The organism is Flavobacterium panici (assembly GCF_024499525.1).
GTDB classification, from domain to species: domain Bacteria; phylum Bacteroidota; class Bacteroidia; order Flavobacteriales; family Flavobacteriaceae; genus Flavobacterium; species Flavobacterium panici.
In genome coordinates this window covers 4,498,373-4,613,715 of record NZ_CP100437.1, presented here as the reverse complement: position 1 = coordinate 4,613,715, position 115,343 = coordinate 4,498,373, and the positions used below count along the sequence as shown (strand labels likewise).

Here is a 115,343-nt window from a genome sequence, read left to right as displayed (position 1 = left end):
AATCTAAGTCTTTTAGGTTTAGGACAAAATGCCGTAATTCCTGTTGCTGTAGATCCTGATTTTAAGATGAATACAAGCGCCTTAAAAAAGGTAATTCAGCAACAAAAAGATTTAGGAAATATTCCAATTGCGATTGTGGGAACTGCAGGAACAACAGATTTTGGTTCTATAGATCCATTGGCAGAAATTGCTGAAATTGCCAGTGAAAACGGCATTTGGTTTCACGTAGATGCAGCTTACGGCGGCGGTTTATTAATCAGCAATCTTCATAAAGAAAAATTAAACGGAATCGAATTATCAGATTCTGTTACCATAGATTATCACAAAACTTTTTATCAGCCCGTAAGTTCAAGCGGTTTTTTTATGAGAGATAAATCATTTGTAGATTATATCAAATACCACGCGGATTATCTGAATTCTAAAGAGCAGGAAGACGAAGGAATTCCAAACATGGTCAAAAAATCAATCCAGACAACACGTCGTTTTGATGCTTTAAAATTGTGGTTTACATTGAGAATGATTGGCACGGAAGGTTTGAGTTCTTATATGGAAAAAGCAATTACCAATGCGCAATTCACCGCAGATTTATTGAGAAATAGAGACGATTTCGAAATAATCCATAAACCTGAAATCAGCGCAATTGTATTTCGTTATACGCCTTTTACCGGAAATGAAAATTCATACTGCGGCATCAACAGTTACATTCGTAAAGCCATTTTTAACGAAGGTAAAGCCATCATTACCAGTACAAAAGTCTACAACGAAGTATTCCTCAAATTCACTTTATTAAACCCGTTAACAACCCCAAAAGACATTGAAGAAATCATCGATTTGATTGTATATCACGGAAATGAATATTCATTAAAAAATTAAAATAAAATGCAAAACAAAATATACGATTTCATCGCCGTTGGAGTAGGGCCTTTCAATTTAAGTCTGGCTTGTTTAACCGCACCAATTGAAAACCTTGACGGATTATTTTTTGATAAAAATGAATCCTTCAATTGGCATCCGGGAATGTTGCTGCAAGACACCACTTTACAAATTCCGTTTCTGGCAGATTTAGTGACTTTGGCAGACCCAACAAGTCCGTTTAGTTTTTTGAATTATATCAAAGAACAAGGAAAAATGTATTCCTTTTACATTCGCGAAAACTTTTTATTATTAAGAAATGAATACAATCAATATTGTCAATGGGCAATTAAAAAGTTACCCAATATCTATTTTAACACCGAAGTTACAGCGATTGAATATGATGAAAATCAGCAGCTTTATATTGTAACTACACTTTCTACAAAAACAAATGCTGCGACAATTTACAAAACCAAAAAGATTGTTTTAGGAACCGGAACAGCACCGCATATTCCAAAATCTTGTCAGTCTCTAAAAGGAAAAGCCATTCATTCCTCAGCTTATATTCAAAATAAAGCTGAGTTACAAAAGCAAAAATCAATTACGGTTTTAGGAAGCGGACAAAGTGCTGCCGAAGTTTTCAACGATTTATTGCAGGAAATTGATGTTTATGGATATCAGTTAAACTGGATTACAAGATCGTCAAGATTTTTCCCAATGGATTACAGCAAGTTAACGCTTGAAATGACTTCTCCGGAATATGTAGATTATTTCTACAATCTTCCATCAGACAAAAGAGATCATTTGTTGAAGAATCAGAAATTATTGTACAAAGGAATCAATAAAGATTTGATTGCGACCATTTTCGATACCATTTACAGCAAAAAAGTAATTACGGAGATTGATGTGAATTTAAGAACAAATGCCGCTTGTACCAAAGGAACTTACGATGAAACGAATCAATCTTTTGAATTAGAATTGCATCAGGTGGAGCAAGATAAAAGATACCGTCACAAAACCGATGCATTAGTTTTAGCAACGGGTTACGGTTATAAATTACCTCAATTTTTAGAAGGAATCGCCAGCCGAATTCAATGGGACGAAAAAGGTCGTTTTGCAACGAACAGAAATTACTCAATTGACAATAATGGGAACGAAGTTTTTGTACAAAACGCTGAATTACATACACATGGTTTTGTAACACCCGATTTAGGAATGGCTTGTTACCGAAACTCATACATCATTAAAGAAATTACCGGAGTGGAGCATTATGCTGTAGAAACCAAAATTGCTTTTCAGGAATTTGGAGTTCCCGCAACAGAAGTGATTGAATCTCCGGCATTTGAAACCATCGCATAATTATGGAAACAGTACAACAAAAAAAGAGAGTTTTGGCAATAGATTTTGCCAGAGGAACAAGTGTCATTTTAATGATGATGGTACACACCATGCTTATTTATGGTACAATCGCCACACAAACCAACACTGTTTTAGGAGAAATTATTTTATGGTTAGGCCGCGGAACAACGATGTTTTTGGTCAGTATGGGAATTTCTTTTGTATTATCAAGACGACAAAGTTTTCTGGCCGTTTGCAAAAGAGCTTTATACATTCTGGCAGTTGGTTACGGAATGAATATTTTAAAATTTCTGGTTCCTGAATTTATTTTTGGCGGACTTCCCGAAGCTTTTATTTCGGCTTATGGTTTACAATCTGGCACATTACAAACAGGAATCTTCTTTTTGCTTTTAGGTGATATTTTGCAATTGGCCGGAATCACTTTGTTTATTATGGGGCTTATTAATCACTTTAGTAAAAGTAAATATGTTCCGTTAATTGTGGCTTTATTGATTATTTCGATTTCTAAAGAATTAAGTGGTTTCAGAGTCGGAATTGTGGGCTTGGATTATATCTGCGATTTACTTTTCAGCAATCAGTTTAACGTTTATTTCCCGGTTTTCCCATGGAGCGCTTTCATTTTAATCGGAATGTTTTTGGGAAGATGGTACAAAGAACTCAACGAAAATCAGGAAGTCTTTTTTAAGAAAATGTTATTTGTTGGTTTAGCTTTTATTTCTGTTGGCGGAATTCTAAACTTCTCAAATCCAGAATATCATTTTGGAGATTATTACCATTTAGGACCTGGCGGAAGCATTTTATTACTCGGAACAAACCTTGTTTTATATTGGTTTGTGAACATCATTGTTAAGCTGTTTAAGGAAAATAATCCAGTGTTTAATTTATTGACTTTCTGCAGTAAACACGTAACAAGTTTATATGTAATTCAATGGGTTTTGATCAATTGGGGCATGTATGTTTTAGGTTTTTGGGAACACGATCAATGGTTTGTTTTAAGTTTATTCCCAGTAGTAATTGCCACAAGTATAAGTATTCATTTGGTTTATAATGGAATCAAAACACTTTTTAAAACCAAATGGAGTAATAAAGACAGCAATGAATTAATTGTAAATAGTTAGAATCAAAAATTGTACGTAATTTATTTAAACACATAGAAACATAGATTTCTTTTTATTAAGATTGAAGCATGTTTTAGAAAATCTACATTTTTTCACATAGCTATGTGTTTTATTTGAAGTGAAACGACTTTTTAAGCTATTAAAACTATGTTTCTATGTGTTTAAATTACACGCAATGATTAAAATCTAAAATCAACAACCTAAAATCTAAAATCAAATGAGCACATATAAACCTATCTATTCAACCACAATTCCGAATTTTGGAGTGATAGATTTTCGCCCTTTGGAACTGGAAAACGACGCTCTAGTAATTCATGATTGGGTCAATCGTGATTATGCACAATATTGGGGCATGCAGGGAAAAAATCTTGAAGAAGTTCGATCAGAATATGAAAAAATAACCAAAGAATCGGATGTTTTTATCGGACTTGTTAATGGAGAAATTTCGTTTTTATTAGAACGCTACAATCCAAAACAAGATATTATCGGAAACTATTATACCGTTCAGGATTACGATTGCGGCATTCATATTATTGTAGCGCCATCAACAAAACCGGTGCATCAGTTTACATGGCATATTTTTTCGAGCATCATGAAATTTATATTCAGAGATCTTACCATCGAAAGAATATTGGTCGAGCCCGACATTCGCAACAAAAAAATGTTCGATATCTGCCACCGCGTAGGTTTTGAAGATGCCGATGTTGTCAACTTACCACACAAAACCGCATTATTAGCCTTTTGTACAAGAGAACAATTTATTAAAAAAATAGATTCATTTAACCTCAATTATACCGAAATGAATAACGAAAATCAATTAGAATTTCCCGAAAAAGCCATCACACATATTCAACCCGAAGTTTGGGAAAAAGCCAATCGTTTATTGGTAAAAAAAGCCATTTGTGAGTTCTCGCATGAACTTTTAATTGAACCAATTTTAGAATCTGGAAATACATATTCATTGCTTTCTGATGACAATTTGGTTAAGTATACTTTTAAAGCAGAATTATTGGCAATGAATCATTTGAATATTGAATTAAATTCGATTTCAAAATATAAAAATGAAGCATTAATTCCTTTAGACGCTGTAGATTTTATTCAGGAATTCAAAACTAGTTTAGGGATTTCAGAACAATTGATTCCTTCTTATTTAGAAGAAATTATCAGCACACTTTACGGAAGCTGTTACAAATTATTAAAGGAAAATTCAACTTCAAAATCGCTTGCCAATTCTGATTTTCAAACCATTGAACAAGCCATGATGGAAGGTCATCCGGGTTTTGTGGCCAATAACGGAAGAATTGGTTACAACAGCATGGATTACAAAGCCTATGCGCCCGAAGCCGGAAACCCGTTCAGGATTTTATGGCTTGCCGGACACCGCGACAGAACGGTTTATGCCGGAACTAAAAAACTGGATTACGACACTTTAATTCAACAAGAATTAGGTGCAGAAACCATATCAAAATTCAATGCGACGATTTCAGAAAAAGGGCAAAATCCAAACGATTATTTCTTTATTCCCGTGCATCCGTGGCAATGGTTCAATAAACTAGCTAATTTGTTTTCGCCTGAAATTGCTAAACAAAAACTGATTTGTGTAGGTTACGGACCCGATTTATATCAGGCACAGCAATCGATCAGAACATTATTCAACTTAAGCAATCCTAAAAAGTTATATACTAAAACATCGCTTTCGATCCTGAATATGGGCTTTATGCGAGGTTTACCGGTTTTTTATTTAGGAACAGCGCCTGAAATGGCAGAATGGCTGGATCAAGTATTAAGCGGCGATCAATATTTGCAAAAAGTAGGTTTCGGAATGTTGGGCGAAGTGGCTTCTGTAAGTTACATAAATCCGTATTTTGAAAGCTTTGGGAAACACAATCCGTACAATAAAATGATTGCCTCCTTATGGAGAGAAAGTCCCGTAGCGAAACTTAAAAATGACGAACAATTAATGACAATGGCGGCATTTTTACATTTGGATAAAGACGGTAATTCGTTGTTATCTGAAATTATAAAAGCTTCGGGATTATCAATAGACAATTGGCTTACCGAATATTTCAAAGTTTACTTGAGCCCGTTATTGCATTGCTTTTATCAATACGATTTGGTTTTTATGCCGCACGGCGAAAACCTTATTTTAGGATTAGAAAACCACGTTCCGGTTCGTTCGTTTATGAAAGATATTACCGAAGAGGCCGTGATCCTGAATCCTGATGTTGTTGTTCCGAAAAACATTGACCGAATTTATGCTGAAGTTCCCGAAGATGTAAAATTACTTTCCATTTTTATTGATGTTTTTGATGGATTTTTCCGTTTCATGTCCGCAATTTTGGTTTCAAGTGATAATTATTCCGAAGATCGTTATTGGGAATTAGTAGCAGAATGTATCTCTAATTATCAGGAACAAAATCCGCAACTGGAAGCTAAGTTCGAGCAATACGATTTGTTTGCCAATGAATTTCAGCTGTCCTGCCTGAACCGTTTACAATTGAATAATAACAAAACCATGATCGATCTTGACGATCCTGTGGCATTGTTACAATTTCAGGGAAAACTGCAAAACCCAATTGCTCCGTATAAAAAAATAATAGCCTAATTCCTTAAAGATGAATAGTATAATAACTCATCCTGAAAATGATGTCGTTGCTGATGTTGTTTTTGTAAAAACAATTCCCGGTTTAGGCGTTTTTGAGCTGCGTCCGATTGATATGGAACTCGATATTCCGTTGATTCACAATTGGGTAAACCGTGAATACGCAGTTTATTGGGAAATGAACGGATTTTCTGTAGAAGAAGTAAAAAACACTTACTATAATATTCAGGAAAAAGCGCAGGTTTATATTGGAAAATTTAATAACAATGTCGCTTTTTTATTGGAATGTTATAATCCTGAAGATGACATTGTAGGCAAATATTACGAATCGCAAAAAGGAGATAAAGGCATGCATATATTGGTTGCACCATCAGAAAAACCAATTCCGAATTTTACGTGGAATATTTTTACCGTGATTCTTGATTTCATTTTCAGCGATGGTAAAAACCAAAGAATTGTGGTTGAACCAGATGCCAGAAATCACAAAATTCATTTATTGAATAAAAGAGCCGGATTTGTTTTTCAGCGTGTTCTGGATTTGCCTCATAAACAAGCACATTTGGAATTTTGTACACGTGAGGATTATTACAAGGCATTACAACAGGTTTAATTTAAAACAAATGAAAATACCAACCCAAAATATACAGCATTTAACGAAGGAGAATTGGGACAAAGCAAATGTCATTCTGCTAAAGAAAACCTTAAGTGAATTTGCACACGAATTATTGATTCTTCCGAAAAAAAAAGTTTCAAATTCATACAGTATTTCTTCGCCCGATAAAAAACTTGAATATACTTTTGAAGCCAATATTTTAGCTTTAAATCATTGGTCAATTGCTGTAGATTCTATTCGAAAGACAATAGAAGGAAAAAAATCGCCTTTACGTTTATTAGAATTTATTATTGAATTTAAAGACGTTTTAGGAATCAGTGAAAGTTTATTGCCAACCTATTTAGAAGAAATTACCAGCACATTATACAGCACGGCCTATAAAATCGCGAACGAAAAATATACATCGAAAGATTTACTGGAATTAGATTATCAAAAAATCGAACACGCCATGACCGAAGGACATCCATGTTTTGTGGCCAACAGCGGTAAAAATGGTTTTAATATTGATGATTTTGCGACTTTTTCTCCAGAAGCCAATGCACCCGTAAAATTATTATGGATTGCAGGACATAGGAACAAAGCGACTTTTACGGCAATTGAAACATTAGATTATCAAAAAGTGTTGCAACAGGAATTGTCTCTAGAAAACATTACTGCGTTCGAAAATGTATTAAAATCTCAGGATTTGAATATTGACGATTACTATTTCTTTCCCGTACATCCATGGCAATGGTTTAATAAACTCGCTTTGATTTTTGCGCCCGATATTTCCGAAAACCATTTGGTTTGTCTGGGTTATAGCGATGACGAATATTCGGCACAACAATCGATTCGAACTTTTTTTAATACTTCATCACCGGAGAAATTTTATGCGAAAACGGCGCTTTCTGTAATTAATATGGGATTCATGCGCGGACTTTCTCCTTATTATATGGAAAGTACGCCGGCAATTACCAAATGGGTTGCAGACTTAGTTGAAAACGATGCGTATTTACAGCAAAAAGGTTTTACACTTTTAGGTGAAGTTGCCACAATTGGCTATCGCAATTTCTTGTACGAACCTTTGGGCCGAAGTATTCCACACAATAAAATGTTAGCCACTTTATGGCGCGAAAGCCCGATTCCGAAATTAGAAAAAGGACAACATATCATGACAATGGCGGCTTTATTGCACGTTGATCAATCCGGAAATGCTTTTGTATCAGAATTGATTCAAAAATCAGGAATAAGCGCAAAAGTCTGGATCGGTCATTATTTAGATGCTTATCTTTCGCCATTACTGCATTGTTTTTACGAACACGAAATGGTTTTTATGCCACACGGTGAAAACCTGATTTTAGTTTTAGAAAATCATATTCCCGTAAAAGCAATTATGAAAGATATTACAGAGGAAGTGATGGTTTTTAATGGAGAAATTCCGTTACCGGAAAAAGTAAAGCGTATTCATATTGATATGAAAGAACCGTTGAAAATTCTATGCATTTTTAATGATGTTTTTCAGTTTTATTTCCGTTTTCTTTCCGCCATTTTATCCGAAACCAAAACACTTTCCGAAGAAGATTTCTGGTCTGACGTCGCCGATTGCATTCACGAATATCAGTCAGCTCATCCGCATTTGCAGGAACAATTTAAAAAATACAACTTGTTTGTTCCTGAATTTGATTCGTGCTGCCTGAACCGTTTGCAATTACGTAACAACAAACAAATGCTTGATTTGGCAGATCCTATTGACAGTCTTCAGTTTGTTGGAAAATTGACAAATCCTGTTGCTGTATTTAGCAAAAAGCTGGATTCGGTTACTGCTTAGTCATTTCTCGCAAAGTCTACGTTTTTTTGTCATTTCGAGGAAGGAGAAATCTCCGCAAAGAAAATCGCCAATCTTTGTAGAGCTTCTCGCGAAGATTTCTCTTTCGTCGAAATGACAAGATTGGGCTAAAAAACTTTGCGACTCTGCGACTTTGCGAGATTATAACATCACAAAGATTAAAAATAAAACTTTGCGCCCTAGCGCCTTTGTGGCAATAAAAAAACTATGTTCAAACGTTTAAAAAAAATATTACATACTGCAGAATCATTTGATTTCACCAAAGGAAGCATCAAAAAAGGAATCCTGATTTTATCAATTCCAATGGTTCTGGAAATGGCGATGGAATCTGTTTTTGCTTTAGTCGATTTGTATTTTGTCGGACATTTAAAAGAAAGTAATTATGCAATTCAGGTAGTAGGTTTAACAGAATCTGTTTTTGCTATTATTTACTCAATTGCCATCGGAATCAGTATTGCAACAACGGCAATTGTCGCAAGGCGTATTGGTGAAAAGCAAACCCAAGAAGCTACAAAATCTGGTGTACAAGCCATTATAATTGCAATTGCCATAAATGTATTTATCAGTTTAGGAGGATTTATTTTTGCCAAAGAAATACTCTTGTTAATGGGCGCTTCTGCACCTGCGGTAGTTTATGGCGTAAATTATACCAGAATCATGATGGCAGGAAGTATTTTTGTGATGCTGATTTTCCTGATTAACGGAATTTTCAGAGGTGCAGGAAATGCCATAATCGCCATGAAAAGTTTATGGATTGCAAATATTTCGAATATCATTTTATGTCCAATTCTCATTAACGGATTTTGGTTTATTCCCGCAATGGGCGTTACCGGCGCGGCTGTTGCAACCACAATTGGAAGGGGAATAGGAGTTTTGTATCAATGTTATTTCCTTTTTTACGGACAGGGAATTTTAAAAATCAAATGGAATTATTTTCTGCCGAATTACAAATTAATTCAGGGCATTATAAAACTCGCAACTCCCGGTGTTTTGCAATACGTGATTGCTTCCTGCAGCTGGATTTTCCTGGCTAATTTAGTTGCTGTAACGGGCGGAGATTATGCTTCATCAGGTTATCAAACAGCGATTCGAATTATGATGTTTTTCATTCTCCCGGCTTGGGGATTAAGTAATGCCGTTGCAACTTTAGTGGGACAAAATTTAGGTGCAGATGAAATTGGAAGAGCAGAAAAAGCCGTTTATAAAACCGCCAAATACAATATGATTTTTATGGGAACCATTATGTTGGTTTGCTTTTTCAGTGCGCATTTTTTGATTTCGTTTTTTACAAATGATCCCATCATTATCAGAATCGCCGTAAACGCTTTGCAGATTATGAGCGTTGGTTTTATTTTTTACGGACTCGGAATGGTTTTAAACAATACGTTTAATGGAGCAGGAGATACCTGGACACCAACCTGGATCAACATTTTAGGATTCTGGATTTTTCAGGTTCCGTTTGCGTATCTGTTAGTGCATTATTATGAAATGGGACCAACAGGCGTTTTTATCGCAATTCCGGTTGCCGAAACTTTGATTACGATTTTGAGCGTAATTGTGTATAGGAGAGGACGATGGAAGAGGATTTTGGTTTAAGAAAATTTAATTTATTTCTTTTTAGTCTCAAGCTGCACCGTGAATTTACCATAAAACGGATTATCAGCCATTTGCGAATGTCCAATTACCAAAATATATTTTCCTTTTTGTTCAAGGCTGGTTTTTATATCAATTCCAAAAGGGCCATCTGAGCTTTTATCAGGAGAAATAATTTGATTGAAACGAATATTTCCTTTTCCTCCGGCTGGGATAATCTTTCCATTCAATTCACCTAAATCTTCATTTTTAAATTTCACATATACTCTCGAATGAATAGAATCTAAAGTGCCTTCAGCAATATAAAGATTTTGGTCATTCTTTAAATTCATGAAAATAGTATCACCAATTTGTTTATTCTCTTCTTTGTTTTGCTTTACAACAACGGTATCTTTTGCAGCAATTGAATCTGAGGTTTGGACAGAATCGATTTTAGTTTCTTTTTTCTGACATGAAAAAAAGAGAATGGATAATAAGAGTATGGATATATTTTTCATTAGTTTATCTTTTAATATTCCTCTCAAATTTAGTTTATTTTTAAAGTTGGGATATTACATAATAGCATTTGTAATTTTATAAAATCTTGATATCATAATTGGAATAATTAATTAAGATACTGAAGATTTTGCTTAATTATGGGAATATAGATATTAAATGTAACTCCCTCATTTAAATTACCGTCTGCTGTAATAATTCCATTATGGTTATCTACAATTTTCTTTACAATAGCAAGACCAATTCCTGTTCCTGAATATTCTTCAATATGATGGAGTCTTTGAAATATAATAAAGACAATCTGGTTGTATTGTGGTTCAAAGCCAATTCCGTTATCCTTAAAAGTAAAATTCCAATAATCGCATACTTGTGGACTATTGGGCAGATTAAGCAGGCTGAATTCCTTATATTTAAGAATAGTGGATTCTATAGTTATATGTAGTTCACTATTTGGAATAGAGAATTTTAATGAGTTGCTGATTAAATTAAAAAGAAGCTGTCTAAATTGAAATGGTCTTATACATACAGGTATTAATTGCTTTACATTAAAAACAGCATTTTTTTGATATAAGGTATCTGAAAGTTCTGATTTTACATCTTCTATAATAGTACTCAGATCATTCATTTCATAGGGATGTTCCACAATACTTACTCTTGAAAAATTCAGTAAATCTTCTATAAGCTGCCTCATTCTTGTTGCGGAGACATGTATTCGTTTTAAATTGTTTTTTCCCGCTTCAGTCATCGTTTCCATCTCTTTTTCCATAATAATAGAAATGAAAGTCTGAATTTTTCGCAGTGGTTCCTGCAAATCATGACTGGATATAAAATTAAAGGCAAGCAGTTCTTTATTTACATTCAATAATTCAACTGCTCTTTTTTCCTTTTCCGCATTTTGAAGTTCCAGTTCCTTATTTGCTTTAAGCAATGCTGCAGTCTGTATTTTTAGTTTTTCAACAAGCTCTTCTTTCTGAATTAATTCTTCGGCTTCTTTCAAGGCACGAATTATTTTTTGAGTCAGGGATGAAAAATTACTTTTAGAAACATAATCCGTTACACCTTCTTTTATAAGCATGACTGCATTCTCTTCCCCAATTGTGCCCGAAATTATTATAAAAGGTATATTAAGGTTATTGTTTTTTATCATTTTAAATGCAGAAACAGCATCAAATGAAGGAAGTGAATAATCTGATAATATAATATCCGGTAAAAATGTGCCAAGAGATTCTTCAAAAACTTTTTTTGAATCAACGATTTTTGACACAAATGTGAGTCCTGATTTTGTCAGGTGGCGGACTAATAAATCTGCATCAGATGTATTGTCTTCTAATATCAATGCTCTAATATCTTTTTTCATTTGTGAGAATCGTTGCTGGGTATAGTACTTAAATCCCTAATTGGCTGGCTGGCTCAATATCATCCAATACATTCCAAGTTCTTTTATTGCATTAAAAAAATTATTACTGTCTACCGGTTTTACAATGTAGCTGTTGGCACCAAGACTGTAGCATTTTGCAATATCAGGATCTTCTTGAGAAGAGGTAAGAATGACAACCGGAATAGATTTAAGCATATCATCGCTTTTAACCTTTTCAAGCACCTGAATTCCGGACATCTTTGGCATTTTTAAATCTAAAAGAAGAAGTTTTGGATGCAATTTTGGATTCCTTTCAGAATAAATTCCTCTGCAGTATAAAAAATCAAGTGCTTCAGCACCATCTTTAACATGCAGGAGTTTGTTGGTAAAGCCGCTTTTATTAAGGGCACGTACTGTCAGTAAGGCATCTTCTATACTGTCTTCGGCAAATAAAATTTCAATATCTTCGTAATCCATTTTTATATTTTTAATGTTTAATATTTGGCAGGCTAAAGTAAAAATTAGCACCTGCATCAAGTTTTGATTCTGCCCACACTGTTCCCGAATGGCGGTTGACTATTTTTTGTACGATAGCCAGTCCAATACCTGTTCCTGCAAATTCATCTTGTGAATGCAGACGCTGGAAAACGCCAAACAATTTATCGTAATAGGCCATGTCGAATCCTGCGCCCCAGTCTTTTACACTGTAAATAATTTTATCCTTTTCAAAGGTTGATGTAATTTTAATCCTTATTTCTGGTTTATATTTGGAATATTTAATGGCATTAGAGATTAAGTTGATCCAAACTTGTTTAATTAAAGAAGGATCTCCATTTGAATGAGCAAGCTCTTCAATTTCAAATATGGGGATATTTTCACCTTTTTCAACAGTTATTTCACTTATAACTGCGTTTACAAGTGCCAGCATATTTATATTGGCAGAAGACACTTCTTTACGGCCTAATTTGCTAAAAGCAAGTAAATCATCTATTAATATTCCCATCTTATTAGAATTATTAATTATAGCCTGTATGATTTTTTTTCCATCATCATCTATTGAATCAGCATGATCCTCTATCAGGATTTGTGTATAACCATTGATCGCCCGGATTGGAGCACGTAAATCATGCGAAACGGAATAAGAGAATGACCCCAGTTCTTCCTGAGCTTTTCTTAGCTCGTCATTAGCCAGTGTAAGTTCACTGCTTCGTTTTTCCTGATAAGCAAGTTCCTTGTTTTTAACAATCAATTCTGCCGCCCGTTTTAATTTTTCCAATTTTCTTTTTTCTTTCAGAATCTTTTCAGAAGCAAGTTTCTTATTGGCTATTATAAGTTCAGCAGCACGTTTTTCCTTTTCCCTGCTTTGAATAGCCAGTTCTTTATTGGCATCAATTAACTCATTTGCCCGTTTTTCTTTTTGTTCATTCTGAAATTTTAATTCTTTGTTTGCTATAATTAATTCTGCAGCCCGATTTTCTTTCTCTTTATTTTGAAAAGCAAGTTCTTTATTAGCAATAATTAATTCAGATGATCTTTTTTCTTTTTCTTCTGCCTGAACGGCCAATTGTAAAAACTGCGTTTTAGCAAGTGTTATATCAGTCGCTATTTTTAGGATTTTGTACGGTTTTGACTCTGTATTAAAAATAGGATTATAACTGCCTAAAAACCATATTAGCCGACCATTTTTCGCCGTCAGGATAAATTCGTCCTTTTGGTAAATACCCTTTTTTAGATCGTTCCAGAAAAACTGATATGCATTTGATTTTGAATAGGAGGAATCAACTAAAAGACTGTGGTGTTTTCCCAGTAAATCTTTTGCAGTGTATCCCATAATTTTCAGGAAATTTTTATTGGCAGTTAAAATATTGCCTTCCATATCAAATTCTACAGCTGCATTTGTGGTGTTAATAGCATTAGTTAAATTTAGTAAATACTGCTCTTTTGCATGAAGCTGTTCTTTAAGCTCAAAGATTTGAGTTTCTATTTGTTTTTTTTGAAATGCAGGTTCCCCGCTGTCAATAGCAGTATGGATTGTTTTTTTTGACTTCCTGATTTTCTGAAGCGGGTTTTCTTCTGTAAGATGGTCTTTATTGTCTGGATGGTTTCCTTTTTGAAGGACTTCTTTATGGGAAAGGACAATTTCCTTATTACCATTTTTTTCTTTAATGCTCATATAAAGCGATGTTTTGTTTGAAAAATAATGGCAGTAATTTGCTGGAAAAGCACCTATATTTTAATAATTATCTGGAATAGTGGTCTTGAATTATAAATGAAGTAATTTGATATTAAACGAATGTAAGTAAATAAAACGGTTATACAAGTAATTATCTTAATATACAGCTATAAAAGGGTGTTATTAAAATGTAGAAATACTTTGAGAATCATTGACTTCTTCAGTTTACAAAAAAATTAAATAAGCATTTATAATAAATTAGTCAGTATATATACTAAATAAAATTACAACAGCTTAACAATACTTTTGATAAATGAGCCGTGACTATTTTGGATAAATAGTAGATTCAAATTTTCTAAAATTAGATGATTTAAATTAAAGAATTTTAATGATTGCGGGATTAATCCTCGTGTTTCGATTTTTTTAAAAAGACCAATTCTTTTACGTATTTTTGTATTAATATTCTGATATTCAAGAATTTGATTTGTTTTTATCAGATTCATTTTTTACTAGCAGCCTTTCGCTATATAGGAATTCTTCCTTTAAAATTTAACAGCCTTTTTCATATATACCCTAATCTATAAGTTTAAAAACTTTTACGGGCAAAAATAAATTGATTTTCAAGAGAACTTTGCACCTTCAAATCTAGATGTTTGAATTTTAAAGACTTAAGAAAATAATTAAACACATAATAATTAAAAGGTTATGAAAAATAGATTACTCCCTTTATTTGTTGTTTTGGCTACCTTCTCGGCCCGTTCTCAGGTTGGTATTGGAACTAAATCACCAAATGCATCGGCCCAATTAGAGGTCACGACTAATGAAAAAGACCCATATGGTAATAGTACCAAAGGTATTTTGATTCCTAGGGTTACTTTAGAGAAAACAACTCAATTTGGTCCAATAGAAGGTGATCCAACTAAAAGTAATAGTTTACTGGTTTTTAATATTAAGGAACAGAATGATGTTACACCAGGTTATTACTACTGGTATGTTGACAGATGGATGAGATTTGCAGTTTCAGGTGAAGCTGGTTCGGGTACAGGAAAAAATGGTATGGATGGTATTCCTGGAACAGAAATTTGGAAAGAAATTCCTGGGAATGAAGGTAAAACAATAACAGAATTCTTAGCTGGTCTTAAAGGAGCAGATGGAAAATCGGCATTTGAAATCTGGAAAGAACTTCCTGGAAATGACGGAAAAACAATCACAGAATTCTTAGCTGGATTAAAAGGTGCAACCGGAACAGATGGTGTTGATGGAAAATCAGCATTTGAAATCTGGAAAGAGCTTCCTGGAAATGACGGAAAAACAATAACGGAATTCTTAGCTGGATTAAAAGGGGCAACCGGAACAGATGGTATTGATGGAAAATCGGCATTTGAAATCTGGAAAGAACTTCCTGGAAATGACGGAAAAACAATAACGGAATTCTTAGCTGGATTAAAAGGGGCAACCGGAACAGATGGTGTTGATGGAAAATCGGCATATGAAATCTGGAAAGAGCTTCCTGGAAATGACGGAAAAACAATCACAGAATTCTTAGCTGGATTAAAAGGAGCAACCGGAACAGATGGTATTGATGGAAAATCGGCATTTGAAATCTGGAAAGAACTTCCTGGAAATGACGGAAAAACAATAACGGAATTCTTAGCTGGATTAAAAGGGGCAACCGGAACAGATGGTGTTGATGGAAAATCGGCATATGAAATCTGGAAAGAGCTTCCTGGAAATGACGGAAAAACAATCACAGAATTCTTAGCTGGATTAAAAGGAGCAACTGGAACAGATGGTGTTGATGGAAAATCGGCATTTGAAATCTGGAAAGAGCTTCCTGGAAATGACGGAAAAACAATAACGGAATTCTTAGCTGGATTAAAAGGAGCAACCGGAACAGATGGTGTTGATGGAAAATCGGCATTTGAAATCTGGAAAGAACTTCCTGGAAATGACGGAAAAACAATCACAGAATTCTTAGCTGGATTAAAAGGAGCAACTGGAACAGATGGTGTTGATGGAAAATCGGCATTTGAAATCTGGAAAGAGCTTCCTGGAAATGACGGAAAAACAATCACAGAATTCTTAGCTGGATTAAAAGGAGCAACTGGAACAGATGGTGTTGATGGAAAATCGGCATATGAAATCTGGAAAGAACTTCCTGGAAACGATGGTAAAACAATCGAAGAATTCTTAGCAGGCATAAAAGGAGCAACTGGAGCAGATGGTAAATCAGCTTTAGAGATCTGGAAAGAACTTCCTGGTAATGATGGAAAAGACGGGAAAGACTTTTTAGACGGATTAAAAGGAGCAACCGGAGCAGACGGATTAGCCGGAGCGCAAGGGGCGACTGGAGCATCAGCATTTGAAATCTGGAAAGAACTTCCTGGAAATGATGGTAAAACAATCGAAGAATTCTTAGCAGGTATAAAAGGAGCAACCGGAGCAGACGGATTAGCCGGAGCACAAGGGGCGACTGGAGCATCAGCATTTGATATCTGGAAAGAACTTCCTGGAAATGATGGTAAAACAATCGAAGAATTCTTAGCAGGTATAAAAGGAGCAACTGGAGCAGACGGATTAGCCGGAGCACAAGGGGCAACAGGAGCATCAGCATTTGAAATCTGGAAAGAACTTCCTGGAAATGATGGTAAAACAATCGAAGAATTCTTAGCAGGTATAAAAGGAGCAACCGGAGCAGACGGATTAGCCGGAGCACAAGGGGCAACTGGAGCATCAGCATTTGAAATCTGGAAAGAACTTCCTGGAAATGATGGTAAAACAATCGAAGAATTCTTAGCAGGTATAAAAGGAGCAACCGGAGCAGACGGATTAGCCGGAGCGCAAGGGGCAACTGGAGCATCAGCATTTGAAATCTGGAAAGAACTTCCTGGAAATGATGGTAAAACAATCGAAGAATTCTTAGCAGGTATAAAAGGAGCAACTGGAGCAGATGGTAAATCAGCTTTAGAGATCTGGAAAGAACTTCCTGGTAATGATGGAAAAGACGGGAAAGACTTTTTAGACGGATTAAAAGGAGCAACCGGAGCAGACGGATTAGCCGGAGCGCAAGGAGCAACAGGAGCATCAGCATTTGAAATCTGGAAAGAACTTCCTGGAAACGATGGTAAAACAATCGAAGAATTCTTAGCAGGTATAAAAGGAGCAACCGGGGCAGACGGATTAGCCGGAGCACAAGGGGCAACTGGAGCAGACGGATTAGCCGGAGCACAAGGGGCAACTGGAGCATCAGCATTTGAAATCTGGAAAGAACTTCCTGGAAACGATGGTAAAACAATCGAAGAATTCTTAGCAGGCATAAAAGGAGCAACTGGAGCAGATGGTAAATCAGCTTTAGAGATCTGGAAAGAACTTCCTGGAAATGATGGTAAAACAATCGAAGAATTCTTAGCAGGTATAAAAGGAGCAACTGGAGCAGACGGATTAGCCGGAGCACAAGGAGCAACTGGAGCAGATGGTAAATCAGCTTTAGAGATCTGGAAAGAACTTCCTGGTAATGATGGAAAAGACGGGAAAGACTTTTTAGACGGATTAAAAGGAGCAACCGGAGCAGACGGATTAGCCGGAGCACAAGGGGCAACAGGAGCATCAGCATTTGAAATCTGGAAAGAACTTCCTGGAAATGATGGTAAAACAATCGAAGAATTCTTAGCAGGTATAAAAGGAGCAACTGGAGCAGACGGATTAGCCGGAGCACAAGGAGCAACTGGAGCAGATGGTAAATCAGCTTTAGAGATCTGGAAAGAACTTCCTGGTAATGATGGAAAAGATGGGAAAGACTTTTTAGACGGATTAAAAGGAGCAACCGGAGCAGACGGATTAGCCGGAGCACAAGGGGCAACTGGAGCATCAGCATTTGAAATCTGGAAAGAACTTCCTGGAAATGATGGTAAAACAATCGAAGAATTCTTAGCAGGTATAAAAGGAGCAACCGGAGCAGACGGATTAGCCGGAGCACAAGGGGCAACTGGAGCATCAGCATTTGAAATCTGGAAAGAACTTCCTGGAAACGATGGTAAAACAATCGAAGAATTCTTAGCAGGCATAAAAGGAGCAACTGGAGCAGATGGTAAATCAGCTTTAGAGATCTGGAAAGAACTTCCTGGTAATGATGGAAAAGACGGGAAAGACTTTTTAGACGGATTAAAAGGAGCAACCGGAGCAGACGGATTAGCCGGAGCGCAAGGGGCGACAGGAGCATCAGCATTTGAAATCTGGAAAGAACTTCCTGGAAATGATGGTAAAACAATCGAAGAATTCTTAGCAGGTATAAAAGGAGCAACTGGAGCAGACGGATTAGCCGGAGCACAAGGAGCAACTGGAGCAGATGGTAAATCAGCTTTAGAGATCTGGAAAGAACTTCCTGGTAATGATGGAAAAGACGGGAAAGACTTTTTAGACGGATTAAAAGGAGCAACCGGAGCAGACGGATTAGCCGGAGCGCAAGGGGCAACTGGAGCATCAGCATTTGAAATCTGGAAAGAGCTTCCTGGAAATGACGGAAAAACAATCGAAGAATTCTTAGCAGGTATAAAAGGAGCAACCGGAGCAGACGGATTAGCCGGAGCACAAGGGGCAACTGGAGCATCAGCATTTGAAATCTGGAAAGAACTTCCTGGAAACGATGGTAAAACAATCGAAGAATTCTTAGCAGGTATAAAAGGAGCAACTGGAGCAGATGGTAAATCAGCTTTAGAGATCTGGAAAGAACTTCCTGGTAATGATGGAAAAGACGGGAAAGACTTTTTAGACGGATTAAAAGGAGCAACCGGAGCAGACGGATTAGCCGGAGCGCAAGGGGCAACTGGAGCATCAGCATTTGAAATCTGGAAAGAGCTTCCTGGAAATGATGGTAAAACAATCGAAGAATTCTTAGCAGGTATAAAAGGAGCAACTGGAGCAAACGGATTAGCCGGAGCACAAGGAGCAACTGGAGCAGATGGTAAATCAGCTTTAGAGATCTGGAAAGAACTTCCTGGTAATGATGGAAAAGACGGGAAAGACTTTTTAGACGGATTAAAAGGAGCAACCGGAGCAGACGGATTAGCCGGAGCGCAAGGGGCAACTGGAGCATCAGCATTTGAAATCTGGAAAGAGCTTCCTGGAAATGACGGAAAAACAATCGAAGAATTCTTAGCAGGTATAAAAGGAGCAACCGGAGCAGACGGATTAGCCGGAGCACAAGGGGCAACTGGAGCATCAGCATTTGAAATCTGGAAAGAACTTCCTGGAAACGATGGTAAAACAATCGAAGAATTCTTAGCAGGTATAAAAGGAGCAACCGGAGCAGACGGATTAGCCGGAGCGCAAGGGGCAACTGGAGCATCAGCATTTGAAATCTGGAAAGAACTTCCTGGAAACGATGGTAAAACAATCGAAGAATTCTTAGCAGGTATAAAAGGAGCAACCGGAGCAGACGGATTAGCCGGAGCGCAAGGGGCAACTGGAGCATCAGCATTTGAAATCTGGAAAGAGCTTCCTGGAAATGACGGAAAAACAATCGAAGAATTCTTAGCAGGTATAAAAGGAGCAACCGGAGCAGACGGATTAGCCGGAGCGCAAGGAGCCACTGGAGCAAAAGGAGATCAAGGTATCCAAGGTCTTAGAGGAGCAACTGGAGCAGACGGTTTAGCTGGAGCAAAAGGAGCAACTGGAGCTACAGGAAAATCAGCTTATGAAATCTGGGAAAGTGTAACAGCTAATAATGGAAAAACACAAGCAGAATTCCTGATAGCAATTAAAGGAGCAAAAGGTGATCCTGGAATTCAGGGAGTTGCTGGTCCAACTGGAGGACAAGGTACTCAAGGTTTCCCAGGAGAACAAGGAGAACAAGGACCTCAAGGTATCCCAGGTCTACCAGGAGCAAAAGGAGCGACTGGAGCAAAAGGAGATCAAGGTATCCAAGGTCTTAAAGGAGCAACCGGAGCAGATGGATTAGCTGGAGCAAAAGGAGCAACTGGAGCAGATGGAAGAGGTATTACTTCTACAACAATTGATTCAACAACTGGTGAAATGACTATTAGATATACTGATGGTACTAGTGCAAATGCAGGAAATGTTAAAGCAGTAATAGATCCAAAAGATCTTACTTCAGCACAACCTGAAATCTTAGAAGTGACTAATGGAACTGGAGCAGTATTACTAGATTCTAGTGTTAAAATCCTTCCTTCCGATAAAGAAGGTCAGGTATTGACAACAGTTACAGATGGTACAACTAAGACAGTAAAATGGGCAGATCCTAAATCTAATAATGTGATGAACATTAGAACAACTGCTGTTAGTACTGAAGTTGCAGATGATGATTACACTATTATAGCTGCTGGAATGACTGGCGATATCACAATCACTTTACCGGCTGCAGGAAGCAACAAAGGTAGAATTTTAGTGATCAACCAAAATGATGTGAGCAATGCAGGTACTGAACTAACAGTTAAGTTTGATGTAGATGTAATTTATTCATCTAAAATTAAAGCTAAAGAATTGTTAGCACCATTCTACTCTGCAACAACAGGAGGAACTCTGAAAATTAGTTTACAATCAGATGGTACAAACTGGTATGTAGTTTCATCTCTATAATAATTATAAAAATTCCATGCAAAGGGCTGCAAAGCCCTTTGTGTGGAAATTATAAAAAGCTATAAAAACAGGTTTTTCAGGCACAAATCATAAGATTAGGATTTGATAAACGGGTTGAATATAGAAGTTATTTTACAATGAATTGAATATCAGTTATATAGTTGTATATTTGTAAGATATTCATTAACATTTTTTAATCACTTCTATTTTTTTGGCTGTAAAGTTTCAATTTTTAAAACAATACATCCACAAATAAGGAAGAAAAGAAAACTAAGGCTTAATCTTTAGCTGAGTTTTTTTTTGATTAAAAGGTTTCAATTTTTAAAACAATTTAATAATTAGATAATGAAGAAAAATTTATTCTCGATATGGCTTATGCTTCTCGCCATATTCTTTTCGGTAAACATGGAAGCCCAGATGACCATTGGGGGCAAAAAAGAGCCAGAAGCCTTTTCCGTTTTGGAACTTCTGAACAAAGGCGGATTAAGACTGCCTCAAATGACAACGGCAGAGCGTAACGCTTTTGCAGTAAAAAATAATGATAAAGGTAACGGACTCACTATTTATAATAAAACAACAGATTGCGTAGAATATTGGAACGCCACGCGCTGGGTAAGTTTATGTGAGGGAACATCACAAACTGTAATAAGCCCGCAGCCTTGTGTAAATGTAGCTGCAGACGGTACAGGATGCGACAGCACTTTTACTATTGATGATGTTGACTGTCCTAACGGACCTTTTAATATTGCTATTACGGCTGGAGGAGAATATGCTTCGCTAAGTGATGTTGATGATGTAAACGGAAAATTTAAAATTAACTTTAACCCAAACGAAACAGTAAATATCCATACCGTATTAGTACGTGTAACGAGTACTTGTACCAGTTTGTTTAAAGAATTTTTATTTTCTCAAAATGGGATTGACTGTACTTCTATGCCTTATACGGCACCAAGTATATCACCATCAAGTGCGGCTTTGACTTTGTGTACAGGCGGAGCAGTATATTTATCGGTTCCTGCCAATACACCAAACCTTGATAAATTAATCTGGACACGTAATGGCGCTAAAGTGGCACAAGGTGTTAATTATTTTATTGCAACACAAAAAGGGGATTATAATATTTCTATGGGAGCAGTTGGATGTAACACAAGTGACTCAAACAAACGCACCATTACAGAATCTGGTTCTGTAACACCGGTTACGCTTTCAGCACTAGCATCTAATAATGGAGTAATCTGCGGTACAGGCAAAGTAACACTTTCGGTATCAGGAAACGGCAGTACTTCTGTTGTTTGGTTTCATAATGGTAAAGAAGAAAAAACAGGAGAGTCTGTAGATATTAGCGGTGACAGCAGCGTGGGAGAATGGTTTGCTGCAACTAAAGACGGAAATTGTTATTCTAAACCTTCAAACACTATTCAGGTAACAAAAAGTGAGGGTGCTTCAATACAGGTATCTCTTCCTGCGACTGATGTACTGGTAAACGGTGTTCAGTTAAGTACGTTTACCTCATTTTGTGCAGGTGGAAGCTTAGATTTAAGCATTGCCAATAAAATAAACGGTGTAACTTATACATGGTATAACGGAAATGATGTAATAGCTACAAATCCTTATATTGTTCCTGATTCTCAAACTACGATGTCACTTCGTGTGGTAGCAACAGACAACAGCGGGGCTAAATGTCCTGCAGAACAGAACAAATTAGAAGCAAATGTAACTCAGGGAAGTACGCCTGGACAGCCAACTATTACAGGTAATGCAATACTTTGTGACGGTACTACAGATTTAACAATCGTTCCGGCTGTGGCAGGAACTTACACCTATACTTGGTACAAAGACGGTGCAAAAATGACAGACACTACACCAACTATTACGGTTTCAACACCGGGTTCTGTATATACTGCGACGGTTAAAAATGCTACAGGATGTGTAAGCCCAACAGCTTCAAAAACAATATCAACAACGGTTTCAAGCCTTCCGGTACTTTCATGGATTTCTAAACCGGCTTCTGCAACTTATGGGGCAAAAGTTACCCTGCAGACTGGTATTGAATACGGTCCTGCAACAGATAATAAAAAAGAATTTTTAAAAATGTTTAAGAGAAAGTTCAAAGATAATTTTGAATTTTATCAGGATTCTTTTTCATTATGCAATGAAAGTAAATTGACCGATTATCAACGATGTATATTTGTTGTTTATAATCAGACAGAGTTGATGGATTTTTTCAAATTGGAAAAAGAAGGAATAAATGTAATGCTTTTTTTATCTAATAAATACCTGCATGATTGTATCTCTTTTTTTGATGAGACCACAAACTTAAAATTGATAGACGCTTCAAAATCCAGAACAGAAATTTTAAATGATTTAAAATCCTATTTTTATAGTTCAAGAATTGCTGAAAGTTGATGTAAAGCTGTGATTAAATATAGTATTTCCTCGATGAATATAAGGAAAAAGAGATACAAATTTATTCAAAGAATAGTCTGGAAATTGAATTTAAAAAAAAACGAGTTAAGTTATTGATAAATAACACTTAACTCGTTTTTTTTGTTTTTTATATTGTGATATTTTGCCTCTATTTTCCAATGCAGAAATTAGCAAAAATATTTCCCAGCAATTCGTCATTTGAAACCTGACCCGTGATAAGCCCAAATTGATATAAAGCCTCACGAATATCAAGCGCAATTAAATCACTTGAAAGATTGGTTTCAAGGCCAAATTTTACTTTTTGGATTTCATCTAAAGCTTTTAATAAGGAATCATAATGTCTTGTATTTGTGACAATAGTTTCATTGTTTCTTAAAGCTCCGGTATTTACAAAAGATAGTAATTTGTCTTTCAATTCCTCCACGCCAATTTTTTCTTTGGCCGAGATTTTTAAAAGCGTTAATTCCAGAGTTTCCAGTTTTTTATTGATCAAATCAATTTCATTTTCACTCAATAAGTCAACTTTGTTTATAACAACCAAAATTGGTTTTAGAGGATATTTATTTTTAACTTTTTCAATTTCGACAATATAGTCAGAACCTGAAACCTGAAATTTGAAACCATCAAACAAGAAGATTACAACTTGTGCCTGTTCAATTTTTTCAAAAGTTTTTTTGATTCCAATGCTTTCTACAACATCTTTAGTTTCACGGATTCCGGCCGTATCGATAAATCTAAAACCAACTCCGCCAATAACTAATTCATCTTCAATAGTATCACGTGTTGTTCCGGCAATGTCAGAAACAATGGCGCGTTCTTCATTTAATAAAGCATTCAATAAAGTCGATTTACCCACATTTGGTTCACCCACAATGGCAACAGGGATTCCGTTTTTAATAACATTTCCAACAGCAAACGAATCAATTAAACGTTTTAAAACAAATTCAATACGATTTAATAACTCATGAAACTGCGTTCTGTCTGCAAATTCTACATCTTCTTCTGCAAAGTCTAATTCCAGTTCAATTAAAGAAGCAAAATTCAAAAGTTCTTCACGTAATTTGGCAATTTCATTGCTGAAACCGCCGCGCATTTGTTGCATGGCAATTTGGTGAGAAGCTTCATTATCAGATGAAATTAAATCGGCAACAGCTTCTGCCTGCGATAAATCCAGTTTTCCGTTTAAGAAAGCTCTTAGCGTAAATTCTCCGGCATCAGCCATTCTGCAGCCTTTTCGCAATAATAACTGAATAATTTGCTGTTGAATATAAGTAGATCCGTGACATGAAATTTCAATCGTATCTTCGCCTGTATACGAGTTTGGTCCTTTAAAAACAGAAACTAAAACTTCATCAAGTGTTTTTTCATTATCCATAATATGACCCAAATGCAGCGTATGTGTTTTTTGCTTTGTTAAGTCTTTGTTTTTTATGGATTTAAAAACAGAATTTCCTATTGAAATAGCTTCAGCGCCCGAAATACGAATGATAGCAATAGCTCCGGCTCCGGATGGAGTTGCTAATGCTACTATAGAATCTTGATTTATCATGGTGCAAAGGTAAGAAAAAAGCAGAAAATTCTAAAGCCTTAATCACAGGTTAGTTATCCTGTTTAAACGTTGAAAACGGTAATTATTTAAGAAATCATTAACTGTTAAATTCCTGATAATTATCAGGTCGTTTTGGATTTAGAATGATTAAATTTGAGTAACAAACCTATAATCTGAAATAAAATGAAAAAGATATTATTCCCTACCGATTTTTCTGAAGCAGCTACAAATGCGTTTGTACATGCTTTAGAATTTGCAAAAGTTGTAAAAGCCGAACTTATTTTATTGCATACATTTGAGATTCCGGTTTATGACAGCCAGTTTTTTCCAGAAAATTATGCATCGATATACAGTTCAATAGAATTGGCAAAATTTGAAATGTTTAAGGATGAAATTCCAAAACTTCGTGCAATTGCAGCCGAACGTAATCTTGATAACATTATAATTAAACACCGACTGATGGATGGGGACTTGGTTTATAACCTGAAAAATGCGGTTGAAGAAGATGAAATTGATTTTGTAATAATGGGAACTACAGGCGTTTCTGACTGGACAAAATTCTTTACCGGATCTAATACAAATTCGGTAATTTCAGAAGTAAAAGTTCCGGTTTTATGTGTGCCTATTGATGCAAAATTCAAGAAAATTAAAACCATTGGTTTTACGACAAAATATCGTGAAAAAGATAAAGCTGAACTTAGAAAAGTACTTAAAATAGCTAAAAAAACAGATGCAAAAGTAAAAAGCCTTTATGTTAGATCTTCAAGTACAGATGTGACTGATATGACTATTAAAGAATGGCAGACTGAATTTGCTAATGAAAATGTAGAGTTCCTGGTGTTGCCAAGCGACGAAGTAAAAGAAACAATTCTTGATTTTGTACTTTTTAAAGACATCGATATCTTAACTACAATTAAGCATAAACGATCTTTCCTTGAATCTATTTTTGATTCAGGTTTTAGTCAGAAAATCACAAAAGAAGTTTCTATTCCAGTATTGATAATGCATGAGAATTAAAATTCTACTTTAAATGAATAGCTTTTTTGTAAGTGTAAAACCTATATTTGTATTTCATTAAATTTTAAAAATGGAAATATATTTAAGCAAGGTCGAACATTATTCAAAAGTCTTTAATCAAACCAGTAAAAGGTACAACAGCATAAGTCTTCTGCGACTTTTAAGCATATTTTTTTGTTTGTTTATGTTGTTTTATTATATCAAAACTAATGAAATTGGATATGCAGTAACTGCTTTTTTATCTTTTGCCGGTTTTCTTTTTTTAATGCGAATTCATTCGAAATTATCTTTTCAAAGAGAATTAACAAAAGCTATTTTAAAAATTAATGAAGATGAAATATCGTATTTAAAAAGAGAAAAACTTCCCTTTGAAAACGGAATTGAATTCAACGATTTTCATCACCCTTATGCTTATGATCTGGATATTTTTGGAGAACATTCCTTATTTCAAAATTTAAATCGAACCGCTGTTTTTATCGGTAAAAAGACATTAGCAGATAAATTATTAAGCTTATCATCTAATGAAGTTATTCTTGAAAATCAGGAAGCCATAAATGAATTAAAAACGAAGATAAACTGGCGTCAGGATTTTGAAGCTCTTGCCATTGTCAGTACTGACAGTAAAAGTGCTTATGACTCATTAATTCATTGGATTTCATTTAAAAATAATTCTTTATCTAAAGTTTTAATTTCACTTTCAATTATTCTTCCGATATTATTTTTTGGTTTTGTAATTGCTTATTTTATTACTTCAAAAGCAATACTTTTATCTTACGCGACTTATATTTTTATTTTCAATTTGATTGTTTTGGGAAGATCACTAAAGCGAATTCAATCTGAAATTACCAAGGCAGATAATATTGATAAAACTATTAAACACTATAGTTTATTAGTTCAAAAAATAGAACTAGAAAAATTTGAATCTAAAAAACTTATTGCATTACAAAAACAGTTAGTTTCTAAAAATATATCGGCAAGTTCTCATTTAAAACAATTGTCAGAGCTGTTTTCGAGAATGGATACGATAAGCAATTTTGTTACGGCTATTGTTTTTAACGGATCATTTTTATTTAACCTGCATGTTTTAAAAGCGCTTTTAAAATGGAAAGAAGATTATGCTCATGAACTGGAGAACTGGATTAATATTATTGGAGAATTTGAAGCTTTAAATAGTTTCGCAAATTTAGCGTTCAACAATGCAGATTTTGTTTTTCCGGAAATCAATTCAGAATATAAAATTGGATTTGAAAATTTAGGTCATCCGTTATTAAATCCAGCGACCAGAGTAGGGAATGATACTCATTTTTATCCGGAATCTTTTATGATTTTAACCGGATCTAATATGTCCGGAAAAAGTACTTTTTTAAGAAGTTTAGGAATCAATATGGTTCTTGGCGGAATTGGTTCAGTTGTTTGTGCCTCAAAAGCTAATATGCATCCACTTCCAGTTTTAGTTTCAATGCGATTATCTGATTCTTTAGCGGACAGTGAATCGTATTTCTTTGCAGAAATTAAGCGTTTAAAACAAATTATGGATGCCCTGGAAGAAGGCCCTGCTTTTGTTTTATTAGATGAGATTTTAAGAGGAACAAACTCTGATGATAAACGTAACGGAACTATTGAAGTGGTTAAAAAAGTAATTGCTAAAAAAGCAATAGGAGCCATTGCAACACACGATATCGAAGTCTGCTTAACAACCAACGAATATCCTCAAACTTTAACGAATCAATGTTTTGAAGTCGAAATTCAAAATAATGAACTTCATTTTGATTATAAACTCCGCAGCGGAATCTGTAAAAATAAAAGCGCGACTTTTTTAATGCAGAAGATGGGAGTTATATGATTTTAGATTTTAGAATATAGATTTTAGATTTTAGATTCGAGCTGAATGTTTTTTAACGCAAAGCACGCTAAGTTTTTTTTTGCAATAGTTTGTATTTACAATATGAAAAGTTCGCAAAGGTTTGTACTCACCAAGCTTTGCGAACTTTTTTTATAAAATTTTATATGCAAAAAACTTAGCGTGCTTTGCGTTAAAACTACACATTAAGTTTTTGTTTCAAATTTTGAAATAATAGTTAAATTAACATAAATCCAAGATGATTTTTTTTCAAAATAGGGATCAAAAAATAACTTAGAAACACATCAAAAGCTTATCAAATTATCACATTTACTATTAAAAACGTTATTATAGTCAAAATGGAAATAAGTGAGTAAAATACCGTGATTACTGATAATTCTGTTTTATTTTGGGAGAAAAAAATCATTTTTTTGAAAATAAATTTTACTAAAACGATTTTGTTAGTTTCGTTTGCTATATTTGCCATGTACTAAAATAGTCAAGAATATAAATAATACCTGATGAAAAAGATTACAATTAAAGATATTGCTAAACAGGCAGAGGTATCTATTTCTACAGTATCTTTTGTTATCAATGGTAAAGGAGAGAAAATGGCGATAAGTCCGCCGGTAATAAAAAAAGTTCAGGAGGTTGCTCAAAAACTTCAGTATAAACCAAGCATGATTGCGAGCAGTTTGCGAACTGGAAAAACAAGATCAATTGGACTTATTGTCGAAGATATAGCCAACCAGTTTTTTGCAGATTTAGCAAGAGTAATTGAAGATGAAGCAAAAAATATAGACTACAGGGTTTTTTATTGCAGTACAGGTGATGATAATGATCGATCTGAAGAATTAGTACAGAGTTTATTGCAGGCAAATGTTGAAGGATTTATTATTACACCAACAAAAAATTTAGAGCGAACCATTGGTATGCTTTTAAAAATGCAAAAGCCGGTTGTATTAATTGACAGATATTTTGCCAATCAAAAAGTAAGTCACGTCGCAATGGATAATTATGAAGGTTCTTATTCTGCTGTTAAGTATTTAATTGAAAAGGGCCGAAAAAATATAGCCGTTGTAAATATTAAAACTGGAATGATCCAGATGAAATTACGGGAAAAGGGATATATAGAAGCTTTAAAAGAAGAAGGAATTTATAATGAAAATTTTACGCTGCATTTAGAATATCAGGTAAGTGAAAAAAGCAGGATTGATTCTATTACAAAATTTTTTAAAGAAAATCCTGAGATTGATGCCGTATTGTTTTTGTCTAACTATTTGGGACTTGCCGGACTTCAGGCCTGCAGAATTTTAAATTATAAAATTCCGGAAGATATAGCAGTTATAAGTTTTGATGATCATGACAGTTTCGAACTCCATACGCCAATGATTTCAGTAATTGCTCAGCCTATTGAAGAAATAGCCGTAAAATCAATACAATTGCTGATGAGCCAAATGACAAATTATGAAGATTTTAAAATAGAAAAAGTTCTCAAAAAAGGAAAATTGATTATTAGGGAATCAGTTTAAGAGAAAAAAGTAAAAATAAGAAGAAGACTATTTTTTTAGTCATTTCACTAAATCGATTTAGTTAAAACAACCCTTGAATTTACTGGTGTTAACGCCGTATTTTAAGAAGTAGTTTTTTAAAGTAAAACCATAAGATAACACGTTTTTTGAATATTCACCGTATTGTCTGAAAGGTTATATATCCACAATTAAGTTCAAAATTTTATTAATTATTTAAACAAACACAAAACAAACAAACACAAACGAACAAAACAAAATCCAAAACCCAAACCAAAAAAAATGCTTATGAAACGAATATTAGCAGTGTTGGCAATCGTATTGTTGGGCAGCTTAAGTGCTGCGGCTCAAAACCGATTAATAACAGGCATAGTAACAGATGCAGAGAACAAAGGAATTGTTGCCGCATCAATCGAGGTTCAAGGAAAACCATTTAGTGCAATTACAGACGCCGAAGGGCGATTTAGAATGAATGTTCCTGAAGGTAAAGTTACCCTAAACATATCTTCAATAGGATTTGAGTCAAAGTCAGTAGTACTTCAGGAGAACGAAACAAGAGCTGCTGTTACTTTAACAGAAACTACACAAGAACTTAAGGATGTTGTAGTAACTTCTTTTGGAGTGAAAAAACAAAAGAAAAGTCTGGGTTATGCCGTAGGGGAACTTAAAGGCGAAGACCTGACAAAAAATAAAGAAATTAACTTAGGAAATGCTTTGCAAGGTAAAATTGCAGGGGTAAACGTTTCTGCTCCGGTTACAGGACCTTCTGGTTCAAGCCGTGTTGTTATTCGTGGAGCAACTTCTGCATCAGGGCTTAACCAGCCGTTGTATGTTGTAGACGGAATTCCAATTGACAATACGCAGCAAGGAAATGCAGGAATGTGGGGAGGTGCCGACAAGGGTGATGGTATGTCTTCTTTCAATCCAGATGATATTGCTTCGATGTCAGTATTAAAAGGTAGTGCCGCTTCTGCTCTTTATGGGTATAGAGGATCAAATGGTGTTATCTTAATTACTACTAAAAAAGGTAAAAACGGAACTGGAATTGGAGTTGATTTCAATACAAACTCAACTTTTAATACACCGGCAAGTCTTTTAAACTGGCAGGATCAATATGGTGCGGGAGCTCCAAATGCAAGCGGCGTTCCAACAAGATTTACAAATCTGCAGGAACTTAGAGACTCATACTATTTTGCTTGGGGTGACAAATATGACGGAACACCTTCTCTCGGTTTAGACGGTAAAACCAGACCATACCAGGCATACGGGAAAGATAATGTTGAAAATTTCTACAGAACCGGGTATTCTTTCAGTAATACTTTAGCACTTTCTGGAGGAAATGAAACAACTAATTTCAGATTGTCTTTCGGAAATACTAAAGATGAATCTATCATGCCAGGAACTACTTTTGGTAGAAATAACGTGGCTTTGAGTTTAAATTCTTCTCCAAATAAAAGTATCAGCATTGAAAGCAATGCACAATATATTTCCGAGAAAAGTCATAACAGACCTTATTTGAATGATTCGCCAAGAAACCCATCTTTCCCAACTACTTTCATGACCCCAGGTTCTGATATTAGATGGTTAAGCAATCCATACGATGCAAACGGAGGTGAAGAAGATTTCTTAGGAGCAAACGTATACCATACAAACCCTTACTTTGCTACAAAATCACCATTAAACGATGATCTTAGAAAACGTTTTATTGGTTCTGCAAAAGTAACTTATAATATTACAGATAAGATTTATGCGAAAGGTGTACTTGGAATTGATGATATCAACTACGAATACACTGAAATTGAACCAACTGGAATTAACTACAGTCCAGGCGGATCTATCGAAAACAGAATCGAAACCCGTTCTGAGGTAAATGCTTCAGGTTTCTTAGGATACAAAGGTAATATTGTTAAAAACCTTTCTTTAGATGCTTTCATTGGTGCAAACCGTCAACACAACAGATACAGCGGTATTAAAATGAAAGGAAACAACTTTATTGTTCCATTCGAATATTTCTACGGAAATACACAGCCGGACAAAACAGAAAAATTATTCTCTGAAAGTGAAGTAAACTCTCTTTTTTACTCTGCTGATATTGGATACAAAGATTTCTTATATGTAAGTTTAACAGGTCGTGAGGATTGGTTTTCAACTTTAGATCCTAAAAACAACAGCACATTTTATCCTTCTGTAAGTTCAAGTTTTATTTACTCTGAAGTTATAGGTCTTCCTGAATGGATTTCTTATGGTAAATTCAGAGCGGGGTGGGGTAACGTTGGAGGTGCATTGCCAGAAGCTTATGCTTTAGCATTGACTTATACTACTCCAGACGGACAAACGGATTCTTTAGGACAGCCAATTTTAGGAGTTAACGGAGAAACAATTCCAAACAGAACTTTGAAACCTTACAATGTAAGTACAATAGAATTTGGTTTTGAAAATACATTCTTCAATAACAGAGTAAGTACAGATTTGACTTTCTATCACAAGAAAACAACAAATGATATTACAGATGCTGACGTTTCTCAAGCTTCTGGTTACAGAACTACAAAAATCAATGTTGGAGAAATCCTGAACAAAGGGGTGGAGTTTGCTATTAATGTAAAAGCAATAAAAACACCAAGTTTTGCTTGGAGCATAGGTTATAATTTTGCTTATAATGATAGTGAAGTTATCAGCCTTTCTGATAAAATTACAACAAAATCATTAGAAGGAAACAGAGACGGTAGAGCTAACGTAGTTTTAGAAAAAGGACAGCCTTTTGGAGTTATTAAAGCGTATGATTATTTAAGAGATGCAAGCGGAAACATTGTATTGGATACAAACGGTAAATTCATGAGGGGAGATTTGATCATTGCCGGACAAGGTGTTGCGCCAACTTCAATGGGACTTTCAAATGATTTCTCTTATAAAAATTTCACACTTTCGGTTTTTGTTGATGCTAAATTTGGAGGAGAAATCTATTCTGCTACAAACCAGTTAGGAGCTCGTTACGGATTATCTGAAATCACACTTCCAGGTCGTGAAGGCGGTGTGGCAGTAAGTGGAAGAGATGTAAACGGAAACCCGGTTAACACAACAGTTTCTGCATACGATTACTGGAGAAGTTATAGTGATGTAACGTCAAACTTTGTATACGATGCTGATTTTGTGAAACTAAGAGCGATTTCTTTTGCTTACAATTTCCCAAAAATGTTTTTACAAAAAACACCATTCCAGTCTGTTAGTTTAGCATTTTCTGCTCATAATTTATGGACAATTTATGACAAAGTGCCAAATATTGATCCAGAGTCAAACTATTCTAATAGTAATGCACAAGGTATGGAGAGAGCTTCAATGCCATTGACAAGAAACTATGGTTTTTCTCTTAATGTCAAATTCTAATACTAATAAAAATGAAAAATAGATATATAAAAATATTTTGTGTCGCAATTGTTAGTGCATTGACATTAGCTTCGTGCGATAAAGGATTCGAAGAAATGAATAAGAATCCAAATGCTTTAACAGATCCGGCTGTAAAATCAATGTTTACACTTGCAGAGATTTATGTTGACGGACAGGATTTTTCTAATACCAGAGGAAATAACTTATACGCAGCACAAATCGTACAGCAGTTTTCTTCCCTTGGAGGACCAGGTTCTAAGTACACGTATTCTTCTGAATATTCAGCGGCTCTTTTTGGAGAAACATACGGAAAAGGATTAAATCAGATTTTCCAGTTATTATCTGTAATAGATAATACTCCTGAAAATTCAAACATGATTCAGGCTTGTAGAATCATGAAAGTTTTCTTGTTCCAAAAATTGACAGATACGTATGGTGAAGTTCCTTATTTCGAAGCTGGAAAAGGATATAACGGAAACGTTTTTTCTCCAAAATATGATACTCAGGAAGCTATTTACAATGATCTTTTAAAAGAATTAGATGAAGCCGGAACTGCACTTGATGCAACAAAACCTTTTGTGGGCAATGCCGATTTGTATTACCAAAGTGATGTTGCAAGATGGAAAAAATTAGCAAACTCTTTAATGTTGAGAGTAGCAATGCGTTTGTCTAAAGTAAATCCTGCGAAAGCAAAAGAATATGTAGAAAAAGCATACTCAAAAGGAGTTTTTACTTCAAACGATGACAGTTTAGTTTTAAAACACGATGCAGGTCCTGCTGGGGTTAAAACAAACCCAATTACTTCTTCATGGGTTAGAAATGACTTAAACGGTGGTGAATCAAACATCAAATTCAGTAAAACATTCATCGATTTGTTGAAAAATACAAACGATCCGCGTTTAAGAATTTATGCAAAACTTGAAGCAACAGGAGATAACAATCCTGCAAATCAGCAAGGTTTGGCTAATGATGCAAAAGAATTTCCTGGAGGAGACAAAAAACTTTTCTCAGATCCTAATACATCAACAGTATTGCGTTTAGACGCTCCTACATTAATTATGTCTTACGCAGAAGTTCAATTTATTTTGGCAGAAGCTTCAGTAAAAGGATGGAATGTTGGCGGATCTGCACAGACTTATTACGAAAACGGAGTAAGAGCTGCGATGAATATTTTAACGATTTTTGGAGATAAAGTGCCTGCAGTTACACCAGCAGAATACAACACTTACATCACAACATATCCTTTTAAAACTGCTGGAACAGATGCACAAAAAATTGAGCAGATTATTACACAAAAATGGATTGTTTTATTATTCAATGGTTTTGAAGCTTTTTCAGAATACAGAAGAACTGGTTACCCAGTATTAGTTCCGGTTAATGACCCAACAGGAGATACTAAGGGAACTATTCCAAGAAGATTAATTTATGATCAGTCAGAGCTTGTAACAAACGCGGCTAATTATAGAGAAGCAATTCAACGTCAAGGTTTAGATTTAATGACCACTAGAATCTGGTGGGATAAATAATTTTTAAATTGGTTGGTTAGTTAAAATAAGTCGGGTACTGAGCATGCCCGGCTTATTTTTAAATCTCTTTATAAATGTGCCCATAACAATCCGTATTAAATGAGTTTGATTTATTGATTTTAATACCTTTTTTTTCGCAAAAGCAAAGAGTGCTCTGCTGAAAAAGATGGGATTATTTTCAAAAATTAAAAAAATCTCAGAACAATACAGATGTTTAAAGTTCATTGATAATCAGAATTAAAAACAACATAAATCAAATTAAAAGCATACATAAGGCAGTAGTAAAAGAAAATATTTCCAGTTGTTTTTTTGAGTTAATAACGAAAAATAAATTCTGAGGAGAAGGAATAACTTTAGTACGTTCAATTCCTTCTCTAAGCTGCCAAATGATTAAATTGTTATACCTTTTTTAGTACTTTTAAAAGGTATAAATAGTATTAGAATAAAATGAATTTTCAAACAAAACTTCTTTGGATAATCTTCGTTTGTCTTTCAAATTTTTCATTGGCAGCTTTCGCTCAAAATGTTGATTTGAAGAACAATTGGAGTTATCGGGAAGAAAAAACACAAAAGTGGTTTCCAGCGAGAGTTCCGGGAGAAATCCATACCGATTTACTCAACAATAAATTAATTCCGGACCCATTTTACAGGGACAACGAAAAAAAGTTATTGTGGATAGAACGTAAAAACTGGGAATATAAAACCACATTTAAGGCAACAGCAGCAATGCTGAAAAAGAAAAATACAGAATTGGTTTTTGACGGATTAGATACGTATGCATCTGTATATTTAAATAATCAGCTGGTTTTAAAAGCCGATAATATGTTTCGTCAATGGCGTGTTGATGTTAAAAAAGTACTCAAATCTGGCGATAATAATTTAGTTATAGTATTTCAATCGGCACAAAATGTTGTGGATTCACTGGCTAAAAAAGATCTGCCTTTTAAAATTCCAGACAATGCGCGTGCTTATGTTCGCAAAGCGCAGTATCATTTTGGATGGGATTGGGGACCAAAATTCACAACATGCGGAATTTGGAAAACACCGAGGCTTGAAGCTTATGACGAAAAAACTCCAGAGAAACCATACGTTCTTAATCGCAAAATAGAATTAGTACAAGAACCGGATAGTTTGGGCCGATCTTTTTATTTTAAAATTGATGGAAAACCGGTTTATATGAAAGGTGCCAATTATATTCCGTCAGATGCATTTCTTTCTCGGGTAACCAAAAAAGAATACGAAAAAGTAATTTTATCTGCGAAAGATGCCAATATGAATATGCTTCGTGTTTGGGGCGGCGGAATTTATGAAGAGGATTATTTTTATGATTTATGCGATAAATACGGCATTAATGTCTGGCAGGATTTTATGTTTGCCGGCACAATGGTTCCCGGAGATAAAGCATTTTTTGATAATGTAAAAGAAGAAGTGCAATATCAGGTAAAACGTCTGCGTCATCATCCAAGTATCGTTTTGTGGTGTGGCAATAACGAATCTGATGAAGCCTTTAAAAACTGGGGATGGATGAGAAGTATGAAATTGTCAAAACAAGATTCAACCCGTTTGTGGCACGATTACGTTCGTTTATTTCACGATAGTATTCCAAAATGGATCAAAGAAGTCGATGATAAACGTCCGTACTTAAGTTCTTCACCTTTACATCATTGGTCCAAACAAAAAAGTATTACCGAAGGAGACAGCCATTATTGGGGCTTATGGTGGGGATTAGACGATATTGAATCAGTACAGAAAAAAACAGGACGATTTGTAAGTGAATATGGAATGTTGTCTATGCCGAATTATTCTTCTACAGAAAATTTCACATTGCCAGTAGACCGACATTTATATTCAGATGTAATAAAAGCGCATCAAAAATCAAATAAAGGATTTATAAAACTGAATTCGTATTTGAACCGATATTTTATCGATTCAACCAAAATAAAAAAGATGAATGTGGAAGATTATACGTACCTGACACAATGTTTACAGTATTATACAATAAAAAATATCGTAGGTATTCATCGGTCTAAAGCGCCCTATAATATGGGAACTTTAGTCTGGCAGTTAAACGACTGCTGGCCCGTTGCAAGCTGGAGCATAACGGATTATGATAACCGACAGCCAAGAGCGGCCTGGTATGCCATTCGGGAAGCGTACAGAGATGATAAAACGCCAGAAATCGATCTTACACGCCCAATAGATTTAAAATTAGAAGACCCGAAAATAAGCTGGCAGATAAAAGGAAATAAAGTATTTTTAAAAGCCCAAAAGCAAGCAAAATATGTTTACATTTCCATCAAAGGATATACCGGAAAATGGAGTGATAATTATATAGATTTAGCCGCTGGAGAAGAGAAAATAATTTCATTTGAAGGAAAAATTGTTAATCCAGAGATTAAAGTTTTCTCATTATATGAGGTTTTAAAGAGGTACTAAGGTTCTAAGTTGCTAAGAAAGGGACAAAGGTTCAAAGGGGCAAAGCGACAAAGGTTTTCCGTAGAGACGCACAGCAGTGCGTCTAACACAAAGAAATTAAAAGATTGGTGTAACTCAGTTTGATCCGTATCATCCGTGGGCTAAACCAATATAATAAAAGTGACAAAGATTTTCCGTAGAGACGCACAGCAGTGCGTCTAACACAAAGAAATTAAAAGATTGGTGTAACTCAGTTTGATCCGTATCATCCGCGGGCTAAACCAATATAATAAAAGTGACAAAGGTTTTCCGTAGAGACGCACAGCAGTGCGTCTAACACAAAGAAATTAAAAAACATTTGCGTCAATCTGTTTAATCCGTTTCATCAGTGGGCTAAAACAATACGAAATCAAAAATAAAAATAAATGAGAATAATATTTAGCAGCTTTTTAGCTTTAAACCTATTTTTTGCCAATCCGGTAATATCACAGCATAAAAAGACAAAACACAAAAAACAAACAAAAACGACAGACATAAATTACACACAATATGTAAATCCGTTGATAGGTTCAGCAGGTCACGGTCACGTATTTGTAGGTGCTAATGTTCCGTTTGGAGCTGTGCAATTAGGACCAGTAAATGTTTTTGAAGGCTGGGATTGGTGCAGCGGATACAATTATGCCAGTAACACCATTTTAGGTTTTACGCACACCCACTTAAGCGGAACAGGAATTGGAGATTTAAATGATATTTTACTTTTGCCTGTTTCAGGAAAAGTGGCGCTTACCAAAGGAACAAAAGAAGACATGACAACAGGTTATGGCTCTTATTTCTCTCATAATAATGAAATTGTTAAACCAGGATATTACAGCGTTTTATTAGATAAATACAATATCAAAGCAGAATTAACAGCGAGCGAAAGAGTAGGTTTCCACAAATACACTTTCAACTCAGACGATGATGCTCATATTTTAATTGATCTTGCAGACGGAATTGGCTGGGACAGACCCGTAAAAACCTTTATAAGAAAAGTTGATGAAACTAAAATTGAAGGTTACCGTTATTCTGCAGGCTGGGCAGCAGATCAGCGTATTTATTTTTCTATGGAATTTTCTGAACCAATTGCAAATCTTACTTTATACGACAGTACTGCTGTGGTAAGAGGTCATGGAGGTGAAGGTTTAAAAATGAAAGCAGTATTAGATTTTGCTGCCTTAAAAAACAAACAAGTTCTGGTAAAAGTTGGAATATCTCCGGTAAGTTCAGAGAATGCTGCAGCGAATGTTAAAGCAGAAATTCCGTCTTGGGATTTCGATAAAACAGTAAAAGAAGCGAATTCAAAATGGAATAAAGAGCTTAATAAAATTCAGATAAAAGGAGACGAAAAAACAATGAAAGTTTTCTATACTTCCTTGTATCATACCATGTTTGCGCCATCTATTTTCAATGATGCCAATGGAGATTATCTCGGAACAGATAAAAAAGTCTACGAAAAAGCAAATTTTACAAACTACACTACTTTTTCACTTTGGGATACATATCGCGGTTTACATCCTTTATACACGATTACGCAGCCGGAAAAAATTAATGATATTGTTAAATCATTTTTGGCGATTTATCAGCAGCAAGGAAGATTACCGGTTTGGCATTTAATGGGTAATGAAACCAACACAATGAACGGAAATCATTCAATTGCTGTTATTGTCGATGCATACTTAAAAGGTTGCCGAGATTATGATACCGAATTAGCTTACGAAGCCATCAAAAAAACAGCCATGCAAACTCGCGACGGAATGGATTATGTTCAAAAATTAGAATATATCCCAGCCGATAAAATGCTGGAATCTGTTGGAAATGCGCTTGAATATGCAATCGACGATTATTGCATTGCACAAATGGCAAAAGCCTTAAATAAAACGGAAGATTACGCTTATTTCACGAAAAGAGCCAATTTATACAAACTTTATTTTGATAAAGAAACCGCTTTCATGAGAGGTAAATTAACCAATGGAAAATGGAGAACACCATTTAATCCGCTTTCATCAGCACACCGAAAAGATGATTATGTAGAAGGAAATGCGTGGCAGTATACTTGGTTGGTTCCTCAGGATCCGTATGGTTTAATCGATTTGTTTGGAAGCGAAGAAAGCTTTTTAAACAAACTGGATTCTTTATTTTTAATAACCGATAAAGTAGAAGGAGAAGATGTTTCACCAGATATCAGCGGTTTAATAGGGCAGTACGCTCATGGAAATGAACCCAATCATCATATTCCGTATTTGTATGCTTTTGCAGGTCAGCCTTGGAAAACGGCAAAATTAATTCGTGAAATCGATGATAAATTTTACTCCACAAAACCAGACGGATTATGCGGTAATGAAGATTTAGGTCAAATGTCGGCTTGGTATGTTTTATCTTCAATGGGATTTTATTCTGTAAATCCCGCAAACGGAATTTACGTTTTAGGAAGCCCGTTAGTAAATTCAGCAGTTATAAATTATAAAAAAGGAATTTCATTTAAAATAAATGCAATTGATAACAGCGCAGATAATATTTACATTCAAAGAGCAGAGTATAATGGAAACCCATATACAAAATCATATATCACACAAGAAATGATAGCTCAAGGCGGAGAATTGAAATTATATATGGGAAGCAAGCCTTCGTTGACATTTGGAGTAAAAAGAGAAAACAGACCTAATTGATTTTAGATTTTAGAGTGTAGATTTTAGATTTAAGAAGTAAGACCATTCGGTTTCCTGCAAGGTTTTTAAAACCTTGTAGGTATAAAGTTAAAGTTCAGTTTAAAGCCTAAAGCCTATAGCATAAAAAAACAAAAACTATGAAAATAAAAAGTTTAATTTTTTTTGGATTAATACAGTATTGCATTTCTGTAAATGCACAAGTTAAAGAGCCCGTAGAATATGTAAACCCGTTAATGGGAACGCAGTCACTGCATAATCTTTCCAACGGAAATACCTATCCCGCAATCTGCAGACCTTGGGGAATGAATTTCTGGACACCGCAAACCGGAAAAATGGGCGACGGATGGGCGTATACGTATACCGCAGAAAAAATCAGAGGGTTTAAGCAAACGCATCAGCCTTCACCATGGATGAATGATTACGGTCAGTTTTCGATTATGCCTGTTAGTGGTAAATTGGCTTTCGCCGAAGATGAACGTGCGAGTTGGTTCAGTCATAAAGCAGAAGTTTCTAAGCCCTATTATTACAGCGTTTATCTGGCTGATTATGATGTAATAACAGAAATTACAACAACCGAAAGAGCAGCACATTTTCAGATTACATTTCCTGAAAACGAAAAATCTTCAATTGTAATTGATGCATTCGACAAAGGATCTTATATAAAAATAATTCCGTCAGAAAATAAAATTATTGGTTATACAACCCGTAATAGCGGCGGTGTTCCTCAAAACTTCAAAAACTATTTTGTTTTAGTATTTGATAAACCATTTGCAACAAATTATACTTGTATTGATAGAGTTTTGATTAAAGATAAATTAGAAGCAGTTGGACTTCATACTGGCGCAATAGTGGAGTTTAAAACTAAAAAAGGAGAAAAAGTAAACGTAAAAGTAGCTTCCTCTTTTATAAGCCCGGAACAAGCAGAACTGACTTTAAAGAATGAATTAGGTTCAGCATCTTTTGAAGAAACTTTGGCACAATCTAAAAACGAATGGAATAAAGTTTTAGGAAAAATTACGGTTGAAGATACAAATGAAGATCAATTAAAAACTTTTTATTCTTGTTTATATCGTACCGTTTGTTTTCCTCAAAAACAATATGAAATAAATAAAGATGGCGAAATTGTGCATTACAGCCCATATAATGGAAAAGTTTTACCGGGATATATGTATGCAGGAACTGGCTTTTGGGATACATTCCGTGCCTTATATCCTTTATTAAATTTAGTTTATCCTTCTATAAATAAAGAAATGCAAGAAGGTTTAATAAACGATTATAAAGAAGGCGGATTTTTGCCGGAATGGTCAAGTCCGGGCTTTAGAAATGTTATGGTCGGGAATAATTCTGCCTCTGTAGTTTCTGATGCTTATATGAAAGGACTACGCGGTTATGACATTAATACTTTATATGAAGCTTTGCAGCACGGAGCTAATAATGAAGGTCCGCTGGAAGCTGTAGGCAGAAAAGGAGTACAGTATTACAATACTTTAGGATACGTTCCTTACGATGTTGAGATTAATGAAAATGCAGCCAGAACACTTGAATATGCTTATGATGATTTTGCAATCTGGAAATTAGCCAAAGCTTTAGATCGCCCGAAAAAAGAAATTAATCTGCTTGAAAAGCGAATGATGAATTATAAAAAGCTATTTAATCCATCTATCGGATTAATGAGCGGACGTAATAAAGACGGCAGTTTTCCACCCAATTTTAATCCGTTCAAATGGGGAGACGCTTTTACAGAAGGAAACAGCTGGCATTACAGCTGGAGCGTATTTCACGACATTCAGGGTTTAATTGATTTGATGGGCGGCGAGAAAAAATTCACTTCAAAATTAGATGCTGTATTTACAACGCCTCCGGTTTTTGATGATACTTATTACGGTTCTGTTATTCATGAAATTCGAGAAATGCAAATCATGAATATGGGGCAGTATGCACACGGAAATCAGCCAATTCAGCATATGATTTATTTATACAATTATGCAGGCGAACCTTGGAAAACGCAATATTGGTCAAGAGAAGTTATGAACCGTTTGTACAAACCAACTCCAGATGGATATTGCGGAGATGAAGATAACGGACAGACTTCCGCCTGGTATATTTTCTCTGCAATGGGATTTTATCCGGTTTGTCCCGCAACAGAAGAATACGTTTTAGGTGCGCCATTATTTAAGAAAACAACTTTACAGCTTGAAAATGGAAAACAGCTTATTATAAATGCCCCAAATAATTCAGATGTAAGCAAATATGTAAATGAATTGAAATGGGATAATTCATCTTATACTAAAAACTATATCAATCATTTTGATGTATTAAAAGGCGGAGAATTGAATTTTGATATGACAAGTTCTCCAAATTTAAAAAGAGGTACAACATCAGAAGCGTATCCATATTCTTATTCAACTTCAAAGTAAAATTTATGCAGTCACGTAGAAAATTTATAAAAAATACAGGAATTTTTTCCGCAGGATTATTAGCGCTTCAAACGGATGTTTTTGGATTTAATTCAGATGCATTTCAGTTTCCTTTAAAAGATTTTATCAGTAAAAGACCTCCGCTTGCCGAAAGAAAATTTACAAGTAAAGCAGTCGAAGCGGCAATTGTGAGAATCAAAAAACAAATAGCAAACCCAGAATTGGCCTGGTTATTTGAAAACTGCTTTCCAAATACATTAGACACTACAGTCGATTTTGAAATTATTGACGGAAAACCAGATACATACGTAATTACAGGAGATATTGATGCAATGTGGCTTCGTGATAGTACAGCGCAGATTTGGCCTTATATTCCATTTGTAAAAGAAGATCCAAAACTGGCAGAATTGGTGAAAGGAGTAATCAACCGTCAGGCGAAATGTATTTTGCTTGATCCTTATGCGAATGCTTTTTATAAAGATTTCACCAAAGAAAGCGAATGGAAAAATGACTTAACAAAAATGCAGCCCGGAATTCACGAAAGAAAATGGGAAATTGACAGTTTGTGTTACCCAGTTCGATTAGCACACGGATACTGGAAAGAAACCGGAGATATTAGTTTGTTTGATGCCAAATGGAAAGAAGCGATGCTTTTGATTCTGCAGACTTTTAAAGAACAACAAAGACTGGACGGAAAAGGCGGCCCGTATAGTTTTCAGCGTCAAACTGCCTGGGCTACAGATGGAGTTCCGTTAGGCGGTTACGGCTATCCTGTAAAACCTTGTGGATTAATCGTTTCTACTTTTAGACCAAGTGACGACAGTACTTTGTTTGGATATTTAATTCCAAGCAATATGTTCGCAATTGAAATATTAGATTATTTGATTGAAATTTTCTCTTTACCGGCTTTGAAAGACAATGATTTAGTTGCCAAAGCTACAGAGTTAAGAGATCAGGTCCAAAAAGGTTTAAAAGAAAACGGAATTATAGAACATCCAAAATTCGGAAAAATCATTGCTTTCGAAGTAAATGGATTTGGCAGTTTTCATATGATGGATGATGCTAATGTTCCTTCATTGTTATCACTTCCATATTTAGGTGCGATTGCTCCAAATGATCCTTTATATCTAAATACACGTAAAGTTGTTCTTTCAGAAAACAACCCGTTTTTCTATAAAGGAAAAGCCGGAGAAGGAATTGGCGGCCCGCATACCGGAGTTGATACAATCTGGCCATTGAGTATTGTTTTGAGAGCGATTACAAGTGTAGACGAAAATGAAATTAAAACATGCATCAGCAATTTGATTAAAACAAATGCCGATACCGGATTTATGCACGAATCCTTTCATAAAGATGATGTAAACAAATTTACCCGTAAATGGTTTGCATGGGCAAATACATTATTTGGAGAAATGATTGTACACACGAGTATTCATTATCCTCAAATTTTAAAAGATAAAAATATCTAGTACTAAAAAGTTAAACGATTAAAAATGAATACATCATATGCCATAGGGCTAGATATAGGAGGAACACATATTACCGCAGCAGTTATCAATAAAACAGAAATGAAAGTGATGGAACTTTCATTATATAAAGAATCATTCGACTCTAATTTACCTGTAAATCAAGTAATAACTATTTGGAAAAAAGTCATTAATACAGCAATTGAAAATTCAAAAATTGAAAATATTACAGGAATTGCCGTTTGTATGCCCGGCCCATTTGATTATGAAAAAGGGATTTGCTGGATTAAAGATCAATCTAAATACGAACATTTCTACGGATTGAATGTTAGAGAATTACTTTTAGAAAGTCTTAATTTTCCAAATGATTTTCCGGTGCTTTTTGAAAATGACGCTGTTTGTTTTGGAAAAGGAGAAGTTTTTAAGCAGCAGGAAAATCTTTCTAAAAAAGTAATGGCAGTTACTTTAGGGACTGGTTTAGGAGCTTGTTTTATTGACAAAGGAGTATCAATAAGTACAGGAAACCAAGTGCCAGCAGATGGGGAAATTTACAATTTGGAATATAAAGAAGGTATTGCCGAAGATTATGTTTCTGTGAGAGGCCTTTTATCTCATTATAAAACGTTAAGTGGTTTTTCGCTTAAAAATGGTTTAGAACTTTATGATTTAGCTAAAAATGGAGATCAGCAGGCTGTAAAAGTATTTGAAACAATGGGAGAAGATTTGGCTGAAGTTGCAATTCCGTGGATAAAGAATTTCTCGGCAGAGCATATTATTATTGGCGGTAAAATAGCCAATGCTAGCGATTTATTCATGTCTTCATTTAATAAAACCATAAAAGAATCAGGTTTAGAAATACAAATTTCTATTTCTACAGATAATGAAATTGCGGCCTTATTAGGCGCAGTAAGTTTTCTACGCGATTAGATTAAAACAAAAACGGATGAGCAATTTACTCATCCGTTTTGTTTTACTATTTCAATTTAATTATTTTAAACCTTCTTTGATTGTCTGAACAAAAGCTTCAACTGGCTGAGCGCCCGAAACGGCATATTTTCGGTCAAAAACAAAAAACGGAACTCCTTGCACGCCAATTTCCTGCGCTTCTTTAATATCGCTTTGAACTTCTTTTAAATATAAACTTTCGCTTTGCAAAACTTCCAAAACATCATTTTTATTCAATCCAGCTTTTTCAGCTAATTCAATTAAAGTTGGGCCGTCGTTTAAGTCTCTTCCTTCTGTAAAATAAGCTTTAAAGAAGATTTCCTCCATTTCATCGCCTAATTTTTTAGTCTTAGCCAATTGAATAATTCTATGTGCTTCTAAAGAATTTGAAATAACTGCTTTATCAAAGTTATAATCTAAACCAGCACTTTTAGCACGTTCTGCCACACCTTTATGCATTTCTCTTGATTGTTCAACAGACATGCCTTTTCGTTCCGCTAAATACGTATAAACGTCTTTTTCTGGTTGTGGCGTAATAGTTGGGTCAAGCTGAAAGCTTTTCCACTCAATTTCAAATTCATTATTTGGAAATTCAGCTAAAGCCGTTTCCAACTGTCTTTTTCCGATATAACAAAACGGACACATGATGTCCGACCAAATTTCTATTTTCATTTTACAAAGTTAAAAAAAATGTTTCAGGTTTAAAGTTTCAGGTTTCAGGTTTTAAGCTGTGCGTATAATTTTTAACGCAAAGCACGCTAAGATTTTTTTTAAGTTAGGTTTTTATAAAACCGCTAAGTTCGCAAAGCTTTGTGTAAATCTAGCTTTGCGAACTTAGCGCATTGTAAATGCATCTATATCAAAAAATCTTAGCGGGCTTTGCGTTAAAAAAACAACATAAAGTTTAACTCTGCAGTTGAGATTGGTTCGTTCCACGCAATGATGCATTTGTCTGCTTTGAAGTTTATTTTTTATGATAAAAGAAAAATCCTTTTCATATATAAAAAACAAGTATTTTTAGTACAAAAGTCGATGAAAACTAATTTGTTGATTTAGATGTAATTATAAAATTTATTATGAAGAAAAACATTTTCTATTTTTTATTGATCTTACTTTCAGCCAATTCAAATGCGCAGATTAGAGGTTTTGTTGATTTATCTTTTTATCGTCATACTGATTTTCAAGGTTCTGGTTATATTCAGGGCGGGTTAGGTTTAGAAGCTAAAGTGTACAAGTTCTTAAAACCTGAGTTTGGGGTAACTTATTATTATGGAACTCTAGAAGATTATAATAAAATAGATGCTGTAGGAAACATTACAAGTGTGGCAAAAGTAAGTGCGAATGCTTTAAATTTTGGATTTACTCCTAAAATATGTCTTTCTTGCGGAGAATATAGTGCCGGAGATGTTCTTCTTCAAATTCTTCCTGTTTATAATATATCAAGAATCGAAGCCCAGCAGAATTATTCCACAATCAATCAAAATAATCCGTCTCAATCGAAAACAAAAAAGGATATAGTTACAGAATGGCAGCAATCTGTAGGGATTGGACTTGGTATAGATATTATTCTTTCAGATAAAAATTATGATTCTCTGGCAGTCAATTTATATTATACAGGTGTAAATATGGGAAAAGCTATAGGTGAGGTAGAAAGCACCAATACAAGATACGACAGCCGTACTTTAGGATTTGGATTGAACTATTATTTTGGTTTCAAGAAGAAAGATTAAAAGACTGTTAAATTGTTTCAGGTTTAAAGTTTCATGTTTCAGGTTGAAATGCGATTAAACTTTGTGTAGATTTTTAACGCAAAGCACGCTAAGATTTTTTAATAAGTTAGGTTTTTATAAAACCGCTAAGTTCGCAAAGCTTTGTTTTGATATAGCTTTGCGAACTTAACGCATTGTAAATACAATCTATATCAAAAAAAACTTAGCGTGCTTTGCGTTAAATATCACAACGAACCTGAAACATGAAACCTAAAACTTGAAACAAAAACCATCAAAAATAAAAAACCGCAACTCTTTTAAAGAATTGCGGTTTCTAGGTATAAAAAATGGTTGGTTAATAGCGATATTTTTTTTTACAATGATATGTCTTTAATTTTAAATTAAAAAAAATCCCTGTAACAAAAAGAAGTTTTGATGTTAACTATTTAACATTACCGGCATTACCAGCATTGTTACGGTTTCACCTTCTTCTAAACCGTCTGCAGGCGTTAAAATTCCGGCTCTGTTTGGTAATGACATCTCTAACATAATCACATCAGATTGAAGGTTTGTCAGCATTTCGATTAAGAAACGAGAGTTAAAACCAATTTGTAAATCATCACCTTGATAATCACAAGTCAATCTTTCTTCTGCTTTGTTTGAGTAATCGATATCTTCTGCAGAAACATTTAATTCAGCTCCTGCAATTTTTAAACGAATTTGGTGTGTAGTTTTGTTTGAGAAAATCGCAACACGACGAACAGAGCTTAAAAATAAAGAACGATCGATTAATAATTTGTTTGGATTTTCTTTTGGAATTACCGCTTCGTAATTAGGGTATTTTCCGTCGATTAAACGACACATTAAGATATAATTGTCAAATGAGAAAGTCGCATTTGAATCGTTGTATTCAATTTTTACTTCAGCGTCAGAACTTCCTAAAATACTTTTTAAGATATTTAAAGGTTTCTTTGGCATAATAAAATCAGCAACCTGAGACGCTTTTACATCTGCACGAGCATATTTTACTAATTTATGAGCATCTGTAGCAACAAAAGTTAAACCTTCTGGAGAGAACTGAAAAAATACTCCAGACATTACCGGACGTAAATCATCGTTTCCGGCAGCAAAGATTGTTTTACTTACAGCTGTTGCCAAAACATCAGCAGGAACTAAAGTTACAGATGGATCTTCAAGATTTACAGACTTAGGAAATTCTTCTCCTGCAGCGTATGCTAATGCATATTTACCTGAGTTAGAACTAATCTCAACTGTATTATTGTCTGCAACAGTAAAAGTTAAAGGCTGCTCTGGAAATGTTTTTAAAATTTCAAGTAAAAGTTTTGCCGGTACAGCAACGCTTCCTTTACTTTTAGAATCGATTGATAATGTAGCCGACATTGTCGTTTCAAGATCTGAAGCCGAAACAGTCAACTCACTATTGTTTAGTTCAAATAAAAAGTTGTCTAAAATAGGCAACGTATTGTTACTGTTAATTACACTACCTAAAACTTGTAATTGTTTTAATAAGTACGAACTCGATACTATAAATTTCATCTCTTTTGTTTTATTTTTTGAGGTATTACCGAGCATTTAGGCGCCGGGCATACGGATTACAAATATATCGTAAACATTCTTAGTTTCGCAATTTTTTTATTAACATCTATCGGCTGTATTTCTTTTTTCGGAGAAAGGTAAATACCAATCCGAAAACCAATAAAATAAGGATTGGAAGCCCGATAGTTATGAATTGTGTTGTCGTATAATTTTCGTAAACTTTTTCTTTATCCAATAATGGCAGTTCAACATCTTTGCTTCTAATGTTAATAAGTCCTGTATCATCAAGAAGATAATTGACACAATTCATCATAAAATCTTTATTATCATAAAGGTTTCCGGTTCTTTGGTCATAGCCCAGTTCAACAGGCATCATGTTTTTATCCAGTTGATTTCTGGCAATATCTCCATCAGCAACAACGATCATTTTGGTTGGTTTTCCTTTTGCCTGAAATGAACTTTCTTTAAAAGGTAAAACACGATTCTCAAATGCCGAATGGAAACTTCCTTCTAGTAAAACAGAAAGATTTATATTTCCTTTATTGGCATAATCTGCTGGTGTAGTTTTCTCTGTTACTATGTTCAGATTAATTTCTGAAGGTGTTCCAATTGTTTTAGAATATTGAGACGATTGTAATAAAACGGTCTTTTTAATTCCGTTTTTCAAAGTATCAATCGGACTGGCAAAATCAAATTTGATTCCGCCTAGATTTTTCACAATTGGGTGCTGGCTTGATGGCTGAACCAGTGGTGCAAATTTCCAGATAAAATCCTGATATTGAGTAGCGCTTCCTTGTTCTCCGGTTGCCAGTTTTATTGGGCTTCCGTTTTCGTCTTTAACCAAATCAGGATTAATTCTGAATCCGTATTTGAAGAACATATCGTTTAAATTCAAGTCTCTAGGATACGCCAAAGTCGCACCAGCCTGATTGTATAAACTGTCCATATCTGCAGCAACCTGATCAACCAGCCATAAAGTTTTACCGCCGTTCATGATAAACTGATCCAGAACTTGTTTTTCTTCGTCTGAGAATTTTTCAGTTGGTTTTGAGATTATCGCTAAATCATATTTTTCTAAAGCATGTAAAGTACCGTTTGGATCTTTCGCAACAGAATCTAAAGTAAAAGGCCCGATATAATAACTTTCCTTGATCTGTCTCAATAACTTACCAATATGAATTTCAGATAATTCACCATTTCCTTTTATAATCGCAACTTTCTTTTGTCTGTCTTTGGTAATTTTATTGATAGCATCCGCAATTGAATATTCTAAATGCTGAATAGAGCCAATTACTTTTTGCGTAGTCGAAGCCCCCATAATGTTTTTCAACAAAGGAATATTGACTTCTTTATTATTGTAAACCGCAACAGCCCAAGGAAAAACCATTTCCTGAGATTGTTTTCCTTTATCGTCAACCGTTATGTTTATTGGCGTAAGTCCTTTTTGATAAAGTGATTTTACAACTTCCATATTGTCTTCTCCGTCTTCCATTGGGTTAACGAATTCAAAAACAATATTGCTGTTGTAAGCCTGAAATTCTTCCAGTAATTGTTTAGTTTCCAGTTGTAAACGTCTAAAATCTGCAGGAAGTTCGCCCTGCATATAAATCTTAATTGACAACGGATTTTTAACCTGTCTTACGATTTTTAAAGAAGTCTCAGATAAAGTATATCGTTTGTCTTTCGTTAAATCAAAACGATGAAAGAATAAGCTTCCGAGAACATTTAAAACAATTAAAATAAAAATTGTAATGCCTAATGTCTTTAAATTTAATTTATTAGATGATTTCATTACGCTTTAAAAGATTTTAATTGATAAACTGTAAAAGATAAAAACAAAACGCTGATGCTTAAAAAGTAAATTACATCGCGGGTATCAATAACGCCCCGGCTCATACTTTTAAAATGATCCTGCATTCCAAATGCCGAAATAATGTTCGATTGTCCCGGAACTAATGAAGCTAAACCTTCAAATCCAAAATAAAATAAAAAGCATAAAAACACGGCAATAATAAACCCAACAATTTGATTTTCTGATAGAGTAGAAGTGAAGATGCCAATTGCTGAATAAGAAGCAATTAAAAATAATAATCCAAAATAAGAACCAATTGTGCTTCCCATATCAATGTTTCCTTCTGGTAATCCTAAACTCGAAATAACTTTTACATAAATGAAAGTTGGTATAATAGCCAAAATTATAAGGAGGAACGATCCAAGAAATTTTCCGTTTACAATTTCCCAAATCGATAATGGTTTGGTTAAAAGCAATTCAAGAGTTCCTTGTTTTCTTTCGTCAGAGAAACTTCTCATGGTTACAGCCGGAATCAGGAAAATTAAAATCCACGGCGTTAAAGTGAAAAACGGAGTTAAATCGGCATAACCGGTATTTAATATATTGTAATCTCCCTCAAATACCCATAAAAACAGTCCGTTGCTGATTAAGAAAATCGCAATGACCAAATAGCCAATAGGAGAGCCGAAAAAGGATTTTATTTCTCGTAAAATGATTGATTTCATTTGTGTTTTTTGTTTTTATTGTTTCAGGTTTTATGTTTCAAGTTGTCCGCTTAACGTGAAACTTGAAACATGAAACTAATTTAAGCTAACCAATTTATCAACGCTCCAAGCCTCTGGTTTTGCATTGAATAGTTTTTTTGTAAAATCCCAAACTGTATTAAATAATTCAGATTGTCTGTAATTTTCTAAATCTTGTTCGGTTTCCCAATAACTATAGGTAAAGAAAATACATTTGTCATTTTTATCCTGATACAATTCTAAAAAACGATTTCCGTCTGCATTTCGTATTTTATCTTTCACAGATTCAAAATTCTCCAGAAAATCAGGAATTTTTTCTTCATGAAAACTCATTTTTACTATTCTTACAAACATGTATTCAATTTTAGATTTTAGATTGTTGATTTTAGATTTGTTCGAAACCTAAAAGTCTTACGGGTGCGCAAAAATACCAAAATTGATTGTTGTTTTTATAAAAATTATAATTGTTGTGTAAAAATAAGTTCTATGTGGCTAGCTAGACTTTATAACTGCTTTTAATTTAAATTTTTTCTGATTTCTTTCATTCATTGCAGTAATGATTTCACCATTAAAAAACTTCTGTAAAAAGTCCCAACTGCTGGCATTAACACCACCGTTTCCATTTTTGTCAAGATTAATAAGGATGTCAAGATTGCCAATGAATTCGAGATTATCACGAAATTTCATAAAATCTTTTCTCCATATGATAAGTGCATATGTGCCTAACAGACATGGTTTTATTTCAGGATGATGCTCCCACATATTTATGAGATCTTGATCTGAATAGTTATAAAGATTGGTTTTGGTCATATTTCCTACTCCAAAAAAATCTAGATTCTTAACTGTTTCTATAGTCGGTTTTTGGATATCATTATAATCTAAAAGAGAAAAAGTGTAACTATGAGGACTTACAGTTTTATTGGTACTTGTACAGAGAATAATGTTGTATTTATTATCTGTATTTGTAAATGTCAAAAGATTTCCTCGATCTATATCTTTAATTTTTTCCATCTGAAGGCCTTTCTTTAATATGGAATTAATAATTTAAATTTTCTATGAAAATTTGATAGTAATCACATCTCGATAATTCAATCCCAACAAACTATTAGCAGACCCCACTTTAGAAGGATTACTTCTAAAAATAGCAATCTCAAGAAAACCAGCTTCATTAAAAATGGCTAGTTTCTCGCCTTCATAAGTTTTAATTGGATATTTATCTGAAGTCGCAATAGCCGAATAATTTGGCAGAATCGTTTTAATACTTTTTGGCTTCATCACAATTTCATACGGACGACCTTTTGCGACTTCTAAAAATTGCTGTTTTGAAATATTAGTTACTACGTTTCCAAAATGATCAATATAAATAACGTAGCCTTTTAATGAATTTCCATCTGCAGCAACTACAGGCTGTAATTCGGTTACTTCTTTAACTGCTGGAATTTCTTTGCCAATAACATTCAGTAAACCGCCTTTTGCAATATGGCAGGCCACTTGAATAAAAATATCCAAATCACTGAATTCAATAGGAAAACGATCATGAATATTGATTTCTACAATTTTTTGCGGTACAATCTTCTGCGTAAGCATGCTTAAAATTCCGTTATCGGCACAAATAAAGAAATGATCGTTCCATTGCATAGCGATATGCTGGTTCTCTTTATTGCGTTCAATATCGACCCCTATTAAGTGTACAGTCCCTTTTGGAAAACTCAAATAGGAGGCTCCAACAATGTAACTTGCTTCGGCAGTGTTAAATGGATCAATGTCATGCGAAATATCAATAATTTTTGCCTCTGGAAGTTCAGAAATGATTTTACCCTTCAGCGAACCCACAAAGTGATCTTTTAAGCCGTAATCAGTAGTGAGGGTAATTATTGACATCATTTTGTTTATAACTATTGATAGTATTTAAATCTAATTTTCATTAAATTTGAGAAATGCAAATCTAATAATACTAAATGCAAATTGAAAGTAGAAAAAACAAATTGCACTTAAAGATATGAACATACCCGACAACAATAGATTTTCAAAACAAATTTATTTTTAATTTAAATTTATCTCATTTGAACGAAAGAATTATCGAGCTTATAGACATCGCTCCAAAAGACTTTTGGGGCGCGCAGGATTCTCATCTTGAAATAATTAAAAAGTACTACCCAAAGCTTAAAATCGTAGCGCGAGGGACAACTTTAAAAGCCTTTGGCGAAAAAGATGTTTTAGATGAATTCGAAAAGAGATTTCAGAGGCTTATGCTTCATTTTACCAGATACAACAACATTGATGATAATGTAATTGAACGTGTAATAATGAGTGATGGTCAGGATGAAAAAAAAGCATACGATCATGACAAAATATTAGTTCACGGAGTTGGCGGTAAGATTATTAAAGCCATGACACCTAACCAGCAGTTACTGGTAGATACCATCAGAAAAAATGATATGGTATTTGCAATTGGTCCTGCCGGAACCGGAAAAACTTACACGGGTGTTGCAATGGCTGTTAAAGCACTTAAAGACAAAGAAGTAAAAAGGATTATATTAACGCGTCCGGCGGTAGAAGCAGGTGAAAATCTTGGTTTTTTACCCGGCGATATGAAAGAAAAGCTAGATCCTTACATGCAGCCTCTTTATGATGCTTTGAGAGATATGTTACCAAATGAAAAACTCGAAGATTACATTTTAAAAGGAATTATTCAGATTGCGCCTTTGGCATTTATGCGCGGGCGAACGCTTGATAACGCCTTTGTAATTCTGGATGAAGCGCAGAATACAACGCACTCACAAATGAAGATGTTTTTGACCCGTATGGGAAAAAACGCCAAGTTTATGATTACGGGAGATCCTGGTCAGGTCGATTTACCACGCAGAACTATTTCGGGTCTTAAAGAAGCTATTTTGGTTCTTAAAGATATAGACGGCATCGGAATTATTTATCTTGATGATAAAGATATCGTACGCCACAGATTAGTGAAAAAGGTAATCGACGCTTATAAGCAAATAGAAAACCACGATTAATTTCGTGTGTAGATGGTTAATGAATGTTTAATAAATTCTGCCACAGATTAAAATGATTCTCACAGATTATAAAAATCATTTTAATCTTTTAATCTGTGGCAAAATAAATAAAACCAAAAAGTATTCGTTTTATTCATGTTATTTAGAACTGAGTAAAACGAATATTTTTTTATATTAAAAAATGAAACAACTAGATGATTTCTACCTTAATCAAGAAGAACCCATTAAAGGAACATTTCTGGCATTAAAAGATATTATCTTAAAACAAGACAAAGACATTACACATGTTTTAAAATACGGAATGCCATTTTTCTGTTATAAAGGAAAAATGTTCTGCTATTTATGGATTCACAAAAAACTGAAACAACCCTATATCGGAATTGTGGAGGGAAAACATTTTGAAGAATCTTTTTTGATTCAGGAAAAACGTTCGAGAATGAAAATTATGATGTTTAATTCTGAGGAAGATTTACCATTAGAAAAGATTGAATTTGTTATTCAGAAAGCAATAAACTTGTATAAATCTGGAATTATTAAAGTTTAATTGTTTAAAATGCAGTATTTAACGGAATAGTTAAATAAATAATAAACTTGCCCCATTTTTGGCTTTCAAGGCTCGTAATCTTTGCTCAGCTGAGCGTAAAGCCGTAAATTTGCACATCATAAATATTTGATATTGATATGACAAAACTTAAAAATATAAAAGTCGTAGTAAGTGATCTTGACGGAACTTTACTCAACACTCAACACAAAATTTCAGATTATACTAAATCCATTTTTCAGGAACTTCACAATCAAGGATATCTTTTAGTTGTTGCAACAGGTCGCCATCATCTTGATGCAATGGCTATTGTTGAAACACTTGAAGTTCCCGTTTATTTAGTGAGTTCAAACGGAGCGAGAATTCATTCACCAAATAAAGAAGAGCTTTTTGCATTTAATTTAAATAGTGATGTTGTAAAAGCAGCTTTAAATGTAGAAATCGATCCTGAAATTACAGTAGTTTTATTTAAAGAAAATGTTTGGCAGACCAACAGAATAAGCGAAAAACTAAATGCTTATCAGTCAGAATTAAATTATCGTCCGGAATTAGTAGATTATAAAACGCTGGAAGATTTTGGCGCCATTAAAATATTCTTTTCATGCGATAATCACGAAAAATTAGTAAAACTTAAAGATGACGTTTTAGCCAATTCTTCAGAACATTTACACCACGCATTCAGCTTGCCAACTTGTTTGGAATTTATGGACAAATCGATAGATAAAGCCGTTGCAATCGAACAAGTGCTGGAAAAAGAAGGTTTCACTTTAGCCGAAGCAGTTTCATTTGGAGACGGCTTTAATGATGTTCAAATGTTATCAGCGTCTGGAAAAGGGTTAATTATGGGCAATGCACCCGTATTATTAAAAGAAACTTTGCCTGATTTAGAAGTTATTAAAACAAATGCCGAAGATGGGGTAGCAAAATATATCGCTTCAAAAATATTAGACAAAGAACTGGTTTAAAGTTTTTTGCCACGAATTACACGAATTTCCACGAATTATTTAACTGGTAAATCAGCTCGATTGCTTCAACAAATAATTCGTGGAAATTCGTGTAATTCGTGGCAAACCAAACCCAATTAATAACATTTCTTATTTATCTTTTTCTTTGATGATGTAACTCTCTGAAATAATTTTAAATTTGCATTCATAAAAAACAACACAACTAAGATAATGAGCAATACAATTACAACCACAAATTTTAATTTCCCAAATCAGAAATCAGTTTACCGCGGAAAAGTTAGAGAAGTTTATAACATCAATGACGATCTTTTAGTAATGGTAGCAACTGACAGACTTTCGGCATTTGACGTGGTTTTACCAAAAGGAATTCCGTACAAAGGACAAATTTTGAATCAGATTGCAACAAAATTTATGGAATTAACCCAGGATATTGTTCCAAATTGGTTAATTGCAACTCCAGATCCAAACGTTGCTGTTGGACATTTATGTGAGCCTTTTAAAGTAGAAATGGTAATTCGCGGTTATCTTTCAGGACATGCAGCACGTGAATATGCAGCAGGAAGAAAACAAATCTGCGGTGTAGCAATGGCAGAAGGTTTAAAAGAAAATGATAAATTCCCGGAACCAATTATTACACCAACTACAAAAGCAGATAATGGTTCTCATGATGAAGATATTTCTCGTGAAGACATTTTAGCAAAAGGAATTGTTTCAGAAGAAGATTATTTAGTTTTAGAAAAATATACTCGCGCTTTATTTCAAAGAGGAACTGAAATTGCTGCTTCTCGCGGATTAATTTTAGTGGATACAAAATATGAATTCGGAAAAACAAAAGACGGAGTAATTGTTTTAATTGATGAAATTCATACTCCTGATTCTTCTCGTTATTTTTATGCAGAAGGATATGCAGAAAGACAAGAAAAAGGAGAGGAACAAAAACAATTATCTAAAGAATTTGTTCGCCGCTGGTTAATCGAAAACGGTTTTCAAGGACAAGAAGGGCAGCAGATTCCAGATATGACAGACGCTTATATTGAATCAGTTTCTGAAAGATATATCGAATTGTATGAAAATATTTTAGGAGAAAAATTCGTGAAAGCAGATATTGATAATATTGACCAACGTATTGATAAAAACGTATTACAATACTTAGCTTCTAAATAGTAATTTCGGGTTTAAACTAACTATTTAAACCATGAACATTATTTCAAATAAAACAAATGCCTTGTTATCTATATGTATGATAACAGGGCATTTTCTTTTTGCGCAGATTGATAAAAATGCCACAAAAGAAACCAAAATTTTATATCACAATTTAAAAGCTATTTCAAAAGAACATATTCTGTTTGGTCATCAGCACGCTTTAGAATACGGTCACGGATGGAGTAATGAACCCAACAAATCAGATGTAAAATTAGTTACCGGTTCACATCCTGCAGTTGTTGGAATTGATTTCAGCGGTTTTTCAGGGCATTCAAAAGAAGAAATTGAGAAGACAAAGTCAGTTTTAAAAAAGAATGTTATTGATACTTACGAACGCGGCGGAATCACAACTGTTTCCTGGCATTTTAATAATCCGGCTTCCGGCGGCGGATTTTACTGGAAAGATTCTGTTTCTGTAGCAGCAATGTCATTAATTAAAAAAGGAAGTTCGCATCACGAACAATACAAGGAAATTTTGAAAACTATTGCCGATTTTGCTAATTCTGTAAAAGCAAAAGACGGAAAATTGGTTCCAATGATTTTCAGGCCTTTTCATGAATTTGACGGTGATTGGTTTTGGTGGGGAAAAAAATATACTTCCCGCGAAGATTTTATAGAAGTATGGCAGTTTACAGTTTCTTATTTAAGAGATACTTTAAAAGTCCATAATTTTATTTACGCCTTTTCTCCAGATAATCGATTTAATTCGGAATCAGAATATTTAGAGCGTTATCCCGGCGATGATTATGTAGATTTATTTGGAATGGACGATTACGGCGATTTTGGACGTGATGGAAAATATGATTTAGATGCTGGAATTAAAAAACTCAAAATCATATCTGATATTGCTATTCAAAAGAAAAAACTTGCCGCTTTTACAGAAACAGGTTTAGAATCTATTCCTAATGAAAAATGGTGGACAGAAACGCTGTTGAAATCCCTGCAAAAAGAAAAAATAGAACTCTGCTATGTTTTAGTCTGGAGAAATGATGCCAAAAGTCCAACACATTATTATGCTCCATTTCCTGGGCAGATAAGCGAAAAAGATTTTCTTAAATTTTATAATGATCCCTACACTTTATTTGAAAACGATTTAAAGAACATTTATAAGAGGAAATTTTAAATAATTTCCTCTTTTTTTAAATTCATGACTAAAAACTATTTCGTTATAATTTAGGATTTTTCCTATTTTATATACCTGCTGCGAAAGTTTTTTATTTTAGTGAGAAATCCACAAAATCTTGCTTAAAAATTTTGTTTTAATGAAAAATTTCTGCCTTTTTTGAGCATAATAATATTGTATAGTTAAAAAGGTGGAGTATTGCTTTTAATTTTTCTTAAAAAAACTACTATCCAAAATGAAAAAATATTTGAATTCGTGTAACATTTCTACATTTGCTGCGTCTTTTATATAGAATTTCAATTTTAGAAAGACAATATTTCGAATTCATTAATAAAACGTTAAGAATTAGTTAAAACAAAGTACTTGGTAATACAAGTTACTAAAATTAGATTACATTTGTCAAGAATTTAAATCAATTCATTATCAATCAAATAATTATCAATCAATTTAACAAACCCAATCATTATGAAAAATTCAGTTATTTATTTAGGATTAGCTTTAGTAACATTTGTAAATGTAGCAACAGCTTCAAATAACACATCAGTAGTTAAAAATCAAGTTGCAGTATCAGCTGTATACGATGACGGAACACCCCTAGTAGTTGCTGTAAGCAAAGGAGATATCGATACAGTAAAGAAATTTATTGAATACGGTGTTAATGTAAACGAAAAATCAGACGATATGTCTCCATTAATGACTGCAGCTCGTTACAACAAAGTTGAAATCATTAAAGTTTTATTAGCAGCTGGTGCTCGTCCATCAGATAAAAATGAAAAAGGATATACAGCATTAAAATTTGCTCAATTATCAAATGCTACAGAAGCTATTGCACTTTTGAAAGACGCAAAATAATAGTTTAAAAAGTTTGAGTTAGTACACAAACGGCCATCTTTGAACAGATGGCCGTTTTTTTGTACTCTATTGTTTCGTTGAATAATTTATATAAGCAAAAATAGGCTGTCTCAAAAGTGAGTCGGATCTTTTACTATAATTATTTTTGTTTTTTTAGTGACTTAATTGGTCACTTTTTGATATCCGATTTATCATTCCATAGGAATGTTTCGTAGGTAGAAAAAAATAACGGTTAGCCACATTTACGTTCCGTTGGAACGTTTGACAGCTCAGTTTATTAAAGACAATGTCCAAAATCAAACGTTCCAACGGAACGTAAACCATTAATAACAATATAATCTTCTACCAATGAAATGTTCCTACAGAACAAAGGAAACATGTAAAATAACAAAGAGGCTGTCTCAAAGTTGAGACAGCCTCTTTTCTTTCTAAACCAAATTAATCTAACCAAAAATTAATTTTATTGTAAATGCAGCTATTCTATAGGAGCATGTTTTTTCTTGTTGAATATCCAGAATAAAATTGGGAATACTAATAACGTCAGGATTGTTGCTGTTACCAATCCTCCAATAATTACAATTGCAAGAGGTTTTTGAGATTCAGAACCAATTCCTGTTGAAATTGCTGCCGGCATTAAACCTATGGAAGCCATAAGTGCAGTCATAACTACAGCTCTTGTTCTTGCTTTTACTCCCATAAAAATGGATTCTTCAAGGGAGAATTTTGCCTTGAGATTATGATGGAATTCTGATATCAGAATTACTCCATTTTGAATACAAATTCCCAGTAAAGCAATAAATCCAACTCCCGCCGAAATTCCGAAATTCATTCCGGTTAAGTGTAAGGCAATAATTCCTCCAATTACAGCAAACGGAACATTAGCTAAAACTAATAGTGAATCTTTGAAATTTCCAAACAAAATAAACAACAGCACAAATATTCCAATTAAACTTATTGGCACAACCTGAGCCAGACGCGCACTGGCACGAACCTGATTTTCAAATTCTCCAGTCCAGCCTGTTGTATATCCTGGCGGCATTTTTACTTCTGCCACTTTAGATTGTGCCTCGGCAATAGTACTTCCTAAATCTCGGTCACGAACAGAGAATTTTACTCCAATAAAACGTTTTGTATTATCTCTGTAAATAAAAGCCGGACCAGTTATCGTTTTAATATCGCAGATTTCTTTCAACGGAATTTTTGCCCCGCTGATGGTTGGTACTTTTAATTCCGCCAAATCTTCTTCATCTTTACGGTATTCTTTAGAAAAACGAACACGGACATCAAATTTCTTTTCATCCTCATATTTTTGAGTGGCTGTTTTTCCTCCAAAAGCCAATTCTAAAACCGCCTGAGCATCGCTTAAGGTTACGCCATAAGCCGCCATTTTTTCTCTGTCGAGAATTACACTAATTTCCGGCTGACCAACATTTCTAAGAATTCCGACATCTTTAATACCAGAAATATTTTTAATTTTTTCCAGAACCTGATTAGACAATTCATCTAATTTATCTAAATCATCACCATAAATTTTAACTGCATTTGAAGCTTTAAAACCAGCAACAGATTCCGCAACGTTATCAATTACAGGCTGAGAATAATTATACGTAATTCCCTGATGAACTTTTAGTTTATCATCCATTTCATTAATTAAACCATCCATCGTGATTTTTCGTGTCCATTCTGATTTTGGTTTCAAATCAACCTGAAGCTGAATAAATCCAAATCCGTTCGGGTCTGTTCCGTCATTGCTTCGTCCGGTTTGCGAAAGCACATTTTTTACTTCGGGAAAACTTTCCAGATCTTTTCTGATCATCGCCGCGGTTTTCACACTTTCGGGTAATGAAGTACTCATCGGTAATTCTGCCGTTACCCATAACGCACCTTCATTTAACTGCGGTAAAAACTCTGTTCCTAAAAATGTTGCTGAGAAAAAAGTCGCAGCAATCACACTTAATGAAATAACTAAAGTTTTTACTTTATGTTTAAATGTCCAGGCAAAACCTTTTGCAACATTTCTGTCCCAAAAGTTTACAAACGGGTTATTTTTTTCTTTTACGTTTTTATTCAATAAAATATGAGATAAAACCGGAACCAAAGTCAAGGTAAAAAGTAACGCTCCCATTAAGGCAAAACCTAAAGTATAGGCAAGAGGAGAAAACATTTTTCCTTCTACTTTCTGGAACGAGAATATCGGCAGTAAGGCAGTAATGATAATTAATTTAGAGAAAAAGATGGCTTTACCCATTTCAGTTCCCGTCTTCTTAATAATGCTTCCTTTTGCAATTTTATTATAAGCCGTCATTCCTAATTGATGCGCTCGATGATCGAGTACAACAAATAATCCTTCGACCATTACAACCGCACCATCAATAATAATCCCGAAATCGACTGCACCTAAACTCAATAAGTTGGCGCTCATTCCCATCATTTTTAAACATAAAAACGCAAATAATAAAGAAAGCGGAATTACAATAGAAACCGTAAAAGTAGTTCTCCAGTCGGCCATGAAAAGAAACACAACGCATGTAACCAGTATAATACCTTCAAATAAATTATGCATTACCGTTTCGGTAGTGAAATTCATTAAGTTATCGCGATCATAAAAAGTTTCAATTTTAATATCCTTTGGAAGAACATTATCATTCAAATCCTTTATTTTATCCTTAATTAAGGCTAAAGTTTCCTGAGCATTTTCTCCTTTACGCATTACAACAATCCCCTCAACGGCATCATCATTTTTACCAATTCCGGTTTGCCCGACTCTTGGCATCGAACTTTCATAAACGGAAGCTACGTTTTTTACCAAAATTGGATTCCCTCCAGCGTCGTCTACAATAATATTTTCAATATCCTGAATCGACTTAAGAAGTCCAACACCGCGAACTACAAATGCCTGTCCGTTTTTTTCAATAATATCACCACCCACGTTTAAGTTTCCGGCATCAATAGCATTGTAAACCTGAAGCGGTGTAATATTATATTTAGCCAATTTCACAGGATCAACACCAACTTCATAAGTTTTTGTTTGCCCTCCAAACACATTCAAATCAGCAACTCCGGGAACCGCACGCAATTGTTTGTCAATAACCCAGTTTTGGTAAGTCAATAATTCACGGCTGTCACGGCTGTTACTTTTTACAATATATCTGAAAATTTCACCAGTTGGTCCGTAAGGCGGCTGTACATCTGGTTCAACATCATCAGGAAGTGTTACATTTTTAAGCAAATTATTTACCTGAAAACGCGCAAAAGTATCATCGACACCATCATCAAAAATAATTTTGATGACAGATAAACCAAACATCGTAATACTTCTAACGCTTGTTTTTTTCTGAACCGAGTTCATCGAGATCTCGATAGGAGTAGTCACAAAACGCTCTACTTCTTCGGCACTTTTACCATTCCATTGTGTAATGATAATAATTTGAGTATTCGTTACATCCGGAAAAGCATCAATGGGCATATTTTTGAAGGAAATGAATCCGGCAACAGCCAATATTCCTACCCAAAAAAAGGTAAATGCTTTATTCTTAAGTGAAAAAGCAATTATATTTCGTATGAATTTGTTCATGTCTTAATCGTTTAAAGCGCGATAAATAAATAATTGATTATTGGTAATGACTTTTTCATTTTCCTTTAAACCGCTTGAAATGTAAGTTGTGTCGCCAACAACTCTGTAAACTTCAACTTGTCTTGTTTCAATATTATGACGATCTTTAAATATCATGACGAAATTTTTACTTTTATCAAAAACAATGGCATTGCTTGGAATTGCAATCATTGATTCATTTTCGTTATAGGATAATTTGATATTGGCGTTCATATCTGGTTTTAATAAAAATCCCGGATTTTGAAGTTTAATACGCGCCTGCATCGCTTTGGTTTCAGGATCAATTACATTGAAAATTTTATCGACTTTTCCTTTAAAAACTTTATCAGGATAACTTAAGGTTGTTACACTTGCATCAATTCCAAGTTTAATTTTATTAATGTCAATTTCATTAATATTGGCCATTGCCCAAACTTCACTGATTTCAGCAATGTCAAAAATATTCTCAGAACGGTCAGAACGTAAAAGCATATCCTGATTGATACTTTTTTGAATAATAAATCCGCTTATAGGTGCCGTTACTTCATAAATAGAACCCGCTTTAATATTATAGATTTTATAGGTTTCCTGAATTTTACTCAATTGAGACTGCGCTTTATTTACTTCAGCTTTTGCCTGCAGCACATCACTTTCAGAATTTAATTTTCCGTCAAATAATTCCTGAGCCACTTTTAAATTATTTTTCGCAACCAGTAAATCACTTTTAGCATCGATAGACTGCTTTTCAAAATCAGCAACATCAGTACTTTTTATAGTGGCTAAAACTTGTCCTTTTTTTACATAATCTCCAAGTTCTACATTTACTTTAATCACGTTTCCGCCCACAAGCGGGTAAACATCAATTAATTTATTGTTGTCGGCTGTTATTTTTCCGTAAAAACTCAATTCGTTTTTTACAGTTTGTTTTTCTGCAGTTGCCGTGCTTGTAGTTTTTAGCATACTATCGCTCAAGGCGAAAGAAGTATTTGTCTGTGGATTTTCTACTTCCTTTTTACAGCCTGTAAGCGATAAGCTTACAATTGCAATTCCTATAATTAGTGTATGTTTCATTATTATTTAATTTTAAAATAAATCCTTGTTGATGGTAGTATTTAATTCTTCGCCTGATAGAGCCAGTTTTTTCTTCAATTCATTTAACTGAATATTAGCTTGATTATAACTTTCCATAAAATCTGTAAATTCTAATAAGCTGATATTTCGCTTTTGAAAATTGGTTAAGATTCCATTATAAACAGCTTCAAAATCGGAGTTTACTGTAGGTTTGATAACCGCATAGTTTTTACGGGATTCATCCCATTTATTCCATGCCGATGTAATTTCAGTTTCCAGTTGAAGTCCAAAATTTTGTTTCTCAACTTTAGATTGTTCCAGAACGACCTGAGCATTTTTAATATTTCCTTTGTTTTTGTTCCAAAGAGGCAGCGGAATTCCAACAGAAACATTTGCTTCTCTATTAAAAGCACCGCTTCGCTGATCGTAGTTTGCACCTAAAGTAATATCAGGAATCGAAAGTGATTTTTGCCATTTTACATTCAGTTCATTGGCTTCAATTTCTTTTTGTTTGGCTAAATAATCAGGACGATTGGCAATAGCATCATCTTCAAAAGATTTTAAATCAAAAGGAATAATTTTTAGATATTTATTAAAATCATCTTTAGAAACATCGGGAATTATCGTTTCAGTTGAATTTAATAACAATTTTAAATTTGCCTGCTCTTCAATACTGCTATTCACAACTTCCATTCTTTCATTTTTAAAATTCAGATAAAGAGATTGTAAACGCACAACATCCCGCAACGGAATATTTCCCTTTTGAGCCTGAATAGAGTAGGAGTTGATTAAGTCTTCAATATGAGCAAGCTGCTTATCTGTTATTTCAAGACTTTTTGTATTGTAATAAACCGTATAAAAACTTTGGCGTAACTGCAGTTTTAATGTTCTAAGTAAATCATTAAACTGAAGTTCTGCTAATTGTTCGTTAGTTTGTGCCAGCTTAACTTCATTGCGCTTTTTTCCGCCCAGATAAATTAACTGCTCAATTCCAAAAACTTTTTGGCCTTCTTTCCCAATATCAAAGAATTTGTCTCTTTCAGGATTGTAGGCATTTAATTCTGCAGTAATTGTTGGATTGTCCCATATTCGGGCCTGAATGGTCATTGCTTTTGCAGCATCGATATTATAATGAGATGCCAGCAAAAAAAGATTATTTTTAAGAAACTGGCTCTCACAATCTTGAAGTGTGATTGTTTTTTGAGCCATAACTGCCTGATTTAGGAGTACAAGCAGCAATAATGCATATAGTTTTCTCATTGTATCTATTTTATTTTGTACAAATATGCTATCGCCAGACTTTAAGAGTGCTTAAAATCTACCTTAAAATTAGCTTAAAATAAAATATTAATGAAAGAATAGTTGGAATAAATTTTTCTTATCGTTTGGTATGCTGTAACTTATAGAAGATTTGTGCAGCGTTAAAATACGGTTTACAATACGCAAACCAAGACCAAAACCAGAAGTTCCTTTAGAATTTTTTCCGCGCATAAAAGGCTGAAAAAGATTTTTTTGTTCGGCTTCGCTTAAGGTTTTTCCAGTATTTAAAACCGAAATAACCAAATGATTTTCCTGAGTGCTTATTTTTACCAAAGCCTGTTTATTATCTGAATAGACACAAGCATTTTTTAAAACATTAATTAAAGCAATCTCTAAAAGGTTTTTATTACCCTTAACTTCTAATGCAGTATCTAAATTGTCACTTTCTTCAATTTCAAACAAAATAATAAACTCAGGAAAGCTTTTCTTTAAATTTTCAATTGCAGAAAATAGAATTTCATCCATTCTGTGAACTTCATTGTCCTCATTATTTTTATTGTTATCAATTTTTGACAATATCAATAAAGAACTAATCAATTCCGTTAAATGATTTACATCTGATAAAATAGTAGTTAAAAAAGTTTTTCCTTTTGCAGATGTTGCAGGATCAGCAACTGTATTTTCTATTTGAGCCGTAATTCTTGAAAGCGGCGTTCTAAGTTCATGTGAAGCGTGAGCCGTAAACTCTTTTTGTTTTTGATAAGAAACCTCAATGCGGTCCATCATGAAATTAAATTCATTGGCAATCAAATCAATTTCATCTTTATTACTTTTTGAAGCAATACGAGTATCAAGATTATTCTCGTTGATGTTTTTTATTTTCTGATGAAATATACTCAGCGGATTCATGGCCTTTTTAACCATAAATGAAGTTAAAACCCAGCAGATACAAGTAAATAAAATATAAGATATAATGAGAGTATATCTTAAAAAAAGTAGTTTTCTCTTTCCATAATCATCCGTAGCCGAAATTAAAGCATAAAAATCTTTATCCTTCGTATCGTAAAAAACACCATAAACCTCATAATCACCTTGCTGTTTAAAGAAAGTTTTATGTTTTTTAAGGTATTTTAAATCCTCAACAGACCAGTTTATTTTTGCATCATCAATACTGCTGTAAATAAGTTTAAAATGAGAATCAAAAACCAAAGTCTTTTCATCATACAACTTATTGATTGAGTTTTGATCAATAATCTTTAAAAGCTGATCATCAACTTCTTTTACATTAACTAAAAGTTTGATGTTCGAAAGTGCTTTAATCTCTAAACGATCCCGAAATTCTTCTTTTCTAAAATTAGAATACAAAACAAAAATCACCGTAGAAGCCAACCCAAAAAGGATTGTAAACAGTAAACTTACTAAAAGTGATATTCTGTTTTTTAAAGTCATTCTTCGCTGCTTAAATAATACCCGTAGCCAATTTTGGTTCGGATAAGTTTTATCTCGTGATCTTTATCGATTTTTTTTCGAAGGAAATTAATATAAACTTCAATCGTATTTTGATTCGTTTCGATATGATAATCCCAAAGTTTATCGGCAATAAATTGTTTAGACAAAACTTTTCCTTTGGCATGAGCCAAAATTAAAATCAATTTAAACTCTTTTGGAGTAAGTTTAATTTCTTCGCCAGAGCGAAAAACTTTCATTTCCTCTTCCAGAATTTCTAAATCTTCAACAATAATTTTCTTTTCTGTTTGCTGCGGAATTTCCTTTCTCCTTAATAAAGATAAAATTCTAGCGTACAATTCGTCAAAATGAAAAGGCTTGACCAAATAATCATCGGCACCATTATCAAAAGAAGCCAGTTTATCTTCAATTTCACTAAAAGCCGTCAGCATTATAATAGGAGTCTTTTTATCAACCTTTCTAATTCCTTTACAGACATCAATACCGTTTGTGCCGGGAACATTAATATCGAGAATGATTAAATCATACTCATAAGGAAAATATTTTTTTAATAATAAAGAACCATCATAATAAGGTATACACTCGAATTCTTTAGTAGTAAAGAATGCGGAGATTTCTTTAGATAAAGTAAAATCGTCTTCGAGTAGTAAAATTTTCATGCTTTGTTTGTTTATAAATTCGGCTGTTAAAATAAACAGCCAAATTTATGTTTCTAAAAATATTATTGGAAATAAGAAAAACTCTGATTGTTTTCTATTTTCAATAGCGATTCATAAATCAGCTGAATCACATTTTCTACATCTTCTCTGTGAACCATTTCAACCGTTGTATGCATATAACGCAACGGAAGAGAAATCAAAGCCGATGCTACACCGCCATTACTATAAGCAAAAGCATCAGTATCAGTTCCCGTAGCTCTCGATGTCGCATGACGCTGAAACGGAATTTTATTTTCTTCTGCAGTATCTACAATTAAATCGCGAAGTTTATTTTGAATGGCTGGAGAATAAGCAATAACAGGCCCTTTTCCCATTTTCAAATCACCTTCCACCTTTTTATCAATCATTGGAGTAGTGGTATCGTGACAAACATCGGTCACAATCGCAACGTTTGGTTTAATCGTATGCGCAATCATTTCGGCACCACGAAGACCAATTTCTTCCTGAACCGAGTTCACAATATATAAACCAAAAGGAAGTGTCTTTTTATTTTCATGTAACAAACGAGCCACTTCAGCAATCATGAATCCACCCATTCTGTTGTCAATCGCGCGGCAGACAAATTTGTTTTCGTTCAAAATCATAAATTCATCTGGATAAGTAATCACACATCCTACATGAACGCCCATTGCTTCAACCTGCTCTTTGGTTTCACAGCCGAGATCAATAAAGATATTACTCAATTTCGGAATTTCCTCTTTATCACGCAAACGGGTATGAATCGCCGGCCATCCAAAAACACCTTTTACAATTCCTTTTTTAGTATGAATATTAACCCTTTTTGAAGGCGCAATTTGATGATCTGAACCACCATTTCTTATTACATATAATAAACCATCATCCGTAATATAATTTACATACCATGAAATTTCATCAGCGTGTCCTTCAATTACAACCTTAAAAGGAGCATCAGGATTAATAACTCCCACAGCCGTACCATATGTATCAGTAATAAAAGTATCAACATAAGGTTTCAAATAATTCATCCACAATTTTTGTCCTTCACTTTCGTAACCAGTCGGCGAAGCGTTATTTAGATAGCTTTCCAGGAAAGCAACAGAAGTATCAGTTAAGATAGATTTCGTACTCATAAAAATATTTTTGCGCTAATTTATAAATTTGGTATTAGAGTTGTGTATAAATATATAATTTTACATTTAAATTAAGACTCTATGAGATTTACCAGTATTTTGTTTTTACTATTGATTACATTTACAAGTCAAGCCCAGGTTACTCCAAAAGAAAATCAGGAAATGGGCAATATTTTAACCGAACAAGATTCTATTCTGAATGATACCATTCAGCTGCCTGAAATCATTATCTCAAAAGGAGAGAGAATGAGTGCCGAAGAAATGAAGCAGTTTCAGATTCTGCAAAACAGGGTTTATAAAGTGTATCCTTATGCAAGACTTGCTGCAGATAGATTAACGGCGCTAAATAACGGAATGGCGCGATTGAAAACCAATCGTGAAAAAAAGAAGTATTTTAAAATTGTAGAAGACTACCTTAATAATGAATTCGAAGACAGACTTAAAAAACTTTCGAGAAAGCAAGGACAGATTCTTGTAAAACTAGTGCATCGCCAAACCGGGAAAACAACGTATGAGTTAATCAAAAACCTAAAAAGCGGTTTCAAAGCCTTCGTTTCAAATACAACAGCCAATTTATTCGACATAAGTTTAAAGACCGAATACAAACCTTACGATGTAAACGAAGACTATTTAATAGAAACAATCCTCGTCCGCGGCTTCGAATCTGGGCGTTTATTAAATCAAACCCCAGCCAATCCCGTAAACTATAACAATCTTATGGAACATTGGGAAACAAAAGCCAAGGAACTCAACAAAAAATAACATACATATATAAGTATACTATATATAATAGTAGATTTCATTCCCACAACCCGACAGGTTTCCAAAACCTGTCGGGTTTGTTATTTATACATATATATAAGTATAGAATAAATTGAATCCCAATTTTCCGTAGAGACGCACAGCAGTGCGTCTACGTCACGTATAAAAAAAATCTAATTAACCCATACCTAATATATAGAAAGTGTCAGGCTGAGCGAAGTCGAAGCCCTTTTGAGTTTGGAATTTGGAATTTAAAAAATTTGGAATTTACTTTTAATAAGGAGCTTAATCCCGCTATCCGTTCCAATCTTTTATTTTGAACCCCAAAATAAAAGGATTTCCACTACTATCGGGGCTATGGCATAAGTTTCCAGAAGAAAATTTCCAAATGAAAAGACATTTCCAGAAGAAAAAACGAAGAAAAAAAGAAAACTCTGCGCCTTTTCGCCTCTGCGAGATTAAAAAAAACACAGAAAAAACAAGACTTCGCGTCTTAGTGCCTTCGCGGCAGAACCACACAAAGCAGAGCAAAACGCCCAAAAACCGCAATAACCCCAAAACGTTGAAAAAAACTTTACCTTGTAAAAAGCAAGATACCAGCGACTTATAAAAAAGATGGAAAAAATATAAAAAAAAGGCTTGTAAATGTAAATAAAGGTTCTACTTTTGCACCCGCAACAACGAAAGACGTTCACTGAAAGACTGACAAGAGAAGAAATCAAAACTGAAAAATTTTTCAGAAAAAAGATTAGAAAAAGCTTGTGAGATTTGAAAAATGCTTTTACATTTGCACCCCGCAAAACACGGAAGTTCATTGAGAGACTGGAAGAAAAATTAAGAAAAAGGAAACGAAAAAAAAGTTTCAAATTTTTTTTAAATTTTTCTTGCGAGAAACAAAAAGAAGTTTTAGTTTTGCACCCGCTTTGAAACACAAGCGAAGTTAAAAAGAAGACACGTTCGTAGACATATTGAATTGACAGCCGTTCCGATGCAAATCGGAACAAAAGAATAAGAGTAATAGAATCGTAAGATTTGAAAAGAACCACTAGAGTAAGCATCGAATAATAATATTAAAATATACGATGAAGAGTTTGATCCTGGCTCAGGATGAACGCTAGCGGCAGGCTTAACACATGCAAGTCGAGGGGTAGAGCACTTCGGTGCTTGAGACCGGCGCACGGGTGCGTAACGCGTATGCAATCTGCCTTTCACAGAGGGATAGCCCAGAGAAATTTGGATTAATACCTCATAGTATTATGGAGTGGCATCACTTTATAATTAAAGTCACAACGGTGAAAGATGAGCATGCGTCCCATTAGCTAGTTGGTAAGGTAACGGCTTACCAAGGCAACGATGGGTAGGGGTCCTGAGAGGGAGATCCCCCACACTGGTACTGAGACACGGACCAGACTCCTACGGGAGGCAGCAGTGAGGAATATTGGACAATGGGCGCAAGCCTGATCCAGCCATGCCGCGTGCAGGATGACGGTCCTATGGATTGTAAACTGCTTTTGTACGAGAAGAAACATCCCGACGTGTCGGGACTTGACGGTATCGTAAGAATAAGGATCGGCTAACTCCGTGCCAGCAGCCGCGGTAATACGGAGGATCCAAGCGTTATCCGGAATCATTGGGTTTAAAGGGTCCGTAGGCGGTTTAGTAAGTCAGTGGTGAAAGCCCATCGCTCAACGGTGGAACGGCCATTGATACTGCTGAACTTGAATTACTGGGAAGTAACTAGAATATGTAGTGTAGCGGTGAAATGCTTAGATATTACATGGAATACCAATTGCGAAGGCAGGTTACTACCAGTTGATTGACGCTGATGGACGAAAGCGTGGGGAGCGAACAGGATTAGATACCCTGGTAGTCCACGCCGTAAACGATGGATACTAGCTGTTGGGAGCAATCTCAGTGGCTAAGCGAAAGTGATAAGTATCCCACCTGGGGAGTACGTTCGCAAGAATGAAACTCAAAGGAATTGACGGGGGCCCGCACAAGCGGTGGAGCATGTGGTTTAATTCGATGATACGCGAGGAACCTTACCAAGGCTTAAATGTAGATTGACCGTTTTGGAAACAGAACTTTCGCAAGACAATTTACAAGGTGCTGCATGGTTGTCGTCAGCTCGTGCCGTGAGGTGTCAGGTTAAGTCCTATAACGAGCGCAACCCCTGTTGTTAGTTGCCAGCGAGTCATGTCGGGAACTCTAACAAGACTGCCAGTGCAAACTGTGAGGAAGGTGGGGATGACGTCAAATCATCACGGCCCTTACGCCTTGGGCTACACACGTGCTACAATGGCCGGTACAGAGAGCAGCCACTGGGTGACCAGGAGCGAATCTATAAAACCGGTCACAGTTCGGATCGGAGTCTGCAACTCGACTCCGTGAAGCTGGAATCGCTAGTAATCGGATATCAGCCATGATCCGGTGAATACGTTCCCGGGCCTTGTACACACCGCCCGTCAAGCCATGGAAGCTGGGGGTGCCTGAAGTCGGTGACCGCAAGGAGCTGCCTAGGGTAAAACTGGTAACTAGGGCTAAGTCGTAACAAGGTAGCCGTACCGGAAGGTGCGGCTGGAACACCTCCTTTCTAGAGCCTTAGTGTTAGCTATATGCACGCTGGGGAAAAAAGATGCGAAACCTGTTGGTTTTGAATCGAGGATTATATTACTCTTGCTGTTAGTTCAAATAATAAATTTTTAAGTAAAACAGAGTCTCGTAGCTCAGCTGGTTAGAGTACTACACTGATAATGTAGGGGTCGGCAGTTCGAGTCTGCCCGGGACTACTTTTTAAGAATTGTTAATTATAAATTATGAATTGTAAATTATAAGAAACAAGAACAAATTAAAAAGACTGAAACTTAGAAAAAAGGAAATTTTAGAGGTTGAGTAACCGTTTTAAGTACTGTTAACTGAAAACTGTTAACTGACAACTAAAAAATGGGGGATTAGCTCAGCTGGCTAGAGCGCCTGCCTTGCACGCAGGAGGTCAACGGTTCGACTCCGTTATTCTCCACTGATTATCTGTAAAGATAGATAATAAAAGTTCATTGACATATTGAGATAAGAAAATAATAAGAAAGTAGAAAGCGTTTTTTACGATTTATTGTAAAAAACAAAAAAAAAGGTCTCGTTTTAAGAACGAGATTGGTACAATAAGCAAAATAAGGGCGTATGGGGGATGCCTAGGCTCTCAGAGGCGATGAAGGGCGTGATAAGCTGCGAAAAGCTGCGGGGACAAGCACACATTGATTGATCCGCAGATACCCGAATGGGGCAACCCACTATGTTGAAGACATAGTACACCGATAGGTGGGCAAACCCGCTGAACTGAAACATCTAAGTAGGCGGAGGAGAAGAAAACAAAAGTGATTCCGTAAGTAGTGGCGAGCGAACGCGGATTAGCCCAAACCAGTGTTGTTACGGCAATGCTGGGGTTGTAGGACCACGAGATTTTATGCATGCAGAACCGGAAGTTACTGGAAAGTGACACCATAGAGGGTGATAGTCCCGTATGGGTAATAAATGTAATAGATAGTGGTATCCTGAGTAGGGCGGGGCACGTGAAACCCTGTCTGAATTTGGCGGGACCATCCGCTAAGGCTAAATACTCCTGAGAGACCGATAGTGAACCAGTACCGTGAGGGAAAGGTGAAAAGAACCGTGAATAACGGAGTGAAATAGATCCTGAAACCATACGCTTACAAGCGGTCGGAGCCCTTTCGTGGGGTGACGGCGTGCCTTTTGCATAATGAGCCTACGAGTTAACGCTGCTGGCGAGGTTAAGTGGTTAAGCCACGGATCCGCAGCGAAAGCGAGTCTGAATAGGGCGCTTTAGTCAGTAGTGTTAGACGCGAAACCGTGTGATCTACCCATGGGCAGGATGAAGCTGTGGTAACACACAGTGGAGGTCCGAACCGGTTGACGTTGAAAAGTCTTCGGATGACCTGTGGGTAGGGGTGAAAGGCCAATCAAACTCGGAAATAGCTCGTACTCCCCGAAATGCATTTAGGTGCAGCGCTGAATTAAGTTATATAGAGGTAGAGCTACTGATTGGATGCGGGGGCTTCACCGCCTACCAATTCCTGACAAACTCCGAATGCTATATAATGTTTCTCAGCAGTGAGGGCTTGGGTGCTAAGGTCCAAGTCCGAGAGGGAAAGAACCCAGACCATCAGCTAAGGTCCCCAAATATACACTAAGTTGAAAGAACGAGGTTTGTCTGCCCAGACAGCTAGGATGTTGGCTTGGAAGCAGCCATTCATTTAAAGAGTGCGTAACAGCTCACTAGTCGAGCGGACGAGCATGGATAATAATCGGGCATAAGTGTATTACCGAAGCTATGGATTTACAGTTTACTGTAAGTGGTAGGGGAGCATTCTAACAGGGTTGAAGGTGTATCGTCAGGTATGCTGGACTGGTTAGAAAAGAAAATGTAGGCATAAGTAACGATAATGCGGGCGAGAAACCCGCACACCGAAAAACTAAGGTTTCCACAGCTATGCTAATCAGCTGTGGGTTAGTCTGGTCCTAAGGCGAACCCGAAAGGGACAGTCGATGGCTAACGGGTTAATATTCCCGTACTACTAATTACTGTGATGGGGTGACGGAGTGATGAAAGCGCCGCGAACTGACGGAATAGTTCGTTAAAGTACCTAGCTATAGGCTCTGCAGGCAAATCCGCAGAGACTGGTGAAATACGATAGTACTCGGAGTCTTCGGACAAAGAGATAGTGCGCCTAAGGGCTTCCAAGAAAAACCTCTAAACTTCAGGTAATTAGTACCAGTACCGTAAACCGACACAGGTAGTTGAGGAGAGAATCCTAAGGTGCTCGAGAGATTCATGGCTAAGGAATTAGGCAAAATAGACCTGTAACTTCGGGAGAAAGGTCGCCCCGAGCAATCGGGGCCGCAGTGAAGAGGTCCAGGCGACTGTTTATCAAAAACACAGGGCTCTGCAAAATCGTAAGATGAAGTATAGGGCCTGACACCTGCCCGGTGCTGGAAGGTTAAGAGGAGATGTTATCTTCGGAGAAGCATTGAATTGAAGCCCCAGTAAACGGCGGCCGTAACTATAACGGTCCTAAGGTAGCGAAATTCCTTGTCGGGTAAGTTCCGACCTGCACGAATGGTGTAACGATCTGGACACTGTCTCAGCCATGAGCTCGGTGAAATTGTAGTAACGGTGAAGATGCCGTTTACCCGCAGTGGGACGAAAAGACCCTGTGCACCTTTACTATAGCTTAGTATTGACCTTGGATAAATGATGTGTAGGATAGGTTGGAGACTGTGAAGCGGCGTCGCCAGGCGTTGTGGAGTCATTGTTGAAATACAACCCTTTGTTTATCTGAGGCCTAACCCCGCGCTGCGGGGGACATTGCTTGGTGGGTAGTTTGACTGGGGTGGTCGCCTCCAAAAGAGTAACGGAGGCTTCTAAAGGTTCCCTCAGTACGCTTGGTAACCGTGCGTAGAGTGCAATGGCATAAGGGAGCTTGACTGAGAGACATACAGGTCGATCAGGTACGAAAGTAGAGCATAGTGATCCGGTGGTTCCGCATGGAAGGGCCATCGCTCAAAGGATAAAAGGTACGCCGGGGATAACAGGCTGATCTCCCCCAAGAGCTCATATCGACGGGGGGGTTTGGCACCTCGATGTCGGCTCGTCACATCCTGGGGCTGGAGAAGGTCCCAAGGGTTGGGCTGTTCGCCCATTAAAGTGGCACGCGAGCTGGGTTCAGAACGTCGTGAGACAGTTCGGTCTCTATCTACTGTGGGCGTTAGAAATTTGAGTGGATCTGATTCTAGTACGAGAGGACCGAATTGGACAAACCTCTAGTGTATCTGTTGTCCCGCCAGGGGCACCGCAGAGTAGCTACGTTTGGAAGGGATAAGCGCTGAAAGCATATAAGCGCGAAACCCACCACAAGATGAGATTTCTTTTAAGGATCGTGGAAGATGACCACGTTGATAGGCTATAGATGTAAAGGCAGTAATGTCATAGTCGAGTAGTACTAATAATCCGTAAGCTTATGTACAACCTTTTCCCCTCTCGTCCCAGACGAGAGGGGAGGAAACTTTCTAAACAAAAACTTATTTTTCTTTATCTCAGTATGTTAAAATATTTGCCCGTCGCGGGCAGTCTTTAAGTCGAAAGATTAAAGTCAAAAGTCGAAAGACTTTACAACTTTAAGACTTGTGACTTTAGACTAACAACCTTAAGGTGGTTATTGCGGCGGGGCTCACCTCTTCCCATCCCGAACAGAGTAGTTAAGCCCGCCTGCGCAGATGGTACTGCAGTATTGTGGGAGAGTATGTCGTCGCCTTTCTTTTGAAAACCCTGTTTCCAAGAAACGGGGTTTTTTATTCTAACTTTTACTTATTAGTTTAAGTAAATAAGGTACCTTAGCTCAGATGGTAGAGCAATGGACTGAAAATCCATGTGTCCCTGGTTCGATCCCTGGAGGTACCACATAATGCTCGGATGGTGAAATTGGTAGACACGCTGGACTTAAAATCCAGTGAACAGCAATGTTCGTGCGGGTTCAAGTCCCGCTCTGAGTACTAAAAACTTCAATTGGCTTTGCTAATTGAAGTTTTTTTTTGCCATAAAACGTATTTTAGTAGTAAATTTTATACTTTTACTTTAATGTTTTTACCTTATAATTAAACTATGCAAAATATTTTTCAAAGAGAAGACTGTGATCAATTTATAAGCCGCATTAATCAGCTTAAAATAGATTCACAACCACTTTGGGGTAAAATGTCTGTTGATCAAATGCTCGCGCATTGTAATGTAACGTATGAAATGGTCTATGACAATATTCATGCTAGACCAAATGTTTTTATAAGATTGATGCTTAAATTATTAGCTAAAAATGCAATAGTAAGTGAAAAGCCTTATGCAAGAAATATTCATACAGCTCCACAATTTATTATTGCAGGAGATCGTGATTTTGAACTGGAAAAAAGCAGATTGATCTCCTATATTTTAAAAACACAGGAATTAGGCGAAAGTGAATTTCAGGGAAAAGAATCTCTTTCTTTAGGAAAATTAACTACAAAAGAATGGAATAATATGTTTGCGAAACATTTAGATCATCATTTATCACAGTTTAACGTTTAATTTAAATTTACAATATGAGAGTTTATTTTATTCTATTTTTTTCTGCTTTTAGGATTATCATCCAATGCACAGAAGCAAGAAGTTCAAAAAGCTATTGAAATATTCTTTGAAGGATTTCATCAAAAAGATTCGGTGAAAATAAAAACGGTTTGTGCTGATAAAATGATTTTGCAATCTATTAGTGAGAGTTCAGTAAAAGGAAACAAATTATCGAATGAAAGTGCAGCTGAATTCTATAAATCTATTGCCACGATTCCGTCTACTATGAAATTTCAGGAGAAAATATTGAGTTATAATATTCAAATTGATGGAACTATGGCTCATGTTTGGACACCATATGAGTTTTATTTAAATGATAAATTAAGTCATACCGGAGTAAATACTTTCACATTGTTTAAAGAAAAAGATTCCTGGAAAATCATTTACTTAATTGATACACGTAGAAAATAATCTAATTTTTAAGAACTACAGTGTTGTAATATAGACAGATATCGGTTAAAAGACATTCTTCGCATTTAGGTTTTGGTCTGCAGATTTCACGACCTAAAAAGGAAATCGCCATTCCAATTTCTGACCATATACTTTTTGGTAAAGCTTCCATCAAGTCTTTTTCTGCTTTATTACCGTCTTTAGCTTCTTTTATTATACCAATTCGGGGTGCAACTCTTATAACGTGTAAATCAGCAATAATTCCTTCTGGCGGTTTATTGGTTTCTCTTAAGATCACATTTGCAGATTTTCTTCCAATACCTTTTAAAGCAGTCAATTCAGACATTGTTAAAGGAATATCTTTGTCATTTTGAATTGTTTTGGCTATTTCCAAAAGCCAGATGGCTTTGGTTGCATGATTCCGCACCTTGCTTATGTAAGGAATGAAAGTTTCGAAATCGGTTTTTGATAAACTTGCAAGAGTTGGATATTTCTCAAATAAAGCTGGAGCAATGTTATTAATATTAGCATCTGAATCCTGAGCTGATAAAACAACCATCACTAAAAGCTGATAGGTATTTTGATAATCAAGAGGATGCTTTTTGCCTTTATATTTTTTTAAAATTGGTTTTAATTCAGTTTCCCAATCTATTGTTTCTCCAAATAAATCCATTTTTAATTTTCTTTAGTGTTTGATATTGAAATAGTTATATATAAAGTTAATTATTTTTAATGAATTCTAAAGTTTTTTTAATAACAGTTTGATTTCCAAGTATTTTTCTGTGGCCTAATCCATCAGTTAAAAACAATGATCCGTTTTGAAGATTTTCATGAATATGAATTCCTGCTTTTACAGGAACTTCCGGATCATCGTTATCATGAATTACCAATACAGGAATTTCGATTTTTTGTGCAGCTTTATATGCCGAAAAATCATCCATTTTTAATTGGTATTTATCTTCAAAAAACAGCCTTAATCGATCACTAAATTCTTTTTTTAGCTTCAATTTTAAAATAAAATCATCTAAAATATCCTGTACAATATCTCCGCTTCCAATTATTACAGCCTTATTTACTTGTAAACCATCTTTAATGGCATTTAATACAGACATTCCGCCTAATGAATGTCCAATTGCAAATTCAAAAGGACCAAATTGTTTTTCGATTTCCAGAATAGAAGCAATAAACTCAGACATAATCGTTGTTTTTCCTTCAGATTTTCCATGTGCAGGCGCATCAAAACTTACAGTAGAAAAACCATTTTGCAAAAGTTCATCGGCTATTTTAAATAATTGGGTTCCTCTGCCTGACCAGCCATGAACAAGTAAAACTTTACGCTCACTTTTTCCATATTGATAAGTTACAACGTTTTTATTTATGGTTGAAACATGAACAATTTTTTGAATGCTTTTGTTGTCCATTTCAAGTTCACGTTTGGGAACCTTATGTTTTATAGGCGTTGTAAATATTCGCGCTGCAAATTTAGTTGCTAGTTTGGTGGATACAAATGCGCAAATTTTGGCAGATAGTATAATTATCTGTGGAATTTTTAATGATTTAGTAGGATTAATTGCCTTTTTTGCCATTTCAATAAATCTGATTTAAAGGCAGTACTTTGCCTATTTTTTTGCTAAATTTAAAAAAAGATAAAAATAGCATATTAATGATTGTTTCTTTAAAAACAAACACAAATTAATTTCTGAAATGGAGATATTTCATATTAGTGCAGAATGTTATCCAATGGCAAAAGTCGGAGGGTTGGCTGATGTAGTTGGTGCTTTACCAAAGTATCAGGAAAACGCAGGACACAATGTTAGAGTTGTTGTTCCGGCTTATGATACAAAATTTAGAAATGAAAATAATTTTGACTGTGTACATTGGGGTACCGTTAAATTAGGAAATTTCAATTTCCCTTTTAGTGTTTTAAAAGAAAGTACAGATAAATTAGGTTACGAATTATATCTAATTGAAATTAATGAATTATTTAATCGTCCGAATGTATATGGTTATGAGGACGATATTGAACGTTTCTTATCTTTTCAAATCGCGGTTTTAGACTGGATTATCGCCCGAAATAAAATTCCGGATATAATTAATTGTCATGATCATCATACAGGATTAATTCCGTTTCTGCTTCAATTTGCTTATAAATATGAAACATTAAAGGACGTTAAAACTGTTATAACAATTCATAATGGTTTATATCAGGGCTGGTTCGGTTTTGATAAATTGTATTATCTGCCAGAATTTGATTTAAAACATGTTGGATTTTTAGAATGGAGTAATTCGATTAATTCATTGGCAGTTGCTGTAAAATGTGCCAATGCTGTAACAACCGTTTCTCCAAGTTATTTAAATGAGATTAATTATAGCGCAAATGGTTTAGAATCTTTGTTTAAATCTGTTAGAAATAAGTCTAAAGGGATTTTAAACGGGATTGACATCGAAGTCTGGAATCCGTTAAAAGATCAAATGATTGCTGAAAATTATTCGATAGAAAACTTTGAAATTGGAAAACAGAAAAATAAAGAAAAATTATGCGACCAATTTGATTTAGATCCTTCAAAGCCATTATTTAGTTTTATAGGGCGTTTGTTTGAAGAAAAGGGAGGAGATTTACTACCTCAGGCTTCTGCACTTGCATTATCAGAACATTTTGAAGAAATCAATATTTTAATTCTAGGTTCGGGAAATGCTGAAATTGAATCGCAATTAACCCAATTGCGTAATGATTATAAAGGCAATTACAATGTTTTTATTGGTTATAATGAAGAATTAGCGCATTTGATTTACGCAGGCTCAGATTATATTTTAATGCCTTCAAGAGTAGAGCCTTGCGGTTTAAATCAAATGTATGCGATGCGTTATGGAACAATTCCAATTGTTAGAAGAACTGGAGGGTTACGTGATACTGTTATTGATTTTGGAGATGAAGGAAACGGAATCTGTCACGATCAGGCTTCCGTTGGGGATATTTGTTATTCAATAAATCGTGCAGTTAAATTGTACGATGACAAAATAAATTTTAATACCGTTTTAAGACGAGGAATGGCAGCAGACCATTCCTGGGAAAGTGTTTGCCAAGAATATATCGAGATATACAACCTAATAATTGAGAAAAATGAAATTTAAAAAGAAAAATGTAGTTGCTATTATTTTAGGAGGAGGACAAGGATCACGTTTGTTTCCATTAACAGAAACGAGATCAAAACCAGCAGTTCCAATTGGAGGAAAATATCGTTTGGTCGATATTCCAATTTCTAATTGTATCAATTCTGATATTTTTAAAATATTTGTTTTGACACAGTTCAACTCCGCATCTTTAAATGCCCATATCAAAAACACTTTCAATTTTAGTATATTCAGCCAGTCATTTGTTGATATTCTGGCGGCAGAACAAACACCGGATAATCCAACTTGGTTTCAGGGAACGGCAGATGCTGTTAGACAATGTATGTCGCATTTTTTAAAACACGATTTTGATCACGCTTTAATTCTTTCAGGTGATCAATTGTACCAAATGGATTTTAACGAAATGCTTGAAGCACACATTGCTGCCGACGCTGAAATTTCGATTGCAACTTTACCTGTAAATGCTAAAGACGCGCCAGAATTCGGAATTCTTAAAACGGATCATGAAAATAATATTCATGCTTTTATCGAAAAACCAAACGCTTCACTTTTGCCTGAATGGGAATCTGAAGTGAGTGAGCATATGCAGGAAAAAGGTAAAAAATACCTTGCTTCAATGGGGATTTACATTTTTAATAAACCCTTGTTAGAAGAATTAATGGCGAATCAGGAAACAAAAGATTTCGGAAAAGAAATCATTCCGCAAGCCGTTGGAAAACATAAAATTTTAAGTTATCAATACGAAGGATATTGGACAGATATCGGAAATATTGAATCATTTTTTGAAGCCAATATCGGCTTAACAGCTGATATTCCGGAATTTAATTTATTCGATAACGAAAACAAAATCTTTACAAGACCAAGATTATTACCACCATCAAAATTCAGAAATTCAATTATCAATCAATCATTAATTTCCGAAGGCTGTATTATAAATGCAAAAGAAATTAAAAGTTCTGTTATAGGCATTCGTTCAAGAGTAGGCGTAGGAACCGTGTTGGAAAACTGTTATGTTATGGGGAACGATTTTTATCAGGATCTTGACGAGATGAATCATGAAAGCAGTATCAATAAAATCCATGTTGGTATTGGTGAAAATTGCTTTATCAAAAATGCTTTAGTTGATAAAAATGTTCGAATTGGTAATAATGTTCATATCAACGGCGGAAAACATTTAGACAATTTTACGAATGAATTATACAGTATAAAAGACGGAATTGTTGTGATTAAAAAAGGAGTTACATTATCGGATAACTTTAGAATAGAATAAATTTTAAAAAATCCAATAATAAAACTCCAAATTCCAATTTTAAATTATTGCCTTAAAAACCAAATATGACTAAAGTAATCACACATTCTCTATTTACTGATTTTGATATAGATTTATTCAAAGCGGGAAAACACTTCAAATTATATGAAAAATTAGGAGCGCATTTAATTGAAGTTAATGGAGTTAAAGGTGTTTATTTTGCCGTTTGGGCACCTACAGCACATTCTGTTTCGGTTGTAGGCGATTTTAATTACTGGACACAGGGAGAACATCTTTTAAATGTGCGCTGGGATTCTTCGGGAATTTGGGAAGGATTTATTCCTGATGTTTCAAAAGGAGCTCTTTATAAATATAAAATTCAATCGAATATTGACGGCGTAATTACTGAAAAAGCAGACCCTTTTGCTTTATACTGCGAAAAACCTCCGCATACCGCTTCTGTAGTCTGGGATTTAGATTATAAATGGAAAGATGAAAACTGGATGCAGAATCGTAAGGAGAAAAACGCTTTAGATAAGCCTTATTCGGTTTACGAAGTGCATTTAGGTTCCTGGAAACGAGCAGATCATAATCGATTTTTGAGTTATTTGGAACTGGCAGATGATTTGGTTAAATATGTTAAAGAAACGGGTTTTACACATGTAGAATTTATGCCTATTATGGAATATCCTTATGATCCTTCATGGGGTTATCAGTTAACGGGATATTTTGCGCCCACTTCACGTTTTGGAAAACCACAGGATTTTATGGTTTTGGTGGATAGACTGCATCAGGAAGGAATTGGTGTAATTTTAGATTGGGTTCCGTCGCATTTTCCAGATGATGCACATGGTTTAGGCTATTTTGACGGTTCACATTTATACGAACATCCGGATCGTAGAAAAGGATATCATCCAGATTGGAAAAGCTTGGTTTTTAATTACGGAAGAAATGAAGTCCGCGCTTTTTTAATTAGTAATGCGGTGTTTTGGCTTCAAAATTATCATGTTGACGGATTAAGAGTTGACGCTGTAGCTTCAATGTTATATCTTGATTATTCGAGAAAAGAAGGCGAGTGGGAAGCTAATATTTTTGGCGGAAGAGAAAATTTAGACAGCATAAGTTTTCTTAAAGAATTTAATGAAGTTATCTATGCTAATTTTGATGGAGTTCAAACTATTGCAGAAGAAAGTACTTCGTTTCCGATGGTTTCAAGACCAACATTTACGGGCGGATTAGGTTTCGGAATGAAATGGATGATGGGCTGGATGCATGATACTTTAAAATATTTTCAAAAAGAAACGGTATATCGAAAATACCATCAAAACGATTTGACATTTTCGATGACGTATGCTTTTACCGAAAACTTTATGCTTCCGTTTTCTCATGACGAAGTAGTTTACGGCAAAAAATCTCTTATTTATAAAATGCCGGGTGACGAATGGCAGCGATTTGCCAATTTGAGATTGTTATATGGTTATATGTTTACGCATCCCGGAACTAAATTATTGTTTCAAGGAGCTGAATTTGGTCAAACCAGCGAATGGAATTTCGAACAAAGTTTAGACTGGCATTTACTGCAATATGATTTTCATTCGGGAATAAAAAGATTAATTACAGATTTAAATCAATTGTATAAATCTCGTCCAGCATTGTATGAAAAGCAATTTACGGGAGAAGGTTTTGAATGGATTAATTATTCAGATCATCAAAATGCGGTTTTATCTTATATTCGAAAAGGGAATAATGCAGATGAAAATGTAATTGTAGTCTGCAATTTCACGCAAGTGGTACGAGAAAATTATAGAATTGGGATTCCGAAAAAAGGTCAGTTAGAAGAAATTTTTAATAGCGATGCCTTAATTTATGGCGGAGGCGGCGTTGGAAACGGAAAATCATTAAAAATTGAATCAACGCCTTATGATGGAAGGGATTTTTCTGTCGAATTAATTTTGCCGCCATTAAGCGTAACCGTTTATTCTTTCGTTTAAATAAAATCTGACAAATATTTTCAGCGGTATTGTTTTGTCATTTTATCGTTTTTAAATTATCGAATTGTTGATTTTTTGAGATGTAATTTAATTCTCAGACAGAAAAAACGTTTTCGTGAATAAACCTTTTATTCATAGCCCTTTACTAACTTTTTTTGTATGTTTGAAATAGAGATTATTGTTATAATTAATTCATTGGCGATATGATTACAAACACATCATTAGAATACAAAGGCGATTTATATCCATCAAAGATAGTTTCGTACGAGCATGAAGGAGATTCTATATTTTTTAATACAGATAATAAAGTAATCTTAAAAGTTACTGTTCTTAGAGACAGTTTAATTCGATTTCGCTTTACTACAAAAGGGTATTTTAGCAATGATTTTTCGTATGCAATTGACAAAAGTCAGCTTCATGGCTATAATTTTTTGGAACTTACTGAAGAAGAAACCTATTTCCAGATCAGAACCAGTAAAGTAAAATGTAAAATTCAAAAGGCAGATCTTCGTGTTTGGATTTACGATTTAAATGATTTCCTGATTTTAGAAGATGAACTTGGTTTTCATTGGGAAGAAAGCTACGAATATGGCGGAAATATTGTAAAAATGAGTAAATCTTCTAAAGACGGTGAATGTTTTTACGGTCTTGGAGATAAAGCTACTCAAATGAATTTAAAAGGAAAAAGAGTCGAAAATTTTGCTACAGATCAATACGCTTATCAAAAAGAACAAGATCCTCTTTATAAAGTAGTTCCATTTTATATTGGTTTACATAACAAACAATCTTACGGTATTTTCTTTGATAATACCTTTAGAACTTTTTTTGATTTTTGTCAGGAAAGAAGAAATGTAACCAGTTATTGGGCAGAAGGAGGAGAAATGAATTACTATTTCATTTACGGCCCTCAAATGCAGGATGTTGTAACCACTTATACCGATTTAACTGGAAAGCCGGAATTACCGCCGCTTTGGGTTTTAGGATATCACCAATGTAAATGGAGTTATTATCCTGAAAGTAAAGTCAAAGAAATCACTTCAAAATTTAGAGAACTTAAAATTCCGTGCGATGCCATTTATTTGGACATCGATTATATGGAAGGTTTTCGATGTTTTACCTGGAATAAAAACTATTTTCCAGATCCAAAAAGAATGGTCGCTGAATTAGCCGAAGACGGTTTTAAAACTGTTGTAATCATCGATCCGGGAATTAAAATTGATAAAGATTACTGGGTTTACAAAGAAGCCTTAGAAAAAGATTATTTCTGCAAAAGAGCCGATGGACCTTATATGAAAGGAAAAGTTTGGCCGGGAGAATGTAATTTTCCAGATTATACAAATCCCGCAGTTAGAGAATGGTGGGCTGGTTTATTTAAAGAATTAGTTTCAGAAATAGGAGTAAAAGGAGTTTGGAACGATATGAATGAACCTGCTGTAATGGAGGTTCCAAATAAAACTTTCCCAATGGATGTTCGTCACTTTTACGACGGAAACCCGTGCAGCCATAGAAAAGCACATAATATTTACGGAACGCAAATGGCAAGAGCAACGTATCATGGTGTAAAACGATTTGCTTATCCAAAACGTCCTTTTGTTATTACAAGATCGGCTTATTCTGGTGCACAGCGTTATACATCTTCCTGGACAGGAGATAACGTTGCAACTTGGGAACATTTGTGGATTGCGAATATTCAGGTGCAGAGAATGTCAATTTCAGGAATGGGATTTACAGGGTCTGATATTGGAGGATTTGCAGAACAGCCAACAGGCGAATTATACGCACGCTGGATTCAGTTAGGTGTTTTTCATCCGTTTTGCAGAACACACTCTTCCGGAGATCACGGAAATCAGGAACCTTGGGCATTTGACGAAGAAGTAATTAATATTACGAGAAAATTTGTCAGCCTTCGTTATCAATTATTGCCTTACTTATATACCATGTTTTGGCAGTATATTGAAGAAGGACTTCCGATGTTGAAACCTTTAGTTTATTACGATCAGGAAGATACACAAACGCATTATCGTAATGATGAATTCATCTTCGGAAACCAAATTTTAGTATGTCCAATTCTTGAACCTAATGCTGTAGGTAGACGTATGTATATTCCAAGAGGTGAGTGGTATAATTACTGGACAAATGATTTATTTGTTGGTGGAAAAGAAATCTGGATTGATACCAAATTTGATGAAATTCCGGTTTTTGTAAAAGCAGGAGCTGTTATCCCAAAATATCCGGTGCAGCAATATGTAGGCGAACTGGAGTTTGATGAGTTAACGTTGGATGTTTACTTTAAAAACGGAAAAGAAAAGTCTGTAGTTTATGAAGATGCTCAGGATGGTTATGATTATAAAAAAGGCCGTTACAGTTTTTTGTCTTTTAGAACAATCGGAAAAGAAAAAGAACTTATCATTCAGCTTCATAAAGAAGGAAAATACGATACGCCATACAGCAAGTATAAAATTAATTTAATTGGACTTCCATTTAAAGTAACGGAGATTGAAATCGACAACGAAAAAATAGAATTTGATAAAATTGGCTTTGAATTAAACAATTTCTTACTGGTTGATAAAGAATTTAATGAGCTTCATATTATAGGTGAATAAGTAAAATTCTGATAGCAATTGAAATAATTGTGTAAGATTTTAAGTAATATTAATTGTATTTTTGTGTGTGTTTAAATCTTTAAAATCATGAAAAAACATTTAATTTCAGGCCTTTTTGCAGTTGTTTTAGTATGCAGCTGTGCAACGAATCCTATAACTGGAAAACAAAATTTAAATTTTGTTTCAAATAGTGAATTATTTCCATCTTCTTTTCAGCAATACAGCCAGTTTTTATCTGAAAATAAAGTAATAACCGGAACTGCAGACGCAAAACGCGTAGAAACGGTTGGATTTAAAATAAAAGCTGCAGCCGAAAAATATTTAGCCTATTTAGGACAATCACAATATCTAAAAGATTATCGCTGGGAATACAAACTTGTTGATAATAAAGAAGTCAATGCCTGGTGTTTACCTGGAGGAAAAATTGTTGTTTATTCAGGAATATTGCCAGTGACACAAAATGAATCTGGTTTAGCAACCGTAATGGGACATGAAGTTTCACACGCATTAGCGAATCATGGAGCACAAAGAATGTCGGCGGCGCAATTACAGCAAATAGGTGGCGCGGCTTTAGGAGCAGCAACAAGCGGAAAATCTGAAGCAACACAGCAAATTTTTGCACAGGCTTATGGAATTGGATCTGAAGTGGGAGTAATGTTACCATTTAGCAGAAGTAACGAAAGTGAAGCAGATAAAATAGGTTTAACCTTAATGGCTATTGCCGGATATAATCCAGATGATGCCGTTGCGTTCTGGACCAGAATGTCGGCTAAATCAGGAGGTTCAGGAACACCGGAATTTATGAGCACGCACCCGTCTGATGCTACGAGAATTGCCAATATAAAATCATTAATTCCCGAAGCTAAAGCGATTGCACTTAAAGTTGGTACAATTAAATAAGAGACTATTTCAAAAAATATAAAGATAGGCTGCTCAAAAGTTGGAGCAGCCTTTTTTTATATACTTCTCTGTTCCATAGGAACATTTCATCGGTAGAAAAATATATTTTTATCATTGTTTACGTTTCGTAGGAACGTTTGATTTTGAAATTATTTTTTAATAATCAAATAATCAAATGTTCCAATGGAACATATATACAGCTGATCATTATTTTTTCTACCAATGAAACATTCCTAACGGAATGAATAAAATAATATATCGTAAAAGAGTTTTACTTGACTTTTAAGACAACTTTTTTTATGCTTTAAATTCTTTATAATTTAATAATGCATGAATTCGATAATTTATATTTGATTATCATAAAAATTGGATAAATTCGTAGCGCAATAACAAAACCATTTCTATGAAAAACCTACAAAAAGGAGATAAGAAATTATTAAATGCCTGGGCATTTTATGATTGGGCAAATTCAGTTTATACACTTACAATTGCATCGGCAGTATTTCCAATTTTTTACGAAGCTTTATTTGCAGAGAGAGATCATTATATTGATGTTTTCGGACTTCATTTAAAAAATTCTGCATTAATTAGCTTTATAACTGCTGCGGCCTTTTTAGTTGTTTCCTTTATTTCACCATTATTATCAGGAATTGCTGATTATGTAGGAAATAAAAAATCATTCATGAAGTTTTTCTGTTATTTAGGAGCGCTTTCGTGTATGGGATTGTATTGGTTTGATCTCGCAAATATTTATGTTGGATTGGCTTTTTATTTTCTTGGATTATTAGGGTATTGGGGAAGTTTGGTTTTCTATAATTCATATCTTCCGGATATTGCTTTTGAAGAACAGCAGGACAGAATTAGCGCAAAAGGATATTCTTTAGGATATATAGGAAGCGTTATTTTGCTGATTATCAATTTAGCAATGATAATGAAACCAGACTGGTTTAATATTTCCGGTCCAGAACCTGCTATGAAAGCAATGCGTTATTCTTTTATAATGGTAGGAGTTTGGTGGATTCTATTTAGCCAATACACGTATTATTATTTGCCAAAAGGAAGTAAAGAAACAACTCAAAAATTAACTAAAGATGTTTTCTTTAATGGATTTAAAGAACTTAAAAAAGTTTGGGCTTCTTTGCAGAATATTATTGCTTTAAAACGTTATTTAGGCGGTTTTTTTGTTTCTAGTATGGCAGTACAGACTGTGATGTTGGTTGCAACTTACTTTGGGGCTCAGGAAATTCAATGGTCATCGCCTGAAGAAAGCCAAAAAGGCTTAATTATTTGTATTTTGCTAATTCAATTAGTTGCTGTTGTTGGTGCAGTTTTAACTTCAAGAGCTTCTGAAAAATATGGAAATATTCCCACATTGATTTTTATTAATGCAATTTGGGCAGTATTTTGTGCTTTGGCTTATTTCATCACATTGCCAGTGCATTTTTATGTTATGGCTACAGTTGCCGGATTTGTAATGGGTGGAATTCAGGCTTTATCACGTTCTACGTATTCAAAATTATTACCAGAAACAGAAGATACAGCTTCATTTTTTAGCTTTTATGACGTTGCAGAAAAAATAGGAATTGTAATAGGAATGTGTGTTTACGGAATTATCGATCAAATTACAGGAAGTCCGCGTGCGGCAATTGTTATTTTGGCAGTATTCTTTGTTACTTCTATTTTTCTATTAAGAAGAGTACCAAAAAAGGCAGTTTAAAAATCTCTTTATAATATATTTTAAAGCCGGACATTGATTTTAAAATCATTTGTCCGGCTTTTTTATTTTATAAGATTAAGTCTAATTTATTAGAAATTGAAATAAAAGCTCAATAATAAACAAGAAGCTGCTGTTCTGTTATTTGATTGATGATAAAAGTAAATTTATTATTGAGCTTTTATATAAAAATTAAGCTTTAGTAATGTTTCCAGATCCAGAAACTTTTACATCGCGTTTTTCAGGATTTCCTGCATATTTAATGTTTCCAGAACCTGAAACTCTTGCAGTTAATTTTTCATTGCAGGTAACTTTGCTATTTCCAGAACCTGAAACATTTACATCTACATTTTTAGATTTTAAACTTCCCGCATCAATATCTCCGGAACCTGAAAGTTTTGTTGTAAAGTTATCTGCAGTTCCTTTTAAATTTACATTTCCTGAACCGCTTAAATTAAGTTCAAAATCATTTGAATCAATTGCTAAATTAAAGTTTCCTGACCCAGATAGTTTAGCTTGAAGTTTGTCGCTTTTAATGGCATCTTTAGACTGAATATTTCCTGATCCTGACAATGCTATATTAGAGATTTTTTCAAACGGAACGGTGATTTGTATGTCTTTTCCGCTGCTTGGTCGGATGTTTTTGAATGATTCAATATAAATTTTTAAAGTATTATCTTCTACTTCAACTTTAATGGATGACAGTAAGTTTTCTTCTCCTTTAATCGTAATTTTTCCTTCTTTTCCGGCCACAAGGTTTACATCAAAAAAGCCTGAAATTTTAATACCGTCATAATCTCCTGTAGTTCTGGTTTCAGTTACAACTTTACCGTTTCCTTTAATTTTATTTTGAGCGTTTGCATTAAAACTCAAAAGAAATACTGCACAAACAAATAATAGAATTGATTTTTTCATAGTCTTGATTTTTTTAGATGATTAATTTTTTAATACTGACACGCTGCCGTAATTTGTAGTGATGTTGATTTTATTTTGTCCTTTTTTCTTGTAAAAGCCGCTTATTCTTTTGGTATTGCTTTTAATTTCAGAAACCGAAATATCTAAAGCACTGTCAGGTTTAATATTACTGTATCGTCCAGATATATCAAAATCAAAGGCATAGTTGGGATCAAAACCAAGTGAAACATCAGTATATCCTGAATTTATGCTCACATTTCCCGCTTTTTCATTAATGTTTTTCACACTGATTTTGCTGTAATTGGTATCAAAATTAAAACTGCTTGAAATTTCTCCAATCGAAATGGTTAAATAATTCCCGGAACCTGATAATGAATTGATTTTTTGAAATTTAAAAGTCCCGTAATTACAGCTGTATTTAATATTCTGACCATCATTTAAGGTAACATCGGTATAATTGGCATCAAGGTTAAGATTTCCCGAATCATTAATTTTTAGACCCGAATATCTGGCATCAATATTTCCGTTTTTAATATACTCGATACTTGAATTTTGACAGTACGCAATTTCAATTCGGTTGCTTGAACCGTTTAATCTTCCTAATATCGTTTTTCCGTATTTACAGCTAATATCCGTTGTCGATTCTAAATTGAGCGTTGTAATGTTTCCATATTTATTAACCAGTTTTACAGAACCATTTTTAGGAATTTTAATAACATAATTAATTTCAAAACTGTTATTGCTTCCTTTACTTTTAAAAGTCGAGTTTCCAATATTAGTTATCGCAGTTACTAAGCTTTTCAGCGCTGTAATTTCAATGTCAATACTGTTTAGTTTTTCGTTTACCCAGTTTTCGTTTGTACCGTTAACTTTAATGGTAATGTCAAGATCAATTTTATCTTCATCCCAGGTCGATACTGTGATGTTTCCATATTTGTTATCAATATCAATTCCTGCATTAGAGTTGACGATATAGGTTTTTTTGATACTTTTTTCTTTGGTAATAAAAGTATCATCATTTGAAAATCCTAAAAAAGGAATCAACAGCAATAGGATTAGTAAATTATAATGTTTTTTCATTAGATGTGTTTTTTAAATTTTCGTTTTCTTCAATTCGCTTTAAAACCGTTTGCAAAAAGGAAATTCTCGTTTGCAGGTTGCTTATCATCGCGTAAATAATTTGTTTGTTTTCACCGTTTTTCTGAACCTCTTTAATGATTTTTTCATAATCGGCATCAAAAACTTTCATTTGTTTTAATGCATCATTTATAATCTGTTCATTTTCCGGTGAATTCTTTTCCTTTAATTTAACTAGCTCATTCTCGATCAAAATATTAAAGATAGAATCAGTACGTTTGGTTTCCTGCGATGCAAATTTAAGTTCCTTTGGTTTTTCATTATTATTGTAAAATAGTGACACGCCCAAAAGCACAGCAATAGATGCAGCAATGGCCCAGCCGGCATAATTCTTTTTTCGTGGCTTTTTGTTATTCAATTTGTCTAAAAAATCAATTTGATGATCCGGATTCATTTCATGAATATCCCATTGATTTTCAAACTTGTTAAATAATTGATCTAAATCGTCATTTTCCTTTTTCATATCTCCTCTAATTTTTTTCGTAAACTTTCTTTGGCGCGGCTTAAAGTGGTTCTGCAGTTGGCGTAGCTGATATTCAGTATTTCGCAGATTTCTTCCTGATCGTAGCCTTCAATATAAAAGAGCGTCAAAACCATTCTGTAATTGTCTTTCAGGCCCGAAATGGTATCTAAAACCTGTTTCACTTTAAGTGAATTCAGATCAATATTTTCAGACAATATAGAATCGTTTTCTTCTAATTTAAAAAGCGTTTTGTTCAGGTCTTCCATCTGGAAAGCATTGTTTTTTTTATAAAAATCAATACTATAATTAATGATGATTTTTTTAAGCCACGCACCAAACGCAACTTCCTGCTTGTAATCGTTAATTTTTGTAAAAGCTTTCAAAAAACCTTCCTGCATGACGTCTTGTGCAAAATGCTCGTCTTTTACAATCCTGTAAGCCACGTTGTACATAGCTTTACAATAACGATTGTAAACTTCGAATTGAGCCTTTTGATTGTTGTTTTTACAAAGTGCGATTAATTCTTCGATATTTTGATTTGTTATACTCAAGTAATGGTTGCTAGTTTTTTATAATGACTTTGCATTTTTTAATATGTTACACTTTTTATAAAATTAATTTTAATTTTTTTAGAAATAGATGAAATTAAGGGCTAAAACTAAATTTCAAACGTCACTATTTTGCATTTGGCATAATGATTGTCTATTTTTATGGCCTATCTTGTAAATGAAACACTTAATTGAAACAGCAGCTTTTAAGGCCGTGTTTACAAATAGTATTAAACTTTTAATGACAAAACGACTTATATATTATTATGTCAAATCATAAAATACTCACTATTGACAATCTGTCACTACAAGAATTTGATTCAGAAGCAGAATTAATTCCATTATTAACTCCAGAGGACGAAGAGGAAATGAACAATGAAGAACTTCCTGTTTCTCTGCCAATTTTACCTTTACGAAATACAGTATTATTCCCGGGAGTTGTGATTCCAATTTCTGCAGGACGAGATAAATCAATCAAATTAATTAATGATGCCAATGCCGGCGGAAAAATTATTGGAGTTGTTTCTCAAATTAATGAAGAAGACGAAGATCCGTCAAAAGACGATATTCATAAAATAGGAACGGTTGCACGTATTTTGCGTGTTTTAAAGATGCCCGACGGAAATGTGACCGTTATTTTACAAGGAAAAAAACGTTTTGAAATTGACGAAGTTGTTTCAGAAGATCCTTATATGACGGCTACTATTAAAGAAGTGTCAGAAGAACGTCCTGATGAAAATGACAGTGAATTTACGGCTATTTTAGATTCTGTAAAAGAACTGGCAATCCAGATTATTAAAGAAAGTCCGAACATTCCATCTGAAGCTACTTTTGCCATTAAAAATATTGAAAGCCAATCGTTTTTGATCAATTTTGTGTCTTCAAACATGAATTTATCCGTAAAAGAAAAACAAGGTCTTTTATCGATAAATGGCTTAAAAGAGCGTGCTTTAGAGACTTTGCGTTATATGAATGTGGAGCTTCAAAAATTAGAATTGAAGAATGACATTCAGTCAAAAGTTCGTTTTGATTTAGATCAGCAGCAGCGTGAATATTTCCTTCACCAGCAAATGAAAACCATTCAGGAAGAATTGGGCGGTGTTTCGCAGGAAGAGGAAATGGACGAAATGGGAATAAAAGCGAAAACCAAAAAATGGGACGAAAAAACGCAGAAACATTTCGAAAAAGAATTGTCTAAAATGCGCAGAATGAATCCGCAGTCGCCAGATTTTGGAATTCAGCGTAACTATTTAGAGTTGTTTTTAGAACTGCCTTGGGGCGAATATTCTAAAGACAAATTTGATTTAAAATTTGCTCAAAAAATATTAGACAAAGATCACTTTGGTCTTGATGAAGTGAAGAAAAGAATGATTGAACATTTGGCAGTTTTAAAATTGCGAAATGACATGAAATCTCCAATTATATGTTTAACAGGGCCTCCGGGAGTTGGTAAAACTTCTATTGGTCGTTCTGTAGCCGAAGCTTTAGGTCGTGAATATGTACGTATTTCTTTAGGCGGATTACGTGATGAAGCAGAAATTCGCGGACACAGAAAAACGTATATCGGAGCAATGCCGGGACGTATTATTCAAAGTTTAAAGAAAGCAGGAACTTCAAATCCGGTTTTTATTTTAGATGAGATTGATAAATTATCAAACGGAAACAGCGGTGATCCATCTTCTGCATTATTAGAAGTTTTAGATCCAGAGCAAAACAATGCTTTTTATGATAATTTCCTTGAAATGGGATTTGATTTATCTAAAGTAATGTTTATTGCGACATCAAATAATATGGCTACAATTCAGCCTGCTTTACGTGACAGAATGGAAGTTATCAAGATGTCAGGTTATACAATTGAAGAAAAAGTTGAAATTGCGAAAAGACACCTTTTTCCAAAGCAATTAGAAGCACACGGATTAACGGCCAAAGATTTGACTATTGGAAAAAAACAATTAGAAAAAATTGTTGAAGGATATACAAGAGAATCTGGCGTTCGTAATCTTGAAACTAAAATTGCTCAGGTAATCCGTAACGCAGCAAAAGCCGTTGCGATGGAAGAGGAGTACAACAAAAAAGTTACTGACGAAGATATCGTAAAAGTTTTAGGAGTTCCGAGATTAGAGCGTGATAAATACGAAAATAACGATGTTGCCGGAGTTGTTACAGGTTTAGCCTGGACAAGTGTTGGAGGAGATATCTTATTTATAGAATCATTAATTTCTGAAGGAAAAGGTTCTTTAACCATTACCGGAAACCTTGGAAATGTCATGAAAGAATCGGCTACAATTGCTTTAGAATACATTAAAGCAAATGCTAAAAAGTTAGGTTTAGGAATTGAATTGTTCCAAAAATATAACATTCACCTGCACGTTCCGGAAGGAGCAACACCAAAAGACGGACCAAGCGCAGGGATTGCAATGCTTACTTCTTTAGTTTCATTATTAACTCAAAAGAAGGTGAAGAAAAGCCTTGCTATGACTGGAGAGATTACTTTACGCGGAAAAGTTTTGCCTGTTGGCGGAATTAAAGAAAAAATCCTTGCAGCAAAAAGAGCAGGAATTAAAGAAATCATTCTTTGTCATGAAAACAAAAGCGATATTGACGAAATTAAAGCTGAATATTTAGAAGGTCTTACTTTTCATTATGTAAAAGAAATGAGCGAAGTTCTGGCTTTAGCCTTAACAGATCAAAATGTAAAGAATGCTAAAACGTTGAAATAACTCTTAATTAAATCTCAAATATTTAAATTCCAAATTCCAATTTTTATTATTGGGATTTGGAATTTTTTTTATTGGAATTTCTTGTCGAATTTATTTAATGTTTAATTTTATTTTTGGCGTTATATAATTTTATATTTGTATTTGCGTTATTCCCATATAGGAACGCCACAAAAACAAATGCCAAAACACTATGTTTTATTTTTAATGTTACTACTTTGTTCGGTTTCGTTCGGGCAGGTTGGAGGGCGTTACACCTATCAATTTCTAAATTTAACAGCATCTCCGCGTCAGGCAGCGCTGGGTGGAAAAGTGATTACGATATATGACGAAGATGTTAACCAGGCTATGTCCAATCCAGCCGTTTTAAACGCAGATATGGACAACCATTTAGCCTTGAATTATGGAAATTATTACGGAGAAGCTTCATACGGAAGTGCTTCGTATGCTTATACTTATGACCGCCACGTGCAGACTTTTTATGCCGGAGTTAATTACATAAACTACGGATCTTTTGAAGGTTACGACGAAAACGGTCAGGCTACATCAGATTTTACAGGAAGTGAAGGCGCATTGTCATTTGGATATGCTTATAATGTACCTTTTACAGATCTTCATATTGGAGCTAGTGCGAAGTTAATAACTTCAACACTGGAAAGTTATAATTCGATTGGAGGCGCAGTAGATATAGGTTTATTATATATTGATGAAAAAAATGATTTAAATTATGCGCTGGTATTTCGCAATATAGGTACACAATTTAGAACGTATTCCGGAATACAGGAAAATTTACCTTTTGAAATCACTGCCGGAATTTCGCAGGAATTAGAACATGTCCCTATTCGCTGGCATCTTACTTTAGAGAATTTGCAGCAATGGAATATTTCTTTTTCGAATCCCGTTCGCGGAGAAACCAATATTGATGGTTCAATAAGTAGTGAAAAAGTTTCATTTGTAAATAATGCTTTGAGGCATGTCCTTTTTGGTATTGAACTCTTCCCTAAAAAAGCAGTAAACCTGCGTTTAGGCTATAATTTTAGAAGAGGAGAAGAATTACGTGTAGAAGATCAACGTAATTTTTCAGGAATTTCATTAGGTTTTGGATTAAAGATGAATAAGTTAAAGTTTAACTATTCGTACTCTAGATATACATTGGCAGGAAATACAAGTCTTTTTGGTTTAATTCTAAATCTCCAGTAATTTATATGAAATTATTCAGTTTACTTTTGTTTATGACTGTAGGCGTTTTTACGGGATCAAAACACTACTTCAAAGAAGAAGCTTCTATTACCAGTGTCGAAATCGAAAGAATTAACAACAGGGTAGATGAAATTAGAGACATGATTAACATCGATCACAGATACAATACTAAAATTGCATTTTTGGTTGATATGAAAGTGCCTTCAGGAAAAAATCGTTTTTTTGTTTACGATTTAGAGAAAAATGAAATTATTGATCAAGGCCTTGTAGCACACGGTTCTGGCTCTGAAACCGGTATTAACGGAATGCTTAAATTTAGTAATGAGCCTAATTCGAATTGCACAGCGCTTGGCAGATATGTAATAGGTAAAAATTATAAAGGCATCTTTGGGAAAGCATATCGATTAATGGGTTTAGATGAATCTAATAATAATGCTTTAAAAAGAGCAATAGTATTACACTCTTATTCTGCAGTTCCTGCCGAAGAACAAAACTATTACATCAGCCGCAGTAAAGGATGCCCAATGGTTAGCGAACAATTTTTTAAACGAATAGAAAAGATAATTGATAGTTCTAAATCGAATATTCTTTTAGATATTTATTATTAAAATATATTATTTATAAGCATCTCATCAATATACTATTATTACAGAAAGCTGAATAACTTTCTTTAATAATAGTTTTTTTTTTTTGAACAAGATACAGATATTGAAAACGTTACAATTTGATATTGTTATTGCTATTTGAAACATTCAACTTACAGAGAAAGATGTTACATTTGCAGTTGTATTTTTTGACTGTTTGATAGTCACATATCGTATTATTTAGAGAATAAAAATTAAAACATAAAAAATTGAAAAAAATTACAATTGCTATCGACGGGTTTTCATCAACAGGGAAAAGCACTTTGGCAAAACAATTGGCAAAAGAACTTGAATATGTATATGTTGATACTGGAGCAATGTATCGCGCCGTGGCCTATTTTGCCATGCAGAACAAGTTTATTGGAACTGATTTTTTTGATAAAGAAACTTTGATTCAGGCACTACCAAACATTCAGTTAGAGTTTAGATTTAATGCTGATTTAGGTTTTGCCGAAATGTATTTGAATGGTGAAAACGTTGAAAAACAAATTAGAACTATTGAAGTTTCTAATTTTGTGAGCAAAGTAGCCGAAATTTCTGAAGTGCGTGCAAAATTAGTGGAACAGCAGCAGGAAATGGGAACAAATAAGGCTATTGTAATGGACGGCAGAGATATTGGAACGGTAGTTTTTCCCAATGCCGAACTTAAAATATTTATGACTGCCAGCGCCGAAACCCGTGCGCAGAGACGTTTTGATGAATTACAGCAAAAAGGTGATAATGTCTCTTACGAAGATGTTTTAAAAAATGTCATGGAGAGAGATTATATCGATACACACCGCGAAGATTCTCCTCTTGTAATTGCAGATGACGCTATTGAGATCGATAATTCGTACTTAAATAAAGAAGAACAATTTGCAGCTGTTTTAGAATTAGTAAATGATGTTGTTAAAATAGATTAATTTTTTGTAGATATTATTTTAAATGGTAGTTTTACGACTTCATTTTTACTAAAAAGACAATTTCATTATATGGGAATTAAATTAAGACTGACTATTATGAATTTTCTCCAATTTTTTGTTTGGGGAGTTTGGCTGATTTCATTAGGAGGATATATGGGGCAGGTTTTTGGCCCAATTGAAGGCGGAAGTGTTGGTTTGTCAATAGGAAGAACTTATGGTTCTATGGGTTGGGCAAGTTTGTTCATGCCGGCTTTACTTGGTATCATTGCAGATAAATATTTCAGTGCACAAAAAGTTTTGGGAGTTTCGCATATAATTGCCGGGATTGCCATTTTTTTTGCAACTAAAGCAAATAATTCTCAAGAAATGTATTGGGTTATTTTTGCAACCAGCTGTTTTTATATGCCAACTATCGCTTTAAATAATTCTGTTAGTTATGCAGTATTGAATAAATTTAAATTTGATGTTCAAAAAGCATTTACACCAATTCGTGTTTGGGGTACAGTAGGCTTTATAATTGCAATGTGGATTACCGATTTGACAGATTGGAAATCAAATACAAATCAGTTTATTTTTGCTTCAGTTGCTATGATTGTTACTGGTTTGTTTTCGTTTACAATGCCGGATGTTCCAGCTGAAAATAAAAACGTAAACCAATCTTTGTCAAGTAAATTTGGATTAGATAGTTTTGTATTATTTAAGCAAAAAAAGATGGCAGTTTTTTTTGTTTTTGCAATGTTATTAGGTGCAGCATTACAAGTTACAAATATGTTTGGTGATACATTTATTAGAAGCTTTGGTTCTAACCCTGAATATCATGGTACATTTGGAGTAGAACATTCTGTTTTTATAATTTCATTATCTCAAATTTCTGAAACCCTTTTCATTTTAACTATTCCATTTTTTCTAAAAAGATTTGGTATAAAACAAGTAATGGTATTTAGTATGATTGCTTGGGTTTTACGTTTTGCATTGTTTGGAATCGGAAATCCTGGATCGGGAGTAATTTTCCTAATTTTATCTATGATTGTATACGGAATGGCTTTTGATTTCTTTAATATTTCAGGTTCTTTATTTGTTGAAAGAGAAACAGATAGTAAAATTAGATCAAGTGCTCAAGGATTATTTATGTTAATGACAAATGGAATTGGCGCTATATTAGGTGGTGAGTTTGCAGGAAGAACAGTTAGATATTTTACTACAGGTAATGTAGTTCATTGGACTAACGTTTGGTTTTCATTTGCGGGATATGCATTTGTTATTTTGATTTTATTTGTATTCTTATTTAAGTATAAGCATGATCCGAAGGAATTAGAAGATTTAAAACATTAAATAAAATATAATATTTTGTATAAAACCCAACAGTGATCTGTTGGTTTTTTTTTTAATTTCAGAGAATAAATTTTATGAAATTTGAACTAGAGTTTGATAAAGATATTTACAATAAACAAATGGATTTATTGTTCGATCTTAATTGGAAACAGAAAAAAGATTATTATAAAAATTCGCAATATCTTGGATTAGTTTTAATCATTATTGGAATTGCCTTAATTTACAAGAGACCTGATATATTTGGAATTGGTTACGGTTTTGTGTTTTTTGGGCTGTCCAATCTCTTACCTTTTGTCTATTATTACTTCAAAATAAGATCTTTTTATAAAAGAATGGAAGATGTTAAGGTAAAGGAAATTAATGATTTTCATTATTTAAAATACATGAATTTGGAATTTACAGAAAATGCTTTAATAGCAACTTCTGGGGAACATTTCAATCTTATCCAATGGTCAGAATTGATACACTATATTATCAGAGAAAATAATTTGATACTGATAACTAAAAATTATGAGCCTTTAATTTTAGGTGAAATAGAAGTTGGTTCAGAAAACTTCGAGAAAATAATAGCTTTTGTTAAAGTAAAGTTTGAGGTTAAAGAATAAACAGTTAAACCTTTGTCAAAGTTTTGAACTTTGACAAAGGTGACTGCACATAGTAAACCCGACAAGTTTTTAAAACCTGTCGGGTTTCTTGCGTTTAAAAAGTACTGCTATTGAAATAAAAACAATAACTTAGTGATTCATTTTTAAGACTTTAATGATGCTGAAACTAAAATTATTTGTTTTGCTTTTGATTAGCACTTTTGGATTTGCCCAAACCAAGGCATTGTATGAGAAAAGTGCAGAAGCTTATAAAAGCAAAGATTATGTTCAGTTTTTAAAATTGGCTAAACAATTAGATAGTATTAGGCCGGCACATCCTACTTTTACTTATAATTTGGCATCGGCTTATGCTTTAAATGGCCAAAAAGAGGAAGCTTTATTGGTTTTAAAAAGAATGGTTCTGGCAAATAATACAGTTCCTTTTGAAGATGATTCGGATTTTGAATCTATAAAAAATGATGATGGTTTTAAAGAATTATTGCAGTTGAAAGTTTCTCAATCTAAAACAATTAAAAATTCAGTTGAAAAACTCCAACTTTCAGAGAAGGATCTCCATCCGGAAGGATTATTTTATTTAGAGAAACAAAAGCTTTGGCTGTCATCCAGTATTCGGAATAAAAAGATCGTTTCTTTTGATGCGTCTGGTAAATGCTCCGATTGGTTTACAGATTGTTTGTATTCGGTTTTTGCTTTAAAAGCAGATTATGATCAAAAATATCTTTGGGTGGCTTGTTCTGCAATTCCTGAAATGAACGGTTTTACAAAAGAACTAGATGGAAAAAGTGAGATTTTGAAAATCGAAATTTCCTCTAAAAAACTGATTAAGCGATATACTATTGAAGGAAATCATGTTTTTGGAGATATTGCTGTAGGCAAAAATAACGATGTTTTTATATCAGATAGTGCTGAACCGATTATTTATAAAATTGAAAATGATAGTTTGATTTTATGGAAGGATTTAAGAAATGACGCTTTTAATCTGCAGGGAATTACATTTAATAAAAACGAATCGAAATTGTTTATCGCCGATTATTTAAAAGGAATTAGTGTAGTTGATATAAAAACTAAAAAAGAATATTGGCTGGAATTTCCAAATGAGGTTTCTAAAAAAGGAATCGATGGATTGGTTTATTATAAAAATTCATTAATCGCAATTGAAAATGGAGTAGTACCGATTAGAATAATCCGTTACAACTTAAACCAATCTGAAACTAAAATAACTGATTTTGCAATTTTAGATAATAATAGGGAAGAGTTTAATGAGCCTGCTTTGGCCGCTTTAGTTCATGATAAATTGTATTTTTTTGCTAATTCGCCATGGAAATTTTATGACAAAAATTTTCAACTCGACGAAAGTAAATTTGAAAACCCCAAGCTGTTTGAACTTGATTTAGAAAAACCATTGTCAAAGTTTTAAAGTTTGGCAAAGGTAACCGCATACAGTAAACCCGACAGGTTTTTAAAACCTGTCGGGTTTGTTGTTTTGAAAACGATTGTCAGGCTGAGCGAAGTCGAAGACTTTATCAGTAACAATTAGCTTCGACTTCGCTCAGCCTGACAAAAAAGGTCCTTAAAAGTTGCTAAACGTCTCATTTAGCCCCGATAGAGCGGTTATCCTTTTTCTGGTCTCGTTTTTAGAACGAGATCAGAAAAAGATAGGAGCGAAAGCGGGACTTTAGGTCTTTAAAAGGTTAAAATGTTCTGCTCCTGAACAATTGACGGATAATCATCTGGATTTATTTTGTAAGTACAAATATTTGTAGTAATTTTGCAGTCCTTTTGGCGAAGAAGAGTTTCCTTTAGGTATCAACCATTTATGTAAAACAACTTCTGTATTTTCTACTGCTTTATGAAACTCGAGAAAAACAGAATACAAATTTTTTTATCAGCATGTCTGAACAAACAAAAACACAAGAAGAGTTTTTAGCGAATTTTAACTGGCATAACTTCCAAGAAGGAATTGATGCTGTTGACGAGAAAAACTTACAAGAATTCGAAGAACTAGTATCTAAAACTTTCATCGCTACAGATCAAGAAGAAGTAGTTGAAGGTGTAGTTGTAAGAATTACAGATAGAGACGTTATCGTTGATATCAACGCAAAATCGGAAGGTGTTATTTCTTTAAACGAATTCCGTTACAACCCAAACTTAAAAGTGGGTGACAAAGTAGAAGTATTAATTGACATCCGTGAGGATAAAACAGGTCAATTAGTATTATCTCACAGAAAAGCTCGTACTATTAAATCATGGGATAGAGTTATCGCAGCAAACGAAACAGGTGAAATCGTTAATGGTTTTGTAAAATGCAGAACTAAAGGTGGTATGATCGTTGACGTTTTTGGTATCGAAGCTTTCTTACCTGGTTCTCAAATTGACGTTAAGCCAATTAGAGACTACGATGTATATGTAAACAAAATGATGGAATTCAAAGTGGTGAAAATTAACCACGAATTCAAAAACGTTGTTGTATCTCATAAAGCGCTTATCGAAGCTGATATCGAAGTACAGAAAAAAGAAATCATCGGTCAATTACAAAAAGGACAAGTATTAGAAGGTGTTGTTAAAAACATTACTTCTTATGGTGTGTTCATTGACTTAGGTGGTGTTGACGGATTAATTCACATTACTGACCTTTCTTGGAGCAGAATCAACCACCCAAGTGAAGTTCTTGAATTAGACCAAAAATTAAACGTTGTAATCCTTGATTTCGATGATGAGAAAACAAGAATTCAATTAGGATTGAAACAATTAAACGCTCACCCATGGGATGCTTTAGATGCTAATTTAACTATTGGTGATAAAGTAAAAGGTAAAGTAGTTGTAATCGCTGATTACGGTGCATTTATCGAAGTTGCTGAAGGTGTTGAAGGTTTAATCCACGTTTCTGAAATGTCATGGTCAACTCACTTACGTTCTGCTCAGGACTTCGTGAAAGTTGGAGATGTTGTTGAGGCTGTTATCTTAACTTTAGATAGAGATGACCGTAAAATGTCATTAGGTATCAAACAATTGACTCAAGATCCATGGACTGACATTACTTCTAAATACCCAGTAGGTTCTAAACATACAGGTATCGTTAGAAACTTTACAAACTTTGGTATTTTCGTAGAATTAGAAGAAGGAATTGATGGATTAATCTACATTTCTGATCTTTCTTGGACTAAGAAAATCAAACACCCATCTGAATTTGTAAATGTTGGTGAAAAACTTGATGTAGTTGTATTAGAATTAGATGTTGAAGGACGTAAATTATCTTTAGGTCACAAACAAACTACTGCTAATCCTTGGGATCAATACGAAGATTCTTTCGCTGTAGGAACTATCCACAATGGTGAAATTTCTGAAATCGTTGACAAAGGAGCTACTGTAGAATTCGGAGATGATATCGTTGCTTTCATTCCTACTCGTCACCTTGAAAAAGAAGACGGAAAGAAATTGAAAAAAGGTGATACTGCTGATTTCAAAGTAATCGAATTCAACAAAGAATTCAAAAGAGTAGTTGCTTCTCACACTGCTATCTTCCGTGAAGAAGAAGAGAAAAACGTGAAAGCTGCAACTGAAAATACTTCATCTGCTTCTACTACAAATGCACCAGCTGCAACTTTAGGAGATAACAATGATGTATTAGCTGCATTAAAAGCTAAAATGGAAAAAACTGAGAAAAAATAATTCTTAGTTTTCTTTAAATAGAAAGTCCCACAGAAATGTGGGACTTTTTTTATTCATTTTGTTTTAGGTTTTCTTTGTTTCAGGTTTAAAGTTTTTACAGAATTGAACTTTATTTAATTGCTAATAAATTTTCTTCTTCCGGAGTATAATAATCAACAATAGAATAAGAGTTTATACCCGTAATTTTCATTTCATCTAAAATATCAACTAAATTGCCATAATTAGATTTTTTACTCGGTTTGATAATAACTGTAATTCCTCTTCCAGGTTTTCCTCGTTGTGCTGAATATTCTAAAACTTTTCTATTTCGTTCTAATAGCTCTTTTCTGATTCCATTTTTTCCGTATTGTATTGCTTTTGGTGCTTCAATTGGAAAAAATAATAATCCTGAATAAGTAATTATTTTGTTATTATCATCAAGTAAAAGTGTTAAAACACGGTTTTCATCATGGAGCACACAACCTGTAAAACGCCATTCGTCATCATCATAATTTGGTAAATTGTATTCCATAACTTTTGGCTTAGATAATTCACCAACAAGCATGAAAAATATAATCAACAAAAATGAAACACTGACCATTGCAGTCAAATCAACTCTTGAGCTCAATTTTTTACTTCTTACTTTTTGAGGCAGATTTTTCATAGATTTAGATTTAAGTTAATTAAGAAATTATTTTGAAGCCAATAAATTAGATTCTTCAGTAGTAAATTCATCGACAATTGAAAAAGTATTGATATTTGCTATTCTCATTTCATCTAGAATCTCGACCAAATTTTTAAAATTACTTTTTGGGCTTGGTTTTATAACTACGATTACACCATTTCTTGGTTTTCCTACCGATATCATGTAATCACTTACTTCTTTCTTTTTTTGAAATACTTCCTTACGAATTGCATCCTTTCCAAATTCAACTTTTTTCACCGTATTCTGGTCAAATTCTAATATACCCGAATAAGTTATTATTTTATCATTTTGGTCAAGCAAAATTGTATATAAACGATTTCCCCTAATACAGCCAGGACAGCCATGGCCGCCTTCTTTGTCCGGAAGACTTAAATCCATAACTTTTGCTTTTGATAATTCACCAACAAGCATGAAAAATATGATTAGTAAAAACGAAACACTGACCATTGCAGTCAAATCAACTCTTGAACTCAATTTTTTACTTCTTACTCTTTGAGGCAGGTTTTTCATAATTTAGATTTAAGTTAATAAGAATTATTTTGAAGCCAATAAATTAGATTCTTGTGGAGTAAACTCAGGTACTATTGCATAGGTTTCAATATTAGCAATTGCCATTTCATCTAAAATATCAACCAAATTTTTAAAATTAGATTTTTTGCTAGGCTTTATAATTACAGTGATTCCTCTTCCGGGTTTTCCTAAAGCGGCTGAATATTCAAGCATACTTTTATTTCTTTTTAGCAATTCCTGACGAATTCCTTCTTTGCCATATTTAATTTCTTTTGGCGAAATTATCGGAGAACTCAAAATCCCCATGTAATAGATCAATTTATTATTTTCACCCAACATTACGGTTATTGATCTATTTTCTCCATAATGAGGAGGAGGGCAGTCACAGCAACCTCTATCTCGTCCCGTATCATATACTAAGACTTTTGGCTTAGACAATTCACCAACAAGCATAAAAAATATAATCAATAAAAAGGAAACACTGACCATTGCAGTTAAATCGACTCTTGAACTTAACTTTTTACTTCTTACTTTTTTAGGTAGATTTTGCATAATGAAGATGTTTTGAATCTAAATTTAGTGATAAAAAGAAAGCAAAATTCATCATGATCTTAAAAAATAATGAAAAATAATTTTAAGATTAAAGGCTTGTTTTTCAGTGGTTATTGCGGATTTTTCAATGATTTTTTTTAATTATTTTAATTTTTCGTAAAACCAAAACAAATATATCCCCGTAAATGAACATATAACTTAAAATAATAATTATGAAAACTAGAAATTTTTTAGCCGCAGCAATTTTAACATTATCATTCGGATTTACATCATTTGCTCAAAAAACAGTAATGGTTGGTGGAGCAGCAATGTATCCTAATAAAAATATTATTGAGAATGCCGTTAATTCAAAAGATCACACAACACTTGTTGCCGCAGTAAAAGCAGCCGATTTAGTTGAAACGTTACAAGGCAAAGGACCATTCACTGTTTTTGCTCCAACAAATGCGGCATTTGATAAATTACCAGCAGGAACTGTTGAAACATTATTGAAACCAGAAAATAAAAAAATGCTGCAAACGATCTTGACCTATCATGTTGCTGCAGGAAAATGGAATGCATCTGATATTGCAAAAGCAATAAAAGCAGGTAAAGGAAAAGCTACTATTAAAACAGTTAGCGGTGGAACTCTTACGGCTTGGATGAAAGGAAAAGACTTATATATCAGCGATGAAAATGGTGGTGAAGCAAAAGTAACAATTGCAGATGTGAACCAGTCAAATGGTGTAATTCATGTAGTTGATGCAGTATTATTGCCTAAAAAATAATTAAGACCTCCAAAAATTGAATGCCTACAATGAAGAAGCCTTGCGGTTATATGCAGGGCTTTTTTTATTTCTTTGCGGTCAAAGTACTTCCCGCAGACGCAATTACAACACACAATACAGCCAAAATTTCGTAAAAGCTTAAGTTTTCCTGTAGAAAGATAAATCCGCAAATAGAAGCAGCTGCAGGCTCTAAACTCATTAAAATACTAAACGTACGCGGAGGAAGCTGACCTAAAGCTTTCATTTCTAAAGTAAACGGAATCGCACTAGATAAAAGCGCAAGCGCAATTCCCATTCCGAAGAGTTTTGGAGTAAGATTAGCTAATCCGTTTTCAAGGAATCCAAAAGGCAAAATTAATATTGCAGCAAATAGCATTCCGGTTGAGACGGCCTGACCGCCATTCATTATTTTTGAAATTTTTCCGCCTAAAACGATATAAGCTGCCCAAAGTGCACCAGCTAAAAGAGCAAATACAACTCCTAAAATATCCAAGCGATCATTTGTCCACGGCGCAATTAAAACAATTCCCATTGCGGCGAGTAAAACCCAGCAATAATCTATCAAACGTTTTGAGCCTATAATAGCAACTAATAATGGTCCCATAAACTCTAAAGTCACAGCCAGACCAATTGGAATTCGTTCTATAGCAAAATAAAAAATCAAATTCATTGCCCCCAATGACAAACCATATGGAATTACAATTTTCCATTGCGCCGGCGTAATCGCTTTTAAATTTGGCCTGTAAGCCAATAATAAAATCAATGCCGAAACACCAATACGTATAGATGCCGTTCCTGCTGCACCAATTGCAGGGAAAAGAGTTTTTGCAATCGCAGCGCCGCATTGTACACTTATAATTGCCAATAAAACTGCCGGAACAGGAGGAAGGTTGAATTCTTTATTTTTCATAAATATGATATTGCAGAAAATAAATCAATTATTTCTGCTGTCTGAAACAAAAGTATTTTTTAATTGATTATCCTAAAGCTCGTTTAGTAACATATGCGCGATAGCCAATGATCGCCATTTGCCATTTTTTTGCTTTAGAAATATCCAGACCTTGTTTAGTAAAACTAGGCAGTAGCATTTTATTTAGTTTGGCTAAAATTTTATACATGGCAGATTTGTTTTTTCAAAGATATAAAAAAAGACTTTGTTACTCACAAAGTCTTTTTTAGCTTCAAAATAAATTGATTTTTTATAGATTGAAAAAGATGTTTAGGATTTTTTACTGTTTTCCTTTTCCCATTTTTTCAATTCCTTTTCACGTTGTTTCATGTCTTTTTCAAACTGCTTCATATCTTTTTCATGTTGTTTCATGTCAAGCTGATGCTGTTTCATGTCGTATTCATATTGCTTTATGCTTCTTTGATATTCTTGAGAATCTCTGCCGTATTTGATTTCAACATCCTGGCTGAATTTATCCATGTCAAAATTGAATTTTTCCATAGCAATTTCATACTTCTCCATTTGTTTTTCAAAAATAGCTTCACGCTGTGCCATCATAGCATCAATTTGTTTTTCGTAAGCAGATAAATCTGGTTCAAAAGCTTCCATCTTTTTTTCAAACTCAGCCATTTCTTTTTCAAATTTAGCCCAAGCCACTTTATCTTTTGGACTTGCCGGTGCAACTGGCGGTTTTGGCATTTTAGACATGTCAATAACTGGTGCAGGAGGCATTGGTCCAATAGGGAAAACCGGAGCAATTGGCGCAACAGGTGGAGCAGGAGGAACTGGTGAAGCACGATCTTCCGGAGTAACATCATTTTCGAAATTTCTTACTACGACATCACGATTTTGAATTAGTGCAGGATTGCCTATTTCATCATCAGTAACTAAGGTTACATTTTTAGAACCATCTTCATCTTTATCGATTATAATACTGCAGTCTTTTAAGGCTTTAGTACTATTCATATCAATAACATGAACTTTACCGCTTTCTTTAACAACTCTAATTTTAATAGCAATTAGTTCATTATCACTGTTTCTCTTTACATTAGAAATTTCTAAATCAACATTATGTTCTGATTTTAATTTTGCGGTTAAATCTTTTAATTCCTGATCTGTAGTCGATTTTGTGATTTTATAAACTTCACCATCTTGAATTATAGAGGCCAAAGCAGCTTTTTCGGTTTTTTCTTTAAGTTCTTTTTTCTCCTGCGCAATTGTTTTAATTTGGAACAAGAGAACAAATGCTCCAAGTGCCGGAATTATGGCGTAATATTTCCAGTAATTCCATTTTTTTGATTGATTTTTGTTTAACATAACAATTCGTTTTTTGATTAATGATTGGTAAAAATGATTGGTGATGGCAACACACGTCTCATGTGTTGTGATTTTTAAAAGCGTGTATTGATACGCTTTTTTGTCTGATATTTTTTTAGCGGCTTCATTATCTGCAATGAATTCTAAATTTTGAAGAATTGCTTTTTTATAAAACCAGATAATTGGGTTGAACCAAAACAGGATACAGAAAATCCTCGAAATGATTACATCAACGGTATGATGTTGGTCGCTGTGCACTTTTTCATGCTCTAAAATACTTTCTAATTCAGATTCGCTGTACATTGATGAATTGTAAACGATATAATCAAAATAAGAAAATGGAGCAATGTTTTCTTCAACATCTACAAATTTGAAATCGGCCTGCTTTTCTACTTTTTTTCCTTTTAAAACAGAATTCAAACTGTAGAAATCAATTCCGAATTTTATCATAAAAGCAGCAAATCCAAGTGCGTAAATACCTAATGAAACCAGATTCCAGTTTATTTCAAAAGATTCTTCTTGAGCAATTTGCGGATGATAATTTGGAGTGTAGTGATAGTTCACAACTGGCGCATAATCAACCGGAACAGGAACTGGATCAATCCAGACTATTTTTGTGTAAACGACAAACGGTAAAACAATTGATGTTATTAAACCGGCAAGTAAAAACCATCTGCTGCTATTGAAAAAGGTTTCTTTTCGCAGTAAAAAAAAGTACGCAAAATAAAACAAAGCGATTAAACCACTTGATTTGATGATGAAAATGAAAAGTGCTTCCATAATGATTATTTTACTTTGTTTATTTTTTTTCGTTTGGATTTTCAATCATAGCCAGAATTTCGCGTAATTCATCTGCAGAGATTTTTTCTTCTTTGGCAAAAAACGAAACCATATTTTTATAAGAGCTGTTGAAATAATTATCAATGGCCGTATTCATATACTTTTTACTGTAAGCTTCAAGAGTTACGGCCGGATAATATTGATGTGTGTTTCCAAAAGCATTATGCGCCACAAAACCTTTTTCCTCCAGATTACGAACTATAGTCGAAAGCGTGTTATAATGCGGCTGATCTTCTGTAATTTCTGCCTGAATTTCTTTTACGAATGCCTTTTTGAGCTTCCATAAAATGTGCATTATTTCTTCTTCTTTATTGGTTAGTTTTTGCATTTTCAGATTTTTAAAATTACCAGCTTCTTAATGCTTTGTTTCTATCTCAATTACACCATTTGAGCCTTTATCTCCATATTTAGTTACTGCATTTATTCCTTTGTAAACATTTACAGATTTAATATCTTTTGCATCTATATCTTCAATATCAAAACCAGCAGGCATTTCCTTTCCGTCAACAATTACAAGACTTTCTAATACTTTACCGTTGACTTTTGTATCATTAGAAATGGCAATAACAGAACCATTCGTGGTCGTAATAACTTTAGTATTAGTCTTATTATCTGTATCAATAGTTACAGTAGTGCTAGTATTTGTGTTAGCATTACTATTAGTTTTTGTACTAGTATTAGTATTATCGTTAACATTGGTATCAATTTTAGTGATTAGTGTTTTGCTGGTTGTAGTTTTCGCATTATCAGGTTCAGAGGCATCTATAGAGCTGATTTTTTTACTAATGGCAACTTTAGTTTTCGCATCGTCATCAGTTTGAATACCAACGTTTTTTTGACCTTTTTCATCTGTAGTAACAATTACTCCAAAATCTTTAATCGCTTTATCGCCGTTAACCTGAATAGATTGTGCTTGTTGTTTACCGTTTTTAATAGCAACTTTAAGTGAAGTCAAATAGTTCTCAGCATTTCTTTTTACATCAGAAACTTCAAAATCAACATTGTGAAGTTTTTTTAAATTCTCTTTGATTTTTTCCAAATCCGCATCTGTTGAGCTTTTCTTGATTTTGTAAACATCTACAGATTTAATTTCTCCCGAAACTTCTTTTACAGTTTGTTGTCTTTCTTTTGCAACTACTTCAATTTGAAATAATAATACAAATGCTGCAAGTGCAGGAATTACAACATAATACTTCCAGGAATTTCTTTTTTTTGATTGATTTTTGTTTAACATGACAATTCGTTTTTTGATTAATGATTGATAAAAATGATTGGTAATGGCAACACAGCTTTCGTGCGTTGTTATTTTTAAAAGCGTGTATTGATACGCTTTTTTGTCTGATAATTTTTTAGCGGCTTCTTTATCAGCGATAAATTCTAAATTCTGAATAATTGCCTTTTTATAAAGCCATATAATAGGATTGAACCAAAAAAGCATACAAAAAGCTCGTGATATCAAAACATCAATAGTATGATTTTGATCGCTGTGCACTTTTTCATGTTCAATAATATTTTCTAATTCTGCAGGCGTATACATTGATGAGTTGTATACGATATATTCGAAATAAGAAAAAGGAGGAATATTTTCGTTGGTATCAATAAATTTAAAATCAGCCTGCTGGTGCACTTTTTTTCCTTTTAAAATAGAATTTAAACTATAAAAATCCATTCCAAATTTTATCAGAAAAACTAAAAGACCAATACAATAAATAGATAACATAACGTAGATCCAGTTTATTTCAAAAGATTTACTTTCAGTATTTTGAATAAGATTTGTGTTAGAGAAATTTAAATTTGGAATAGGAGTAGGGTTTACCCAAACAACTTTAGTATAAACTATTAATGGAAGTACAACTGAAGTAATTAAACCAGTAAGTAAAAACCATCTGTTACTAGTAAAGAAAGTTTCTTTTCGAAGTAAAAAATAATAAGCACAGTAAAATAATGCCACTAAGCCAGCCGATTTTGCGATATAAACAAATATTGATTCCATAACTGTCGTTTTTCTTCGTTTATTTTACTGTTATTTATTGTCTTTTGGATTTTCGATCATTGCCAGAATTTCGCGCAATTCATCTGCAGAAATTTTTTCTTCTTTGGCAAAAAACGAAACCATATTTTTATACGAACTGTTGAAATAATTATCAATAGCCGTTTTCATATATTTTTTGCTGTACGCTTCAAGAGTTACTGTTGGATAATATTGATGTGTATTTCCAAAAGCATTATGCGCCACAAAACCTTTTTCTTCCAGATTTCTAACAATTGTCGAAAGTGTATTATAATGCGGCTGGTCTTCCGTTATCTCTGCCTGAATTTCTTTTACGAATGCTTTTTTAAGCTTCCATAAAATCTGCATTATCTCTTCTTCTTTGTTGGTTAACTTTTGCATGTTTTCTAATTTTAATTCAAACCTACAACTATTTTTTTAGTTACGCAACTACAAATATAGTTATTTAACTAAAAATTTCGTTTAAAGCTGAATTAAAAGCATAGAAAAACTATTCAAAATCAAAGTTAATGATTTGAATTATAATGATTTATGTAAAAATGAAGATTTATTTAATTTTCTGCTGAGCCAAAGCTTTTTTAATCCAGAGACAGCAAAGAGTAGCCAAAACTCCAATACAAGCCATAAATAACCAGTTACTTTGGTAACCAAAATGATCAGCAATTCCAAAACCTAGCATAGTACTAAAAATATGTGCTAAACTAAAACTCATGGTATACAAAGCCATATAACGCCCTTCCTGACCACGAGGCGCACGGCTTAAAGCAAATGCATTAGAAAAAGGAAAGGTGAGAATTTCTCCAATCGAAATACAAATCATGCTGATAACCAGGATTCCGGCCCAAACATTAATTAATAATAAAAAGAAACTCAATGCCATTACAAATGATCCTATTATGATGATTTTGATTTTTGGAAAACCTTTTCTTTCCATAAAACCAACCGTTGGCATTTCTAAAGCAAAAATCAAAAGGCCGTTTAAAGTCATTAAAAGTCCGGTTTGAAATTCATTTAAACCATATTGTTTATGATGATATAAAGGTAAAGTGGTGAAAAGCTGAAAGAAAATAATAGCTGTAATAAAACTCACAAATAAGAAAACCCAGAATATTTTATCATGAAATACAGATTTTACATTTGTTACACTTTCGGTTTTATCACCATGATCGACTTTCTTCTTTTCTTTAACTAACAATGCAAAAATGGATATAGAAACTATACATGAAGCTCCGTCAACCCAAAATAAACCTGAATACCCCATTCCTATAATGATTAGACCACCAAGTGCCGGACCGGCAGCAAAACCTAAATTTACGGCAAGACGAACCAGCGTTAAGGCACGTGTTCTGTTTTCTGGTTTGGCATAAGCACCCAACGATACAAACATTGCAGGACGAAACATATCGGCAATTGTCATTAATACAAACATTGCAATGCAAAGTCCCCAGAAAGAGGTAATATATTGAATAAAGAAAAGTGATACTCCGCTCGTAAACAGACTGAAAACCATGATTTTGTAAAACCCAATTTTATCAGAAAGTTTCCCTCCAAGCCAAGAACCAAGCATAGATCCCAAACCAAAAGAAACCATAATCCAGGTTACCTGATCTAAAGAAAACTTTAAATCTTCATTTAAATATTTTGATAAAAAAGGCAGCACCATTGTACCTGCACGATTTATGAAAGTAACTAATGTAAGTATCCAAATTTCTCTTGAAAATCCCCTAAAATTGTTGAAGTAATGATTTGCGGCAGTTTTGAGCATTATAATTATCGTATTTGCCACAAAGTTAGGAAACTTTGTCACGTACAACGGTTGTTGCTTTGTTACTTTTAAACTATTTTTGCATAAAATTTCCAAAGATGAAAAATTCTATTGCCCTTATTTTGCTTCTGGCTTTTAGTTTTGGCTTTAGCCAAAGTAAATTTAGCAAGACTGAAGCTGAAAAATTCCAAAAGCAAATAAACTCAGAATATGCTGATGCTAAGACAAGTCCGTTAATGGAAGAAGATCTAAAGAGTTTTAAAACTTTAGATTTTTACCCAATTGATGGAAAGTATTTTGTGAATGCAAAATTTGAAAAAGCTACAAATGAAAAAGTTTTCGAAATGAAAACTACCGGAACAAGAACGCCGCAATATATAAAATACGGCACTTTATCCTTTACTATAAATGGTGTTGCAATGAAGTTGAACGTTTACAGAAACATTGAACTTTCTAAACAAAAAGAATACAAAGATCATTTATTCCTTCCTTTTTCTGATTTAACCTGTGGAAAAGAAAGTTATATTGGCGGAAGATATATCGACTTAAAAATCCCAAAAGGAAAAACAATTGCAGTCGATTTCAATCAGGCATACAACCCGTATTGTGCATATAATCATAAATATTCATGTCCGCTTGTTCCGTTGGAAAATGATTTAAAAGTAGAAATCAAAGCCGGAGTGAAAACATTTCATTAATGGAATTCTTTAATTTTCATACCCATCAATTTACAAATCAATCTAATGTAGTAGAATTGGTCAATCAATATCCGCAAGAAGTTGATGCATCAATTCCGTTTTATTCTATCGGAATTCATCCGTGGCATATTAAGGAAAGTGAAATTGATTTAGAATTGAAAATTATAGAAGAAAAACTGCAAACCGAAAATTGTCTGGCAATTGGCGAATGCGGTTTAGACAAACGAATCGAAATTCCGTTAGAACTGCAGATTGTAGTTTTTGAAAAACAATTGGCTTTAGCCGAAAAATACAATAAACCAGTTGTGATTCATTGCGTTGCCGCTTTTCAGGAAGTAACAGCGATTAAAAAGAAATTAAAAATTTCTGTTCCAATGATTATTCACGGTTTCTCAAAAAACAAACAGCTGGCAGAACAATTAATTAAAGACGGATTTTATATTTCTTTCGGAAAATATCTATTGAGAAATCCCGATTTAAAAACTGTTTTTCAAAATATTCCAAACGATCGTTTTTTTCTGGAAACCGATACAATTGAAGAGGATATTAAACAGGTTTATGATTTAGCATCAGAATATAAAAATATTACAATCAAAGAGTTAAATGGTATTATCTCAAGTAATTTTAAAAGTGTATTTGAAAGAAAGTGATTAGTAATTAGTGAAAAGTAAAAAGTGAAATAAGTTTGTCGCCCTGAGCGAAGTCGAAGGGCGCTCCAATTGGACGTGGGCTTCGACTTCGCTCAGCCTGACAGCGGTGAACTTGAAACAAATAAATAAAAGTAAAATAAGTTTGTCACCCTGAGCGAAGTCGAAGGGCGCTCCAATAGGACGTGGGGCTTCGACTTCGCTCAGCCAGACAGTAAAGAACTTGAAACATTAAACTTGAAACAAAAATAAAAAACAACAAAAAATATAATATGGCAGAGTGGACAGAAAGAGCCGAGCTTTTATTTACAAAGGAAGGATTAGAAAATTTGCGTAATGCAAATGTATTAGTAGTAGGTTTAGGCGGTGTTGGATCGTTTGCAGCTGAATTTTTAGCAAGAGCAGGAGTAGGAAGCATGACAATTGTTGACGGTGACGTTGTGGATATTACAAACATTAACAGACAATTACCTGCTTTGCATTCTACAGTGGGAGAAGCAAAAATTAAAATTGTAGGCGATAGATTAATGGATATTAATCCAGAATTGAAATTAACACGAGTTCAGGAATTTTTATCTCCGGAAAGGGCTTTTGAAATCGTTTCTCCAGAATTTGATTATGTTTTAGACTGCATCGATAGTATTACGCCAAAACTGAATTTAATTATTGCAGCAAAACGCAAAAGAGTAAAAATCATTAGTAGTATGGGAGCAGGAGGAAAGATGCTGGCTTCTAAAGTAAAAGTGGGCGATATCTCGAAAACTATAAACTGCTATTTCTCAAAAGCAATTCGTAAGAGATTAAAAGCGGTAAATATCAACAAATTAAAAGTTGTTTTTTCATCTGAAATTCAAAACGAAAAAAGCTTAAAATTAACCGACGGAAAAAACTTCAAAAAATCTTTCTACGGAACAAACAGCTACATGCCGGGATTATTCGGACTTCACGCTGCTGAAACGGTTATTCGATACTTATTAAAGAAAGAGTAGAAGATTTTGTTTCAAGTTTAAAGTTTCAGGTTTCACGTTCTAAACGGAATAAACTTTATAAAAGTTACCCAATCCAGTAACTTGAAACATGAAAAAAAGAAAACCTGAAACAAAAACTTAGAATCTTAGAACCTTAGCAACACAGAAACTTAAAAAAAATGATTAAAACAGTAATTTTTGATATGGACGGCGTAATTGTCGATACAGAACCCGTTCATCGTTATGCCTACTACAAACAGTTTTCAGAATTAAATATTGAAGTTCCTGAGGAAATGTATACTTCATTTACCGGATTTTCGACGAGAAATACTTTTCAGAGTTTAAAAGGTTTTTTCCCGACAATTGAGCATGAAGTAGAAGATTTGATTCAAAGGAAAAGAAATATTTTTAATGATGCTTTTGACACCAAAGAAGATTTATATCTTTTAGATGGAGTTGAAGATTTGATTAAAGATATATACGCAAACGGAATTCAGCTGATTTTAGCTTCATCGGCTTCAAAAGTTACAATTGAACGCGTATTTACAAGATTTAATCTGCATCAGTATTTTTCTCATATTGTGAGTGGTGAAGATTTTCCGCAGTCTAAACCAAATCCTGCTATTTTTAATCACGCCGCTTCATTGTCAATTGCTCCAAAAGAAGAGTGTATTATTATTGAAGACAGTACAAATGGTGTAAAAGCCGCAAAAGCTGCCGGAATTTATTGTGTAGGTTATAAAAGTGTTCATTCTAACCTGCAGGATTTATCAGAAGCTGATATTGTTATCAATCATTTTAGTGAATTGAATGCGCAAAAAATATCACAGCTTAAGGCCTGAATTATGTAAAATTTAACATTTCTTAGGTAATTGAATTCGTAAATTTGAAAAAAACAAACAAACACTTAATAATGAAAAAAATACTTATTGCATTAGCCATCATTTTGGCACCTTTTGCAGCTGAAGCACAAGTAAGAACGCCGCAAGCGAGTCCAAAAGCTTATATCAAACAAACAGTGGGTTTAACGGATGTTGAAGTTACGTACTCAAGACCGGGAGCGAGAGGAAGAGCTGTTTTTGGAAACTTAGTTCCGTTTGGTAAACTTTGGAGAACCGGAGCAAATGAAAATACCGTTATTAATTTTAGTGACGATGTTGTAATTGACGGTAAAACTTTGAAAAAAGGAAAATATGCGATTTATACAATCCCTAAAATCGAAAGCTGGGAAGTTATTTTTTACCTTTCTACAGACAACTGGGGATTACCTGAAAACTGGAACGAATCTTATGTTGTTTTAAAAACTACAGTTAAAGAAAACGCACTGCCAACTCCGGTTGAAACTTTTACAATTGGGATTAATGGTTTGGATCAAAACTTTGCTTATTTAGAAATGGCTTGGGAAAACTCTCATGTTGCTTTAAAATTTGAAGTTCCAACAGCTAAAAATGCAATTGCAAGTATCGAAAAAACATTGGCTGGACCAACTTGGAATGATTATTATGCAGCGTCTCAATATTTATTTTCTTCAAACGGAAATTTAGATACTGCAAAAATATATGTGGATAAAGCATTAGATATGAGTACTGATAAACCTTATTATGTTTCAAGATTAAAATCATTAATCCAGGCAAAACAAGGGGACAAAAAAGGTGCTGTTGAAACTGCTAAACTTTCATTAGCTGCTGCAGAAGCTGCAAACAATCAAGATTACGTAAAAATGAATAAAGACAGTATCGCTGAATGGAGCAGATAATTTCTTGAAAATTTCTATATAAAAATTTCCAAAATCCAAAGCTTTATGAGTTTTGGATTTTTTTTTGAAATTAAAACAGACAGACTTGTCTGTATATTGAAATAATATTTATATTTGTATATCCAAATTTATTGAAGATGCAGCCTAGAGAAAGAATTTTAGAAAAGACTTTTATTTTATTCCATAAGCAGGGTTATAATGCTACGGGAATCAATCAGATTATTGAAGAATCGAAAGTAGCGAAAGCTAGTTTTTACCAACATTTTAAATCTAAAGAAGATTTGTGTGTGGCATTTTTAGAGCAGCGCCATTCTTTTTGGTTTAATGAATTACTAAAATTCACAAATAATGCAGAAGATTCAAATTCTAAAGTTTTAGCCTCCTTTGAATTTTTGATTTACATGAATGAAAAAGAAAATTTTCGAGGCTGCAGTTTTCTAAATATACTTTCAGAGATTCCGCCAGATAATGTTAAGATTCTCAGCGTTATTCAAAGCCATAAAGGTGATTTGCGTAATTTTTTCAGGGATATTTTAAAAGAGGAACTAATATCAGATCATATTTATTTATTATTTGAAAGCTGTATAATTGAAAGTCAGATGTTTAAATCAAACGAGTTAATAGAACAATCAGAAAAAATAATTCAAACTTTAATTTTAAAATAATGGAACAGAAATTACCGCTGCCTCCTTTCACCTTAGAAACGGCAAAAGAAAAAATCCAATTGGCAGAAGACGCATGGAACAGCCAGGATCCGGAAAGAGTTTCAAAAGCGTATACAATAGACAGCGAATGGAGAAACAGAGATAAATTCGTAAACGGACGCAATGAAATTGTTGCTTTTTTAACTGAAAAATGGAAGAAAGAGAGAAATTACAAACTAAAAAAGGAATATTGGGCACATACTGAAAATAGAATTGCAGTACGTTTTGAGTATGAATATCAGGATCTTAATGGCAATTGGTTTAGAGCCTACGGAAATGAAAATTGGGAATTTGACGCTAATGGTTTAATGCAGAAAAGATATGCCAGTATAAATGATCTTAAAATAAAAGAAGAAGACAGGAAATTTAAATAAACTAATTCATACTAGGCGGTTCTGGAATTTTGATCTTTCTTTTGATTTTCTTTACAATTAAAAGATAAAAAGTAATTCCGCCTAAAATTATAAGTAAGGCAATTTGAAGCTGGCCTAAACTATTGTTTTTGCTGTACATTGCATTTGCATTTGCCAGCTTTGCTTTTCCTTCTTTAATTTGAATTTGAGATAAAGATTCTAAAGTTTTTAAAGCTTGTGCGCTCGAATAAGCAATTTTATTCCAGTTTTTGTTTTCAACTTGTTT

88 protein-coding genes, 4 tRNA genes and 3 rRNA genes (2 of these 95 running past the window's edge) are annotated in these 115,343 nt (G+C 34.2%); 60 read left to right on the top strand and 35 right to left on the bottom strand.

The features are described 5' to 3' along the window. The 7 genes from NLJ00_RS19495 to NLJ00_RS19465 all read left to right on the top strand — a co-directional run. Positions 1-873 carry the 3' portion of a pyridoxal phosphate-dependent decarboxylase family protein gene (locus NLJ00_RS19495; protein ID WP_256635049.1) on the top strand. The gene continues 660 nt to the left of window position 1, outside the view, so the window shows 873 of its 1,533 coding nt (coding positions 661-1,533); its start codon lies off the left edge, out of view; the stop codon is at positions 871-873. Between the two features lie 6 nt (positions 874-879). Continuing rightward, the gene (locus tag NLJ00_RS19490; protein ID WP_256635048.1) at positions 880-2,211 is read left to right on the top strand and encodes a lysine N(6)-hydroxylase/L-ornithine N(5)-oxygenase family protein; all 1,332 of its coding nucleotides are present in this window, start codon (positions 880-882) and stop codon (positions 2,209-2,211) included. 2 nt (positions 2,212-2,213) lie between these two features. Then, a complete protein-coding gene (locus NLJ00_RS19485) occupies positions 2,214-3,329 on the top strand; it encodes a heparan-alpha-glucosaminide N-acetyltransferase domain-containing protein (RefSeq protein WP_256635047.1) in 1,116 nt (371 codons plus the stop codon). Between the two features lie 217 nt (positions 3,330-3,546). Next, positions 3,547-5,934, top strand: a complete 2,388-nt coding sequence (locus NLJ00_RS19480; RefSeq protein WP_256635046.1) for a GNAT family N-acetyltransferase — start codon at positions 3,547-3,549, stop codon at positions 5,932-5,934. 10 nt (positions 5,935-5,944) lie between these two features. Next, positions 5,945-6,541, top strand: coding sequence for a GNAT family N-acetyltransferase (locus tag NLJ00_RS19475; RefSeq protein WP_256635045.1), 597 nt, complete (start codon positions 5,945-5,947; stop codon positions 6,539-6,541). Between the two features lie 10 nt (positions 6,542-6,551). Continuing rightward, complete coding sequence (locus NLJ00_RS19470; protein WP_256635044.1) at positions 6,552-8,351, top strand: IucA/IucC family protein; 1,800 nt, start codon at positions 6,552-6,554, stop codon at positions 8,349-8,351. A 225-nt stretch (positions 8,352-8,576) separates the two neighbouring features. Beyond that, positions 8,577-9,965, top strand: a complete 1,389-nt coding sequence (locus NLJ00_RS19465; RefSeq protein ID WP_256635043.1) for an MATE family efflux transporter — start codon at positions 8,577-8,579, stop codon at positions 9,963-9,965. Between the two features lie 11 nt (positions 9,966-9,976). Here the strand turns inward: NLJ00_RS19465 and NLJ00_RS19460 are convergent, their stop codons facing one another. From NLJ00_RS19460 to NLJ00_RS19445, 4 genes are all read right to left on the bottom strand, one after another. Continuing rightward, complete coding sequence (locus tag NLJ00_RS19460; protein WP_256635042.1) at positions 9,977-10,459, bottom strand: hypothetical protein; 483 nt, start codon at positions 10,457-10,459, stop codon at positions 9,977-9,979. A gap of 107 nt (positions 10,460-10,566) precedes the next feature. Further along, positions 10,567-11,814 (bottom strand): hybrid sensor histidine kinase/response regulator, encoded by a 1,248-nt coding sequence (locus NLJ00_RS19455; protein WP_256635041.1) that lies wholly within the window; start codon positions 11,812-11,814, stop codon positions 10,567-10,569. 36 nt (positions 11,815-11,850) lie between these two features. Then, positions 11,851-12,291, bottom strand: coding sequence for a response regulator (locus NLJ00_RS19450; RefSeq protein WP_256635040.1), 441 nt, complete (start codon positions 12,289-12,291; stop codon positions 11,851-11,853). Positions 12,292-12,301: 10 nt separating this feature from the next. Then, positions 12,302-13,987, bottom strand: coding sequence for a PAS domain-containing sensor histidine kinase (locus NLJ00_RS19445; RefSeq protein ID WP_256635039.1), 1,686 nt, complete (start codon positions 13,985-13,987; stop codon positions 12,302-12,304). A gap of 705 nt (positions 13,988-14,692) precedes the next feature. On the opposite strand from NLJ00_RS19445, the gene NLJ00_RS19440 reads away from it, so the two are divergent. Together NLJ00_RS19440 and NLJ00_RS19435 are read left to right on the top strand one after the other, a co-directional pair. Beyond that, positions 14,693-20,581 (top strand): collagen-like protein, encoded by a 5,889-nt coding sequence (locus tag NLJ00_RS19440; RefSeq protein ID WP_256635038.1) that lies wholly within the window; start codon positions 14,693-14,695, stop codon positions 20,579-20,581. A 345-nt stretch (positions 20,582-20,926) separates the two neighbouring features. Next, complete coding sequence (locus NLJ00_RS19435; protein WP_256635037.1) at positions 20,927-22,987, top strand: hypothetical protein; 2,061 nt, start codon at positions 20,927-20,929, stop codon at positions 22,985-22,987. A 169-nt stretch (positions 22,988-23,156) separates the two neighbouring features. Here the strand turns inward: NLJ00_RS19435 and mnmE are convergent, their stop codons facing one another. After that, positions 23,157-24,557, bottom strand: coding sequence for a tRNA uridine-5-carboxymethylaminomethyl(34) synthesis GTPase MnmE (gene mnmE / locus NLJ00_RS19430; protein ID WP_053472670.1), 1,401 nt, complete (start codon positions 24,555-24,557; stop codon positions 23,157-23,159). Between the two features lie 183 nt (positions 24,558-24,740). On the opposite strand from mnmE, the gene NLJ00_RS19425 reads away from it, so the two are divergent. The 10 genes from NLJ00_RS19425 to NLJ00_RS19380 all read left to right on the top strand — a co-directional run bounded on the left by NLJ00_RS19425 (position 24,741) and on the right by NLJ00_RS19380 (position 43,780). Continuing rightward, complete coding sequence (locus NLJ00_RS19425) at positions 24,741-25,574, top strand: universal stress protein (RefSeq protein WP_256635036.1); 834 nt, start codon at positions 24,741-24,743, stop codon at positions 25,572-25,574. Positions 25,575-25,644: 70 nt separating this feature from the next. Beyond that, the gene (locus NLJ00_RS19420) at positions 25,645-27,417 is read left to right on the top strand and encodes a MutS-related protein (RefSeq protein ID WP_256635035.1); all 1,773 of its coding nucleotides are present in this window, start codon (positions 25,645-25,647) and stop codon (positions 27,415-27,417) included. A 518-nt stretch (positions 27,418-27,935) separates the two neighbouring features. Continuing rightward, positions 27,936-28,946 (top strand): LacI family DNA-binding transcriptional regulator, encoded by a 1,011-nt coding sequence (locus NLJ00_RS19415; protein WP_180860568.1) that lies wholly within the window; start codon positions 27,936-27,938, stop codon positions 28,944-28,946. Between the two features lie 285 nt (positions 28,947-29,231). Continuing rightward, entirely contained in the window at positions 29,232-32,324 is a 3,093-nt protein-coding gene (locus tag NLJ00_RS19410; RefSeq protein WP_256635034.1) for a SusC/RagA family TonB-linked outer membrane protein, read from the top strand. Between the two features lie 11 nt (positions 32,325-32,335). Next, positions 32,336-33,850 carry a SusD/RagB family nutrient-binding outer membrane lipoprotein gene (locus NLJ00_RS19405; RefSeq protein WP_256635033.1) on the top strand — a complete coding sequence of 505 codons (1,515 nt, stop codon included), beginning with the start codon at positions 32,336-32,338 and terminating at the stop codon, positions 33,848-33,850. 447 nt (positions 33,851-34,297) lie between these two features. Beyond that, positions 34,298-36,286, top strand: coding sequence for a beta-mannosidase (locus tag NLJ00_RS19400; RefSeq protein ID WP_256635032.1), 1,989 nt, complete (start codon positions 34,298-34,300; stop codon positions 36,284-36,286). Positions 36,287-36,690: 404 nt separating this feature from the next. Further along, complete coding sequence (locus NLJ00_RS19395) at positions 36,691-38,970, top strand: GH92 family glycosyl hydrolase (protein WP_053472662.1); 2,280 nt, start codon at positions 36,691-36,693, stop codon at positions 38,968-38,970. Between the two features lie 137 nt (positions 38,971-39,107). Beyond that, a complete protein-coding gene (locus NLJ00_RS19390; protein WP_053472661.1) occupies positions 39,108-41,387 on the top strand; it encodes a GH92 family glycosyl hydrolase in 2,280 nt (759 codons plus the stop codon). A gap of 5 nt (positions 41,388-41,392) precedes the next feature. Then, positions 41,393-42,856, top strand: a complete 1,464-nt coding sequence (locus NLJ00_RS19385; RefSeq protein ID WP_053472660.1) for a glycoside hydrolase family 125 protein — start codon at positions 41,393-41,395, stop codon at positions 42,854-42,856. Positions 42,857-42,880: 24 nt separating this feature from the next. Then, on the top strand, positions 42,881-43,780 hold the full coding sequence (locus NLJ00_RS19380; RefSeq protein WP_256635031.1) for an ROK family protein: 900 nt from the start codon (positions 42,881-42,883) through the stop codon (positions 43,778-43,780). 60 nt (positions 43,781-43,840) lie between these two features. On the opposite strand, the gene NLJ00_RS19375 is transcribed toward NLJ00_RS19380, so the two are convergent. Further along, complete coding sequence (locus tag NLJ00_RS19375) at positions 43,841-44,470, bottom strand: DsbA family oxidoreductase (RefSeq protein ID WP_256635030.1); 630 nt, start codon at positions 44,468-44,470, stop codon at positions 43,841-43,843. Between the two features lie 404 nt (positions 44,471-44,874). Here NLJ00_RS19375 and NLJ00_RS19370 point away from each other — a divergent pair, with 404 nt between their 5' ends. Continuing rightward, positions 44,875-45,528, top strand: a complete 654-nt coding sequence (locus tag NLJ00_RS19370) for a hypothetical protein (protein ID WP_256635029.1) — start codon at positions 44,875-44,877, stop codon at positions 45,526-45,528. 417 nt (positions 45,529-45,945) lie between these two features. Here NLJ00_RS19370 and dnaN read toward each other — a convergent pair whose 3' ends face one another. The 6 genes from dnaN to NLJ00_RS19340 all read right to left on the bottom strand — a co-directional run bounded on the left by dnaN (position 45,946) and on the right by NLJ00_RS19340 (position 51,480). Then, positions 45,946-47,064 (bottom strand): DNA polymerase III subunit beta, encoded by a 1,119-nt coding sequence (dnaN, locus tag NLJ00_RS19365; RefSeq protein ID WP_053472764.1) that lies wholly within the window; start codon positions 47,062-47,064, stop codon positions 45,946-45,948. A gap of 106 nt (positions 47,065-47,170) precedes the next feature. Next, positions 47,171-48,856, bottom strand: coding sequence for a gliding motility-associated ABC transporter substrate-binding protein GldG (gene gldG / locus NLJ00_RS19360; protein WP_256635028.1), 1,686 nt, complete (start codon positions 48,854-48,856; stop codon positions 47,171-47,173). Then, the gene (gldF, locus tag NLJ00_RS19355) at positions 48,856-49,581 is read right to left on the bottom strand and encodes a gliding motility-associated ABC transporter permease subunit GldF (protein WP_180860596.1); all 726 of its coding nucleotides are present in this window, start codon (positions 49,579-49,581) and stop codon (positions 48,856-48,858) included. The genes gldG and gldF overlap by 1 nt, the downstream gene beginning before the upstream one ends. A 75-nt stretch (positions 49,582-49,656) precedes the next feature. Then, a complete protein-coding gene (locus tag NLJ00_RS19350) occupies positions 49,657-49,953 on the bottom strand; it encodes a putative quinol monooxygenase (protein WP_053472655.1) in 297 nt (98 codons plus the stop codon). A gap of 138 nt (positions 49,954-50,091) precedes the next feature. Further along, positions 50,092-50,610: a hypothetical protein gene (locus tag NLJ00_RS19345; protein WP_256635027.1), complete on the bottom strand. Its 519-nt coding sequence runs from the start codon at positions 50,608-50,610 to the stop codon at positions 50,092-50,094. Between the two features lie 42 nt (positions 50,611-50,652). Further along, positions 50,653-51,480: an SAM hydrolase/SAM-dependent halogenase family protein gene (locus tag NLJ00_RS19340; RefSeq protein ID WP_256637483.1), complete on the bottom strand. Its 828-nt coding sequence runs from the start codon at positions 51,478-51,480 to the stop codon at positions 50,653-50,655. Positions 51,481-51,662: 182 nt separating this feature from the next. Between NLJ00_RS19340 and NLJ00_RS19335 the strand changes: the two genes are divergently transcribed. The 6 genes from NLJ00_RS19335 (at position 51,663) to NLJ00_RS19310 (ending at position 57,297) form a co-directional block, all read left to right on the top strand. Continuing rightward, positions 51,663-52,613: a PhoH family protein gene (locus tag NLJ00_RS19335; RefSeq protein ID WP_053472652.1), complete on the top strand. Its 951-nt coding sequence runs from the start codon at positions 51,663-51,665 to the stop codon at positions 52,611-52,613. A 181-nt stretch (positions 52,614-52,794) separates the two neighbouring features. Beyond that, positions 52,795-53,157 (top strand): DUF1801 domain-containing protein, encoded by a 363-nt coding sequence (locus NLJ00_RS19330; protein WP_256635026.1) that lies wholly within the window; start codon positions 52,795-52,797, stop codon positions 53,155-53,157. Positions 53,158-53,294: 137 nt separating this feature from the next. Continuing rightward, a complete protein-coding gene (locus NLJ00_RS19325; RefSeq protein WP_256635025.1) occupies positions 53,295-54,119 on the top strand; it encodes a Cof-type HAD-IIB family hydrolase in 825 nt (274 codons plus the stop codon). 210 nt (positions 54,120-54,329) lie between these two features. Then, positions 54,330-55,283, top strand: a complete 954-nt coding sequence (locus NLJ00_RS19320; RefSeq protein ID WP_056200175.1) for a phosphoribosylaminoimidazolesuccinocarboxamide synthase — start codon at positions 54,330-54,332, stop codon at positions 55,281-55,283. A gap of 31 nt (positions 55,284-55,314) precedes the next feature. Then, positions 55,315-56,445: a glycoside hydrolase family 26 protein gene (locus NLJ00_RS19315; RefSeq protein WP_256635024.1), complete on the top strand. Its 1,131-nt coding sequence runs from the start codon at positions 55,315-55,317 to the stop codon at positions 56,443-56,445. Between the two features lie 465 nt (positions 56,446-56,910). Further along, positions 56,911-57,297 (top strand): ankyrin repeat domain-containing protein, encoded by a 387-nt coding sequence (locus tag NLJ00_RS19310; protein WP_053472646.1) that lies wholly within the window; start codon positions 56,911-56,913, stop codon positions 57,295-57,297. Positions 57,298-57,772: 475 nt separating this feature from the next. On the opposite strand, the gene NLJ00_RS19305 is transcribed toward NLJ00_RS19310, so the two are convergent. The 6 genes from NLJ00_RS19305 to NLJ00_RS19280 form a co-directional block, all read right to left on the bottom strand. After that, entirely contained in the window at positions 57,773-60,871 is a 3,099-nt protein-coding gene (locus NLJ00_RS19305; protein ID WP_256635023.1) for an efflux RND transporter permease subunit, read from the bottom strand. Positions 60,872-60,874: 3 nt separating this feature from the next. Beyond that, the gene (locus NLJ00_RS19300) at positions 60,875-61,960 is read right to left on the bottom strand and encodes an efflux RND transporter periplasmic adaptor subunit (RefSeq protein WP_180860614.1); all 1,086 of its coding nucleotides are present in this window, start codon (positions 61,958-61,960) and stop codon (positions 60,875-60,877) included. 12 nt (positions 61,961-61,972) lie between these two features. Next, complete coding sequence (locus NLJ00_RS19295; protein ID WP_053472643.1) at positions 61,973-63,220, bottom strand: TolC family protein; 1,248 nt, start codon at positions 63,218-63,220, stop codon at positions 61,973-61,975. An 87-nt stretch (positions 63,221-63,307) separates the two neighbouring features. Beyond that, positions 63,308-64,669: a HAMP domain-containing sensor histidine kinase gene (locus tag NLJ00_RS19290; RefSeq protein WP_256635022.1), complete on the bottom strand. Its 1,362-nt coding sequence runs from the start codon at positions 64,667-64,669 to the stop codon at positions 63,308-63,310. Further along, positions 64,666-65,346: a response regulator transcription factor gene (locus NLJ00_RS19285; protein ID WP_256635021.1), complete on the bottom strand. Its 681-nt coding sequence runs from the start codon at positions 65,344-65,346 to the stop codon at positions 64,666-64,668. Before NLJ00_RS19285 ends, NLJ00_RS19290 begins: the two co-directional genes overlap by 4 nt. Before the next feature lie 62 nt (positions 65,347-65,408). Beyond that, positions 65,409-66,497: a M42 family metallopeptidase gene (locus NLJ00_RS19280; protein WP_256635020.1), complete on the bottom strand. Its 1,089-nt coding sequence runs from the start codon at positions 66,495-66,497 to the stop codon at positions 65,409-65,411. Between the two features lie 81 nt (positions 66,498-66,578). Here NLJ00_RS19280 and NLJ00_RS19275 point away from each other — a divergent pair, with 81 nt between their 5' ends. The 11 genes from NLJ00_RS19275 to NLJ00_RS19225 all read left to right on the top strand — a co-directional run bounded on the left by NLJ00_RS19275 (position 66,579) and on the right by NLJ00_RS19225 (position 74,835). Continuing rightward, a complete protein-coding gene (locus NLJ00_RS19275; RefSeq protein ID WP_256635019.1) occupies positions 66,579-67,259 on the top strand; it encodes a DUF4294 domain-containing protein in 681 nt (226 codons plus the stop codon). Between the two features lie 316 nt (positions 67,260-67,575). Beyond that, the gene (locus NLJ00_RS19270) at positions 67,576-67,869 is read left to right on the top strand and encodes a hypothetical protein (protein WP_256635018.1); all 294 of its coding nucleotides are present in this window, start codon (positions 67,576-67,578) and stop codon (positions 67,867-67,869) included. A 469-nt stretch (positions 67,870-68,338) separates the two neighbouring features. Beyond that, positions 68,339-69,852 (top strand): 16S ribosomal RNA (locus tag NLJ00_RS19265). A 122-nt stretch (positions 69,853-69,974) separates the two neighbouring features. Further along, positions 69,975-70,048, top strand: a tRNA-Ile gene (locus NLJ00_RS19260). Positions 70,049-70,204: 156 nt separating this feature from the next. Then, a tRNA-Ala gene (locus tag NLJ00_RS19255) sits at positions 70,205-70,278 on the top strand. A gap of 137 nt (positions 70,279-70,415) precedes the next feature. Continuing rightward, positions 70,416-73,297 (top strand): 23S ribosomal RNA (locus NLJ00_RS19250). A 181-nt stretch (positions 73,298-73,478) separates the two neighbouring features. Next, positions 73,479-73,588: ribosomal RNA gene (rrf, locus tag NLJ00_RS19245) — 5S ribosomal RNA — on the top strand. The 16S, 23S and 5S rRNA genes sit together here with 4 tRNA genes alongside, the layout of an rRNA operon. Before the next feature lie 70 nt (positions 73,589-73,658). Beyond that, positions 73,659-73,731: transfer RNA gene (locus tag NLJ00_RS19240), tRNA-Phe, on the top strand. A gap of 6 nt (positions 73,732-73,737) precedes the next feature. Beyond that, positions 73,738-73,823: transfer RNA gene (locus NLJ00_RS19235), tRNA-Leu, on the top strand. 109 nt (positions 73,824-73,932) lie between these two features. Continuing rightward, entirely contained in the window at positions 73,933-74,385 is a 453-nt protein-coding gene (locus NLJ00_RS19230) for a DUF1569 domain-containing protein (RefSeq protein ID WP_256635017.1), read from the top strand. 132 nt (positions 74,386-74,517) lie between these two features. Further along, entirely contained in the window at positions 74,518-74,835 is a 318-nt protein-coding gene (locus tag NLJ00_RS19225; RefSeq protein ID WP_408611582.1) for a nuclear transport factor 2 family protein, read from the top strand. A 1-nt stretch (position 74,836) separates the two neighbouring features. On the opposite strand, the gene NLJ00_RS19220 is transcribed toward NLJ00_RS19225, so the two are convergent. Further along, positions 74,837-75,487 carry an endonuclease III domain-containing protein gene (locus NLJ00_RS19220; RefSeq protein WP_256635016.1) on the bottom strand — a complete coding sequence of 217 codons (651 nt, stop codon included), beginning with the start codon at positions 75,485-75,487 and terminating at the stop codon, positions 74,837-74,839. Between the two features lie 46 nt (positions 75,488-75,533). Continuing rightward, positions 75,534-76,235 (bottom strand): alpha/beta hydrolase, encoded by a 702-nt coding sequence (locus tag NLJ00_RS19215; RefSeq protein WP_256635015.1) that lies wholly within the window; start codon positions 76,233-76,235, stop codon positions 75,534-75,536. 13 nt (positions 76,236-76,248) lie between these two features. Between NLJ00_RS19215 and NLJ00_RS19210 the strand changes: the two genes are divergently transcribed. The 7 genes from NLJ00_RS19210 to NLJ00_RS19180 all read left to right on the top strand — a co-directional run bounded on the left by NLJ00_RS19210 (position 76,249) and on the right by NLJ00_RS19180 (position 86,406). Next, positions 76,249-76,419, top strand: a complete 171-nt coding sequence (locus tag NLJ00_RS19210) for a hypothetical protein (RefSeq protein ID WP_256635014.1) — start codon at positions 76,249-76,251, stop codon at positions 76,417-76,419. 99 nt (positions 76,420-76,518) lie between these two features. Further along, positions 76,519-77,946, top strand: a complete 1,428-nt coding sequence (locus NLJ00_RS19205) for a glycogen synthase (RefSeq protein ID WP_256635013.1) — start codon at positions 76,519-76,521, stop codon at positions 77,944-77,946. Further along, positions 77,936-79,216 carry a glucose-1-phosphate adenylyltransferase gene (locus NLJ00_RS19200; RefSeq protein WP_053474210.1) on the top strand — a complete coding sequence of 427 codons (1,281 nt, stop codon included), beginning with the start codon at positions 77,936-77,938 and terminating at the stop codon, positions 79,214-79,216. The genes NLJ00_RS19205 and NLJ00_RS19200 overlap by 11 nt, the downstream gene beginning before the upstream one ends. A 65-nt stretch (positions 79,217-79,281) precedes the next feature. Next, positions 79,282-81,186: a 1,4-alpha-glucan branching protein GlgB gene (gene glgB / locus NLJ00_RS19195; protein WP_256635012.1), complete on the top strand. Its 1,905-nt coding sequence runs from the start codon at positions 79,282-79,284 to the stop codon at positions 81,184-81,186. 203 nt (positions 81,187-81,389) lie between these two features. Continuing rightward, complete coding sequence (locus tag NLJ00_RS19190; protein ID WP_180861702.1) at positions 81,390-83,789, top strand: glycoside hydrolase family 31 protein; 2,400 nt, start codon at positions 81,390-81,392, stop codon at positions 83,787-83,789. An 87-nt stretch (positions 83,790-83,876) separates the two neighbouring features. Next, on the top strand, positions 83,877-84,689 hold the full coding sequence (locus NLJ00_RS19185) for a M48 family metallopeptidase (protein ID WP_180861704.1): 813 nt from the start codon (positions 83,877-83,879) through the stop codon (positions 84,687-84,689). A 403-nt stretch (positions 84,690-85,092) separates the two neighbouring features. Continuing rightward, on the top strand, positions 85,093-86,406 hold the full coding sequence (locus tag NLJ00_RS19180; protein WP_256635011.1) for an MFS transporter: 1,314 nt from the start codon (positions 85,093-85,095) through the stop codon (positions 86,404-86,406). Positions 86,407-86,595: 189 nt separating this feature from the next. On the opposite strand, the gene NLJ00_RS19175 is transcribed toward NLJ00_RS19180, so the two are convergent. The 4 genes from NLJ00_RS19175 to NLJ00_RS19160 are packed head-to-tail and all read right to left on the bottom strand — an operon-like array spanning position 86,596 to position 89,469. After that, positions 86,596-87,318, bottom strand: coding sequence for a head GIN domain-containing protein (locus NLJ00_RS19175; RefSeq protein WP_180861708.1), 723 nt, complete (start codon positions 87,316-87,318; stop codon positions 86,596-86,598). A gap of 21 nt (positions 87,319-87,339) precedes the next feature. Beyond that, a complete protein-coding gene (locus NLJ00_RS19170) occupies positions 87,340-88,398 on the bottom strand; it encodes a DUF4097 family beta strand repeat-containing protein (RefSeq protein WP_180861710.1) in 1,059 nt (352 codons plus the stop codon). Further along, positions 88,382-88,918: a hypothetical protein gene (locus tag NLJ00_RS19165; protein ID WP_053474200.1), complete on the bottom strand. Its 537-nt coding sequence runs from the start codon at positions 88,916-88,918 to the stop codon at positions 88,382-88,384. Before NLJ00_RS19165 ends, NLJ00_RS19170 begins: the two co-directional genes overlap by 17 nt. Then, positions 88,915-89,469: an RNA polymerase sigma factor gene (locus tag NLJ00_RS19160; RefSeq protein ID WP_256635010.1), complete on the bottom strand. Its 555-nt coding sequence runs from the start codon at positions 89,467-89,469 to the stop codon at positions 88,915-88,917. The genes NLJ00_RS19165 and NLJ00_RS19160 overlap by 4 nt, the downstream gene beginning before the upstream one ends. Positions 89,470-89,732: 263 nt before the next feature. On the opposite strand from NLJ00_RS19160, the gene lon reads away from it, so the two are divergent. The 8 genes from lon (at position 89,733) to rpsA (ending at position 100,535) form a co-directional block, all read left to right on the top strand. After that, a complete protein-coding gene (gene lon, locus NLJ00_RS19155) occupies positions 89,733-92,186 on the top strand; it encodes an endopeptidase La (RefSeq protein WP_256635009.1) in 2,454 nt (817 codons plus the stop codon). 177 nt (positions 92,187-92,363) lie between these two features. After that, positions 92,364-93,383 (top strand): type IX secretion system protein PorQ, encoded by a 1,020-nt coding sequence (gene porQ, locus NLJ00_RS19150; RefSeq protein ID WP_256635008.1) that lies wholly within the window; start codon positions 92,364-92,366, stop codon positions 93,381-93,383. Between the two features lie 5 nt (positions 93,384-93,388). Then, positions 93,389-93,991, top strand: coding sequence for a murein L,D-transpeptidase catalytic domain-containing protein (locus NLJ00_RS19145; protein WP_256635007.1), 603 nt, complete (start codon positions 93,389-93,391; stop codon positions 93,989-93,991). 245 nt (positions 93,992-94,236) lie between these two features. Next, a complete protein-coding gene (gene cmk / locus NLJ00_RS19140; RefSeq protein WP_256635006.1) occupies positions 94,237-94,929 on the top strand; it encodes a (d)CMP kinase in 693 nt (230 codons plus the stop codon). A 69-nt stretch (positions 94,930-94,998) separates the two neighbouring features. Next, on the top strand, positions 94,999-96,261 hold the full coding sequence (locus tag NLJ00_RS19135) for a nucleoside permease (RefSeq protein WP_180861722.1): 1,263 nt from the start codon (positions 94,999-95,001) through the stop codon (positions 96,259-96,261). 74 nt (positions 96,262-96,335) lie between these two features. Then, positions 96,336-96,866: a hypothetical protein gene (locus NLJ00_RS19130; RefSeq protein ID WP_256635005.1), complete on the top strand. Its 531-nt coding sequence runs from the start codon at positions 96,336-96,338 to the stop codon at positions 96,864-96,866. Between the two features lie 181 nt (positions 96,867-97,047). After that, a complete protein-coding gene (locus NLJ00_RS19125; RefSeq protein ID WP_256635004.1) occupies positions 97,048-98,283 on the top strand; it encodes a tetratricopeptide repeat protein in 1,236 nt (411 codons plus the stop codon). Positions 98,284-98,756: 473 nt separating this feature from the next. Next, positions 98,757-100,535, top strand: coding sequence for a 30S ribosomal protein S1 (gene rpsA, locus NLJ00_RS19120; protein WP_256635003.1), 1,779 nt, complete (start codon positions 98,757-98,759; stop codon positions 100,533-100,535). A gap of 109 nt (positions 100,536-100,644) precedes the next feature. Here the strand turns inward: rpsA and NLJ00_RS19115 are convergent, their stop codons facing one another. The 3 genes from NLJ00_RS19115 to NLJ00_RS19105 are packed head-to-tail and all read right to left on the bottom strand — an operon-like array spanning position 100,645 to position 102,282. Beyond that, a complete protein-coding gene (locus NLJ00_RS19115) occupies positions 100,645-101,178 on the bottom strand; it encodes an ExbD/TolR family protein (protein WP_256635002.1) in 534 nt (177 codons plus the stop codon). Between the two features lie 27 nt (positions 101,179-101,205). Further along, positions 101,206-101,730 (bottom strand): ExbD/TolR family protein, encoded by a 525-nt coding sequence (locus NLJ00_RS19110; protein ID WP_256635001.1) that lies wholly within the window; start codon positions 101,728-101,730, stop codon positions 101,206-101,208. Positions 101,731-101,754: 24 nt separating this feature from the next. After that, the gene (locus NLJ00_RS19105; protein WP_256635000.1) at positions 101,755-102,282 is read right to left on the bottom strand and encodes an ExbD/TolR family protein; all 528 of its coding nucleotides are present in this window, start codon (positions 102,280-102,282) and stop codon (positions 101,755-101,757) included. Positions 102,283-102,494: 212 nt separating this feature from the next. Here NLJ00_RS19105 and NLJ00_RS19100 point away from each other — a divergent pair, with 212 nt between their 5' ends. Continuing rightward, positions 102,495-103,049: a fasciclin domain-containing protein gene (locus NLJ00_RS19100; RefSeq protein WP_256634999.1), complete on the top strand. Its 555-nt coding sequence runs from the start codon at positions 102,495-102,497 to the stop codon at positions 103,047-103,049. 64 nt (positions 103,050-103,113) lie between these two features. Here NLJ00_RS19100 and NLJ00_RS19095 read toward each other — a convergent pair whose 3' ends face one another. The 7 genes from NLJ00_RS19095 to NLJ00_RS19065 form a co-directional block, all read right to left on the bottom strand. Next, complete coding sequence (locus NLJ00_RS19095) at positions 103,114-103,959, bottom strand: EamA family transporter (protein WP_256634998.1); 846 nt, start codon at positions 103,957-103,959, stop codon at positions 103,114-103,116. Between the two features lie 67 nt (positions 103,960-104,026). Further along, a complete protein-coding gene (locus tag NLJ00_RS19090; protein ID WP_053474185.1) occupies positions 104,027-104,167 on the bottom strand; it encodes a hypothetical protein in 141 nt (46 codons plus the stop codon). A gap of 101 nt (positions 104,168-104,268) precedes the next feature. Continuing rightward, complete coding sequence (locus tag NLJ00_RS19085) at positions 104,269-106,095, bottom strand: M56 family metallopeptidase (RefSeq protein ID WP_256634997.1); 1,827 nt, start codon at positions 106,093-106,095, stop codon at positions 104,269-104,271. 19 nt (positions 106,096-106,114) lie between these two features. Beyond that, positions 106,115-106,483: a BlaI/MecI/CopY family transcriptional regulator gene (locus tag NLJ00_RS19080; RefSeq protein WP_256634996.1), complete on the bottom strand. Its 369-nt coding sequence runs from the start codon at positions 106,481-106,483 to the stop codon at positions 106,115-106,117. A gap of 27 nt (positions 106,484-106,510) precedes the next feature. Next, complete coding sequence (locus tag NLJ00_RS19075; RefSeq protein ID WP_256634995.1) at positions 106,511-108,148, bottom strand: M56 family metallopeptidase; 1,638 nt, start codon at positions 108,146-108,148, stop codon at positions 106,511-106,513. 30 nt (positions 108,149-108,178) lie between these two features. Beyond that, entirely contained in the window at positions 108,179-108,547 is a 369-nt protein-coding gene (locus NLJ00_RS19070; RefSeq protein ID WP_053474181.1) for a BlaI/MecI/CopY family transcriptional regulator, read from the bottom strand. Positions 108,548-108,713: 166 nt separating this feature from the next. Then, entirely contained in the window at positions 108,714-109,931 is a 1,218-nt protein-coding gene (locus NLJ00_RS19065; RefSeq protein ID WP_256634994.1) for an MDR family MFS transporter, read from the bottom strand. Positions 109,932-110,029: 98 nt separating this feature from the next. Between NLJ00_RS19065 and NLJ00_RS19060 the strand changes: the two genes are divergently transcribed. The 7 genes from NLJ00_RS19060 (at position 110,030) to NLJ00_RS19030 (ending at position 115,078) form a co-directional block, all read left to right on the top strand. Further along, positions 110,030-110,629: a DUF1684 domain-containing protein gene (locus tag NLJ00_RS19060; RefSeq protein ID WP_256634993.1), complete on the top strand. Its 600-nt coding sequence runs from the start codon at positions 110,030-110,032 to the stop codon at positions 110,627-110,629. Beyond that, complete coding sequence (locus NLJ00_RS19055) at positions 110,629-111,279, top strand: TatD family hydrolase (RefSeq protein WP_256634992.1); 651 nt, start codon at positions 110,629-110,631, stop codon at positions 111,277-111,279. The genes NLJ00_RS19060 and NLJ00_RS19055 overlap by 1 nt, the downstream gene beginning before the upstream one ends. 269 nt (positions 111,280-111,548) lie before the next feature. Continuing rightward, entirely contained in the window at positions 111,549-112,265 is a 717-nt protein-coding gene (locus tag NLJ00_RS19050) for a tRNA threonylcarbamoyladenosine dehydratase (protein ID WP_053474177.1), read from the top strand. Between the two features lie 158 nt (positions 112,266-112,423). Continuing rightward, the gene (locus NLJ00_RS19045; protein ID WP_256634991.1) at positions 112,424-113,086 is read left to right on the top strand and encodes an HAD family hydrolase; all 663 of its coding nucleotides are present in this window, start codon (positions 112,424-112,426) and stop codon (positions 113,084-113,086) included. Positions 113,087-113,157: 71 nt separating this feature from the next. Next, on the top strand, positions 113,158-114,000 hold the full coding sequence (locus tag NLJ00_RS19040; RefSeq protein WP_180861905.1) for a DUF2911 domain-containing protein: 843 nt from the start codon (positions 113,158-113,160) through the stop codon (positions 113,998-114,000). 137 nt (positions 114,001-114,137) lie between these two features. Beyond that, on the top strand, positions 114,138-114,665 hold the full coding sequence (locus NLJ00_RS19035) for a TetR/AcrR family transcriptional regulator (protein ID WP_256634990.1): 528 nt from the start codon (positions 114,138-114,140) through the stop codon (positions 114,663-114,665). Further along, positions 114,665-115,078, top strand: a complete 414-nt coding sequence (locus tag NLJ00_RS19030; protein ID WP_256634989.1) for a nuclear transport factor 2 family protein — start codon at positions 114,665-114,667, stop codon at positions 115,076-115,078. Before NLJ00_RS19035 ends, NLJ00_RS19030 begins: the two co-directional genes overlap by 1 nt. A 1-nt stretch (position 115,079) precedes the next feature. Here NLJ00_RS19030 and NLJ00_RS19025 read toward each other — a convergent pair whose 3' ends face one another. Then, positions 115,080-115,343: the 3' end of an MCP four helix bundle domain-containing protein gene (locus NLJ00_RS19025; RefSeq protein ID WP_256634988.1), read on the bottom strand. 366 nt of this gene lie beyond the right edge of the window; only the last 264 of its 630 coding nucleotides appear in the window; the start codon falls outside the window, past its right edge; its stop codon occupies positions 115,080-115,082.

Excerpts from the sequence above, each read along its gene's own strand:
- NLJ00_RS19325 (WP_256635025.1), top strand. The coding sequence starts at position 53,295 with ATGACAAAACTTAAAAATATAAAAGTCGTAGTAAGTGATCTTGACGGA.
- NLJ00_RS19375 (WP_256635030.1), bottom strand. The coding sequence starts at position 44,470 with ATGAAAATAGAAATTTGGTCGGACATCATGTGTCCGTTTTGTTATATC.
- NLJ00_RS19040 (WP_180861905.1), top strand. The coding sequence starts at position 113,158 with ATGAAAAAAATACTTATTGCATTAGCCATCATTTTGGCACCTTTTGCA.
- NLJ00_RS19330 (WP_256635026.1), top strand. The coding sequence starts at position 52,795 with ATGAAACAACTAGATGATTTCTACCTTAATCAAGAAGAACCCATTAAA.
- NLJ00_RS19390 (WP_053472661.1), top strand. The coding sequence starts at position 39,108 with ATGAAAATAAAAAGTTTAATTTTTTTTGGATTAATACAGTATTGCATT.
- NLJ00_RS19405 (WP_256635033.1), top strand. The coding sequence starts at position 32,336 with ATGAAAAATAGATATATAAAAATATTTTGTGTCGCAATTGTTAGTGCA.
- mnmE (WP_053472670.1), bottom strand. The coding sequence starts at position 24,557 with ATGATAAATCAAGATTCTATAGTAGCATTAGCAACTCCATCCGGAGCC.
- NLJ00_RS19410 (WP_256635034.1), top strand. The coding sequence starts at position 29,232 with ATGAAACGAATATTAGCAGTGTTGGCAATCGTATTGTTGGGCAGCTTA.
- NLJ00_RS19275 (WP_256635019.1), top strand. The coding sequence starts at position 66,579 with ATGAGATTTACCAGTATTTTGTTTTTACTATTGATTACATTTACAAGT.
- NLJ00_RS19480 (WP_256635046.1), top strand. The coding sequence starts at position 3,547 with ATGAGCACATATAAACCTATCTATTCAACCACAATTCCGAATTTTGGA.
- glgB (WP_256635012.1), top strand. The coding sequence starts at position 79,282 with ATGACTAAAGTAATCACACATTCTCTATTTACTGATTTTGATATAGAT.
- NLJ00_RS19315 (WP_256635024.1), top strand. The coding sequence starts at position 55,315 with ATGAACATTATTTCAAATAAAACAAATGCCTTGTTATCTATATGTATG.
- dnaN (WP_053472764.1), bottom strand. The coding sequence starts at position 47,064 with ATGAAATTTATAGTATCGAGTTCGTACTTATTAAAACAATTACAAGTT.
- NLJ00_RS19345 (WP_256635027.1), bottom strand. The coding sequence starts at position 50,610 with ATGGAAAAAATTAAAGATATAGATCGAGGAAATCTTTTGACATTTACA.
- NLJ00_RS19320 (WP_056200175.1), top strand. The coding sequence starts at position 54,330 with ATGAGCAATACAATTACAACCACAAATTTTAATTTCCCAAATCAGAAA.
- NLJ00_RS19110 (WP_256635001.1), bottom strand. The coding sequence starts at position 101,730 with ATGAAAAACCTGCCTCAAAGAGTAAGAAGTAAAAAATTGAGTTCAAGA.
- NLJ00_RS19420 (WP_256635035.1), top strand. The coding sequence starts at position 25,645 with ATGGAAATATATTTAAGCAAGGTCGAACATTATTCAAAAGTCTTTAAT.
- NLJ00_RS19475 (WP_256635045.1), top strand. The coding sequence starts at position 5,945 with ATGAATAGTATAATAACTCATCCTGAAAATGATGTCGTTGCTGATGTT.
- NLJ00_RS19485 (WP_256635047.1), top strand. The coding sequence starts at position 2,214 with ATGGAAACAGTACAACAAAAAAAGAGAGTTTTGGCAATAGATTTTGCC.
- NLJ00_RS19105 (WP_256635000.1), bottom strand. The coding sequence starts at position 102,282 with ATGCAAAATCTACCTAAAAAAGTAAGAAGTAAAAAGTTAAGTTCAAGA.
- NLJ00_RS19290 (WP_256635022.1), bottom strand. The coding sequence starts at position 64,669 with ATGACTTTAAAAAACAGAATATCACTTTTAGTAAGTTTACTGTTTACA.
- NLJ00_RS19180 (WP_256635011.1), top strand. The coding sequence starts at position 85,093 with ATGAAAAACCTACAAAAAGGAGATAAGAAATTATTAAATGCCTGGGCA.
- NLJ00_RS19450 (WP_256635040.1), bottom strand. The coding sequence starts at position 12,291 with ATGGATTACGAAGATATTGAAATTTTATTTGCCGAAGACAGTATAGAA.
- NLJ00_RS19070 (WP_053474181.1), bottom strand. The coding sequence starts at position 108,547 with ATGCAAAAGTTAACCAACAAAGAAGAAGAGATAATGCAGATTTTATGG.
- NLJ00_RS19470 (WP_256635044.1), top strand. The coding sequence starts at position 6,552 with ATGAAAATACCAACCCAAAATATACAGCATTTAACGAAGGAGAATTGG.
- NLJ00_RS19135 (WP_180861722.1), top strand. The coding sequence starts at position 94,999 with ATGGGAATTAAATTAAGACTGACTATTATGAATTTTCTCCAATTTTTT.
- NLJ00_RS19095 (WP_256634998.1), bottom strand. The coding sequence starts at position 103,959 with ATGAAAAATAAAGAATTCAACCTTCCTCCTGTTCCGGCAGTTTTATTG.
- NLJ00_RS19415 (WP_180860568.1), top strand. The coding sequence starts at position 27,936 with ATGAAAAAGATTACAATTAAAGATATTGCTAAACAGGCAGAGGTATCT.
- NLJ00_RS19115 (WP_256635002.1), bottom strand. The coding sequence starts at position 101,178 with ATGAAAAATCTGCCTCAAAAAGTAAGAAGTAAAAAATTGAGCTCAAGA.
- NLJ00_RS19305 (WP_256635023.1), bottom strand. The coding sequence starts at position 60,871 with ATGAACAAATTCATACGAAATATAATTGCTTTTTCACTTAAGAATAAA.
- NLJ00_RS19060 (WP_256634993.1), top strand. The coding sequence starts at position 110,030 with ATGAAAAATTCTATTGCCCTTATTTTGCTTCTGGCTTTTAGTTTTGGC.
- NLJ00_RS19175 (WP_180861708.1), bottom strand. The coding sequence starts at position 87,318 with ATGAAAAAATCAATTCTATTATTTGTTTGTGCAGTATTTCTTTTGAGT.
- gldF (WP_180860596.1), bottom strand. The coding sequence starts at position 49,581 with ATGAAATCAATCATTTTACGAGAAATAAAATCCTTTTTCGGCTCTCCT.
- NLJ00_RS19445 (WP_256635039.1), bottom strand. The coding sequence starts at position 13,987 with ATGAGCATTAAAGAAAAAAATGGTAATAAGGAAATTGTCCTTTCCCAT.
- NLJ00_RS19130 (WP_256635005.1), top strand. The coding sequence starts at position 96,336 with ATGAAATTTGAACTAGAGTTTGATAAAGATATTTACAATAAACAAATG.
- NLJ00_RS19370 (WP_256635029.1), top strand. The coding sequence starts at position 44,875 with ATGAAGAAAAACATTTTCTATTTTTTATTGATCTTACTTTCAGCCAAT.
- NLJ00_RS19190 (WP_180861702.1), top strand. The coding sequence starts at position 81,390 with ATGATTACAAACACATCATTAGAATACAAAGGCGATTTATATCCATCA.
- NLJ00_RS19455 (WP_256635041.1), bottom strand. The coding sequence starts at position 11,814 with ATGAAAAAAGATATTAGAGCATTGATATTAGAAGACAATACATCTGAT.
- NLJ00_RS19385 (WP_053472660.1), top strand. The coding sequence starts at position 41,393 with ATGCAGTCACGTAGAAAATTTATAAAAAATACAGGAATTTTTTCCGCA.
- lon (WP_256635009.1), top strand. The coding sequence starts at position 89,733 with ATGTCAAATCATAAAATACTCACTATTGACAATCTGTCACTACAAGAA.
- NLJ00_RS19435 (WP_256635037.1), top strand. The coding sequence starts at position 20,927 with ATGAAGAAAAATTTATTCTCGATATGGCTTATGCTTCTCGCCATATTC.
- rpsA (WP_256635003.1), top strand. The coding sequence starts at position 98,757 with ATGTCTGAACAAACAAAAACACAAGAAGAGTTTTTAGCGAATTTTAAC.
- NLJ00_RS19050 (WP_053474177.1), top strand. The coding sequence starts at position 111,549 with ATGGCAGAGTGGACAGAAAGAGCCGAGCTTTTATTTACAAAGGAAGGA.
- NLJ00_RS19220 (WP_256635016.1), bottom strand. The coding sequence starts at position 75,487 with ATGGATTTATTTGGAGAAACAATAGATTGGGAAACTGAATTAAAACCA.
- NLJ00_RS19100 (WP_256634999.1), top strand. The coding sequence starts at position 102,495 with ATGAAAACTAGAAATTTTTTAGCCGCAGCAATTTTAACATTATCATTC.
- NLJ00_RS19145 (WP_256635007.1), top strand. The coding sequence starts at position 93,389 with ATGAAATTATTCAGTTTACTTTTGTTTATGACTGTAGGCGTTTTTACG.
- NLJ00_RS19465 (WP_256635043.1), top strand. The coding sequence starts at position 8,577 with ATGTTCAAACGTTTAAAAAAAATATTACATACTGCAGAATCATTTGAT.
- NLJ00_RS19460 (WP_256635042.1), bottom strand. The coding sequence starts at position 10,459 with ATGAAAAATATATCCATACTCTTATTATCCATTCTCTTTTTTTCATGT.
- NLJ00_RS19425 (WP_256635036.1), top strand. The coding sequence starts at position 24,741 with ATGAAAAAGATATTATTCCCTACCGATTTTTCTGAAGCAGCTACAAAT.
- NLJ00_RS19490 (WP_256635048.1), top strand. The coding sequence starts at position 880 with ATGCAAAACAAAATATACGATTTCATCGCCGTTGGAGTAGGGCCTTTC.
- NLJ00_RS19030 (WP_256634989.1), top strand. The coding sequence starts at position 114,665 with ATGGAACAGAAATTACCGCTGCCTCCTTTCACCTTAGAAACGGCAAAA.
- NLJ00_RS19300 (WP_180860614.1), bottom strand. The coding sequence starts at position 61,960 with ATGAAACATACACTAATTATAGGAATTGCAATTGTAAGCTTATCGCTT.
- NLJ00_RS19080 (WP_256634996.1), bottom strand. The coding sequence starts at position 106,483 with ATGCAAAAACTAACCAATAAAGAAGAAGAAATAATGCACATTTTATGG.
- NLJ00_RS19045 (WP_256634991.1), top strand. The coding sequence starts at position 112,424 with ATGATTAAAACAGTAATTTTTGATATGGACGGCGTAATTGTCGATACA.
- NLJ00_RS19400 (WP_256635032.1), top strand. The coding sequence starts at position 34,298 with ATGAATTTTCAAACAAAACTTCTTTGGATAATCTTCGTTTGTCTTTCA.
- NLJ00_RS19200 (WP_053474210.1), top strand. The coding sequence starts at position 77,936 with ATGAAATTTAAAAAGAAAAATGTAGTTGCTATTATTTTAGGAGGAGGA.
- NLJ00_RS19340 (WP_256637483.1), bottom strand. The coding sequence starts at position 51,480 with ATGTCAATAATTACCCTCACTACTGATTACGGCTTAAAAGATCACTTT.
- NLJ00_RS19165 (WP_053474200.1), bottom strand. The coding sequence starts at position 88,918 with ATGAAAAAGGAAAATGACGATTTAGATCAATTATTTAACAAGTTTGAA.
- porQ (WP_256635008.1), top strand. The coding sequence starts at position 92,364 with ATGCCAAAACACTATGTTTTATTTTTAATGTTACTACTTTGTTCGGTT.
- NLJ00_RS19055 (WP_256634992.1), top strand. The coding sequence starts at position 110,629 with ATGGAATTCTTTAATTTTCATACCCATCAATTTACAAATCAATCTAAT.
- NLJ00_RS19185 (WP_180861704.1), top strand. The coding sequence starts at position 83,877 with ATGAAAAAACATTTAATTTCAGGCCTTTTTGCAGTTGTTTTAGTATGC.
- NLJ00_RS19440 (WP_256635038.1), top strand. The coding sequence starts at position 14,693 with ATGAAAAATAGATTACTCCCTTTATTTGTTGTTTTGGCTACCTTCTCG.
- NLJ00_RS19205 (WP_256635013.1), top strand. The coding sequence starts at position 76,519 with ATGGAGATATTTCATATTAGTGCAGAATGTTATCCAATGGCAAAAGTC.
- NLJ00_RS19395 (WP_053472662.1), top strand. The coding sequence starts at position 36,691 with ATGAGAATAATATTTAGCAGCTTTTTAGCTTTAAACCTATTTTTTGCC.
- gldG (WP_256635028.1), bottom strand. The coding sequence starts at position 48,856 with ATGAAATCATCTAATAAATTAAATTTAAAGACATTAGGCATTACAATT.
- NLJ00_RS19090 (WP_053474185.1), bottom strand. The coding sequence starts at position 104,167 with ATGTATAAAATTTTAGCCAAACTAAATAAAATGCTACTGCCTAGTTTT.
- NLJ00_RS19285 (WP_256635021.1), bottom strand. The coding sequence starts at position 65,346 with ATGAAAATTTTACTACTCGAAGACGATTTTACTTTATCTAAAGAAATC.
- NLJ00_RS19350 (WP_053472655.1), bottom strand. The coding sequence starts at position 49,953 with ATGTTTGTAAGAATAGTAAAAATGAGTTTTCATGAAGAAAAAATTCCT.
- NLJ00_RS19085 (WP_256634997.1), bottom strand. The coding sequence starts at position 106,095 with ATGGAAGCACTTTTCATTTTCATCATCAAATCAAGTGGTTTAATCGCT.
- NLJ00_RS19280 (WP_256635020.1), bottom strand. The coding sequence starts at position 66,497 with ATGAGTACGAAATCTATCTTAACTGATACTTCTGTTGCTTTCCTGGAA.
- NLJ00_RS19075 (WP_256634995.1), bottom strand. The coding sequence starts at position 108,148 with ATGGAATCAATATTTGTTTATATCGCAAAATCGGCTGGCTTAGTGGCA.
- NLJ00_RS19065 (WP_256634994.1), bottom strand. The coding sequence starts at position 109,931 with ATGCTCAAAACTGCCGCAAATCATTACTTCAACAATTTTAGGGGATTT.
- NLJ00_RS19035 (WP_256634990.1), top strand. The coding sequence starts at position 114,138 with ATGCAGCCTAGAGAAAGAATTTTAGAAAAGACTTTTATTTTATTCCAT.
- NLJ00_RS19380 (WP_256635031.1), top strand. The coding sequence starts at position 42,881 with ATGAATACATCATATGCCATAGGGCTAGATATAGGAGGAACACATATT.
- NLJ00_RS19295 (WP_053472643.1), bottom strand. The coding sequence starts at position 63,220 with ATGAGAAAACTATATGCATTATTGCTGCTTGTACTCCTAAATCAGGCA.
- NLJ00_RS19170 (WP_180861710.1), bottom strand. The coding sequence starts at position 88,398 with ATGAAAAAACATTATAATTTACTAATCCTATTGCTGTTGATTCCTTTT.
- NLJ00_RS19230 (WP_256635017.1), top strand. The coding sequence starts at position 73,933 with ATGCAAAATATTTTTCAAAGAGAAGACTGTGATCAATTTATAAGCCGC.
- NLJ00_RS19215 (WP_256635015.1), bottom strand. The coding sequence starts at position 76,235 with ATGGACAACAAAAGCATTCAAAAAATTGTTCATGTTTCAACCATAAAT.
- NLJ00_RS19310 (WP_053472646.1), top strand. The coding sequence starts at position 56,911 with ATGAAAAATTCAGTTATTTATTTAGGATTAGCTTTAGTAACATTTGTA.